We start from the raw sequence: 115343 nt of genomic DNA on the forward strand, positions 1-115343 counted from the left end.
TGCTAGTGCTCAAGGTCTTTTCATGTTAATGACGAATGGCCTTGGGGCAATTTTGGGAGGAATATTTGCAGGGAAAATAGTGGATCATTTTTCAGATGCTGCCGGTAATAAAGATTGGCCAAATATATGGTTTAGCTTTGCTGCATATGCTTTGGCGATTGCAGTTATGTTTCTTTTGACTTTTAAATATAAGCATGATCATAAGGCAGTAGAAAATATTAGTCATTAACCTTGCTATAAAATATTTTAGCCGGGAATACGGTAAGACATAAATCATTCAATAAAATGTCTTACCGTGTTTCCGGCTAATTTTTTATATACTATTTATTTGAGATGTTGTTAATCAAAAAGATCAGAGGACAAATATCGATCTCCACGATCGCATATAATACATACGATCACTCCTGAATTAAGTGTTTTAGATAATTCCACAGCGGCATGAACAGCGCCACCACTGCTCATTCCGCTAAATATGGCTTCTTCTTTAGCCAAACGTTTTGCCATGATACGGGCATCTTGTTCTCCCAATTCAATAATGCTGTCAATTTGTTTTCTGTCGAATATTTTTGGTAGATAAGCTTCCTGCCATTTACGAATGCCTGGTATTCTTGAGCCTTCTGTTGGTTGGCATCCAATGATCTGAATACCCGGATTTTGTTCTTTTAAAAATCTTGATACACCCATGATGGTTCCGGTAGTACCCATCGATGATACAAAATGTGTGATGGTATTATGTGTGTCTCTCCAAATTTCAGGGCCGGTAGTACGGTAATGCATATTCGCATTATCCGGATTGTCAAATTGATTCAACATTACATAGCCACCCTTAGCAACTTGTTCTTCTGCATAATCTCTGGAGCCTTCCATTGATTTTTGTTTTGGGGTAAGGGTAACTTTTGCACCAAATGCCTGCATCGTTAAGATCCTTTCCCTCGTTGCATCTTCAGGCATTACCAATTCGATATCAATTTTAAATAAGCTTGCAATCATTGCTAATGCAATGCCTGTATTGCCACTGGTTGCTTCAATTAATTTTGTACCTTCTTTTATTTCACCTCTGTCAATTGCACCTTTTATCATGCCGTAGGCTGCTCTGTCTTTTACACTGCCACCCGGATTATGCCCTTCTAATTTTGCAAAGATCCTTACGTTTTTATTCTCGATCACATGCTTTAATTCTACCATCGGTGTATTGCCTACCAGATCTAAAATACTTGCCATATACTGCTGTTTGTATATCAAAATTATGTGATAATAATAGAAAATCTTTCAAAAAATGAGGGTTATTGGGTATTGCCGAACATAAATGTTTGAACGACTTTAGTTATATGGAAAACAGGGAAGGATCGTACCTTTTAAAATTTCAACAAAACAACAAAATTGCATTGGTGCTCATACTGGTACCGGTATTGGGTGTTTTGCTTTTATTGTTGCCGTTAGTGCTGCTGAACATTAATTTGCCGGAGTGGGGGCTATTTGGCATTATAATGTTGGCTATCGTATTGGTGGTGATTTTTACAATATACCTGGTGGTGAAAAAAACAACAGTAGATTGTAATGTGTATTTGAGCGAAGAAGGGTTCGGTTATGAATTGCAGCAGTCGTCTTTTTTGTATTCCCGGAAAAAGTTTTTCAGCTCCTGGGAAAATATTTCAAATATTTCAGACAATATCGATACTAAAAACGACCTGATCTTTTATCAGGTAAGTTTCACTGATCCGAAATTTACGGCCACATTCAATTATAAGCAAGATCATGAAGCCGATATTCAAGCTTTTTGGAGCGACCTGATGCGATACAAAAATCAGTTTAATCTCGTGCACAAAAACGGTAAACAGATCAGTGATGTAGGGTTTTACGAAACCAGAACAGCGTGGTTATTAACACAAATTACTTATCTGTTGTTGTTAGGTGTATTTTTTGTAAAAGTTGTATATCCTTATGCCATCAGTTGGTGGCGTGTAATCAGTTTTATTGCATTTGCACTTCTTTGGTTGGTCAATTACCACACAAATCGGTTACGAAAAAAATAAAACAGTGAATTATGAAAAGCTTTCAGTGATTGCTTCTATTTGTTTGGTTGTTTTAAAATAGGTAGTTAGTTTTTCTATCACACCTTCTACCAATGCATCAGGACAGCTTGCACCACTTGTGATGAGAATTTTTACGGGATCTTTTTTAGGAAGAAAATCTGTTGTAGTTAATTCTTCTTTAGTATGATAATTATAATGTACGATTGTTGAATCCGAAATGATCTTATCTGCCGTATTGATGAAGTAAGTTGGTAATTTATCTTCGCACAGTTCTACAAGGTGTGATGTATTGCTGCTGTTATAACCACCTACCACAATAGCAAGATCAGCTTCGGTTTGTAGCAAACCATACACCGCAGTTTGATTGTCGTTGGTTGCATAACAAAGAGTATCCCTTGTGTCGGCAAATCTTTCTTCAATGCTGGCAGTTGTTAAGCTATATGTTTTGATCATTACTTGTTTTAAAAAATCCGCAATGGCCTGTGTATCACTTGCAAGCATGGTAGTTTGGTTCACAACTCCAATTCTTTGAAGGTCTTTTGTTACATCAAATCCTTCAGAATATTTTCCATTGAATGTTGAATAAAATTCATTTGCTTTTTTTTCTCCGGTGATGAATTTACTCAATTCAATTGCTTCATTCATGTCATTTACAACAACAGTAGGTGTGTGTGATGCTGCATGAGAAAAAGTAGCTCTTGTTTCTTCATGTGTAGGTTTGCCATGCACCACTACTGTATAATTCTTTTGTGCTATCTGTTCACTTCTGTTCCATACTTTTTCTACAAACGGACAGGTGGTGTTATATTTTTCTGTAGGGATGCCGATCTTATTTAATTTTTCTTCAATAGCGAGTGTTGTACCGAATGCAGGGATGATCACTACGTCATCTTTGGTTAATGTTTCAAAAGGAACAAGCTGTTTGCCATATGTGTCTTGTAAAAATTGTACGCCTCTTTCTAGAAGATCCGCATTTACCTGCGGATTGTGGATCATCTCACTTAATAAAAAAATACGCTTACCCGGGTTCTCCTCAACTGTTCTGAAAGCAATATCAATTGCATTTTCAACCCCGTAACAGAATCCGAAATGTCTTGCAAGATAAATTTGTAGCGGCCCAAAATCAAGCAGCGTAGGAGAGAAGTCTTTCTTCATCTTATCCTCTTGCTTGCGTTTATTTTTTATTGCGGCAATTAATGGGCTTCTATATATGATCGGAACGTTAAACTGTTTCATTGTGTGCTATGCAACTGCAAAGATACAAATGTTGCACTAGTTTATTAAAAGGCGATTGCGGACTTATTTTTGTGAGTAAATGTCAATAAACACCCTTTATCTTATTGTTTTTGATAAAGTAAATTTTGGTTTGTTCTACTACTGAATTGCTATTAGAAAATATTCTTTCTTTAGTAATAATTCGATCTTCCAACACAAGCTTTTCTTTTATTTCTATGTGAGTATCAGGTGATGTTGCAAATAGTTTTGCATACGCTTTTCGCATTTTATTTTTTCCTTTTTCAAATGACTTGGTTGAGAAGTTATAAAACTCAACATTATCTGCATATGGTTCAAGAAACGCTTCAATATTTCTTGTGTTATAAGCATTTATTTGCCTTTGTACCAATGCAAATGTTGTTTCTTTTACTAATGTATCGGGGTTTATAACAATACCTTTATTAATAATGCTATTGATTTTTGTAAGATTATCAAGGTCATCAATAGGGTTTGCGTCTAACAAAACCATATTAGCTTTTTTGCCGACGGTAATGCTACCAAAACTATCTTCTTTGCCCAGCACTTTTGCTCCGTTAATGGTGGCTGATTGAATGATTTGCCAGTTGTTTAGTCCACTGCTTTGCATAGCTTTCAATTCTTTGATAAATGAAGTGGCATGTTGAGTGCCGATATTGCCTGCATCCGTTCCTGCAGCTATTATTACACCTGCATCTATCATTTTTTTAAGGTTGATCTTTCGGATTGAATCAGCCATATGTGATGACGAAACCGTTTTGTTTGAAGTAGCCCATTTATAATATTTCCGGATCAATATAGTGTCGGGTAAATGTTGCAGGTCTAATAAAGAGCCTATTGTCGTTGGGTTAGATCTAACCAGATCATAATAAGTGTAGTTCTTTTTTTGTGCGAATGTGTTATCATAACCATCAGCAACAATTAAGGTAGGGCAGAGGATCACATTTTTGTCTTTCAGTAATTTGATGAAATCATCAGATACAACCTCGTCTTCTATCTGGTGTACTAAAAAGTCGCAACCATTTTCAACAGCCAGTTGTGCAGTAATTCTTTCTGTTGCATGAACGGTAACTTTTAATCCGTTTTTATGAGCCTCTTCAATTATAACTTTAAACATTGGAAGAAATGCTCTGGCGCTAGCTTCAACGCTATCAGGTTCGGTTATGTACCACACTTTTATGAAATCTGCATTAAAACTGATTTCTTCCTGTACAGCTTTTTTAGCTTCTGCAATTGTTTTAATAAGTTTAAAAGGCTCATCTGCTTTTAAGCCCAGGTAAACGTCCGGCTCCCAAGTAGTGAGTAAAGCTCCTGTCATGGAAACTGATGGGACGTCTTTTCTTCCTTTAAAGTTTTTTCTTTGTATCAAAAAGCTGTCTGAGGCACCTACATCAATAACATTGGTAATACCTTCTCGAAGGTACCTTTTCAACAGATCTTCCATATTAGTATGCACCCAGTCAAGCTCTTTTTCGTAAGGCACATTTTCTCTAAGGTCGATGGCGTCAGGTCTTGTGTACAAGCCGCCGCTTTGAAAAAAGTGTATATGTGCATCGGTCATACCGGGTAATAAAAATTTGCCATACCCATCGATCATTCTTGCAGTTGAATGTGGAACCATTTTTTTCGAAGAAGCAATTGTTGAAATAACCCCATTTTTAATGATAACCGTTTGTTTTGGTATCAACTGTTTTTTCTCAACATCTACGATTGTTACATTAGTGATATAGTAGGTCTGACAATAAACGCCGAGTGAAAAAGATATCACCACACTCAAAAAAAATATTTTTTTGATCATTAGTTAGTTTGTTTTACAGGTACGTGTTTAAATTATTTTCCTAATGAAATACTAAGAGAAAGTGTTGGTTGCGTTCGATAACAAAATGCATTATTGAACGGAGCTACAACTCTGTTATTTTGTAACGCAAATGTAGCTGCTTTCTTTTTTTTATTACCGGCACTGATGAAGTATGGGACGCTGATAAGAGTGCAAGCAATACCACTTGCTATTATAATTCCTCCCGTGAAATCTTGTTCATAGGTTGAGTTTTCACGTTTGTTAGCATCAATAATTGCGCCGGTAATAATTGTTGCGGCGCCGGTGCCTAATAATATCCAAGCGGCTGTTTTATGATTTTTACTTTTTTTAAGATATTCTTCTTTTGTGCTGCCTTCCGTTTGTGCAACAACAAGACTGCAAAAGAAAAAAAAGGATAGTAGTATAATAGCAATTTTTTTCATAACCTAAGTCGGTTTGGTGAGATATTTATTTCACTCAATGTACAAAACCAATGCTGAAAATCCAACTAATCATTCAAGAAGCGTTTGGAGATGTTCGGAAATGTTTTAACAAATTATATTGAAAAGCTTTTTTAGTTTAGAGGAAAGTTAAAATTCAACTATGCATTTAATTATACGCTAAGTTTCCAAGACGCTGCTTTCATTGTTCACTTTAAAATGCATAAATATGAAAGCAAATGAAAAACCCCTTTTAATGCTTATGGCGGTAATGGCTTTGAGCATATTTCAAACTAAAGCTCAGCTCTTGAGTAATATGAGTATAGGAGTCAATGCTGGAGCCTATATTTATCAGGGAGATCTTACTCCATCTTTCGCTGGTTCTATAAAAACTCCTTCTGCCGGATTTAGTCTGTATGCTCAAAAAGCATTCAGCGATTATCTTTCTTTTCGATTGAATTTTAGTGCGGCCAAATTAAGAGCAGATGAAAGTAAATACAATAATGCTTTCAGACAACAAAGGGCTTTTAGTTTTTCAACTCCGTTGAAGGAATTGTCCGGTTTAGTTGTGTGGAATCTCAAGGGAAGTAATTTTAATAATTACGGGAAATCTCCTTACTTATTTACCGGTATTGGTTTTTCTTTTTTGAATGTGTCGCAAGATTATTCAAGGGTAGATACTGCTGCTTTAAAAGATCCGACATTACTTACAAATATATCAAGAGATGTTGCTCATGGAACGCCTAAAGTGTTGCCGGTAATACCCATAGGTGTTGGAATGGATTTTCCGCTTTCGCAAAGATTGTTCCTTTCAACAGAAGCAGCTTATCGGTTTTCTTTTTCCGATTATATTGATGGATTCAGTTTGTCTGCAAATCCTTACAGAAAGGATAGTTACTATAGTGTAAGTGTTGGATTGAAATATCGCTTTTATGATGGCGATGATTCCGGAGGAAAAAAGAATAACAAGTCGGGTTGCCCAGCCAATGTTTATTAACTCTAAACAAAGTGGTTTGATTTTTGTTTAAAGGCAACAAATAATTGGTTAACTTTATTAAAACAAAACGAGCCATGAAAAATAGATTAAGATATATTGCTGCAACTTTTTTTGGTGTGATCATTTTAAGTGCTTCTGCGATGGCACAAGAGAAAATTAAAGGAGAGGAGGTAGCGTATAAATTAAACGGAGTAACCATGATCGGTTATGTTGCATATGATAGCACAATACAAGGTAAGCGACCTGCTGTAGTAGTAGTTCATGAATGGTGGGGAAGTGGTGATTATGTTCGAAAAAGGGCTCGTATGCTAGCAGAATTAGGCTACATTGCTATTGCTGCCGATTTATATGGCGATGGTAAAATGGCCGGCGATCCTGCAACTGCAAAAGAGTTTGCAATGGTATTATATAATAATCCCAATTTGGCAAAGCTGAGAATTGAAGCTGCAATAAATAAGGTGAAAGAATATGCTCAAACCGATCCGGATAAGATTGCAGCAATTGGTTATTGCTTTGGTGGTTCAATGGTTTTGAATGCAGCAAAAATGGGGGCAGATCTTGAAGGCGTGGTAAGCTTTCATGGAGGGTTGGCAGGGGTGCCGGCTACAACAAACAGTACAAAGGGAAAAATATTAGTATGTCATGGTGGAGCAGATAAATTTATCAGTGAAGAAGAGATCAAGGCGTTTAAACATAATCTCGATTCCGTAGGTGTAGATTATACATTCAAAGTGTATAAAAATGCTACGCATGCGTTTTCCAATCCTAAAGCTACAGAAACAGGAATAAAATTTAATATGCCTATCAAATACAACGAAAAAGCTGATCGAAGATCCTGGAAAGAAATGAAAAAATTTCTTAAAGAAATTTTCAAATAGAATAATTATTTACTCAACCATTTGTCAAGGTGTGTTGAGATCAATTTTGATTCAACCATAAATCCATCGTGACCGTAAGAGGAATCGATCTCTATCAATGATGCATTAGGAATATGCTTTGCTAGGAATTGTTGTTCAATCAGCGGACAAAGAATATCACTTGTAATGCCGATCAATAAGGTACGTTGATGAATGCGTTGAAGTATAGGTTCTAGCTTACCACCACGGCCTCTACCTATATGGTGACTATCCATGCTTTTTGTAAGTAACCAATAACTGGTTGCATTAAAGCGTTTTATTAGTTTATCTCCTTGATGGTTGATGTACGAAGAGGCTTTATAATTGTCTAATTTTTCAAAATCTTCATCAGTTTGTTTTTCTACCATGATGCCATAATTCCGGTAAGTGAGCATACCCAAAGCACGGGCAGCTTTTAACCCTTTTGCTCCTGCTTCAGGAGAGTCCGTCTTCCATGTACAATCGGCTTCAATAGCCAAACGTTGGGCTGTATGCGTAGCAATTCCCCAGGCACTTTCTGTCGCTGAAGTAACAAGCAGGAAAAGGTTGTCAATTACTTCTTTTTCCATAATACACCATTCTAAAGCCTGGTATCCCCCCATACTTCCACCCATGATCAAAAATATTTTATCAATCCCAAGGTGTTTGCGGAGTAAAATATGGGCTTTAACCATATCCCTGATGGTTACTTCAGGAAAACTATTGTAATAAGGTTTATTATTAGTGGGATTAGTGCTTAAAGGGCCGCTGCTCCCATAACATGAGCCTAGAATATTGGCACAGATGATAAAATACTTCTTAGGGTCAATTATATGGCCTTCTCCAACCAAACCATCCCACCAGTCTGCGGCATCCGAGTTTGCTGTTAAAGCATGACAAACCCATACTACATTACTCTTTTCGGCGTTTAAAGTACCGTAAGTCGTGTATGCTACGGTAATTTCGGGTAGAGATTGACCGTTCTCGAGCTCAAATTGATGTTGATGATGAAAAAACTCCATTAATAGGTTTTCGATTGAAAATGCAAAGTAAAGGCTTGCAAGAATTATATTTGCAAAAATATTGAATAAATGATAGAAATAAATTTAAACCGTGTTAATGGCGACTGTGGTTTTGAAGCTACAGATGCTAATGGCCATGTTGTTCGTATGGATACCAGCCCGGAAACCGGCGGTAACGACTATGGTGTACGTCCTATGCAGGTAATTTTGATGGGCTTGGGCGGTTGTAGTGCTATTGATATTGTTATGATCTTGAAAAAACAGCGTCAGTCTGTTGATGGCTTTTCTATTAAGATCGAAGGAGAAAGAGAAAAAGGAAAAGAGCCGTCTTTATGGGAAAATGTGAAATTGGTGTTTGAACTAAGAGGTAATATTGACCCTGAAAAAGCTGCAAGAGCATGTGAATTGTCTATGAACAAATATTGCTCCGTTGCTGAAACTTTACGTAGAGGAGGCACTAACCTTACCTGGGCAGTGAGAGTCATCAATTGATTTGGTGATTTGGAAATTTGAAGATGAGAGCTATCTAAGTCACATACTCCAATTCTAGATTTTTAATTTTTAATTATTCATTACCGGATGCATCCAATTACAAAAGCGATACGAACAAGAGTTGATCAGACAAATGAAATGGAACACTCGTCACCGTTATTTTTGACGAGTAGCTTTGGCTTTGACAATGCTGAAGATATGAGAGCCGCTTTTGCTGATGAGACAAATGATAATATCTATAGCAGATTTAGTAATCCTACTGTTCAGGAATTCACCGACAGGGTGGTAGCTTTGGAAGGAGCTGAGGCAGGTTATGCAACAGCATCTGGCATGAGTGCCATATTTGCATCAATGATGGCCTTACTCAAAAGTGGCGATCATTTGGTTGCATGTAGTTCTATTTTCGGCAGTACTGTTACTGTACTAAATAAATATTTACCAAACTATGGTATTCAGATTACTTATGTACCTGCAAATGATCTTAGTCAATGGGAGGCTGCTATCAAGCCAAATACAAAAATGCTTTATTTGGAAACGCCGACCAATCCTGCGTTGGATGTGATCGATCTTGCTACTGTAAGTGCATTAGCAAAAAAGCACAATCTTATTTTAAATGTAGATAATTGTTTTGCTACACCGGTATGTCAGCGTCCGATCGATTTTGGAGCTGATCTGGTAGTGCATTCTGCCACAAAGTGGATGGATGGACAGGGGAGAGTATTGGGTGGTGTAGTAGTTGGTAAAAAAGAATTGATCCATAATATTTATTTGTTCTGTCGTAGTACCGGGCCTGCTTTGTCTCCGTTCAATGCATGGGTATTAAGTAAGAGTTTAGAAACATTAGATGTTCGTATGGAACGTCATGCTTCTAATGCATTGGCATTGGCAAAAGCTTTAGAAGGACATGATAAAATAGCTTCCTTGAAATATCCTTTCCTTGCAAGTCATCCGCAAAATGCCATTGCAGTTAAGCAAATGAAAAATGGCGGCGGCTTGGTTGCCTTTGAATTAAAAGGCGGTTTGGAAAGCGGAAGAAAATTCTTAGATGCTTTAGAGATGCTTTCACTTACTGCAAACTTAGGAGATGTTAAAAGTATTGCTTCTCATCCTGCAAGTACAACACATGCAAAATTGTCGGAAGCAGAAAGAACAGCGGTGAACATAACGCCTGGGCTTATACGCATTTCTGTTGGGTTAGAGCATATTGATGATATCCTTGCAGATGTATTGCAGGCGCTAGATAAGTGTTAAAGTTGTATTTAATGCCACAGAATGAAATTTTGTAATAATTGTATAAGTCTTCTTTTGATTTTGCTGCTAATTACGATGTCAAGTTGCTCATTGGGGATGTTGCTGTTTTATCGTGACTCAAAAACTTCTACTGTCTACAAAAGTTCAGATTCGAAAAAGGACTATTTTAAGATAGATGCAACTACACTTTCCCATTGCGGTTGTACACAACTTACAATTACAAATTATAAAAATGGGGAACGAGATTTTATTATCAGATATGGAATGGGAACATATGCAGGTAAAATTATCTATAAGAATAATTCTGTTACAAAAGAAAGCGATACTGTTTGGTTGAAGTTTACTACTCTTGAAAATTATACGATCAAATTTAATTCGATTGACAGTTTGATCCTTAAAGTAATTGACTCTTTTGCAGTCAGCAAACCAAAGGGAGTTGTATATCCCATTAATAAGCCAATGTTCAAGGGTTATATTAAAGACCTCTCCAAAAATAAATAAAATCTATATAACGATTTTTAGATCAATCCAAAAGAAGTCCCCGTGCTGAATTCATTTCCCGGTGCAACGGTAATAATGTCGTCTAAAGCGTTAACGGCTTCCACACAAATAAATGTTTTGTAACCATCATCCGCAATATCACCAATGTTTTTTGTGGTAGCTTCCCCAGGGTTCCAAACCACCGTTATTTTACTGCCGGTTTTACCAACTGCAATTGTTCTAGCTAAACGACGGTCTTCAATGATACAATCATTGGTATGGTTAACATAACGACGGTTTTCTTCTTTAGCAATAAGTAATAATGCTTCTTCCTGAGTTTTTAGTTCATTACTGCCGGCTTCGTAATAGCCTGTGTTTTGCAGTCCTGCAATAGTAATATTTGAAAGATCGCTTACATTGAAATAGGTATGTAAGGCATCCGTATAAGTAAATGTATCTGTGCCGGTATTCTTAACTGATAAACTAATCGTCAATTTTTCTCCGACAGTAACGGTGATGGTTGCAACAAAATCATGTGGCCACATCTTTTTTGTTTCTTCATTTGATGATAAGATGAGCCCTATTTCTGTGGCGCCATCTGCCAATACATTGATCCATTTTATACTCCAGAATGATAATCTTGCAAAACCATGTTGTGGTTTTTGATTATCATCTGCATGAGGCCCAAACCAAGGAAAACAAACGGGTACGCCACCTCTGATAGGCTTGCCTGCTTCAAAAGCAGATTGGTCACTCATCCATAAAACCTCTTCTTCGCCAATGGGCTGATAGCTTAATACATGTGCTCCATACAAGGAGATAATTGCTTTCGCAAAATGATTGTTGATTGTTATAAATGGTAAGCCACCATTTCCTTCAGAAAAAAATATTTGTTCTTCAATACCAAATTGTTGGTTGAGTGCTGCAATCGTCATGGCAAAAAATTTAGGGTAAAAATAGTAATTACAATTGTTCTGCTATCTCATCCATAGAAATTGCAGAATGACTCTCATCAAAAATACACTCTCCGTTCTTAATTAAAAGTACTTGAGGAGATTCATGATAAACAGAAAAATCTTCAGCTATCTTGTTAGAGATGTTTTTATGAGCAATTAGATCTAAAAAATAAAAATCTACTCCTTCCGGAATAATACTTCTCTCTAGACGACTTTTTGCAACACCGCTTATCGAACAGCGGGTACTGTGCTTAAAAATGAGTTGCGGTTTTTGAGTAGAAAGCTTTTTGATCTCTTCAACTTGAGTCTCAAGGGTAATCGGTATCCACTGCATGATATTCAACTAATTTTATATTAGTGAATGATTCCCTGTGCACCAGGGCATCCTGTTTTACGACTTGGATGACAACTGCTTACAAATAAAGCAATTGTGCAGATTGTCAAAAGGGCGAAAAGTATTTTTTTCATGTAATATTGTTTATCTGAGCAGATATATTATTTTGCAAATATACTAAATCTTTAGTTTTATATGAATGGTAACGATTTGTCTATTAAAGTACTATCTTGCTTTCTGTTATAGTTGCTTGACTTACAAAATACTATAACGTAAAAAATGACCCTTTTATTTACAACCCAAAAAAAATAAATTCCGCAATGTCCTTACAATTAACTCGTCCGATTGCCTTTATTGATCTGGAAACTACAGGTGTAAGTCTTACCGCCGACAGGATCGTTGAAATTGCTATTATCAAAATTCTGCCTGATGGTACAAGGCAGGTTAAACGCAAACTAATTAATCCACAAATACCTATTCCTCAGCAATCTTCAGATATCCATGGTATTACAGATGAGATGGTGAAAGATGCTCCTACATTTAAACAAGCTGCAAACGAATTAAAGCAGTTCATTGAGAATTGTGATCTGGGTGGATATAACAGCAACAGGTTTGATATTCCGTTACTTATGGAAGAATTTCTTCGTTCAGGTTTAGAGATGGATCTTACCACAAGACGAATGGTAGATGTACAACATATTTTCTATACGATGGAACCACGTACACTAACTGCTGCGTATAAGTTTTATTGTCAAAAAGATCTGGTAGGGGCGCATGGAGCGGAAGCAGATGTATCGGCAACCATTGATGTATTACTTTCACAAATGGATAGGTATCCTCAATTGGGTACAACCGTCGATTCAATTCTTGCATCTATCGGTGAAGAAAAGATCGTTGACTATGCAAGAAGATTTGTGTTTGATGATAAAAATGTAGAGGTCTTTAATTTCGGCAAACATAAGGGAAGACCTGTTTTAGATGTATTAAAAGCTGAGCCTCAATACTACGACTGGATGATGAGAGGTGATTTTCCCCTGCATACCAAACAGAAGCTAACCGAAATATTAAATCGCAGCCTGTTAAAAAACAACTAAAAGAGCGTATTGTTTACAATAAGTTGACAGTGCTTTGCAGTAAATGATGTACTTTCGTAACACACTTTAGTGGCTTTGGAAAAACTTGTTATCATACCAACCTACAATGAAAAGGAGAACATTGAAGGTATCATTGCGGCAGTAATTAACCTGCAACAGGATTTTCATGTGCTGATAATTGATGACGGTTCTCCTGACGGAACAGCTTCTATTGTAAGATCTTTATTTGACCAATATCCCGGCGTACTGTTTCTAGAAGAAAGAAAAGGCAAGCTAGGTTTAGGTACAGCTTATATCCACGGATTTAAATGGGGTTTGGAAAAAGGCTATCAATATATCTTTGAAATGGATGCCGATTTTTCTCATAATCCTGGAGACCTACCAAGATTATATGATGCTTGTAAAAAAGGAGCAGGTGTTGCTGTGGGTTCAAGATATGTAAAAGGTGGAAACGTAGAAAATTGGCCATCTGATCGTATTGCTTTATCAAAAGGCGCCTCCTTATACACCAGAATAATTACATGGATGCCGGTAATGGATCCTACCGCCGGTTTTGTGTGCTACCGCAGAGAGTTTTTAGAAACACTTAATTTTTCCTCTATACATTTTGTCGGTTATGCGTTTCAGATAGAAATGAAATTTGCCGCCTGGAAACTAGGATTTAAAATAGTAGAAGTGCCCATCACTTTTATTGATAGAAAATTTGGAGATAGTAAGATGAACAAAGGCATCGTTAAAGAGGGTATCCTCGGCGTATTGAAATTAAGATGGATGAGCATTTTTAAAAACTACCGGAAGAAAGTAGCCAATACTTTCGATGATACTACCACAACTTTCACTCAGCAACGTGAAGTTGCCTTGGAAGGAAAATAATTTTCCCGTTTTATGTAATACTATTCAAAACCGCATCATCAATGCAAAACCATTGTATGAATGCAGTTCAACTAAATATTGCAAAACCCTGTCATGAAAACTGGGATGCAATGACACCTACCGAGAAAGGAAAATTCTGTTCCTCTTGCCAAAAAACCGTAGTAGATTTTACATTAATGAGTGATGGCGAATTGCTCAGGTATCTTTCCTCGATAAAAGAAAAAAACATTTGTGGTAACCTCTACACTGATCAATTGAATCGGCCTATTTTGATGCCAAAAGAACCGGCAAAACCTTTGCCATGGTACTGGAGTTTTGTGATGATGATCTCGTTACTTTTTTCGAAGTCTTTATTAAAGGCTCAGTCGGTAAAAGGAGAGGTTAGTACAAGACCAACAAATGAAAATGTTTTGTTGAGAGGGAAGATCAAGTGTGTAAAGCCTGTTGACACAGATACTATACCTGCCGATAAGCCACTACTGGATACTTTGGTAAATGATACTGTTGTTGTAACTGGGTATGTGACTAAAAAGGTGCAAGATGTAACGGGAGCTATTACAATAATTAAATCGCCTAAGCCTAAACTTTATGTAGTTGACGGTGTAGTTGAAGAAAGTATATCAGATATTGATCCTAAACAGATAGAATCTATTGATGTGCTGAAAGAATCTCCGTCATCAGTTATATATGGAAGAATTAGTTCAGACGTAGTAGTCATCACTACTAAAAAGAAAACGACATCAGAACTTCCTGAAAAAATCACCCGATTTTTTCAGGATACATTAACGAGTATTACAAGTATAAAAAATGAGCAGATCAGGGTTTATCCAAATCCGTTAATGGCAGGTGAACGAATTACCGTTGCATTTAAAGTTAAAAATGCAGGGATATTCAATCTGACAATTCTTAACGATTTAGGAGTAGCGGTTCTGCAAAAAAAGATTACGGTCAATATAAAAAAACATGTAGAATCGTTGGAAACATTAACTACATGGACTAGTGGAATGTATTTTATCAAACTAACCGATTCCGAAAATAATTTAATCAGTACCTCCGGATTTATATTAGAGTAACAAGTATGGGTGTCAGGCGGCTTTGCCGCACTGGCTCCTTACTGTTTAAAAGCAGGATGAAATTGCTGCAAAGTGGTACGCAAAAATTCTCTGTCTAAATGGGTGTATATCTCAGTAGTGGTAATGCTTTCATGCCCGAGCATTTCCTGTACGGCTCTCAAATCGGCACCGCCTTCCACTAAGTGAGTAGCAAAGGAATGGCGGAAAGTATGTGGTGAAATATTCTTTTTAATGCCTGCTTGCTTTGCAAGTTCTTTAATGATTAAAAAGATCATGACTCTAGACAGCTTTGTTCCTCTTTTGTTTAAAAAAAGAAAATCGTCATTTCCTTTTTTAACAGGTATGTGTACACGAATATTTTCTTTATAGATCTTTATATATTTTATAGCATCGCTACCAATAGGAACTAATCTTTCTTTATCACCTTTACCAATAACTCTTATAAAGCCAACATCCATATACAGGCTACTGATCCTCAGGTTAATGATCTCACTTACCCTTAAACCGCAGCTATACAATGTTTCAAGAATAGCTTTATTTCTACCGCCTTCCGGTTTGCTTGCGTCTATCTTTTGTATCATGCTTTCAATTTCATCAAAACTTAAAACTTCAGGTAGCTTTCTTTTTAATTTAGGAGCTTCGAGTAGGGCAGTAGGGTTGCTTGTAGTTATCTGTTCAAGTAAACAATATTTATAAAAACTTTTAAGTCCGGATATGATCCTAGCTTGCGAACCCGGCGTCATACCCAGTTCACTGATCCATCGAACGAATTTTTCAAGATCGGCCAATACAAGTTGATTGGGTGCCTGAAGATTATTGGTAGCTTGAAGATAAGTTGTTAGTTTTTCAATATCATGCAGGTAGGCTTCAACAGAGTTGTCGCTTAAAGATCTTTCTAATTGCAGATAAGCCTTAAATCCTTTTTTATAGGGTTCCCACATTTATATTTTGTTATTAATAGTTTTGTAAGTAATCTTTGCAACTGAAATATAATTATTCGCTAATAGCATACGCAATATAAAGAAAAATGCAGCCCATTAATATCCGTTCGTTCAAACAATTGGTCCGTATCAACAAAAGAAGGTTCAAATCTTTTTTGACAAAACTTGAAAAAGCACCGCCAAGGCATCTTCATAAAACTATTGATGTTATTGATCAGCAGGTATGGGCAGAAACAGATTGTCTTACCTGCGGTAATTGTTGCAAATCAATGACCCCTACGTTCACGACTTCAGACATTAAGCGTATCGCAACACATTTTCATATGACACCTGTTGAATTCAAAGACAAGTGGTTAGTGTATGAAAAACGTGACGGAGACTGGCAGAATAAAAAACAACCTTGCCAGTTCCTGAATTTGAAAGATAACAAATGCTCTATTTACGAAATACGTCCTGCAGATTGTGCAGGCTTCCCTCATCTTACTAAAAGAAAAACAGTAGATTATATTCATGTGCACAAACAGAATATAGAATATTGTCCGGCAACGTATAAAATGGTTGAAAGATTGAAAGAAGCGCTGTCAGGTAAGTAGTATTCTATTTACGATTTGGGATGTACGATTTGCGATGTCATTATATTTGAAATGCTTTTATATTATGGCGGCATCTATATAGAGCAATGACTAACAACCGTAAAGATATCGTAATCGTACATCAAACATTGTACATTCAAGAAACGTCTTCAATAAAAAAATACTCTATTGGTTCAGTCAGCGTTATTGCTAAAATATCAAACTGAATTCTTTTCCATTGAGGGTTTAAGTATAAATATTCTTCCGCAGCGTTTATAAGATTTGCTATTTTTTTCTTTCCTACTTTTTCTTCGGGATTACCGTAGTTTTTTGTTCTACGTGTTTTTACTTCTATAAAGTGCAATACATTTTCTTTTGAAGCAATAATATCTACTTCCCATCTTGAATGACGCCAGTTTGTGTGAAGGATGTTAAAGCCATTTTGTGAGAAATATCCGACTGCCAGCTTTTCGCCGATTTGTCCTGTAGTATTGTGTTGTGCCATTAATTAAAAATGATTGTCTTATTATTGGCTACAAAAACTCGGTCTTCCAGAATCAATCTCAACGCTTCTGCCAATACGGATTTTTCTATTTCATGACCGGCTTCTACCATTTGTTTGACACTGTATTCATGATTAACAGGAATTATCTTTTGTGTGATGATCGGCCCTTCATCCAATAAATTATTTACAATATGTGCAGTGGCGCCAATTAATTTTACACCTCTTTCGTATGCTTGCTTGTAGGGGTTTGCGCCGACAAATGCAGGTAAAAATGAATGATGAATATTGATGATCTTATTTTCAAAACGAGCAACAAATTCAGGAGATAATATACGCATGAATTTAGCTAGCACTATATAGTCTGGTTGGTATTGATCTATGATCTTACATATTTCAGCCTCAAATTTTTGTTTGGTTCTATGTTCGTGGCTGACAAAATGATAAGGGATGTTAAATTGTTCTGTAAATGGCTGTAGCGTATCATAATTCCCAACTACGGCTTTTATGTTTGCATGTAATTCATCGAAATGATAACGAACGATCAGATCGCTTAAACAATGGTGTTCTTTTGTAACCAACACCACTATATTCTTTTTTTCTACTGGACGAATACTGATGTCGGCCTGTTTATCAAAAATGGTTTGGAGCTGATCGGTAATATCCGGGATAGATAATTTTCCGGTAACCTCGGCTCGGGCAAAAAAAGTATTGGTGCCGGTATCTACAAATTCTTTCATTACAACAATGTTCAAATTGTTTTTAAACAGTAGGGCGGTAACCTGAGCAATAATACCCTTTCTATCGGGGCAATTAATGAGCAATATATGATGTGGTATCTGGGGCATGATTATAATTGAGCGTTAAAAATAAACATTTTTTAGCGTTGACCTACAAGCCACAAGGGATAAGTATACTGATACAAACCATTTTGCTCTTCACTTCCAGCTTATGCCCTATAGCTAATAACTTGAGATTGTTTTTAAGTAATAGATAACTATTTGCCAAAATGCTTACTTTTGCCACACAAATAGTCGTATATGAAAATTGATAAATCAGTAATAGTAAGTTTTATTTTATTGGTAGTGATAGCATCTTTATACAGAGTAATGCCCGGCAGACCTTTGGGTTTTGCTCCGCAGATAGCTATGGCATTGTTTGGTGGTGCTGTAATTAAAGACAGAAAGATGAGTTTTTTATTGCCTTTATTGTCAATGTTGATCTCAGATGTTATTTATGAAGTATTATTTGTAGCAGGTATATCGCCGATTAAAGGTTTTTATGAAGGACAGGCTTTAAACTATGCATTGTTTGCATTGATAACGATTATTGGTTTCTATATCAAAAAAGAAAATGTTATAAGCATTATCGGTGGTGCATTGACTGGAGCAACCGTTTTCTTTTTGCTTTCTAATTTTGGGGTTTGGATTGGTGGAGGATTGGATATCAATAATGTTCCTTATCCTAAAACTTTCTCAGGATTGGTTTATTGCTATACTGCGGCGTTGATTTTTTATAAAGGAGCATTGTTGTCAACATTATTCTTCAGCGGAATATTGTTTGGGGGTTATTATTTGGTGAACAGATTTTGGAATTGGTCTGTAAATCCGGCTTAATAGTTTTTTTATAAAATATTGATGCCACCTTTTGGGGTGGCATTTTTTATTCCGGTTGATATCCTGCATCTTCTTCTAAATCATTGCCATCAGCGGCTGCAGTTGCTAATTCATCACATCGGTTATTATATGGGTTATCGGCATGGCCTTTCACCCAAACAAATTTTACTGTATGCTTTTGTGCAAGTGAATGGTATAGCCTCCAAAGGTCAGGATTCTTCTTGCCGCCTTTAAAATTGGTTCTGAGCCAGTTTTTCAACCAGCCTTTTTCAACTGCATTTACAACATAGGCGCTATCCGAGTAAACAGTAATATGCAGATTGTCCTTTTTTAAAGCTCGTAATGCTGCAATAACAGCCATTAATTCCATTCGGTTATTGGTCGTGTGTTTATAACCGTTAGAAAGCTCTTTTCTCTTATCTCCCCACATCAAAATAGCGCCATAACCACCGGGGCCGGGGTTACCTCTTGCAGCCCCATCTGTATAAACAATAATTGAATTTGACATAGGATGAATTATACTTGAAAAACACCGGTTTTAAACTCGGCAATATCTTTATTATGATTGGCTGCAGCTATTCCTTCTGCAATCAGTTTCCTTGTGTCTTTGGGATCAATGATGTCATCTACCCAAAGCCTTGCAGCAGCATAGTAGGGGGTGGTTTGCATATTATATCTATCAATGATCTCGTCCAATAATTTTTTCTCTTCTTCGGCAGAAACTTCTTTGCCTTTACTTTTCATTGCAGCAACCTGAATTTGCAACAATGTTTTAGCAGCTTGCTCACCACCCATCACCGCAATTTTTGCTGACGGCCATGCATAGATGAAACGTGGGCCATATGCTTTGCCACACATAGCATAATTGCCGGCACCATAACTGTTACCAATAACGATGGTGATCTTTGGTACAACAGAATTAGCTACGGCATTCACCAATTTTGCTCCATCTTTAATAATGCCGCTGTGTTCGCTTCTGCTACCTACCATAAAGCCGGTTACATCTTGCAAAAAAACCAGGGGTATTTTTTTCTGATTGCAGTTCATGATAAAACGTGCAGCCTTATCTGCACTATCATTGTAGATAACACCACCTAATTGCATTTCGCCTTTTTTGTTTTTTACGATTAATCGTTGATTGGCAACTATGCCCACAGCCCAACCTTCAATGCGACCGTAACCACATACAATTGTTTTGCCATAATCTTCTTTGAATTCATCGAAACTATCGGCATCGGTTATACAATCAATAATATCCAAAACATTGTAAGGTTTTATATTGCCTTCACTTAATACTGAATAAATCTCATCGCCATTTTTTTTGGGGTCAAGAGATTCAATTTTGCTGAATCCGGCATTTTCGGATTCACCTAATTTGCTGATCGTTTTTTTGATGTGATCTAAGCAAGCATGTTCAGTTTCAAATTTATAATCAGCAATACCGCTGATGCTTGTATGTGTATCAGCTCCGCCTAAGGTTTCATTATCTATATCTTCGCCGATTGCAGCTTTTACAAGGTAGGGGCCTGCTAAGTATATTGAGCCATTACCTTCTACCATCAGAGTTTCATCACTCATAATAGGGAGGTAGGCGCCACCAGCAACACAGGCACCCATGACTGCAGCGATCTGTGTAATACCCATAGCGCTAATTCTAGCGTTATTGAAAAATATCCGGCCGAAATGTTCTTTGTCTGGAAAGATCTCATCTTGCATTGGAAGAAAAACGCCTGCACTATCTACCAGATAAATGATCGGTAATTTATTTTCAATAGCAATTTCCTGCATACGTAAGTTCTTCTTGCCTGTAATTGGAAACCATGCACCGGCCTTTACTGTTTGATCATTGGCTACAATTACACATTGTCTGCCACTGATATATCCCACACCACTAACCGTACCACCTGCCGGACAACCACCTTGCTCTTCATACATTCCAAATCCAGCAAAAGCACCTATTTCAACAAAAGGCTTATCACTATCACATAAATATGTAATGCGTTCTCTTGCAGTGAGTTTATTTCTCTCTTTTTGTTTTTCGATTGATTTTTTGCCACCACCTTCGTATATCTTTTCCAGCCGCTGCCTAACCTGACTATAAGCAAGCTTCATAGCGTCTTCATTCTTATTTTGTTCTAGGCTCATTTGTTAAGTTCTTGGTTTTTAATTCATAGTTACTAAATTCGTACAGCATTTCTGCAAAGTATCTGTATTGTAGTATGAATTTATAACTTTCTAATCAAAAATATGAGTAATGAAATTAATCGCATCTTAAAATTGTTTACAGAGATGCATCATGGCTACTGTTGGATTGGAGTTAATTTTAAAACCGCCCTGCAAGGATTGAATGCAGAAAAAGCCGGCAGCCGAAATATTGAAAATGGTAATAGCATCTGGATGCTGGTTTCGCATATAATTTACTGGCGTACAACTGTTGTAAACAGATTGGAGGGAACGCTTGATACTCCGCCATTTAGAGATTTTACATTACCCGAAGCATTTACGGATGAAACCTGGAAGCAATCGTTAAAAGATTTTGAATCGACTTATCATTTGTTGATCAAAACAATAAAGCATTTTAATGAAAAAAAATTGCAGGAGCCTTCACCTAAAAACGGACAAACCTATTATGATCTGATCATGGGATGCTTACAGCATGATGCTTATCATTTGGGGCAAATCATTTTGTTGAAAAAAATAGTGTGACCTCGGAGAGGCTCGAACTCTCGACCCACTGATTAAGAGTCAGTTGCTCTACCAACTGAGCTACGAAGTCAATACAACAAATCTACATTTATTTAATCGATTATTTTTTTAGCTTTTAAAACCGCATATAAATAATTCGTTACAAAAACTCCGAAAAAAGCTTCGAGTAAAGCAATTGCAGTAAGTAAGGCATTTGCAACAAAAGCTATTTTACCAAGATGAAAGGAGAGTAACATGAATATTATAAAAGACAAGGCAAATCCAATGCCTGCTGCAAATTTTTTAGGAGCATGGTCAACCGGTTTGTCGGGTATGTTTAATTGCTCTATAGTGTTTTTGCTCTGCCAACTTAATAGGCTGAATTTGTCCAGCGAAACAGTTCTCAGAAAAAAGTCAACCATCAAAAAAATAAAAATGGGCATTAGAGAATAAAAAAGGCAAAATCCTGAAAGAATGAAGACCCAGAGGGCATTAAGTCTTATCTTGTTTTCGTTTACTTTGCCGGCTTCCGGAGATAAATTTTTATTCATTGTTTGATTTAAACATTATTTCTTTTATTGCTGAATTTTTTCTTTAAAATATCCTGCACTGGAATGTTCTCCAATTTACTTTCTATCCAGGAAATGATATCCAGATACATAAACGCACGGGTTTCGAAACGATTGTTCTGATGTTGTTTCAATTTCAACAACAGTTTCTCCAATTCAGGTTTGATCGTTTTAACCGACAGCTTAAATGAGTTACGAAGGAATTTAAATATCTCTTCTTCCACCACACTAAGCGTTTGCATTTTAGCCATGAAACGGTAAACCGATTTTATTAAATGATCTAAGATGTCTTCATTGCCTAATTCAAAATGCGCTATAAGGTGTAAAAGACGTGAGTAACATTGCAGATCGGAGCGTAGATCCATTTTCCAGTTAATGATCTTATTTAAATAATCTACTGCCTTTTCATAATCGCCGCTGCCAAAATACAAACAGGCGATCTTGTAATAAAAAACAAGGATACGATGTCTGTCTAAATATATTTCGTATTCTTTAAGTTTAGCCTCAATTTCCGGAACCAATTTAAGTCCCTCTGAAAAGCTTCCTTCTAAAAAATGCTTATTAAATACAGATATGGTACGGTATACAAAGCATTGTATCTTATTGTTGATACTGTTTTGCACGACATTGCTGTCGCAAAATTTATCAAACTGTTCTAATGTTTCTTTTAATTTTTGATGATTACCCAAATCAAAATGAGAGCCCATCAAATTGTGCATACCCTTAATGTAATGCCCGCTTTCAATAGCTATCATATAGGGTTCTTCATGAAAAATATTTACCCATTTTTGGGAGTAGCGATAATATTGTAAAAAATCCTGTCGAATAAAAGCATTCCAACATTGACTTTGGTGTAAAAACAATTTTTCAAAAAAGGTTTTGCATTTATCTGCTTTATCCCCCAGTCCGTCAATAAAAAACTTTTCCAATTCTATAACTTCCTGTTCATTTCTTGCATGTCCATGATTGATGTACCAGCTATATAGTTGTAAAGACAAATTAGAAAGTTGAGAAACGAGGGAAAGTGTTTCATTTGTTTCATCTGCTTCCTTGCCCAATTGTTCGGCTCTGTTGCGCATGCTTCGGGTGATATGCAATGCCTCGATATTTTTTTCAAAAAAAAGCGCTTGCTGTAAATAAGTGAATTGGTTCTTTGATCTTGCCATTTCCTTCATCTTATCCAGCACCTTTAAGCTTTGTAGGTAAAGTCCTTTATTGTACAAGATCCGTGCATAATCCATTTGCTCATGCAGTTGGATATCAATATTGCTTTCATCTGTGATCAATCTTAAACTGGATAATAATTGCTTATACAAATGGGCCTTCAGATTACTCAATTGTTGTTTCTTAATACTTTCGTTTTTCTTCAATAAAATAGCCTCGTCGTAGGTGTCCATTTTGTCCAACGCATCAAATAGTTGTACAATTTTAAGATCTTCCGAAGCCGTATTTCGGGTGGCATAAAGCTTAAAATTGCGCTTTTCGCTCTTTTCCAGCGACTTTATAAGTTGAAATAAGGGGTCTGTACTGCGGTTGGGCATCGTAATTCAAATAGTTTATAATCCTTTATCATACTGCATTCTAGCCTGAAACGGGGTCTTTATATAGCGTAATAAATAGCTGATTTTAATCGTAAAAACTACCATTTTAGTCGTAAATTAGCACCCCGAGTTTATTATCCATACAAATGCGGTAGTCAAATGTAAAACATTTAGCCTCATTTGTTTTAAAACATTGTTACTATATGTCAGAAAATAAGATCCATATTTTTGATACCACCCTAAGAGATGGTGAGCAGGTACCCGGTTGTAAACTGAACACAAACGAAAAAATAGAAATAGCTCTAAAGCTTGAAGAATTAGGTGTTGATATCATCGAAGCCGGTTTTCCGATCTCTTCTCCCGGAGATTTTGCATCGGTAGAAGCTGTAGCCAAAATTATAAAAAATGCCACCGTTTGTGGTTTAACTAGAGCGGTTCAAAAAGATATTGAGGTAGCGGCAGAGGCATTAAAACATGCCGTTCGTCCGAGAATACATACAGGTATCGGGTCATCAGATATTCATATCAAATATAAATTCAATTGTTCAAGAGAGGAGATATTAGAAAGAGCTGCAAAAGCAACTAAGATTGCTCGTAATCTTGTTGACGATGTTGAATTCTTTTGTGAAGACGCCGGTAGAGCAGATAATGCGTTCCTTGCTCGTTTGGTAGAAACGGTAATCGCCTCGGGAGCAACGGTTGTAAATATTCCTGATACAACAGGCTATTGTTTGCCGCATGAATACGGTGCTAAAATAGCTTACTTAAAAAATAATGTTCCGAATATTGATAAAGCGATCATTTCTTGTCATTGTCATGATGATCTTGGATTATCTACTGCGAATTCGATCTCGGGTATCATCAATGGTGCAAGACAAATTGAATGTACCATCAATGGTTTAGGTGAGAGAGCAGGCAATACCTCTTTAGAAGAAGTAGTGATGATCATTCAACAGCATAAAGAAATGGGCTTTTATACAAATATCAATTCGAAGCTGTTGAACCCCATCAGTCATTTAGTTTCAGAAACAATGCGTATGCCGGTACAAGCAAACAAAGCAATTGTAGGTGCAAATGCATTCTCTCATTCTTCAGGTATTCACCAGGATGGGTTCTTAAAAGCCGATATTACTTATGAAATTATCAATCCTGTTGAAGTAGGTGCAGAAGAATCTAAAATTGTACTAACTGCTAGGAGTGGACGAAGTGCATTGGCGCATCGTTTCCACAAATTAGGCTACCAATATACAAAAGCTGATATCGATGTATTGTACGATCAGTTTCTAAAAGTTGCTGATAGCAAGAAAGAAGTAATGGAAGATGATCTGAATGAATTGGCTTCAGCTTATGGTAAAAAAGAAGCAGTCGTCTAAATATTTCTTTTCGAAAATTCTTAATCAGGAAATTATAGTTATTCTCAATTGCCCTATTAACGATCAGGGCAAATAGTTCAACATGAAAAAAAATATTGCAGTTATATTAGGCGATGGGATTGGCCCCGAAGTAACGCAGCAGTCCATTAGAGTATTAGATGCGATTGCTGAAAAGTTCGGACATGAATTCGTATACAACAATTGTTTGATGGGGGCTGTTGCTATTGAAGCAACCGGTAATCCTTTACCTGATGCAACCATTGAAGTTTGTTTGAACAGTGATGCTATTCTATTTGGTGCGATAGGAGATCCAAAATATGATAATGACCCCACAGCCAAAGTAAGGCCTGAACAAGGTTTATTTAAATTAAGAAAGATATTGCAACTGTATGCAAATATTCGTCCGATAACTGCATACCCTTCTTTGAATCATTTGTCTCCTTTAAAAGAGAAAAGAATTGAAGATGTTGATTTTGTTGTTTATCGTGAATTAACCGGAGGTATTTATTTCGGTGAAAAGAAGACCAGTGAAGATCATACATGGGCAACTGAAGAATGTACCTATACAGCGGCCGATATAGAACGTATCAGTCATCTGGCATTTAAAGATGCACAAAAAAGAAGAAAGAAACTAACGCTGATAGATAAGTCAAATGCATTAGAAACATCAAAACTTTGGAGAAAAGTAGTGAAAGACATTGCATTGCAATATTCGGATGTGAAGGTTGATTTTATGTATGTTGATAATGCAGCGATGCAACTCATCATCAACCCAAAACAATTTGATGTAATTCTTACAGAAAATTTATTTGGAGATATTTTAAGCCAAGAAGCTTGTGTGGTTAGTGGTTCGGTAGGATTATTGCCTTCAATGGCCATTGGTAACTCTACGGCTTTGTTTGAACCAATTCATGGTTCTTATCCTCAGGCGGCCGGTAAAGACATTGCCAACCCGATCGGTTCAATATTATCCGCAGCAATGATGTTGGAATATTTTGGGTTAAAAGAAGAAGCTGCGTTAGTACGCAGTGGAGTTGAATGGACGATAAAAAATTTATTTGTAACAAAGGATGTAGATCCGATCAATTTCTATTTTACCAGTACAGTAGGAGAATTGATATGCGAATATATTCATGGGCGGGTTTCGGGAGATGTTAACTTAGAAAATGTAGAATTACGAAAATCAACGATAATATAAGTTTAAGAAGTTGAAGATGTTTAAAAGGTTCAGCATGTTTTATTAACCTTTTAAACTTTTTAAACCTATTAAACTTTTTAAACCTATTAAACCCATTAAACCTATTAAACCCATTAAACCTATTAAACCCATTAAACCTTTTAAACAAACAAGAGAATGGAACTAAACAAATACAGTAAAGTACTTACACAGGACGAAACACAACCGGCAGCACAAGCCATGTTGTACGGCATTGGGTTAACAGAAGATGACTTGAAAAAAGCACAGGTAGGTATTGCAAGCATGGGTTATGATGGGAACACTTGTAACATGCACTTGAATGACCTTGCAAAAGTAGTTAAAGAAGGTGTGTGGAAAAACGATTTAGTAGGATTGATATTTAATACGATCGGTATCAGCGATGGTATCAGCAATGGTACTGATGGTATGCGTTATTCGTTGGTGAGCCGTGATCTAATTGCAGATAGTATTGAAAGTGTTTGTGGTGGATTTTATTATGATGGGTTGATTGCTTTACCGGGTTGTGATAAAAACATGCCGGGTGCTATTATGGCGATGGGACGTTTGAATCGTCCTTCTATTATGGTATATGGCGGAACCATTGCGCCGGGTTATCATAAAGGAGAGGAGCTGAATATCATTTCTTCTTTTGAAGCATTGGGTAAAAAATTGGCTGGTACAATTACACCGGAAGATTTTAAAGAAGTGGTGAAACATAGTTGTCCGGGTGCAGGTGCTTGTGGCGGTATGTACACTGCTAATACAATGGCTTCGGCAATTGAAGCATTGGGTATGAGTTTGCCTTATTCATCATCCAATCCGGCAATCAGTGATGATAAGCAAAAAGAATGTTTAGATGCAGGAGCAGCGATAAAGATTTTATTAGAAAAAGATATCAAGCCAAGAGACATCATGACGAAGAAAGCATTTGAAAATGCCATCGTTACCATCATGATTTTTGGCGGTAGTACAAATGCGGTATTGCATTTGATCGCAATGGCAAAGAGTGTAGATGTGGATCTTACGCAAGATGATTTCCAACGCATCAGTGATATTACACCGGTGTTGGCAGATTTTAAACCAAGCGGAAAATATTTAATGCAGGAATTACATGCTCATGGAGGGGTGCCTTCTGTAATGAAATATTTATTGCAAAAAGGATTGTTACATGGTGATTGCCTAACGGTAACGGGTAAAACGGTTGCAGAGAACTTGGCAAATGTTCCGGATTTAAATTTCGATACTCAAAAAATTATATTCCCTTTAGAACAACCTTTGAAAGTAACAGGACACTTACAGATCCTTTATGGAAATCTTGCAGAGAAGGGCAGTGTTGCAAAAATAAGTGGTAAAGAAGGCGAACGTTTTGAGGGGCCTGCAAGAGTGTTTGATGGTGAAAAAGATCTGGTAGCTGGTATTGCAAATGGAAGGGTTAAAAAAGGTGATGTAGTAGTAATAAGATACGAAGGTCCGAAAGGTGCACCGGGTATGCCTGAGATGTTGAAACCTACTTCAGCCATTATGGGTGCAGGTTTAGGTAAAGATGTAGCCTTGATCACTGACGGAAGATTCAGTGGAGGATCTCATGGTTTTGTCGTCGGTCATATCACTCCTGAAGCATTTGAAGGTGGTGTGATCGCATTGGTACAGGACGATGATATTATTGAACTGGATGCTGCCAACAACAAGATCAACCTTAAAGTGACAGATGAAGTGATAGCAGAAAGACGTAAAAACTGGAAGCAACCGGCATTGAAAGTAACGAAAGGAGTGTTGTATAAATATGCAATGTGTGTGAAAGACGCTTCTGAGGGTTGTGTAACAGATGAAGCTTAAACAATTAAAAATTTATAGTTAAGAATTAAGCGTTTTTGCAACGCTTAATTCTTAACTATAAACTATAAACTAAAAACTGGGTTATGGAAACTCTTGAAATAACAGAACAAGAAAAGGCAACTACACCAATTCAAAACATCAGCGGTTCTCAAGCTGTGTTAGAAGCATTGGTTGCAGAGGACGTGGATACCATTTTTGGTTATCCGGGCGGAGCCATTATGCCTATCTACGATGCATTGTATGATTATGCTGATAAACTAAAACATATTTTAGTTCGTCACGAACAGGGAGGCATACACGCCGGACAAGGCTATGCCCGTTCATCAGGCAAGGTAGGTGTGGTTTTTGCAACAAGCGGTCCCGGTGCAACAAACCTTGTAACAGGTTTGGCAGATGCAATGATTGATAGCACTCCGTTGGTATGTATCACCGGACAAGTATTTGCTCATTTGTTAGGTACAGATGCTTTTCAGGAAGTAGATGTAATTAATATTACAACACCTGTTACAAAATGGAATTATCAGGTTACTGATGCTACTGAAATTCCAAGTGTGTTAGCGAAAGCATTTTACATCGCAGCAACAGGCCGTCCCGGCCCTGTGTTGATAGATATTACAAAGAATGCACAATTACAAAAATTCGATTACGAAGGGTATAAAAAATGTGATCATATTCGAAGCTATCGTCCAAAGCCAATTGTTCGTAAAAAGTATGTAGAGGAAGCGGCGAAATTGATCAACGAAGCAAAAAGACCATTTGTAATTTTTGGTCAGGGTATCATTTTAGGCAAAGCAGAAAAGGAGTTCAAAGCTTTCATTGAAAAAGGAGGCCTACCTGCTGCATGGACGATCTTAGGATTGAGTGCTCTTGAAACAGATCATCCGTTAAACGTTGGTATGCTGGGTATGCATGGTAACTATGGCCCCAATGTATTGACCAACGAATGTGATGTATTGATCGCTGTCGGTATGCGTTTTGATGATCGTGTAACAGGGCGTTTGGATAAATATGCAAAACAAGCTAAGGTTATTCACCTAGATATTGATCCTGCAGAGATAGATAAAAATGTGAAAACAACCATTCCTGTTTGGGGCGATTGTAAAGAGACATTACCAATGCTTACGAAATTGATTGAGAAAAAAAATCATAAAGATTGGATCAAAAAGTTTCATGAGCATATCCGTAAAGAAGCAGAAATGGTCATCAAAGATGAATTGAATCCAACAGGAGAAATTCTCACAATGGGTGAAGTAATAAAAGTACTGAATGAATTAACAGATGGTGATGCAATTATTGTAACCGATGTTGGTCAACACCAAATGGTAACTTGCCGCTATGCAAAATTCAATCAGTCAAAAAGTAATATCACATCAGGTGGTGCTGGTACCATGGGTTTTGCATTGCCTGCAGCGATCGGAGCAAAGTACGGAGCGCCCAAACGTACTGTGGTAGCCATTATCGGTGATGGCGGCTTTCAAATGACATTGCAGGAATTGGGAACCATCATGCAATTTGATGTTGATGTAAAGATCATTATTTTAAATAATCAATTCTTAGGAATGGTACGTCAATGGCAACAATTGTTCCATGAAAAAAGATATTCATTTGTTGATATCACAAGTCCGGATTATGTGCAACTGGCAAATGCTTATAAAATTGAGGCACGTAGCATCTGCAAAAGAGAACACCTTAAAAATGCATTAAATACAATGTTGAAACACGAAGGCTCCTATTTGTTGGAAGTAATGGTCGGCAAAGAAAATAATGTATTCCCGATGGTGCCGCAAGGCAGGGGGGTGGCCGAAATTATTTTAAGTAAAGAAGAACTTTAAAAAAGAAATTATGTCTAAAGAAACGAATATAGAGAATCTTGATATAACCACTCCTCCCGGTGGGCAGGTAATTGTTGATAAATCCGGTAAACTGGAATTTACAATAACTGTTTACACAGAAAATCAGGTTGGGTTGCTAAGTCGTATTGCAATTATGTTTTCTCGTAGAAAGATCAATGTTGAAAGTTTAAATACATCTCCTTCGGAAATAGAAAACATTCATCGATTTACAATTGTGATCAATGAATACGAAGATGTGGTTCGTAAACTTTGCCGTCAGATAGAAAAGCAAGTTGAAGTCTTGAAAGTTTATTTCAATACCAATGATGAATTGGTTTGGCAGGAGGTTGCTTTATATAAAGTACCGACAGGTATCATTGCAGATATTGTAAAAGTTGAAAGATTGCTCAGACAATTTGGTGCAAGGGTAATTGCTATTACAAAAGACTACACCATTTTTGAAACAACCGGGCATAGAGAAGAAACGGATCGATTGATAAAAGTATTTGGTCAATTTGGGTTGATAGAATTTGTCCGCAGTGCAAGAATTGCCATCATTAAAGATAGTAGCGGGTTTCATGAAAAATTACAACAGTTTGAAGAAAGAGAACCGGGTGAAGATGCTGTTGAAAATGAGTTTTTAAATCAGCAGGAACAAGTGTTCACAATGTAAAATTGATAAGAATGGAAAGGCAATTTGATTTAATAAGACAAACAAGAAATCTTTTTTTGAAAATTGTAGATGGATTATCTATCGACGAATTGAATGAAATACCCGAAGGCATGAGCAATAATATTGCATGGAACTTTGGTCATATTATTGCAGCACAACAAGGCCTATGCAATGGGCTTTCAGGAGTTGCAATGAATGTAGTGCCTGAATCAATTACAGATTTCAAGAAAGGAACAAAACCGGAGCGATATATTTCAAAAGAAGAGATCGATCAATTCAAAGAATATATGGTGTCGAATATTGATGCACTTGAGAAAGATGTAAAAGCTGGAAACGTTTTTACAAAATATCAGCCTTACACAACATCTTATGGATTTGCATTGAATAATATTGATGATGCCATCAAGTTCTTTGCAGTTCATGATGCATTGCATCTCGGTTATGCAATGGCAATAAGAAAAAATATTAAAAGCAAAATAAATTCTTAAACAATCAACATTTAAAATAAAACTAACAATGACTAATTATTTCAACACATTACCGCTTAGAGAAAAACTAAATCAATTAGGTGTGTGTACGTTCATGGACAGAAGTGAATTTTCTGATGGTATCAATGCTTTAAAAGGTAAAAAAATTGTGATCGTAGGGGCAGGAGCTCAGGGTTTAAACCAAGGTTTGAACTTGAGAGATTCCGGCTTGGATGTATCTTATGCTTTACGTGCCGATGCAATCGCAGAAAAAAGACAATCATGGAAGAATGCTTCTGAAAATGGCTTCACTGTTGGAACCTATGAAGAATTAATTCCTACAGCTGATTTAGTAAGTAATCTTACTCCGGATAAACAACATACTTCAGTAGTAAGTGCAGTTATGCCATTGATGAAAAAAGGCGCAACGCTTTCTTATTCTCATGGTTTTAATATCGTTGAAGAAGGGATGCAAATTCGTAAAGATATTACTGTTATCATGGTGGCTCCCAAATGCCCGGGTTCTGAAGTAAGAGCAGAATATGTGAGAGGTTTTGGTGTACCTACCTTAATTGCAGTGCACCCTGAAAATGATCCTGAAGGAAAAGGATTGGCGCAAGCAAAAGCTTATGCAGTGGGAACAGGTGGTCACAGAGCAGGGGTTTTATTGTCTTCATTTGTTGCAGAAGTAAAATCTGACTTGATGGGTGAACAGACTATTCTTTGTGGTTTGTTACAAACCGGTTCAATTTTATCTTTCGATAAAATGGTTGAAAAAGGGATCGAAAAAAGTTATGCATCTAAATTAGTACAATACGGTGTTGAAGTTATAACTGAGGCTTTGAAACAAGGTGGTATCACCGGTATGATGGATAGATTGTCTAATCCTGCAAAAATTAAATGTTTTGAAATTTCACAAGAGTTGAAAGTGATCATGCGTCCGTTGTTCCAAAAACATCAGGATGATATCATGAGCGGTGAATTTTCAAGAGTGATGATGGAAGATTGGGCTGCAGGCGATAAAAATCTATTGGCATGGAGAGCTGCAACAGGCGAAACTGCTTTTGAAAAAACTCCGGCAGGTGATATGAAAATTGCTGAACAGGAATATTTCGATAACGCATTATTAATGGTTGCTTTCATCAGAGCTGGTGTAGAATTAGCTTTTGAAACAATGGTTGAAGCCGGTATCAAACCTGAATCTGCTTACTACGAATCATTGCACGAAACTCCATTGATCGCTAACACTATTGCACGTAAAAAATTATTTGAAATGAATCGTGTGATCTCTGATACTGCGGAATATGGTTGTTATTTATTTGATCATGCATGTAAACCATTGTTGGCTGAATTCATGAAAACAGTTGACACTGATATCATCGGCAAAAACTTCAATGCAGGTAAAGATGCAGGAGTAGATAACAGAGAGTTAGTTTTAGTGAATAAAGAAATTCGTCAGCATCCTATTGAGGCAGTTGGTGCAGTATTGCGTCAGGCAATGACAGATATGAAGACGATTGCAACGAATGCATAAACAGTTTTATAGGTTTAAAAGGTTTAATAGGTTGCAAAGGTTGTTGAAACCGGGGTAACATTTTGAACCTTTTAAACCTTTTAAACTTATTAAACAATGAGTGAAACTACAAATACATCAATCCTCGACTTCGCAGCAGCAGTGCAGCGTTTAAAAGGTATTGTTGTAAGAACTCCTTTGCAACTGAATCAGAATATCTCTAAAAAATACAACTGCAATGTTTATTTAAAGAGAGAAGATCTACAGGTTGTACGCTCTTATAAAATACGGGGTGCTTATAATATGATGAGTACTATTCCTGCAGAAAAATTACAAAAAGGAGTAGTATGTGCAAGTGCCGGCAACCATGCTCAGGGAGTAGCGTTTAGTTGTAAAAAATTAAATGTAAAAGGTGTTGTATTCATGCCCGTTACTACACCCAATCAAAAGATACATCAAACCAAAATGTTTGGCGGAGATAACATCGAAGTTAAATTGGTTGGAGATACTTACGATGATTGTGCAGCCGCAGCAAAACAATATACACAAGAGCATGATATGACCTTTATCTCGGCTTTTGATGATTATAAGATCATTGAAGGACAAGGTACAGTTGCTATCGAAATATTGGAAGATCTGAAAGACATTGATTATCTATTTGTACCGATCGGTGGCGGAGGACTAAGTGCTGGAATGGGTCTTTATTTTAAATCAACATCTCCCAAAACAAAAATAATTGGTGTTGAGCCTGCAGGGGCTCCCGGAATGGAAGTATCGATCAAGGCCGGACACCCTGTGACATTGGAAAAGATCGATCGCTTTGTAGATGGGGCTGCCGTAAAAAGGGTAGGAGACATTCCATTCAACATTTGTAAAGATGTTGTGGATGAGATCAGGTTGGTTCCCGAAGGAAAAGTTTGTACAACTATTTTGAAACTATACAATCAGGATGCGATTGTTGCCGAACCTGCGGGTGCATTATCGATTGCTGCATTGGAATATTATGCTGATGAAATTAAAGGAAAGAATGTTGTTTGCATTTTAAGCGGAGGTAATAACGATATCGACCGAATGCAGGAGATCAAAGAAAGGTCTTTACAATACGAAGGATTAAAGCATTATTTTTTAATTCGATTTGCACAACGCCCCGGAGCCTTAAAACAATTTGTAAACGATGTGCTTGGTCCTAATGACGACATTACGAGGTTCGAATATATTCAAAAAAATAATAAAGAGACCGGGCCGGCTTTAGTTGGTCTTGAACTGAAGCAAAGAAGCGACTATGAAAAGCTGATAGCTAATCTTAGAAAATATCAAATAAATTATACCGAATTAAAGACAGATGACAACGTTTTCGGTCTTTTAGTGTAGCGTTTTATGGTCTATGTCATGGAATTTTAACAATTATTAAGTAAATTCGCAGCTAACGATCGCTGCCGAAGAATAAAATTAAATATTAACTGTTTTATACTTATGGCAAATAACACTGGTTTATATTCTCCCGAGTTTGAACATGATTCATGTGGTATCGGATTTGTAGCCAATATTAAGGGGAACAAATCTCACCAGAATATTTCGGACGCTCTGACCATATTGGAAAATATGGAACACCGGGGTGCTACCGGAAGTGAAAAGAACTCCGGAGACGGAGCTGGTATCTTTATTCAGATACCTCACGAATTTTTCTTCGATGAATGCGTCAAATTAGGCGTACACCTTCCATCTTTTGGTAAATATGGCGTGGGGGTAGTATTTTTCCCTAAAGAAATCAAATTAAGGGAAGAATGCAGGGAAATTTTTAGCAGAGCTGCAGAAAAACTCGGACTTGAGATACTTTGCTATAGAAGTGTACCTGTAAATACTTCCGATATTGGCCCAACTGCTCTATCTGTTGAACCGGTAATTGAACATGTGTTCATCGCTTGCCCTGATCATATTAAATCTAATGACGATTTTGAACGTAAACTATTTGTTTTACGTAATTATGCAAGTCATACTATTACCAACACTGTTCGTAAAGATGCAATTGGTTTTTATATAGCATCCTTATCAAGCAAAACTGTTGTTTATAAAGGGCAGCTAAGAAGTATTCAGGTGAGAAATTATTTTACCGACCTTACTAACAAAAGAGTAGTATCGGCGTTTGGTTTGGTACACTCTCGTTTTGCAACTAATACTTTCCCTTCTTGGAAATTGGCTCAGCCATTCCGTTATATAGCTCACAATGGTGAGATCAATACGTTGCAAGGAAACCTAAACTGGTTAAAAGCTGGTGAACACAGTTTTGAATCGCCGTTTTTCACTCCTGAAGAAATTGAAATGCTTACACCGATTGTAGTTGGCGAACAATCAGACTCTGCTTGTTTGGATAATATGATCGAAATGCTAGTCCTTTCCGGCAGGTCAATTCCTCATGTAATGATGATGCTGATCCCCGAAGCATGGGATGGTGATGATAAAATGGATCCTGTAAAAAAAGCATTCTATGAATACCATGCATCTATCATGGAACCGTGGGATGGTCCTGCGTCTATTTCATTTACTGATGGAAAGATTATCGGTGCTACATTAGATAGAAACGGACTTCGTCCCTCAAGATATTGTGTTACACATGATGATAGAGTGGTAATGGCGTCAGAATCGGGTGCATTGATCATCGATCCAAAACTGGTAAAAGAAAATGGTCGTTTGCAACCGGGCAAGATGTTCGTTGTGGATATGGAACAGGGAAGGATCATCAGCGATGAAGAAGTTAAACAAACTATTTGTTCTCAAAAACCTTATGGTGACTGGCTGAATAAATACAAAATACGTTTGGAAGAATTGCCTGAGCCAAGAGTAATGTTTACTCATTTGGAACATGATCAGATATATAAATATCAAAAAGCATTCGGTTATTCGACAGAAGACCTTGATACGATTATTGCCCCAATGGCATTAGATGGTAAGGAGCCGATCGGTTCTATGGGTACGGATACACCATTGGCAATTTTAAGTGATCAGCCACAACACTTAAGTTCTTATTTTAAACAATTATTTGCGCAGGTAACCAACCCGCCGATCGATCCTATCAGAGAAAGATTGGTAATGTCTTTAGCAACTTTTGTTGGTAACAATGGTAATGTGTTGGTGGAAGATCCATTACACTGTCATACCGTAGCATTGAAACATCCTGTTTTATCTAATCACGAACTAGAGAAGATCAGGAGTATAGATACGGGTATTTTTCAGGCAAAAACATTACAAATATATTATAGGGCAGATGGTAAACCGGATTCTTTGAAAAAAGCATTGGATAGAGTTTGTCGTTATGCTGTAGATGCTGTTGAAGATGGATTTGAAGTATTGATATTGACCAACAGACCAATCGATTCAGATCATGCGCCTATCCCATCATTACTGGCTACAGCTGCAGTGCACCATCACCTTATTCGTAAAGGCTTACGTGGTAGTGTAGGGTTGGTTGTAGAAGCAGGAGATGTTTGGGAAGTGCATCACTTCGCATGTTTGTTGGCTTTCGGTGCAACTGCCATCAATCCATATCTGGCACTTTCGAGTATCCGTGACATGAAGTTGACCGGCAGATTGGATACCGATCTTGATGTAGAAAAATTAAAAAAGAATTATACCAAAGCAGTTAAAGATGGGTTGTTGAAAGTATTCTCTAAAATGGGTATTTCAACATTACAATCTTATCAAGGTGCACAAATATTTGAGATCATTGGTTTAAATAAAACGGTAGTTGATAAATATTTCACAGGAGCCGTATCCCGTATTGAAGGTATGGGATTAGATGAAATAGCAAAAGAGAATCTTGCTAAACATCAATACGCATTCAGTAAAAAAGATGTGCCCGTCGACAGACTTTCAGTTGGTGGGGTTTATCAGTGGAAACGTAAAGGAGAAGTGCATTTGTTCAATCCACAAACGATCCATTTGTTGCAATATTCAACCAAACTGAATGATTACAACACATTTAAAAAATATTCAAAGCTTGTAAACGACCAAAGTGTAAAAGCTTGCACGTTAAGAGGTTTATTTGAATTCAATCCGAACAGAAAATCTATTTCAATTGATGAAGTTGAGCCTGCAGAAAACATTTATAAGCGTTTTGCTACAGGTGCAATGAGTTTTGGATCTATATCGCATGAAGCACATAGTACATTAGCAATTGCAATGAATCGTTTAGGTGGTAAAAGTAATACCGGTGAAGGCGGTGAAGATATCATGCGTTATACACCACTACCTAACGGCGATAGTATGCGTAGTGCCATCAAACAAGTTGCATCAGCAAGGTTTGGTGTTACCAGCTACTATTTAACCGAGGCAGATGAGTTGCAAATTAAAATGGCACAAGGCGCTAAACCTGGTGAAGGTGGTCAGTTGCCTGGGCATAAAGTAGATGATTGGATCGGTAAAACCCGTCACTCTACACCAGGCGTAGGTTTGATCTCTCCACCACCACACCATGATATTTATTCTATTGAAGATCTTGCTCAGTTGATCTATGATCTTAAAAATTCAAACAGGGCTGCAAGGATCAATGTGAAATTGGTTTCTAAAGCAGGTGTTGGTACAATTGCTGCAGGTGTTACAAAAGCTAAAGCAGATGTTGTGTTGATCTCAGGTTTTGATGGAGGTACCGGCGCATCACCGATCAGTTCTATTAAACATGCCGGATTGCCTTGGGAACTTGGTTTAGCAGAAGCTCAACAGACGTTAGTACGAAATAAATTAAGAAGCCGTGTTGTATTACAAACAGACGGACAATTAAAAACAGGTAGAGATATTGCTATTGCAACTTTATTGGGTGCGGAAGAATGGGGTGTAGCTACGGCAGCGCTAGTGACCGAAGGTTGTATCATGATGCGTAAATGTCATTTGAATACTTGCCCGGTTGGTGTTGCTACGCAAGATCCTGAATTAAGAAAACGTTTCAGTGGTAATGCTGATCATGTTGTGAATCTTTTCAAATTCCTTACACAAGAGTTGAGGGAGATCATGGCTGAGTTAGGTTTCAGAACAATCAATGAAATGGTTGGTCAGGCTGATTGCTTAAAGGCAAAAGAAGATATCAAACACTGGAAATACAGTAAACTGGATTTATCTCCAATTCTTTTCAAAGAACCGGCGTTACCACATGTTGGTTTGTACAATACTGAAGTGCAAGATCATGAATTGGAAAATGTATTGGATTGGAAATTGCTAGAAGCGGCAAAACCTGCTTTAGAAAATGGAGAGAAAGTATCGGCCTCTTTCCCGATCATTAATCTGGATCGAACAGTAGGTACTATATTGTCAAACGAGATATCTAAGAAATATAAAGGCGAAGGATTACCTGATGACACGATTCATTTCAAATTCAAAGGTATTGCTGGTCAAAGCTTCGGAGCATTCAATGCAAAAGGTTTGACACTAGAACTGGAAGGTGGGGCTAACGATTATTTCGGTAAAGGATTAAGTGGAGCAAGATTGGTTGTTTATCCGAATAAACTGGCAAGTTTTGTTCCTGAAGATAATATCATTATTGGTAACGTAGCGTTTTATGGTGCCACCTCTGGTGAGGCTTATATCAGAGGGAAAGGTGGCGAACGTTTTGCTGTACGCAACTCAGGTGTAAGTGCTGTTGTAGAAGGTGTTGGAGATCACGGTTGCGAATACATGACAGGAGGTACAGTAGTTATTTTGGGTGATACAGGTAGAAATTTTGCTGCAGGAATGAGTGGTGGTATTGCATATATATATGATGTGAAAGGAGTTTTTGCAGAACAGTGTAATACAGAAATGGTCGATCTTGATCCTGTAGGAGATGACGATAAAGCCGGTTTATTGCAACTGATCACCAATCACTATAACTATACAAATAGCACTGTTGCAAAATTTGTAATAGACGATTTTGAAAATCAGGTGAAGAATTTTGTAAAAGTATTCCCTACAGATTATAAAAAAGTATTGCAGGCAAAAGCTGCAAAAGTTAAAGCATAGGATTTTAATTTTTAATTTTTAATTTTTAATTCGAAATGGGTAAACCCACAGGCTTTTTAGAATTTACGAGAGAATTACCTGCTAAACGTCCGGCAGCAGAAAGGGTAAATGACTACAAAGAATTTATTGAAAAGTTTACTGATGAAAAGTTGAATCAACAGTCTGGTAGATGTATGAATTGTGGTATTCCTTTTTGTCACAATGGATGTCCTCTTGGTAATGTTATTCCTGAATTCAACGATGCAGTGTATCGTAAGAATTGGCAGGATGCGTATGAGATATTATCATCTACCAATAACTTTCCTGAATTTACGGGAAGAATATGCCCGGCACCTTGCGAAACAGCTTGTGTATTGGGTATCAACCAACCGGCAATTACAATTGAAGAAATTGAAAGGCATATCATTGAAATAGCTTTTGAGAAGGGATATGTACAGCCTCAAAAACAAATTTCAAGAACAGGGAAGAAGATAGCTGTTGTTGGTAGTGGCCCTGCCGGGCTTGCTGCTGCAGCACAATTGAATGTAGCCGGCCACAGTGTTACTGTATTTGAAAGAGATGATCTACCAGGAGGTTTATTACGGTACGGCATACCTGATTTTAAACTAGAAAAATGGGTGATCGATCGCAGGGTTAAATTAATGGAAGAAGAGGGTATCACTTTTAAAAATAATACCAATGTAGGTGTTGACGTTACAGTGAACGATCTGGTAAGAGAATATCAGGCCATTGTACTTGCAGGCGGCTCTACCATACCAAGAGATCTACCGATTCCGGGTAGAGATCAGAAAGGTGTTTATTTTGCAATGGAATTCTTAAAACAACAAAACAAACGTGTAGCAAATATCCCAACCAAAGAAGAAGATATTATTGTTACGGGCAAGCATGTTGTTGTGATAGGTGGTGGTGATACAGGTAGTGACTGTGTAGGAACTTCTAACCGTCAAAAAGCAAAATCAATTACACAATTCGAATTATTACCTAAGCCACCTGCAGAGAGAAATGATCAAATGCCTTGGCCAACATACCCTATGTTATTAAAAACCACTTCATCGCATGAAGAAGGTTGTGATAGAAAATGGGCTGTAGCAACAAAAGAGTTTATTGGTGACGGTAAGGGTAATCTGAAAGCATTAAAATTAGTAGATCTTGAATGGAAGATAGTAGATGGCAGACCGGCAAGTTTTGTAGAGGTTGCAGGAAGTGAAAGAGAAATACCGTGCGATTATGCATTTTTAGCAATGGGATTTGTACATCCGCAACATGAAGGCGCTATTAATCAACTGGAAGTTGAACTGGATGAAAGAGGTAATGTAAAAGCAACTGAAAAGAACTATCAAACCAGTATAGCTAAAATATTTGCTGCAGGTGATGTACGCAGGGGACAATCTTTGGTAGTTTGGGCTATTAAAGAGGGTAGAGACTGTGCTCAGAAGGTAGATGAGTTTCTGATGGGGCAGTCGCTATTGGAAACAGCCGACGGTGATGCCATTTCCAGATACCTTGTCTAGATAATATTTTAATTAAATAAAAAAGGGTAAATTATAAAAATTTACCCTTTTTTTATTCACACTATGAATTTTGGGATTTTGAAAACTTAGCAGAAAAAATCATTTTTTTTGACAGATTTGTTAGTTTTTTTTGAATTTTTCCTGATCAAGTGCCGGAAAAATCATCTTTAAGCACAAATATTTATAAAAATGTATATAAAAAATTAATATTAAAAAAATATTAATTTGTTTTTTTTGATTGTCGAATGAGTTTTTGATTGTATTTTTGTTTTAACAACATATATAATTTAAATTATTGATATGTTGATTCCTTCACTAAAAAACAACTGATATGAGTAAACAATCAATCAAAAATGTGACTCCCTTTCTGATTCTGCTGGCAGTAGTAATCGGAGCGATCTTTGTAGCCCCAGGTGCCTCATTTGATCCGGCTTCTGTGGTTGATGAAGCTAAAGTTCCTAAGTACACCTACAATAGTGGCGATATTGCCTGGATGTTGGTGTCTTGTGCATTTGTATTCTTAATGACACCGGCTCTTGCCTTTTTCTATGGCGGTATGGTGGCACGTAAGAACGTACTTTCTACAATGATCAAAAGTACAGTTGCTGCAGGTATTATTTCAGTACTATGGGTGGTTGTACAATTCAGTCTTTGTTTTGGCGATTCAATTGGTGTAGTTAAGGATGCTACAGGTAAAGTTATTACCGGTGGATTTATCGGTAACCCTTCAACATTCTTTATGTTTAAGAATGTAATGAACGGCGAACCATGGTCTTTAGCTGCAACTATTCCTTTACCACTATTTGCATTTTTTCAATTGATGTTTGCGATCATTACTCCGGGTCTTGTAGTAGGGGCCGTAGCTGAACGTATCCGTTTTAGCTCTTATACTTTATTTATTGTTTTATTTGCAGTGTTAATATATGCTCCTTTAGCGCATATGGCATGGCATCCTGATGGATTGATGTTTAACTGGGGTGTATTAGACTTTGCAGGTGGTACCGTAGTACACATTTCTGCTGGTATGGCCGCTTTAGCAGGTGCTATTGTTTTAAAACGTCGTCGTTCAGTAGCTGCAGGTACTCCGGCAGTTCCGGCGGCTAATATTCCTTATGTATTGATCGGTACCGGTTTGCTTTGGTTCGGTTGGTTCGGTTTCAACGCAGGTAGTGCTGTTGGTTCGGGTTCATTAGCAGTTTATGCTTTTGCTACTACTAATACTGCTGCTGCTGCTGCTGGTTTGGCTTGGATGTTCTTAGATGTATTTAGAGGCAAAAAACCATCTGTACTTGGTTTCTGTATCGGTGCTGTTGTTGGTCTTGTTGCCATCACACCTGCTGCAGGTTTTGTTGGTGTGCCTCAAGCTTTGTTCATAGGATTTATTGCTGCAATCGTTTCTAACTTGGTTGCAGAATTCCTGAAACACAAAACAAAATTAGACGATCCTTTAGATGTATTTGCTTGTCACGGTTTAGGTGGTATCACCGGTATGTTGTTGACAGGTGTTTTCGGAGATAAAAATGTAAACTCTTTAGTATTAGACGGACAATTTCTTATCCAAGTAAAAGGTATGTTGTTGTCTGTTACTTATAGCTTCATAGTTGCTTTTATTTTATTTAAATTAATCAATTTCATCTTACCGTTACGTGTAACCGAAGAAGAGGAAGAAGAAGGCTTGGATGCTTCTCAGCATGATGAAAAATATGTACAAGGTACTTTGCTGGTAAAAACTGATTCTGGTTTAGTTGAAAAATCAGTAAGCTAATTTATTTATCAAGACTTGTTGATAAGTAAGTACATATTAAAAACAACCTAACATTATTTTTGCAAAAAAAGGGGGATTGTCTAGTCCACAATCCCTCTTATTTAACTAACCAAAAACTATAATTATGACAATGACAAAAAAACTTTCCTTTTCAGTGTTGGCTGCATTGCTTTGTATGAATGCCGTAAACGCACAAACGAAAATTACAGGATCTGTTGACGCTTACTATCGTTACAATTTTGATAATAATCCTGATGGCGGTACTTTAGGCAACAACAGCAGCACTAGCTTTGTTAGCGAACAAAGTACTTTCAACTTCGGTATGGCTTCAGTTAAATTTGAACATACTATGGGTAAAGTGGGTGCTGTAGCTGATCTGGGATTTGGTCCGAAAGCAGAAGAATTTTCTTATGCTGATGAAGGAACTTTATTAGCTGTTAAACAAGCTTATGTTTACTATTCAATCAGCGATAAAGTAAAATTAACTGCAGGTAAATGGGCGACTCACGTAGGATATGAAGTATTAGATCCTCAAGTGAACAAAAACTACACAATGTCTTACATGTTCACTAATGGTCCTTTCTCTCACACAGGTTTGAAAGCTGATTTTAACTTAGGTGATGGTGTAGGAGCAATGGTTGGTGTTGCTAATCCAATCGATGTTACTGATCCTTCTGATGGAGATGCTCCAAAAACATTACTTGCTCAGGTTAGTAAAACTTTCAGCAAAGGGTCTGTTTATTTGAACTATGCAGGATATTTCGGTGCTAAAAAATCTATGCCGTATGCAGCTAGTCTTAACCAAGTTGGCTTAACTGCTTCATATACTGTAGATCCAAAATTCAGCTTAGGTTTTGATGGTACTTTACAAAGCATTAAAAGCATTCCTGATGATAAATCTTATAGCTGGTATGGTGCTGCTTTATATGGTAACTATGCAGTTTGTAGCTCATTTGGTTTAGCATTACGTGCTGAATACTTTGGTGATAAAAACGGTATCAAAGTTTATGGTGATGGTACTGATGGTGGTAACAACATTTTTGGTCTTACTTTGTCTGGAAACTACAAAGTGGGTGGTTTAACTTTCATTCCTGAATTACGTTTAGATAATGCAAGTGAAAATGGTTTGTATTATAAAGCTAATGGATCTGATACCAAGAGCACTGCTTCTGCAGTATTAGCAGTTGTTTACAGCTTCTAATCTTTCAATTGTTTTCATGTTACACTAAAATATAGTGAGAGCCCTCTGATATTTATCAGGGGGCTTTTTATTTAAAGCTATCGGTCAATAAATAATATGCCTGCAACTGTTCGTTCGTTTTTTCAGTTACATATTGATGTGTAGTATCCGGAAGGAAATTATTTCTTTCTAAAACTTTTATTGATCGTTCATTTTCAGGAAAAACCATTGCAACAATTGTTTTAAAATTGAATTGTTTGAAACCCACAGAAAGCATTTCTCTAATAGCCTCTTGCATAAGCCCCTTACCATGATGGTCGGGATGCAACTCGTAACCGATCTCGGCAATCCCTTTTACATGATCTATGTTAAAATAACAAGTGGTGCCAATCAGTTCACCGGTTTCTTTAAGAATGATTGCTCTATAAAGTCCTTCATTTCTTTCAGTCATCTTTTCTATTCTTATAATAAAATTACGAGCATCTTCTATTGTAATAGATTTAGGTCTGTCGATATACCTGTTTACAATATCGTTAGATCTGATAAAAAGAATTGCCGAGTCATCCTCATGGATTAGAGGTCTTAATATTAACCGTTCGGTTTCTATTTGCGATATTGATGGAAGAGGAGTGTTTAACATGATCTGAATTGTAGTATAAATATATAACAAGCAAGATAAAACGGTAGTCGTTATTGGAAATACAGTTTATAAAATTTACTTCATTTAAAGATATACAACTATATTAGCGTCCCTTTTGCCGGACATAATATTCATTTCAAATTAAGATCATATGCTTACCAATATACAGCTGGTAGAAAAATTTTATACAGCTTTTCAAAAATTAGATGCGGAAGCAATGAATAGTTGTTATAGTGATGACATCGTTTTCTTTGACCCTGTATTCGGATTACTGAGGCAGTATGAAGTGAAATGTATGTGGGAAATGCTCTGTAAGCATGCAAAGGATTTTTCGCTGACATTTGATAATATTACAGAATTGGATAATGAATATGCTACCTGTGATTGGGTGGCTACTTATACTTTTTCAAAGACCGGTAGAAGGGTAGTGAACAGGATAAAAGCTAATATGCGTTTTGCAGATGGCAAGATCATAGAGCACAGTGATGCTTTCAGTCTGCATAAATGGAGTAAGCAGGCATTAGGACTTAGTGGAACGCTTTTTGGGTGGAATTCTTTTTTTCAAAACAAGATAAAGAACGGCGCTAAACGCAATTTATTGAAGTATATGCAAGGCAAGGATATTTGATCAGATAATGGTAATTATAGCATTAAAATACTATTGCCGCAATAATTTTAGCTTTATACCGTTAATAGTAGAGAATATTTTAGTAATAAAAAAAGGGCTTTCATTTCTATGAACGGGCCCCTTTTTTTTTGTGTATACGTTAACTAGCAGAAATTAATCTACTTGGGTGACTTTCAACATGTTAGTAGGTAAATGGTCTTGAATTGGCGTACTGCCTGTATTTACCACAATATCTCCTTTCTTAATAAATCCTCTTTCTTTAAGAATATTTATCTGATCGAAAAAGATATCATCCAATGTAATTTCTTCATCATAAAAAATAGCCCTTACGCCCCAGCTTAAACTAAGTTGATTAATGAGTGTACGTTCTTTACTGAAAATATATAAGGGGGCTTTTGGTCGGTAACTACTCAACATAAAACCGGTGTATCCGCTTTGTGTCATACCAATTAGTGCATTGGCCTGAAGATCTTTTGCAAGGTTACAGGCACTATCGCATAAAGCATCGCTAAGGAAAGAAGGTGAATGTGGCTGAGGAGCTAATACATCATCTCTGTCGTAATCGTAAGCATTGCGTTCAACTTCCATAATGATTTTACTCATTGTTTCTACTACAAGGGTAGGGTAGCTGCCCGTTGCGGTTTCACCACTTAACATTACAGCATCGGCACCTTCCAGAACAGCGTTTGCAACGTCGGTTACCTCACTTCTGTTTGGTTTTGTACGATCAAGCATACTCTCCATCATTTGTGTTGCCACAATAACGGGCTTTGCTCTGTGCATACATTTTAAGATTAGATCTTTTTGTATCAGCGGAACCTGTTCAATAGGTACTTCTACACCAAGATCACCACGTGCAATCATCACACCGTCACTTTCAATAATAATATCCCTGATATTCTTTAAAGCTTCAGGCATTTCTATTTTAGCGATTGTTTTGATCTTACTGTTCTTGCTTTGAATACGTTTTTTAAGATCGATGATATCAATTGCTTTTCTTACGAATGAAAGTGCTACCCAATCTAGGTTTTGCTCGATGATGAAATCAAGATCTGCAATGTCTTTTTCTGTAAGTGATGGTTGGGATAAAGCAGAGTCAGGTAGATTAACTCCTTTTTTAGGAGTAAGTACTCCGCCCAATGTAACAGAAACTTTTACCTCTGTATTGCTTACGATCTCCTCAACTTTTACTTCCATTTTTCCATCATCCAAAAAAATACGTTCGCCAACTTTTACATCTGTTGAAAGCATTGGGTACGATACATAGATCCTGTCTTTTGTACCTACCATTTTTTCTGTAGTGAAAATAAATGTGTTGCCAGAAACCAAATCAATTTTGCCGTTTTCTAATTCGCCTACTCTTAATTTTGGTCCTTGAAGATCTCCCAGAATGGCGATGTTATAAGGTTCGTTTTTATTGATCAATCTGATCCAATCTATTACCTGTTTTTTATCCTCATGTGAACCATGAGAAAAATTAAGCCGGAATACATTGACTCCGGCTTTTACTAATTCCAATAATTTATCGTAGCTGCTGCATGCAGGTCCAACTGTTGCAACAATTTTAGTACGTTTTTGCGAATGTGCAATACCCGCCTGTTTATCCATCTGCTGGTGCAGGTATTTACTGATGTGCTTACTCATGAATTTCGTTTATGGTTGATCGTTAGTATTTTGGTTTGTTTTATGATGCAAGAATTTTGACGATCTTCATCCACTCGTCGCTAACTCTTGTTTTTAGTTTTGCCGCTTTTTCAAAAGGGGTATGATTGATGCGGTTTTCTTTGATACCGATCATGATATTGATATTTCCATTGATGAGGCATTCAACTGCGTGGTAACCCATGCGGCTGGCAATCACCCTGTCTATACAGGTAGGAGAGCCGCCTCTTTGTATATGACCGAGCACACAAATACGTGTGTCCATATCCGGTAAATGTTTTTGAATGATCTTGTTTACGCCTTCGGCTCCACCAAATTCATCACCCTCTGCAACAACAATTAGGTTAACTAATTTTTTACGTTTTTCCTTTTCTTTCAATCCCATGATCATGGCATCGATATCAGTTTTACGTTCGGGGATAAGAATGTTTTCGGCACCTGTAGCGATACCGCTGTGCAATGCTATGAAGCCGGCATCTCTACCCATTACCTCAATGATGAACATCCTGTCGTGAGCATCCATCGTATCACGTATTTTATCAATGGCTTCAACTGCTGTATTTACTGCCGTATCAAAGCCAATAGTAAAATCGGTTCCAACAATATCTCTGTCGATCGTTCCGGGAATACCAACACTTGGAATATCAAATTCTTCGTGGAATTTTTTGCCACCTCTAAAAGAGCCGTCTCCACCAATGATCACCAGACCATTGATACCACGAGCTTTAAGGTGTTCGTATGCTTTTTTGCGGCCTTCGTATTCAAAGAATTCTTTACATCTTGCGGTCTTTAAAATAGTGCCGCCTCGTTGTATGATGTTGGCAACACTTTTGTTGTCCATTTTAAAGATATCATCATCAATTAAACCCTGATATCCCCTCATGATTCCAAAAACCTCCAATCCGTAATAATTACCTGTACGTACTACCGCCCTAATTGCTGCATTCATGCCAGGAGAGTCGCCGCCAGAAGTCATTACCCCTATTTTTGTTATTTTTCTTACTGCCATTTGATTCAATGTTAAAATTCGGTCAATCAATTTGTTATTACAAATTTCTCAATGCAAACGTTATCGGTGTGTCAAAAATACACATTTTAGTCTAAATAATTTAATATGAAGTTTTAAATCAATATGATAATAAAAGCTTAATTCTAGCTTTTTTATCTGAAATACCCAACAGTACTGATTGCAATGCATGCTGAAATAAATAGATTCGTACATAAAAATTATTTTATGCGGTATAAATTACTGTTACTTCTATCATTGGTTTGTAAAATAGGGATGACGCAGAATGAAAGTTCGTTTGCAATGGCCTTTCCGATCACTGATTATATTACTCCACTGGGAGATTCCATACAACTTGTTCAGGTGCTTATGCCTGATGGTTTATCTGTAAAGGAAAAATCTCTTGGTATCCTGAAGCCTAAAAGGGTATCTGGTGATACTGATACTATTGATATAGGGAGTGGAAGATGTAATTTGATCAAGGGTGATTATTATTATTACACGATCAAACCGGCAAAAAAATCAAGGCTTCCAAAAGAGGGAGATCTTTTATATACAATGATAGAATTGCCGGGGTTGTATAATGGAATTTTATACAAAGTGGCCAGGCATGCTATTACTTTTTCAAAAATTGACGAAACGCCATTGTTGAGCCTAAATGATGTGTTATTTATTGCTAATAAAACCGCAGAAGATAGCACAATCGGTTTGCTTGTAGATGAAGTGAAGTATACCGGCAATACAATGATCGCTCAAAATGATAATCAGGATATGGTAATAGAAAAGGGGACTTATAAGGACAAAAAGCTTTTTGCTACCATGGTAAACATAAAACAAGCCGATGTAGTTGATTGTTTGGAATACATCATTGCTAGGCCTTCTTTATATGCAGGCTATAACTGGAAATTTTCCGAAGTATTTGCTACATGGATGTCGGAGGGAGCCCCAACGGTGATAAAAGAATGATTGGTTAAATGAGGTCTTTCTTTTTGAGGTAAGAAAATATTATTCCTGATATCTGACTGCCAAGCTTTGAGGCACTTTCGTCACGGTCTATTCCAATGGAGATTTCGGCAATTTTTTCGCCTGAATTTTTTTGTACCAGAATGTACATTTGTTTGCTAAGTGTTGGATTATTCAATTCATCTGTAACATACTGATCTTTTATAGGAAAAATAGTGAGTTGATAGTCGAGGTTGGTTTCTTTGAAGCCGTTTCTTACAACATCTTCATTTGTATCTGCATTAATAACATATTGGTTGCTTTTTATTTTCTTGTCTGAAAGGGATGATTGAAGTCTCTCTACGATACTGAGGTAGGTAGGTTTATCAGCCTCGGGGCTCATTGCTACAATAGCCAGATTTGTGATTTTTTCTTTCGGTAGAAAAACGGCTTCATGTATTATATAGGTAGCTTTTGAAATAGCCTGTGAGCTAAGGCATGAACTAAGTTGCAACAAAATGATACCGCTAAGGATAAGAGTTGAGATCTGTTTCATAAAAAAGGTTTGTTTCGAAAAGAGAATTCTCTAAGATAAAAATAATTGCCTTTAATGTCAAATCTTTAAAACTAAATAATTCCTAATTAGTGCGATGGGCTCAATTTGTACAATACAATTACATTCTTTCCGGCACTTTAATGCCCAATAACTCCATGCCGCTTTTTAAAACATTACTGACCATAACAGATAACTGTAAACGAAGTTGCTTTTTGTCGTCACTCTCTGCGTTGGCAATGGAATGCTCTGTATAAAACGAATTGAATGTCTTAGCCAGATTAAAGAGATAATTTGCAATGACAGACGGGTTGTATTCTTTGCAGGCATCTTCAATAGTAGTAGGGTATTGTTCGAGTGACACAATGAGCTCTTTTTCTAATTGTAGTAATGGTCCATGGTCTTTGGTCCATTGTCCATGGTCTATGGTATTCTTCCTTAGAATACTTTTGATCCTTGCATGTGTGTATTGTATGAATGGCCCCGTAAAGCCATGGAAATCGATGCTTTCCTGTGGATTAAATACCATTGTTTTTTTAGGGTCGACTCTTAGCAAATAAAATTTCATTGCACCTAAACCGAGTGTGTTGTATAGTTCTTTTAGTTCTTCAGGTGTAAAGTCTTTTACTTTGCCAAGCTCTTCGGTATGTTGTTGAGATGTAGTGATCATTTCTTCAACAATATCATCTGCATCTACAACAGTACCTTCACGACTCTTCATTTTACCGGTAGTTAATTCAACCATGCCGTAACTAAGGTGGTAGATATTTTCTGCATTCGGTATTCCCAATTTCTGACAGATCAATTGCAATACCTTCATGTGGTAATTCTGTTCATTACCAATCACATAAATATTGTAATCAATGTTGTATTCTTCATATTTCTGTAAAGCAAGACCAATGTCTTGGGTTATGTAAACAGAAGTGCCGTCTTTTCTTTGCACTAATTTTTCATCCAAACCTTCTGCTGTCAGATCGATCCAGATACTGCCATCTTCTTTTTTGAAAAATACTTTTTTATCGAGCCCTTGTTGAACAATATCTTTTCCTAATAAATAGGTATTGCTTTCATAATAAGTTTTATCAAAATCACTACCGATTGCTTTGTAAGTAATATCAAATCCGGCATATACCCAGCCATTCATTTTCTTCCATAGTTCAATTACTTCAGGTTTACCATCTTCCCAATCAAAAAGCATTTGTTTTGCAGCTTTCATTATTTCTGTAGCCCCTCTTCTAATATCATTTATTTCATCATTGACCTTAATGATCTTTTCGTTATTCTTATTTGCATCTTCACTCTTAAGTTTATCGCATATCGCATTTAATTCTTTCGCCTTGCTTTCTTCCTGCGTAGAGTAATGTGAAAAATCTCCGGCAGCTTCATTTGATTTTAATTCTGATGCTTGTTTCTTTAATTCGTTTTCAAACATCACATAATAATCACCAACTAAATGATCTCCTTTTATACCTGTGCTTTCAGGAGTGGCGCCATTGGCAAACAATTGCCATGCGATCATACTTTTACAAATATGAATACCTCTGTCGTTTACAATACAACTCTTTACAACATCATATCCATTGGCTTTTAAAATTTCAGCAACACTCCATCCTAAAAAGTTATTTCTTAAATGACCAAGATGCAAAGGTTTGTTGGTATTGGGAGAGGAGTATTCAACCATTACTCTTTTGCCATTGCTTTCTTTTTTTCCGTAGCTGGCACTCGTATAGTTTTTTTGCAATAATGAGGTCCAGTAATTATCTGCAACAGTGAGGTTTAAAAAACCTTTGATGATATTGAATTTTGTAAACGTGTCAGAAAAATTTGAAGTAAGATGTTCTCCCAAACTATTGCCGATCGTATCCGGAGATAATTTCAGTGATTTAACCAAAGAAAATAATACAACGGTATAATCCCCTTCAAACTCAGGCTTGGTTTGATTTATCTGAAAATCCTTTTCTGTAAATGATTGGTTGTATAAGCTTGATAAGCTTTCTATCACACTTTTCTGTAGTTGCGTTACTATTGACATGCTGCAAAAGTAAGGCTAGTTTTTTGTATTAAAAAAGCCTCCTGCTAAGGAGGCTTTTCGTTTATAAGTTAGCTACTTTCTTATCCTTCGGATATTTAACCGTGTAACTAAATCTTACTTTTTTGCTTTCGCCGGGTTTTAATTCTAGTTTCCATGTAAGTACACCAAGATCTTTATTTACCATTGCGCCACCGTCATCGTCCAATTTAATTTCAAGTTCTTTGTCCGTGGTTAAAGGGAATTGATCTTTAAGTAATAAGTCTACTGTAGTCAACTTATTGTTTTTAACAGTGATCTCGTAAGTGAATGATTGCTTTGTGGTATTACCATTTGTTTTAGTAGTTGTTAATGTTTTAATAGTATTACGTTTAATGGCAACCCTTCTGTCTCTTCCCAATGATAAATTCAATGTATCGGCTGTACTGTTAGGGTCGATATATGATTTGCCCAGATAAGTATTATCCATGATGATATTGGCTGTACCCGGTAACAGATCCAAGTTTTGCCAGTCTGCTACTTCGGCTAATAAATATGCATCTTTATCCAGTTTTGGAACAGCATAGTTTTTCAGGATCGCATTGATCTTTTCATCTTTGATCGTTACGGCATGAATCTGGCCGTCACATTCAATGTCATAAGGTAGGTCAATTTCAAAATTAGTATTAAGTTGACCTTCTTTTAAAGTCATATATTCCTGTATTGAACTTGGTTCAACATATTGATCTGCTGTAGGTTTATAGTCACTCAGTTTTTTGTCGTCGTTATATGTAGATTGAATACTATTACGAACATCTTTTCTTGCGGATCCATATCCTGTAACGATCGTTTCGGCATATAATTGCGGCACATATAATTGAAGATACCATGCGCTTAGTATTGGAGCCACACCACCAAGACTGGGACTGCCGGTGCTTAATGTCAGCTTGGTTTGTTTCCAGTCAATGCCGGTTGATTGTGTTACAGAAGCTTTATACACTAATTTTATTTCATTTGTTTTCGAATTTACACGAACATCATACAATGGCGTCCATCCTGCACTGTTAGTGAAATAACTTAATGATACAGGTATCTCTCCGCTATTTTTACAAATAACCTGCATGATCAATTGTCCATAAGGTTTTTCTGCTTTTACAGGAGATTTTGACGCTTCGGTAATTCTCTTATTGAAGTCCGCAATTTTATTGTAATAATCTGTTTCGGTTTCACGAAGGTTAAATATGTTCGTTTTTGCTTTTTCGATCTTAGCATTATAAGCGTTTACTAATTTTAATGCATCGTCGGCACTGATCTTATTGTTATCATTATTCTCAATAACAGCTTCTATCAATTTACCTGTTTTCTCAAGTGTTTGTTCTTCTATCATGATCAGGTTGCTGTTCCGTTTTAATAACTTGTTGATCGCAGCAATGCTGTCCTGCAATATTTTTACTGCCGGGTTTGTAACAAAAGGTACAGTAGGGTAGATCACACTAAATTTTTGCGACAGCAAGGCTACATTCTCAGGTACACTAATCTGTAAACTATTTATATCAACAGTTGTACTGAGTTTACTTACAACAATTTGTTTTATGTTGCTATTTACGTTCACTTTGGTTTCGTGTGTGAGTTCGGCTCCATACCCGAAATATACTGTTGCGGCAGTCAGTTTAGCATCAACTTTTGCTGTGTCTTGTGCATTTGCTGCAAGGCTGCAGGCCGCTATCAATGCAATAAATAAGATTTTTTTCATAATTGTAGTTGCTTTTTGATGTTGATGCAAGATTAAAATGAATTACATAAGACTATGGGTGCAACTGTGTGAAATGCCGCTTTTACTATGCAGAATCAGATTTGCGTTTAATTATCTGCCACTTTTGATTACCTTTGCACACTTTTTAACAGTTATGATAAGCGTAAATAATGTCACGTTAGCCTACGGTAAAAGGGTTTTGTTCGACGAAGTAAACATCAGTTTTACAAAAGGTAATTGCTATGGTGTGATCGGAGCAAACGGAGCCGGTAAATCTACCTTCCTTAAAATTTTGAGTGGTGAAATTGAAGCCAATAAGGGGACTGTAAGTATTAGTCCCGGCGAACGTATGGCGGTGTTGAAACAGAACCATTTTGAGTTTGATGAATTATCTGTTTTACATACAGTGATGATGGGGCATAAGAAAATGTGGGATCTGATGATCGAAAAAGATGCCATCTATCTGAAAGAAGATTTCAGCGAAGCAGATGGTATGAGAGCAGGGGAGTTAGAGCATGAATTTGGTGAAATGGGTGGATATACAGCAGAAAGTGATGCGGCTCAACTTTTAAATCAATTGGGTGTAAAGGAAGAATTACATCAATTATTGATGAAAGAAATCGGCGGTAACATTAAAGTAAGAGTGTTGTTGGCACAAGCTTTATTCGGAAATCCGGATATTCTTTTACTGGATGAACCTACAAATAACCTGGACGTAGAAACGATCAGCTGGTTGGAAAATTTCCTGGCCGATTACGAGAATATTGTTTTGGTGGTGAGTCATGATCGTCACTTTTTAGATGCTGTATGTACGCATGTAGCAGACGTTGATAAGCAAAAGATCAAGATCTATACAGGTAACTATACTTTCTGGTATGAGAGTTCTCAATTAGCGGCAAGACAAGCAACTGATAAGAACAAGAAGATGGAAGAGAAGAAGAAAGATCTTTTGGAGTTTATTGCCCGTTTCAGTGCGAATGCAAGTAAAAGTAAGCAAGCTACTTCCCGTAAAAAGGCCTTGGATAAATTGGTGTTTGAAGATATTACTCCAAGCAGTAGAAAATATCCGGGTATTATTTTCAAACCGGAAAGAGAAGTGGGTAACCAGATCTTAATGGTAGAAAAATTGTCTAAAACCCTTGATGGACGTGTTCTTTTTAAAGATGTGAATTTTGATGTAGTAAAAGGTCAAAAGATCGCTTTTCTTAGTCGAGATCATGTTGCATTAACTTCTTTTTTCGAGATCATCAATGGAAAAATGAAGGCCGATTCAGGTACATACGAATGGGGGACTACTATAACTAGTGCTTATCTACCTAACGATAATACAGAATTCTTTACAGGTTCATTAAACCTCATGGATTGGCTGCGTCAATTCGTACCGCCACATGTTACCGATGTTGATGAAGATTTCTTACGTGGATTCTTAGGTAAGATGTTGTTTAGTGGTGATGAAATATTGAAGAAAACAAATGTATTAAGTGGTGGAGAAAAAGTGCGTTGTATGGTGAGCAAGATGATGTTGCAGAATCCGAATGTTGTAATTTTGGATGAACCGACAAACCACTTGGATCTTGAAAGCATCACTGCATTTAATGATGGCATGATCACTTTCCCGGGTATTGTTTTGTTCACAACACATGATCATCAATTCATGCAAACAGTGGCAGACAGAATTATTGAGATCACCCCTAAAGGTATCATTGACAGATTGATGACCTATGATGAGTATCTTGAGGATGAGAGAGTGAAAGCTTTAAAAGAGGAGTACTATAGTTAGTTTATAGTCGATAGTCCATAGACAATGGTTAATAATCAATAGTCTGAATTATAAAGTGGCTACCATGGACCATCGTCTATGGACCATGGACAGCACAATGAAAAATAGAATAGTATCATTCATCGATTTTTTTTATCCGATCTTTAAAAGGATAATGCCGTTACAAACATTTCGGTATGCAGCCTGTGGCGGCTTTAATCTGGTAGTGAACTTTGCATGTTTTACAATTCTGTATCACTTTTTTGTCGAAAAATATAAGATCGTTCATCTGGGCTTTTATACATTTGAATCGTATAGTCTGGCACTTTTTATTGCAGGGGTACTTTCTTTTTTTCTAGGATTCTTCTTAAACAAATACATTGTTTTTGAAGAATCGAACCTCAAAGGCAGGATACAGTTGTTCCGATATTTTGTGTCATTTTCTTCCAGCCTTTTCATCAACTATCTGCTGTTGAAATATTTTGTAAAAGAATTCAATATTTATCCTGTATTGGGCCAGCTATTGGTAACTGTTATCGTTGTAACCATTAGCTACATCACTCAAAGGAAATATACTTTTAAAGTAAAGAACCCGTAAGCTTAGGGCGGAAAGACACGAGCCGCAAGCTACAAAAGGGCAAGAATAAAATTTATTAGACTTATCCGTTGTGGCTTGAAGCTTGTAGCTGACTGTTCAAAATAGTTCCCAATCCTAAATTTCGTGTCAGAAAATAGCCTCATTTTCAGTCAAATTCGCCTTATCCACACTCAATTCTGCCATTTTTTCACCTGTGTCAGCTATGGCATAATCATTGACAATCAAAACTGAACAAAAAACACATTAAAATCATGGGAAAAATTATAGGCATCGACTTAGGAACAACCAATAGCTGCGTAGCGGTTATGGAGGGTAACGAACCTACAGTTATTGCAAACGACGAAGGAAGACGCACCACACCGTCGGTAGTAGCATTTTTGAAGAATGGAGAACGTAAAGTGGGGGATCCTGCTAAACGTCAGGCTATTACCAATCCGGCTAACACGATCATGAGTGTTAAGCGTTATATGGGACACAAATGGAATGAAGTGACAGATGATGTAAGCCATACAAGTTACAAAGTTGTAAAAGGCGATAATGATACGGTACGTATCGATATCGAAGGCAGATTATATACCCCACAAGAGATCTCTGCAATGATTCTTCAGAAAATGAAAAAAACTGCAGAGGAATATCTTGGTCAGGAAGTAAGCGAAGCAGTTATTACTGTTCCTGCTTATTTCAATGATGCACAACGTCAAGCTACAAAAGAAGCCGGTGAAATTGCAGGGCTGAATGTTAGACGTATCATCAACGAACCAACTGCTGCAGCATTGGCTTACGGATTGGATAAAAAACATCAAGATCAAAAAATTGCTGTATTCGATTTAGGTGGTGGTACATTCGACGTATCTATCCTTGAATTGGGTGATGGCGTTTTTGAAGTAAAATCTACTAACGGTGATACACACTTGGGTGGTGATGACTTTGATAAAGTGATCATGGACTGGTTGGCTGATGAATTCAAAAAAGATGAAGCGATTGATCTTCGTAAAGATCCGATGGCTTGGCAGCGTTTAAAAGAATCTGCTGAAAAGGCTAAAGTAGAGTTATCATCTTCTTCAGAAACAGAAATCAATCTCCCATACATCACTGCAGTTGATGGTGTTCCTAAGCACTTGGTGAAGAAATTGACAAGAGCAAATTTTGAAAAATTAGCCGATACATTATTTGAAAGATGCTTGAAGCCATGTGAACTGGCATTGAAAGATGCAGGTTTAAGCATTTCTCAAATCGATGAAGTGATATTGGTAGGAGGTAGTACACGTATTCCTAAAGTACAGGAGATCGTTGAAAAATTCTTCGGTAAAAAACCTAACAAAGGTGTTAACCCCGATGAAGTAGTTGCAATCGGTGCTTGTATTCAAGGTGGTGTATTAACAGGGGAAGTAAAAGATGTATTGTTGTTAGATGTTACGCCTTTGAGTTTGGGTATTGAAACAATGGGTGGTGTAATGACAAGATTGATCGAATCTAACACAACCATTCCTACAAAAAAATCGGAAGTATTCTCTACAGCAAGCGATAACCAACCGGGTGTACAAATTCATGTATTACAAGGTGAAAGACCAATGGCAGGACAAAACAAAAGTCTTGGTATGTTTAACTTAGATGGTATTCCACCAGCACCTAGAGGTGTACCGCAAGTAGAAGTTACTTTTGATATTGATGCTAACGGTATCTTACACGTTACAGCAAAAGATAAAGGAACCGGAAAATCACATAACATTCGTATTGAAGCAGGTAGTGGCTTAAGCAAAGAAGAAATTGAAAAAATGAAAGCTGATGCTAAAGCAAACGAAGAAAGCGATAAAGCAGAAAAAGAAAAAGTAGAAAAAATTAACCAGGCCGATAGTTTGATTTTCCAAACAGAAAAACAAATTAAAGAATATGGCGATAAGATCTCTGCTGAGAAAAAGGCACCGATCGAAGCAGCTTTGGAAAAATTAAAAGAAGCGCACAAATCACAAGACTTAGCAGCCATTGATACCGCTGTTGCTGAAATGAACGCTGCATGGACTGCTGCAAGTGAAGAAATTTACAAAGCACAGGCAGAAGGTGGAGCAGGAGCACAACAACCGCAAGGTGATGCAGGCGCTCAACCACAAAATGATGGTAAAACGGATGACCATGTAGAGGATGTGCAGTTTGAAGAGGTGAAATAAGGTAGCGAGAATTAAATAAAAAAGCCGTTCCAAAAGGAACGGCTTTTTTATTACGATTTTACAAGGATTAATAAAACACTTCTCCCGCTCTGAAGTATACTATATTAAAATTTTTATTCAAGACTACGGTATAATCAATGCCATACATGTTATCAAAATATCCATTAGATGTAACAGAGGCATGAACATAATACTTATCGGCGTTTTTTACAACAGGGTAAAAGAATAGGCTGCACATGTGTGGTTCTAACTCAATTGGGCTTTCCAAAAATGTAAGTTTCCAACTTCTTTTTAAATGGATATCTATTTTGTTAGAATCAGAAATGTTTTTCGAAAAGGTTCTGGTAAAAAAAGGGTTTTGAAGAACGAGATTATATGCATCATCTCGATAAGACTTTCCAAAAAAAAATACAGGCAACAGTTTTCAGTTCATTTTTCTTTAACGCTTTTAAATATTCATAATCGGCTGTATCCATATGTATGGCAATTGCAGCAATTACCGAATCGTATATTCGAGCCTCCATTATAGAGTCTTTTAATTGGGTAGTTTGTGATACAGCACATCTTGATAATAGCACCAAAAACAAAACAAAATAAAGTCGTCTCATTATTTATAAATTAAAACAATTGCTTACTATTTTTCTATCGCTCCATATTCCTGTATCCACCATTTAGATTTCATAACAGGCGGTCGGGTGTAATAACAGGCAACATGCGTCCATTCAGCATTGAGTGTATTATATCGATGCCCATAACCGGGTATGCCCGTGTCAACCAATAATTGTAATACAATCGTTCTTACATCGGCATCGCTATTGTAAGCAATGTTCTCATTGCCGGTTCTCATCTTCGGAGAATATTTTGTAACCCTTTCCCATGGCCAGGAACCATCTCTGCCCTGATGGTTCACATTGTTTGTAGGACCTTGGTCCTTGGCATGTTTAATACATGCATTGTAAATGCCTTCATCTGGGAGTAAAATTGATAATGGTTTCATCTTCAACAATGAATCGTATAAAGTTTGACAGGCTTTTACTTCTTCTTCGTTGATGTAATGCCAGGTGGTATCTACTTTTGAAGGTTTGTTATTAACATACGATGTGGTTAGAGAATAGTTGGCGTCTCCTTTGCCATATTCTTTCAGATTTCTGAGTGCTCCGTCTAACATAGGTTTTACAAATTCTTTGGCGTAACGTGGCGGATCAGAACGGAGCCTGTTCAATTCGTAGATCATTTCTCTTTCTTGCGGTTCCATGTATTTGCAGTCTTTTGCTGTGTTTAGCTTTTCATTTTTCCACAGGGTATCCTGTGCCTTTGTCTGTAGTGAAACACATGCAAAAATTAAAATCAACGATACTGAATATATTTTCATATTAGGAATGGTTTCAGATAACTGACATAAATATAATTTTCTAAAAGTTGTGCATACGTTAAAATTCATATCTTAGAACTCAAAACCACCAACATGGCTTTAAGCAGAATCTGGAGTGCATTCATTATCATAGCAATTGTTGCTGCATCGATCACCTGTATTTTTTCGGAAGGAGGTAATACTGTCTTCAATAAAATAGTGACAGGAAAAGCCGGAGATACAACTCAAACTAAAATTTACGATAGCAGTAATGTTCCGGCAACAGTACTTACTTCATTGGGTACTGCTTCTACATTTAAAAATGGTGAAAACAGGATCGTCAAAACAACCGATAATAAATACATCACTTATAAAGAACAAACAGCCGATGGGGTTATAGAAACCTGCAAAGTAGCGGTGAATATTTGTATTGGTTTGATCGGCGTAATGACTTTATTCATGGGCTTTATGGCCATTGCAGAAAAAGCAGGCGGTATCAATTTATTATCCAGGATCATTGGTCCGTTCTTTTCTAAAATATTTCCCGATCTGCCCAAGGGCCATCCTGCCATGGGGCATATGATGATGAATTTTTCTGCTAATTTACTAGGGTTGGATAACGCAGCTACACCATTTGGTATTAAAGCCATGGAGAGCTTGCAGGAGATCAATCCGGATAAAACCAAGGCGTCTAATTCACAAATAATGTTTTTGTGTTTGCATGCATCGGGATTAACATTGATACCTGTTAGCATCATTGCATTGAGGGCGTCTAAAGCTGCAAATCCTACTGATATTTTTATTCCCTGTATGATCGCTACGTTTGTTGCTACCATGGCAGCAATGTTCATTGTTTCTTTCAAACAAAAAATAAATGTATTTACACCGGTGATAATGGGATGGGTGCTGGGGATATCTTCCATCATTGCATTATTGGTTATATACATTCAATCATTACAATTTGCGGAAGTGCAAATATTCTCAGGTTTATTGAGCAACGGATTGATACTGTTTATTTTTCTTGCAATTATTCTTGGCGGCTTGTATAAAAAGATAGATATTTTTTCTTCCTTCATTGATGGGGCTAAAGGCGGCTTTGAAACAGCGGTTAAGATCATTCCGTATCTAGTTGGAATGTTGGTTGCAATAAGCATGTTGCGAAACAGTGGAGTGTTTGATGTATTGATCAACGGCATGAAAACTATGTTTGCCGCAATGGGTGCTGATACTCGTTTTGTAGATGGGTTGCCAACTGCCTTAATAAAACCTTTTAGTGGCGGTGCTGCAAGAGGTATGATGGTAAGTACAATGACCACTTATGGAGCCGATTCATTTGCCGGAAGATTGAGTTGTATTTTACAAGGTTCATCTGATACTACATTTTATGTTATTGCCGTTTACTTTGGAGCCGTAGGCATCAAGAATACACGCTATGCAGTAGGAGCTATGCTTCTGGCAGATCTGGTGGGAATTATTACTTCAATCGGATTGTGTTACTTATTCTTTGGGTAGAAAACCATTTAAGAAGTTTAACAGGTTCTTCCAACTTATTAAACTTCTTAAACCTATGTAACATATTAAACAATCTTAATTCGCTTTCAACAATTGAGTTGTCAAAACTTTTCCATCAACGCTCAACTTCAATAAATATTTACCGGCAGCTAAGTAGCTTGTGTTAACTGATCTTTGGTAAACACCTTTATCTGCTTTCTCATTTACTACGGAAGAAACCAATTGTCCCTGTGCATTGTAAATATTTAATTTCACTGTTGCTTTAGCAGGAATGGTATAGCGGATAGTAGTAAACGAATTTGCAGGATTAGGGAATGCTTCGAGTGAAATGGTTTTTGTGTCTAACCCAATTTTTACAATAATAGTATTGCTGTAAGAAAATTTGCCATCCAGATCAATTTGTTTCAATCTGTATTGATAAATACCATTCGTAACAGTGTTATCTGTAAAGGAATATTTACTTGCGTTATCACTGTTTACAAATCCAACAGATTGCCAGTTATTATTATTGATCAATGCTCTTTCAATATTCCATCCTTTGTTATTCAATTCATTGGCAATATTCCAATTCAGCAAAACATTTTTATCATCCGACACTGCATTGAATGAAATTAATTTCACCGGTGTTGTTTCTAAGCCTGCAGCCAAACGATTGAGATATACTTCAAGCATGGTATAGCCTGTTCCTGCATCTACATTGTTTCTATCTGTTTCATCATTCGGATTTAAACTGTTAGCCAGTTCCCAGTCGTCGGGCATGCCGTCATTATCATTGTCGGTAAGTGTGACCGTACATTGTGCATAAGCAGGCCAGCCTCCTACAACAGCCGGGTCATCGATGATGCCTGCTTTGTTAGATGAACCTGTTCCCGAAGAAGTTTTATTGGTAACCTCAGTAATGATCCTTGCATCCACAGCATCTCTCTTTGGATAGATGGCACCGCATGATGCAAGAATAGAAGCATAAGCTTGTTGTGCAGTTTCCATTGTAATAGGAGCTGCTATGGTAAAGATGGTATCGCAACTGGCGGAGTCTCTGCTTGCTACAGGAATATTCACAGAATCAAAAGCCAACCAGTTATTGGCTGTTCTTGCTGCATTGCCATCAATATAATTTCCTTCAAGATGGTAACGGCTAACCGCAACCGAAGAGCCCGGATAATCCGGTCGCATTAATTTTTGATTGGAAGGTGTTGCAGGCCCGGGCTTCAAATAGTTGTTCATAATATTGATCCTCGATAAACCTCCCGGTATTTCAACTTCACCGCCATAAGTACCACTTGTTGTAAGCCAATTGTAATTCACATTGTTTCTGTAATCAACCAATGCAATGGTATCATGTGCTCTGCTGCCATTAAATCTTGGCACACGGCTGTTTTGATGTGCTAATAAATTGTGGTGATACGAAGCGTATTGTCCGCCCCAAACACCACCATAACCTCTTATACCTTTTGCATGATAGGCGTTGTATAATCCTTCACTTACAATACACCACTGTACTGTGGTATTTTTATTGTCGTAGATAGCCAAACATTCTTCATTTGCCCAACTGATACTGCAGTGATCAATGATCACATTTTCATAATTCTCTACATCCAAACCATAAGTAACGTAAGATGTAGTGGGATTGCCATTTACATCTCTCGGTATACCGGGTCTGAAACGCAGATGACGTATGATCACATTTTTTCTACGTGGCCCCCAGTAAAATAATTGTCCTCCTGTTGCACCATTGATCAGCATTGAATGTCCTGTTATACAAATACCATCGCATGGTGCTGTTTGTCCGGCTATAGTAAGATTATCTCTTTTTACTTTAAGATCGCTTTTAAGATTGATGAGTCCCGATACTTTGAACACAACGGTTAAAGGTTGATAAACGGTAATGGGGTAATTTGGATTCGCCGCATCTTTATAAACATAGATCGTATCTACATATTGATCCAGTGCCCAACGAAGACTACCCACTACACTATCCTGCAAAGTAGTAACGGCCACAACTTTACCGCCTCTGCCTCCGGTAGAATATTTGCCGTAACCTTCGGCTCCCGGAAACGCTATTTGTTGTGATTTTGAAACAGCAGAGAAAGACAGCAATAAAGCCGCAAACAAGATTTTTTTCATAATGAAGACAATTGCATTATAAAATTAAGCTTAAGCGTAAAAGGATAACTACTTTTTAGATTTTTTCTTCGCAATCGTTGCCGATTTTTGCAGTGGCTTTTTTGTGGCTTCTTTTAACGGAACAAGAGGGTTTGTCAATACATCTGTATGTTTCATGCTATCTTGCTTTTCCGAAGGTTTTGATACATTGTTTTCTTCTTCTTCAAGAGGCTGATTATAATCTCCAAATAAATTAGCTAATCTGCTGGTATGATAGATGTTACGGTTGAATTTGTTGCCTATTACAATGATCGTTGCAGAATCTTGCAATAACCTTGTAAACACAGAATTACTGCCATGCCACCAGCCATTATGAAAAATTATTTTTTTCCCATTCGGATAGATATTCATTCGCCAGCCAAGTCCATAATTTTTTACACCTGGTCTTTCATTACTATATGGAGCATAGGCTTCGTTCAATGTTTTTTCCGTTAAGAGTTGCCCACTTTTTAATGCTCTGTCCCAAATTAGTAGGTCTCTTGGGGTTGAATAAATATTTTTATCTCCATACACTGCATCTAAAAAATTAAATGGAGTTAAACCTTTCCAATCATAACTCGGAATTACTTTGGAGGTATCTGCCATTGTAAAAACAAAAGTGTTTTTCATTTGTAACGGAATGAAAAATGTATTCTGTACAAAATCACTATATGATTTTCCGGTTACTTTTTCTATCAACAATGCAAGTAGTGCATAATTGCTGTTACAATAAGCAAATTTTGTATTAGGAGAAACGATCGGCCCAAGTTGTTCTTTATTATTGATCAGTGTATTCAATACATCCTGATTGGTAATGATTTTGGTTTTATCCCAATTCAATACTTCTTCCATATAATGGGTGTAGTTAGGCAAGCCGCTTCTATGGTTGAGCAATGTTCTTATGGTTACACCCGGATAATTGAACTGAGGAAAATATTTACTGAATGCATCATCGATATGTAGTTTTCCATCTTGCCAGAGCTTTAATACCGCCATACCCGTAAATGTTTTACTGGTGGAGGCGATATGAAAAGGTGTGTTGGCAGTAATGGTATCATTCCCGGGTAAATGGCCTGTGCCATGGTATTGTTCAAAAATGATATTGTTGTTTTTGGCAATGATCATGCCTCCATTGAAGCCACATGGCAATAAAACGGTATCAAACCAGGCTTTGGCAGCCTCGTAAATTCGTTTAGATTCTGCTTCGGGAACAGGGGTAGGTTTAGGCAATTGCAGGATACCAATGCTATCGGTATTGTTATTTTTTGATCCTGTTGAATTACATGATGAATAAATAAATATCAACCAAATGCAGATTAGACAAAGAAATAGGGCTCTTGTAAGGCCTTTTAAAGGCGTATGCTGATTGAAATATGATTTAATTCCGTAGAACATAATTTTTTAAAACTATATGAAATATCTTTGCGGCAAAATTAGACAGTATTAATTATGGCAGACAAAAAAACAACAAGTTATCCTAAAGAGAAAATAAATATTCTTTTTCTGGAGAATATCAGCGATGTGGCAGTAAGACGTTTCAAGGATGCAGGTTATTCCAATGTAAAAAAACTAAGTGGGGCAGTAAGCGAAGAAGAGTTGATCAAAGAAATAAAGAATGTTCATTTAATCGGTATTAGAAGTAAAACACAGTTGACTTCTAAAGTAATTGCAGCGGCTGAAAAATTGCAGGCGATCGGTTGTTTTTGTATCGGTACCAATCAGGTAGATCTGAAAGCGGCTACTAAAAAAGGTGTGGCAGTATATAATGCACCCTACAGCAATACCCGTAGTGTGGCAGAACTGGTTATTGGTGCCTCAATTATTTTGATAAGAAAGATCATCGATAAAAATAAAGCTGCTCATGAAGGTGTGTGGATGAAAGATGCAACCGGAAGCTATGAGTTGCGTGGAAAAACATTGGGCATCATCGGTTATGGAAATATAGGAAGTCAGTTAAGTGTGTTGGCCGAAGGGCTTGGAATGAAAGTGATCTTTTATGATACAGAAACAAAATTGCCGTTGGGTAATGCCTCTGACTGCAAGAGTTTAAAAGAGCTATTGAGCAAGGCGGATATTGTTTCTTTACATGTTCCGGAATTGCCAAGTACCAAAAATTTGATCAATAAAACCAATCTTAAATTTTTTAAGAAAGGAAGTATTTTAATTAACTATGCAAGGGGAGAAGTTGTTGAATTGAATGATCTGGCTAAATTTCTAAAAGATGGTCATCTAGGCGGAGCGGCTATTGACGTATATCCATGGGAGCCGGAAAAAAACGGGGATACGTTCACAACTCCACTGCAGGGATTGAGCAACGTTCTTCTAACGCCGCATATAGGTGGTAGCACACAGGAAGCACAAGCCAATATCGGCGAAGATGTGAGTGCTAAACTGTTCAGTTATCTTGAAAAAGGTATAAGCAATGGCTCTCTTACAGTGCCTGCACTAAGTTTGCCACCACAGGAAGGAACACATCGAATTCTCCACATTCACAATAATGTACCGGGTGTTTTGTCTGAAATAAATACGACGTTGAGTAAGCATAAAATTAATATTCTTGGTCAATACTTAAAAACCAATGATGAAATTGGTTATGTTGTTTTGGATGTTGATAAAGGGCTTAGTAAAAATGCATTGGAATTATTACAAAAAGTAAAATCAACAATAAAGGTTAGACGATTATATTGATCTTACAGTTTAATAAATTTATCCTGATAAATGATTTCACCCTTTTTTATCAGTTGTAAAATATAGCAACCTTTTGCAAGTTTTTCTGTGTTGATCTGCCTTTGTGCATTTACGTTACCTGCTATCGTAATTAACGTTTGCCCCATTGTATTGATTATCTTTATCTCTGTGTTTTGTAAAGTGTAAGTAGATGCAACGGCAAGTATATTTTTAACCGGATTTGGATAGATTGAAATATTACCTCTTTGACTATTACAGTTCTTTAATACTGATAAAGTTTTAGAGTATTGGCTTTTACCGGCTCTGTCTATATGTACAATCCTGTAATAGTTTTGTCCTGTCGAACTTCTTGTATCGGTGTATTGGTATTTTGTAACAGTATTGCCTTTATGCTGAGACTGGATAAATGCAATACCATCCCAATCAAATCCGTTACTGCTTCTTTCAATTGTAAAATGGTCTGTATTCAGTTCTTGTAAGGTTTCAAAGTTAATAAGCACATTACAATCATTTTCTGTTGCACTTATTGCACCGAAACTAATTGGCAGCAGTACTAGTGGTAATTGATAATCTTCCACTTCTCCATTGCCAAAGCTTGAATTGAATCTTGAATAGATGATTGCAGAATCACTAACAATCAACCGCACTTTATAGTTATTAACTGAAACTCCACCTGCCATAACTGCATCTGTTGGAACACAAACGGATATCGGTAAGGATGTAATACCACCTGCCAGAGGGGTAAGACCGCTTCCGTTATAAAATGCCGGAGCACCTAAACAATCTTTGTCATCTGTAAAATCGCCATTATTGTTCCAGTCGAACCATAGACCATAATAAATTCTTTTAGCACTTGCATTGCTGTTAATATGTGGAATGTAAGAATAAGTGGCTCCTCGGCTTACGGTACCTGGCGGAAAACTCATGCCATCATCATAATTATCACTGGTTGCATTTGCAGCCGCATTTTTTGGGTTAGATTCAAAATCTTCAGCAGTACCGGCCCAAACTGATGTATTGTTGGCAATATCGTTGTTGTCAATGATACAGTCACCATTTGTATCCTTGCCTTTTGTACTGGCTACGGCAATTGGCCAACCGGTTGGAAGGTCTCCAAAATCAGGACGAACAACAGCAGGTACATTTGTCGTGTATGCCAAACCGATAGGTACAAGTTGCGTCCAGTTATCTATTAAACGTTGGTTGCCCCATGCACCATATTCCGGTAAAGTATTATTGGTAGTGCCACCTGAACTTGGCGGCACAGCATTGCCACATTGGTTCCAACCATGCACACCACCGGCGCTATTGATGCCGCCACGTCCGTCAACAATGGGAGTGAGTGAACAATTGAGTGATGCACCAAGATTCGTATCATCCCAGTAAATAGTTTTATCGGGAGAACCGGGTCCATTCAATCTTGTAACTTCTATGCCCCCAAAGACTTCTATATCACTCATTACAAAATGCGTTTCACCAACTTTTTCAATACTCACTTTTACATTGATCGATTGTGAGATCGGTATCGGATTGCCTAATCTATCCAGTCCATTAAAATAAACACTATTAGTGCCAATTGTTAAAACCGTATCTGATCTGTCAATGGCATCATTAAAAGTTCCATTGCCATTCACATCATAATACACATACACAGAACCTGAAAAATTTGTGGTAGAGAAATATACATTTCCCTGTTGTATACAAGATCCGGTTCTTACAAAACTGGCAGTGGAAAGTGTTGGGGTTGGTGGTGTAAATACCAATGGCTCAACAATTTGTCCACTGCCTGTAGTTGTATTAAATCTCACAGATGATGCAGGCAAAGCTGCATGAAAAGCATTAAAAAATATTTTGTTTCTTATGCCGCATACGGCAGAGTCAGGCCCCATATTACTCCATTTGCCATTATATGAAACACTTCTGTATGCCGATACACAGGATGTTCCAGAAGTTCTTACGCCAAAATTATCTGAAACAATGGTGTAATTCAATCCGTTCAAACCTCTGTATATTCCCGAGTACTGGTAACCGTCAGGATTAAGAAAATAGAGTGTGAATGTAGGTTCTAACGGAGAACTTTGATCAAGGCCGTGAACACTGTAAGTAAATACTCTTCCCGTCATGGCAACATTGCCGGTAGTATAAACTGTGAGATCAAAACTAACAGCATCATTATTCCCGTTTGAAGTTGGTATTGCTAAAAGTGTCCATATACCTGCAGTTGCAGCTGTTACACTTATTTTAGCTGTTGTATAATTGGTGCCGATGGTAGAACTGTTAATCATACCTGTGGCAACAAGCCCTACAGGAGAATAAACATAAATGTTCCATCTGCCGTCTTTAGTACTGCCTGCCGAACGGGTCCTTTCAATTCTCCAGTCAATTTTTTCACCGGCCTGGGCATAGGCATATAATGCTAAAACTCCTTCCTGTGCTGCTGATCCGAATAAAGGATTACCTGCAGCACTGCCTCTGCCTTCTGCATACAATTTATTTTGTTGAAACAGACTAACAAATAGTAAACTAATACAAAATAAAATTCTCCTCATTAGTTTTGGTTTTACAGGATAGCATTATAATTGCTACAACGTGTTATCAAAATACTGTAAGGAGATTATGTATAAACGAAATTCAGACAATGAACTCGTAAGGGGAGAAGCTACTGTTTTAAATCGTACTCAAAAATAATACATCTGTTTATATATAAAATCTATTAACATATAGTATAACTACGTCAGCTCATCTGTTCTTTTTTTATAATTCATTGAAAAACAATTTTGTGAAATTTTAAAATGTAAATTTTACGGTGTAAATAATTGAGTATTTTTCTTCGAAAATTATAATTTACCAACATCGGAACTTTAATTTTCTTTATTTTCAAAAATTATTGAAAATACTGTATCTTTGTGGAGTAAAAATTCCGGTATGAAACTCATTATAATAGGTGGAGGGTTCGGTGGGTTAAGATTAGCCCGAAAACTCAGTAATAAAGCAGGTTTTGAAATTACTTTACTCGATAAATTCAACTATCACCAGTTTCAGCCGCTATTTTATCAGGTTGCTACTGCTGGTTTAGATGCTAGTAATATCTCATTTCCGTTGCGGAAGGTTTTTCATAACGCTACAAACATTCGTTTCAGGGTTGCGGAAGTGCAACAGATCATATCTGAACAAAAAATTGTTGTAACAAACATTGGCAATTTCGAATATGATGCATTGGTTATAGCAACCGGCGCCGATACCAACTTTTTCGGTAATCAACAGTTAATGGATAATGCCTTGCCAATGAAAAGTTCAGTTGAGGCTTTACAACTGCGTTATCGTTTATTAGAAAATTTTGAGTCTGCTTTATTGGTTAAAGATGCAGCATCTCAGCAAAGGTTCATGAACATTGTTATAGTAGGTGGTGGCCCCACAGGAGTAGAGTTGAGTGGTGCCATAGCTGATATGAAAAGATTTGTGTTACCTAAAGATTACCCTGAACTGGATTTTAAAAAGATGAAAATTTATCTGGTTGAAAGTTCGTCAAAAATTTTAGGTGCAATGTCGGAGGTTTCTAGTATGCGTTCAAGAAAATATCTGGAGAAATTAGGAGTAACTATTTTAACTGGGAACATTTTAAAAGATTATGATGGGCAAAATGCTGTTTTACAAAATGGAGATATCATTGCAACCAATATGGTGATCTGGGCAGCAGGCATCAAGGGTAATGTGCCTTTGGGTATTAGCCAGGAGTTGATCGCAAGAGGTAATCGTATTAAAGTTGACAGGCATTGCCGTGTACAGGGCTTTAATGATATCTATGCAATAGGAGATGTGGCCTATATGGAAGAACCCGCTTATCCTAACGGCCACCCACAAGTGGCACCGGTAGCAATGCAGCAAGCTGACACAATCGCTAATAATTTAAAAAGAATTGAAATGAAGAGCAGTGGTGCCTTGCTCGAAGAATTTGTTTACAACAATCAAGGCAGTATGGCTACCGTTGGCAGAAATCTGGCAGTGGTTGATATGCCCAAACCCAAATTGAGCATTGGTGGTTTTTTAGCGTGGATGATATGGATGGGGTTGCACCTTATGCTTATACTGGGCGTAAAAAATCGCTTCTTTGTATTTTGTAACTGGCTGTATAATTACTTTACTTACGATCAAAGTTTACGACTGATCTTCAATGTAAAATCCGAAAGAAAAAAATAAAAGTTATTTCTTTCTTAGTAAAGTAAGTGTTTCCGGCTGCCCACCTCTGTTCATATCAAATACCAAACTATCATTTGTTAGTTTAGTGATGTTTACCATTATTTCCTGTTGTTTTTCGGGAGTTGTAAACAACATGGCATTTTCAACTTTATATGTTCCTTTTTCAATTACACCACCGTAATTAAAAGTGTAATCGCCTTTTTCATTGAAGGTGAAAGAAGTTGCTTTTGCATTATTATCGGATGGTTGACCATTTACCAACCACTCAGCCCCTTGCCAGCTACCAATTATTAATTTGTTGTTTGTCGTATCACCGCAAGAGATAAGGATGAATAACACAGAAACGATGGATAAAATGCTGATTGATTTTTTCATGCTGCATATTACAAATATGTTTTAGAAAGCTTTGTTAAAATGGAATTTGTGAGTGGCGATAGACTTAATACAATATCACACATGCTCCGGGTATGCTGCGTTCGTTACCATCCGGGCCCTTTACTTTTACTTCGTCAAACACCACCACACTTCCGGCAGTGCATTGATCCATATATGTTTTGATAGTATCTAAACTATTACCGTTGATGGTTCCTTTCTGTACTTTCTTAAAATTTTTTCCTGAAAAATATACTGCGGCATTTGTAATGCTGAAGTTTGCGTCAAAATCGAAATTGGCCAACTCGGCTCTGCAAAATTGGAGTTTTTTAAATGCTTCAACAGACATTTTTATTGAACCGTTACCGATCTTGAATACTGGACTGGGTATTTCTTTTACCCTGAATTCATAAACGTATGCTTTATCATTGGCAACAACAGTAATCGTTGCTTTGCCGGATTTTGTTACATATACAACTCTATTGCTTCCTGTACCCGTTAATGAACAACCCATGCAGCTAACTGCTGTTTTATCCCATGGCGCTCCGGATGCAATCGTTACAGGATTTGGAACACCAATATAAAATACATTCATTTTGTCAAGCATTACAGCAGGGCTACCGCAGTCTGTTTGGGCTTGAGTATTGATGATGGAACAAAAGAAAATGGCGACTAAAATTATTTTTTTCATAAGGTCATTTTTTATTTTTAAAGTAAGTTCTTTTTATTTTATTGGCAACACTTTTAAATGCTGCTGTTTGATGATTTTCATTTTCTTCGATCAGTAATTTTATCTCAGGTAATATCTCCGGGTATTTTTTAACAAGATTACTCAATACATTCAAAGCAAATACTCTTACTGCTATTGGCTCTTCAGGAGCCGCGGCATATTTAAAACAAAGGTCCATTAATTGGCCTTCATATTTTTCCGGGATATCAACACATTGTAATGCACGGAGGCTATTTCGTTTTACAGCATCAATCAGTTTTTCTTTAGAAAGTATGTTTATTATGTCGGTAAAATGTTTTTTGATCAATGCAGGATGTTCCTGTACGCAATAGCTCATTGGCCATGCCGCCATTTTTACCAGTTTTAACTCTTTACCGGAGAAGTGGGTAAACAATTCGTCAAATCTTTTCTGGTCAGAACCTACCCATGCTACGATCTTATTGCATTGAGCTTTTGAATGTTCTTTTACCAATTCTTCCCTTAAACTAAATAGAGCCACGGTATTTTATTTGCTTCAAAAGTAAAATAAAATTTGACGAAACGTCTCAGTGTAACACTGTGTTCCCTATGGTAAAATCATTCTTTGTGTCAAATACTTTGTAAATTGCACCATATGAGTAAAAACAGCAGGTCAGGCTCCAAAAAATCATCCCAAACTTTAGTAGTAAAAGGTAAATTAGATATCAGCAGAAGCGGTATGGGCTATGTGATCATTGAAGGAAGAGAAGATGATATTGTTATCCGACCCAATAATTTCGGAAGAGCTTTTCATGGCGATACGGTTCGAGTACAGATCAATAAAGAAAATCAAAAAGGCAGACGTACAGAAGGTATCATAACCGAAGTAGCCGAAAGAGCAAAAAGCACTTTTGTCGGCAATATAGAAGTAAACAAAAACTTTGCATTCTTTACACCGGCAACTGATAAAGCCATTCCGGATTTTTATGTTCCCACAGAAAAATTGAATGGAGCTAAAAACGGCGATCGTGTGGTGGTAAAAATGGTAAAATGGGATAAGGCTGATAAAAAGCCGGAAGGTGAAGTAGTGAGTGTATTGAAAGCGGAAGACGTGAATGATATGGCTATGAAGGAAATATTGATCGATGGAGGTTTTCCTTTATCGTTTAGTGATGATGTGATGAAAGAAGCAATGAGCCTTTCAGAAAAAATCACCAGAGAGGAATTAAAAAAACGAAAAGATTGTCGTGATATTTTGACTTTCACCATTGACCCGATCGATGCAAAAGATTTTGATGATGCTATCTCTATCCGCAATTTAGATAATGGTTGTTATGAAATTGGGGTGCACATTGCAGATGTAAGTCATTTTGTAAAACCGGATAGCATATTAGATAAGAGTGCCTACGAAAGAGCCACCAGTGTGTATTTGCCCGATAGGGTAAATCCGATGTTGCCGGAAAATATCAGTAATGAATTATGTTCATTGCGTCCGAATGAAGATAAATATACTTTCTCCGTAATATTTCAGATAACTAACAGGGCAGAGATCAAACATAAATGGATCGGTCGAACACTTATCCACAGCGATCATCGTTACACATACGAAGACGTGCAGGAGATCATTGAGAAAAAAGATGGATTGAATTTTAAAGCAATACTCTTATTGAATGACCTTGCTAAGAAATTCAGAAAGGAAAGATTTGATAATGGTGCTATTAATTTTTCGTCGCAGGAAGTACGTTTTAAACTGGACGAGAACGGAAAGCCATTAGGCATTGTTGTAAAAGAGAGCAAAGATGCACATAAGTTGATAGAAGAATTTATGTTACTGGCAAACAGAACTGTTGCAGAATATGTTTCTAAGATAAAGATCAATAAACAGCCAATACCGTTTCCTTATCGTATTCATGATACACCGGATGAAGAGAAACTAAAGCCATTTGCCGCTTTTGCAAAGAAATTCGGTTATAAGTTCGATATTAAAGATGAAGCTGCGGTTGCAAAATCTTTCAATGATCTGTTGAAAGATGTGAATGGCAAACCGGAGCAGCATGTATTGGAACAACTGGGTATCCGCACAATGGCAAAGGCGGTTTATACTTCAGAAAACATCGGCCATTATGGTTTAGGCTTTGAACATTATTGCCATTTTACTTCGCCTATCCGTCGTTACCCGGATGTAATGGTGCATCGTATCTTACAGGAATGTTTGGATAAGAATTTGAAGCTTGACAAGAAAATGGAGGAGAAGTGTAAGCATTGCAGTGATAGGGAACGCAAAGCTATGGAATCGGAAAGAGCAGGAAATAAATACAAACAGGTTGAGTTCATGCAACAATACCTCGGAGAAGAATTTGATGGTATCATTAGTGGTGTTGCGGCATTTGGGTTCTTTGTGGAAACGGTTTTACATAAATGCGAAGGCATGGTAACGGTAAGAGACCTCAATACATATGACGATTTCCGTTTGGACGAAACAGACTATGCATTAGTTGGGTTGCGTACCGGTAAAAAATTCAGAATGGGTGATGCTGTAAAAATAAAAGTGGTAGCGGCTAATTTGGAAAAACGTCAGTTAGATTATGAATGGGTAGTAGGAGATGAAAAACTGGATGCCAAAAAATCAAAATTTAACGATAAGAAGAAAAAGAAGTAAATGAAATCTTTTACAGAGTTATCAAAATTATTCGAAGAGAAATTCAGTGGAAGTCATTTTCCTGCTCATACGCCAACTTTATATACGCCAGCGGAATACATTTTGCAGATAGGCGGTAAAAGAGTTCGTCCCGTTGCAGTATTGATGGGCAACGAGTTGTTTGATGCAATTACCCCAGATGCATTTGAGGTAGGTGCGGCAATAGAATTATTCCATAATTTCAGTTTGATACACGATGATATAATGGACAAGGCACCATTACGAAGAGGGGTGCAAACGGTGCATACAAAATTTGGAGAATCAACAGCTATATTGGCTGGAGATGTAATGCTGGTGCAGGCGTACGAATATCTGAACAAGATCAAAGCTTTGCATTTGCAAAAGATATTGCAATTGTTCACCAAAACTGCCAGAGAGGTTTGTGAAGGTCAGCAATTGGATATGGATTTTGAAAGCAAAGCAAATGTTAGTTTGGATGAGTACGTGAACATGATCACTTTAAAGACCTCTGTATTATTGGCCGCTAGTTTGCAACTAGGAGCAATTTTAGGTGGGGCAAGTGAACATAACCAGCATCATATTTATGAATTTGGTAAGAACCTGGGTATCGCTTTTCAGGTGCAGGATGATTATCTGGATTGCTTTGGCGATGCCGAAAAATTCGGCAAACAAATTGGTGGAGATATTCTTGCCAATAAAAAAACATTTTTGATGATTCATGCGTTTGAGACTGCATCTGCAGAACAATTGGCAACATTGAAAAAATTAATGACCGATAACCCTTCCGATAAGGTAGAAAAAGTAGTACAAATATTCAACGATTGCAAAGTAGGTGAGTGGGCACAACAATTAAAAGAAAAATATCTTCAAACTGCGTTACAACATCTGGATGATGTTGCAGTTTTATCCAATCGTAAGCAGCCATTGGTGGAATTAGCCAATTATTTGATACAGAGAGAAAGTTGATCTCTCACAGAGCTATAAAAGCTATTACTTCAAACAAATTTTCTTAATTTACCTGTTCAAAACTGAACGGCATGGCAAATTCTTTATTTCGTACAAAGAAGATCGAAAATATTTTAGCAGAAGGCGGCGATGATACACATGGAGGCGGTGGCTTGAAAAGAGTATTGAATGTAAGAGACCTTACATTTTTTGGGATAGCTGCTATTCTTGGAGCCGGTAGTTTCAGCAGCCTTGGCGGTGCAGTTTTTAATGGAGGCCCCGGTGTGGTTATTTTATTTGTTATCACAGCAATTGCCTGTGCATTTACTGCTTTTTGTTATTCGGAGTTTGCAAGTCGTATACCCGTTGCCGGTAGTGCTTATACTTATGCTTATGCAAGTTTTGGTGAGTTGTTTGCCTGGATCATCGGTTGGGCACTTATCATGGAGTACTCTATCGGCAATATTTATGTAGCTTATAGCTGGAGCGATTATTTTACTTCTTTCCTCAGTAAGACCGGTTATGATATTCCTGCCTGGTTAAGCACCAGTTATATGGAAGCAAAAGGGGCTATAGCAGATGGTAGTACTAAGCCGGATGTGCTGGCCGCATGGAACAATGCACCTGTGGTTGGAGGCTTAAGAATAATTTTAGACCTGCCTGCTTTTGTTATTAATTTTCTGATCACCTATTTGGTCTATCGTGGGGTAAAGGAAAGTCGCAATTTCAGTAATGTAATGGTGATATTAAAATTAGCCGTTGTGTTGTTGATCATTTTAGTAGGTGGTTATCTTGTTTTTCACAATGATCTTACACATAACTGGTTGCCTGCAAATGATGATGGTGTAAGATCGTTTATGCCGAAAGGTTTTGGCGGTGTAATGGCAGCGGTAGCGAGTGTATTTTTTGCTTATATCGGTTTCGATGCAGTAAGTGTATTGGCTGAAGAAAGTAAGAACCCTCAAAAAGATCTACCGAGAGGTATGATCCTTTCCTTGGTGGTTTGTACCATCATTTATATTTTACTAACGTTGGTACTAACCGGAGCAACTAATTTCAGAAATTTTGATAATGTTGGAGATCCGTTAGCATTTATTTTTGAAAAAGATAATCTCAATGTTGGTTGGATGCAATTTTTGGTTTCTATATGCGCCGTTATTGCTATGACAAGTGTATTGCTTGTTTTTCAAATGGGACAACCACGTATATGGATGAGTATGAGTCGTGATGGTTTGTTACCTCCTGTATTTCAAAAAGTACATCCAAAATATAAAACACCATCATTTGCTACTATTGTAACGGGTGCTGTTGTAGGTATTCCGCTATTTTTTACAGATAAAACTTTTGTGCTTGACTTTACCAGCATTGCAACATTGTTTGCCTTTGTATTGGTTTGTGGTGGCGTGCTTTTGATTCCAAGAAAAGAAAAGCAACCCGGTAAATTTAATCTTCCTTACGTTAACGGACAGGTTATTTTCCCGATCATAGTAATTGGGGCAATGATTGGTGCGTATTATATTTCAAAAACATATTTCGTTGATATGTTCAATTTTGATTTTAGTAAAAATGCCGATTATGTAAGTGGCAAGATCACTTTCATGGATGCGGCATTGCCTAATATTTCATTGATCATCTTTTGGTTGTCTGCATTGGTTTTAAGCGTGATCACATTCTTTAAAAAATATTCTCTCATCCCTTTGATGGGGCTTATCACCTGCATGTATTTGCTTACTGGTATGACAAAAGCTAACTGGGCATGGTTCTTAGCTTGGCTAGCAATAGGCTTGATCATTTATTTGTTATATGGGTACAAAAAAAGTAAACTGGCCAATCAATAGAGACACGGATAACATTGATATATCGAGACTGTAACGGATAAAATCAATGTCAATATCTTATCTGTGCTTCTATCCTTAACTTTGCAATCATAAATTATTTGATGTTCGACGGACTTTAATATCATTACTAAACGTACTAAACACTAAACTCCCTAAACCAAATTGAAATTCGAAGAAGGAGATAAAATAATTGTATTACTTACCGAAGAAGAAGGAAAAGTAGTAGAGATCATGAATGAGAAGATGGTCATGATAGAAGTGAAGGGTGTAAGATTCCCTACCTATACCGATCAGATAGATTTCCCTTATTTCAAAATGTTTTCAAAAAAACGAGTTGAAGAAAAACAAAAAGTATTTATCGATAATGTAAAATCTGAAAAGGGAAGTACAAAACAAAAAGTTGCCGATGGTATGTTTGTGTCCTTTGTGCCGGTTTTCAGTAAAGATGTTTTTGATGATCAGATCATAGAAAAATTCAAACTATATCTTATCAATCAAACCGACATTGAATTTAATTTCACTTATGATCTTGTATTCAACGGGGTATCCGATTTCGAATTACATAATTCAATTACTCCTTTAAACGATTTTTATCTCAACGATGTAAAGTTTGAGGAGTTGAGCGATAATCCTCGTTTTGAATTTGAATTTTCTTTAAAAAAGCCTGATAAACGCAAAGCGGAATATTTTGAAGCTTCTTTAAAAATAAAAGCAAAGCAATTGTTTAAACGCATTGAGGAAATGCAGTTAAAGAATGAACCATCTTTTTCTTATTTACTTTTTCAGGAGTATCCTGATAAAGTAGAAGAAGTAAAAGTGGACCTGTCAAGACTTGGAAATTCCGGCTACAGAATATATAGTGCACACGAGATCAGACAAAATATGCCTGCACCACAAAGTGTTGTAGATCTGCATATAGAGAAACTTACAGATAATTGGAAGCATCTTAGTAATTTTGAAATATTGACCATACAATTAAAGGCCTTTGAGAAGCATTATGATGCAGCAATAGCTCATTATCAGCCCAATATGATTGTTATACACGGTATTGGAGCAGGTAAATTGAGAGACGAAATACATGAAATATTAAAGGGAAAAGGGCAGGTAAAATCGTTCAGAAACCAATATCATCCTAATTATGGCTATGGAGCCACAGAGATCTTTTTTGAATATTAGGGAAATCTTAAAAAAAAGTTAAGAAAATATGATGTTTGTAATGTTTTTTTACCGTACTTAGCAGCACTAAAAAAAAGAGTTCCTCCGTAGAAACGGAAGAACTTTAACGATTGCTTGCCATATGAAAAATTCTTAAAAGTATTTTTTATTGCCCTCAGGGCGCCTCACGATTGGATGTCATTTTAACGATTGCTTGCTTATGAACTTTATTTCCAACCTTCTTACACAAAAGTAAGAGGGTTTTGTTTGCGTGTAAAACCAACTTTAAAGTGTTTTTATTACGCTAAAACCGTTAAAATAAACGCAAAATCCTTTATGGTATTGTGTTTCAGTAAACTTAATTAATGATGTCCAACAGATTTTCAGATATATTATTTCAATTAATAAAGTCGCTGGAGAAGTCCGAAAAGCGGAATTTCAAGCTATATATTAAAAGAAGTTCTCATAATGAACACCTTAAAATAGTAGAATTGTTTGATGCAATGGATAAATTGCCCGAATACGACGAAGCAATTTTACTAAAAAAACTCTCTTCTATAAAAAAACCTCAGTTATCAAACGTAAAAGTGCATTTGTATAAGCAACTGTTGAGTAGCTTACGCTTATTAAAAAGTACTGAGAGTATTGATATGCAGTTGAATGAACAACTTGATTTTGCCCGTATTCTATATAACAAAGGTTTGTATCATCAAAGTTTAAAAATCCTTGAAAAATTAAAAGAATCTGCTAAGTCAAATTACAAGTATAATTTTTTAATGCAGGTTGTTGCGTGGGAAAAAAAGATCGAATCATTGCATATCACCCGGGGAATGCAACATCGTGGAGAACAGTTGTCTGCCGAAGCGATTGAAGCCAATACAAGGGTGGAGATGGTAGCACGTTTATCTAACCTTGCAATACAGTTGTATAGTTGGTTCATCAAAAATGGTCATGCAAGAAATGAAAAAGATGAAGTAGGGGTAAAAAAATTCTTTAAAAAGAATTTGCCGGCAGATGCCATTACTCAAACAGGCTTTTATGAAAGATTATATCTATATCAGAGTTATTGTTGGTATGCATTTATTCGTCAGGATTTTATACAGTATTACAAATATTCTCAAAAGTGGATAGATCTGTTCAACGAATATCCTTTTATGATAAAGGTAGAAACAGGTTATTATATTAAGGGAATGCATAACCTGTTGAATGCGCATTTTGATCTTCGAAATTCGCAGGGCTTTGAAATTACTTTAAAAGACTTTGAGGCATTTTCTAAAACTGATCTGGCTAACAGGCATGATAACCACCGTATACAAACATTCGTGTATATCAATAGTGCAAAGATCAACCAGCATTTTATGTTGGGTAGTTTTTCCGAAGGTCTTTCGCTGGTGCCTTATGTTGAAGAGAAATTGGATGAATATTCATTGTATTTGGATAACCATCGCATTCTCGTTTTTAATTATAAAATAGCGTCACTTTATTTTGGTAGTGGTGATTACAATACTTGTATCGATTACCTTCAAAAGATTATTCATGATCATGTCGATTTTAGAGGCGATCTGCAGTGCTATTCAAGGCTGATGCACCTTTTGGCGCATTATGAATTAGGCAATTCTGAATTGATCGATTCTCTTACAAAATCGGTTTACCGTTTTATGGCTAAAATGGAGAATCTTACCGTAGTAGAAGAGGAGATGTTTAAATTTTTACGTAATTCATTTAATGTGCATCGATCTAAATTAAAGCCTGAGTTGGAAAAGTTTCTGTTTAAAATAAAAGCATTGGAAAAAAATCGTTTCCAAACACGTTCGTTCGCTTATCTCGATATTGTTTCTTGGGTTGAAAGTAAAGTATATCAAAAGCCGATGGCAACTGTTATCAAAGAAAAATTTCTTGCAAGAAAAAAAAGAAATTATTAGTCTACGCTTTCACTTTTTTAATAATTGTTTGATGGTTACCAGGTGACTGAATAGTACAAGGGGTACCACAAAAGTTGGCAACCAACTAAAAGGAAAATAAAATATGGCAATATTTGGTTGATCAAAAGCGAATCGCTGAAATGCGAAAGGAGCAGCAAGTACGGCATTGATAACAATGTTTAGTAAAAGCCCCAGGCAAATAAAATTCCACAACAAAATGATCTGTTTACTTAGATTGCCTTTTGTTAATCCCACATAGGCAATGATGGGAGCTGTAATACCTGCCAGGATATCAAAGTTTCTGCCTTCAAAAGTCATTAATTGCGGAATGGCTTTATGCATAAAAAGCCAGAGCAGTACAATTTCTACCGGTACTCTTATAACATGCAAGTAAGTAAGGTGTTTAATGGATAGTTGATCTATAAAATTTCTTCCACTTTTTCTTATAAATAAAAACAAAATAAACAAGAGCATAGGGGCAATGCCAAAAACCAAAATTTTAGGGGGCATAGCTTCTATACTGGAATTATAAATGCCAATATAGGTCAGCACAGCTTGAAGTATAAGCCAATCAATCGATCCGATCAATATAAAGAATGCGGTTTTTCGCTCTATGTTCGAATTGCGAATCACCCAATAAAATAACAGGAGTGTGGCGACTGTTGTTAATCCGAAAACAATCGCTATATACACGGGCAAATTTTCAAGCATGATTTTGTGTATTTATTGTTGAAACAATGTACAACAATAAATAATTTTATGACAGGACTTTATCGGGTAATTTCGAAATAACCGCTATTGATAAATGTATCCTTGTCATTATAAATATCTACGACATATTTACCCACTTTCGTTGCATCTACCGGAACTTTTATCCAGTCCCAGTCAAGGTCGCCTACAGTAAAGGTTTCCTGATAAGCTTTTTCCTTATAATTTGCTCCTGTGTAAACATATAGTGTAACAGACTTTGTTTTAAATGCACTGTCATTGGTTATCAGACATACCAAGTGCTTAGATCCATTTACAAGTTTAAATGTACTTGCTTCTCCAACTAATTTTGCATTTTCAACACTTTCTCCGAATGCAACAGTAGAACTTGCATAATAATCGCTATTTGTAATTGCTGAAGGATTGCTTGTACCTTCATCACTCATATAAGCAATATTGGCCATGGTTTTTGCCAATGTAACGTTGTTTTTACCCAACACAGAAACTCTATAATCTCCATCAGAAGTAAACTTATAATCATACATTGCCCATTTCTTTTTGTCGCTAATATTATTATAGAAACTTTCACGGGCATAAAATACAAAATTCCCAGCGGCATTTTTTTTGTCAACCTGCAAGGTCAATGATTCGTTGATGGCTCTATCCTGTGAATACACAATATAGACATAGCTTCCGGTCTTCTTGATATCCCAGTCTTTATTAATGCCTATTGGCTGTCCGGTAGTTTTATCGTAATCTGTACATAATACAACTTTTTCGTTTTGAGCAAATCCTAAGGAGACGTTCAAAAGAATTATTGAGAGCGCTAAAATTAACTTTTTCATAAAAAGACTTTATTAAGTGTTTGACAAACGTACAGAAAAATAATGTTAAATAAAATACCCAAGAGCAGGTATTTATTTCCGATGGTTATAAAAAGAAGAGGCTGCATTAATGATGCAGCCTCTTAACAATGCTTGCGTTGGTTTTGGTTATAGGATAGAAAGTTGTTGCGTTTTTACCTCGCCGTTTGAATGTTGTATCCGGATAAGGTAATTACCGCTATTCGCTTTTTTCGTAGAATATGTAATTTGATGATTCCCTTTAGAATAAAATTTACAGCCAAGATCATCCACCATTCTGCCAAGCTGGTCGTACACTTTAATGGAAACCTTATCGGCAGATGATAAACTAAAATTGATCTGTGTAAACCCTTTTGCAGGATTTGGATAAATTTTACTGATGACAATAGCTTCTCGATTGATTGCCGGTCTTGCCGCCGAGCAGTTGGCTGCAGCAGGACTATTTCCTGTAACTTCTATCCAGTCAATGTCCGCAGTTGCATTAGAGCTGACAGATTCTAATCTTATACTGTTATTGCCTGCTGCTAAACTAACCGTAACAGTAGCTGTAGCAAAAGTAGTACTGCTGCTTGTTTTGGGGAAAGGAACAGCACTGTTTACCACTAGGCCATTGATCAACAATTTCATTGTATAGGTATTGCTTGTACTGCTATTAACATACCTCCAGCTAAGTGTATAGCTGCCGCCTTCTGGGCTAAACACTTTCCAGTTAACGCCTTTTGCCAGCGAGTTGGTAAGATTGATCACTTTGCCATTGTTAGCACCGCTATTGCTGCTTACAGTTCCTTCAACCAAACAAAGTCCGGTAGTTGCTGTGGCATTATCTTCAATTCTTATTGTACTGTTTCCATTTGAAATAAGCTGGAAGTTTGCAGTAACAATTTTATTGCCGTTCATACTAACGGTAGTTGAGTTTGTAGTGCCTGCAGCATCTCCGCTCCATCCTGTAAATGTGTATCCGCTGGCCGGATTGGCTGTAACCGTTGCTACTGATCCTGCGTTGTATGTACCTGCACCAGTTACAGTGCCGCCTGCTGTAGGTAAAGAAGCAGTAGTCAAGGTATATGTAACAATTATTGGTGTGAAATTAGCCGTAATAGCTTTGTTAGCATCTACAGTAACGGATATAGAAGTTGCAGTGCCTGAAGCATCTCCGCTCCATCCTGTAAATGTGTATCCGCTAGCCGGAGTAGCCGTAACCGTTACTACTGATCCTGCGTTGTAAGTACCTGCACCAGTTACAGTGCCTCCTGCTACCGGAGAAGCAGTGGTGGTTAATGTATACGTCATCGGAGCAAAATTAGCTGTAACAGCTTTGTTTGCATCTATTGTAACGGATATAGAAGTTGCAGTGCCTGCAGCATCACCGCTCCATCCTGTAAATGTGTATCCGCTAGCCGGAGTAGCCGTAACCGTTACTACTGATCCTGCGTTGTATGTACCTGCACCAGTTACAGTGCCTCCTGCTACCGGAGAAGCAGTGGTGGTTAATGTATACATGATCGGAGCAAAATTAGCTGTAACAGCTTTGTTTGCATCTATTGTAACGGATATAGAAGTTGCAGTGCCTGCAGCATCACCGCTCCATCCTGTAAATGTGTATCCGCTAGCCGGAGTAGCCGTAACCGTTACTACTGATCCAGCGTTGTATGTACCTGCACCTGTTAAAGTGCCGCCTGTTGTAGGAGAAGCTGTTGTTGTTAATGTATATGTGACAACTACAGGTGTAAAGTTTGCCGTAACGGATTTGTTCCCGTTCATGGTAATATTTACTGAAGTTGCTGTGCCTGATGCATCACCAGACCAACCTGTAAATGTATAACCGCTTGCCGGAGTGGCTGTAACTGTTGCAACCGTTCCTGCAGTGTAAATGCCTGCTCCAGTAACTGTACCTCCGGGAGATGGAGTAACCAATGTAGATAGGCTATAGGTTGTTGTAGTTGAACAATTTGCCGCCGTTGGTGTTTCTCCGGTAATTTCAATCCAATCTATATCTGCTGTTGCTGCAGATGTTGTTGTTTCCAGACGTATCTTATTTATGCCCTGAACCAGTGTAACAGTCTTGCTTGTGTTGGAGAATACAGTACTGCTGCTTGTTTGTGGGAAAGGAAGTGCTACATCAATTGTTACGCCATTCACAAGCAGTTTCATAGTAAAGGCATTGCTACTGCTGCTGTTCACATACCGCCAGTTCAACGTATAAGATCCTGTTGTTCCTGCACTAACACTCCATTCAATTACTTTATTGATCGAGTTAGAAAGATTGATCACCTTGCCGTTATTGGCTCCGCTATTAGTACTGATGGAACCATCAAATAAACAAAGCCCTGTTGAAGTTGTTGCATCATCCTCAATTCGGATGGTAGAGCCACCGCCGCCACCGGATAGCTGGAAGTTGGCTGTAGCAGTTTTATCGCTGTTCATTGTAACTGATGCAGAAGTTGTTGTGCCCGTTGCATCTCCGCTCCATCCTGTAAAAATATATCCTGCTGCCGGTATAGCGGTTAGTGTTGCTACTGCACCTGCATTGTAAGTACCTGCACCTGTTACGGAGCCGCCGGCTGAAGGATTGCTGTTTGTTGTTAAAGTATATGTAGTAGTTGTTATGGCTTGAAAGTTAGCTACTACAGATTTGTTGCCGTTCATCGTAACAGAAATAGAAGCTGCTGTGCCTGAAGCATCTCCACTCCATCCCGTAAATGTATAGCCATTTGCAGGGGTAGCTGTTACCGTTACAGATGAGCCGGAATTATAAGTGCCTGCACCGGATACTGTGCCACCAATTGTTGGAACTGATGAGGCACTGAGTGTATAGGTAACGGGAGGAGGAGTGCCGTCACAAACCGGACTTGTAAGTGTTGCACCTGCACCGGCCATTACTTGAGCTTTTACATTTGCCACAGGCGTAATGGTTAATGTGTAGGGAGGTGTAAACGAAGTGCCGCTTCCGGTAGTATTGCCTGATGTGCCGGTAAAAATATTATTCCTTGATGTAATAGCTGTAAATGTATTATCCATTTTATCAATAGGGCTATTCACATTTTCAAAAACGTTGCTCTCAACCAACAGGTCTGCTTCAAAGCCAGCCATTACACATTTATTAGCTACAGTGCTATTGAAAAGATTGTTTACCATATGTACCTTTCCGAAACGTACTCTGGGCATACGTTCCTTACAACCCTGAGCCCACCAGCAATTTTGCATTGTTACACGAAGTTTACCTCTGTCGCCGGTAGCCCCATCACTTGAACCAAAAAGATTTGAAAATCGATGGTCGTTCGAACCACCTGGGCCGCCGGGGATTGGAGCCTTTTTATAAATGAATTTGCACCAGGTGACAGAAATATAATCTGCTGCGTTTTTTATATCAAGATTTCCATCCATCCCATCCTGAAACTCACAATGGTCTACCCAGATGTTTGTGCTATTATCAATCGTAATATTATCCCAACCATCTGTATCATATGCTCCGGGGCCTTCAAATGTTATATTCCTTAAGATCACATTTGTACATCTTTTCATATAAAGAATACCTGAGCCATCCTTTGTAAGATCGGTAGATACTAATTTAGATCCCGGTAATCCGTAGATCGTTTTTCCTGTTTGATCTTGAAAGCTAATACGACCGGCCGCCGGAATTGTAATGGTTCCTGAAATATGTACCACTTTTACTGAACTAGTTGTAATAGCTGTTTTGAGAGCTGCATACGTAGTAACAACTGTAGGGGTAGCTGTTCCTCCACCCGTTACACCACCGTTTTGAGTAACCCAACCAACAGGTGTGCATTGGTCTTGCGAAAAGGAAAAAGAAAACTGGAGCAATGATACAAGGAGTATCATCACGAATTTGGTGATAGATTTCATGGCAAACGTTTTAGTAGGTAATTTATCATCAAAATTTATTCCCTTTTACTCATGAGGCCGTTTGCACCCAATATATTTTTATGCAATCGTTGCCATTGCATAAAATCAGGGAGCAAAAGGCAGGTTTAAAAAATGTTAAACATTTAAACTGCACTTGGTTGAATTGTGATTGTAACATTTTCTTCACTTACTAAACTGTAGTTTTAAGTTCATTCATTCACCTCTTCTAAACCTAACAAAATGAAACATCCATTTCTTTGTGCTTTGCTGAGCACTTGTATGCTGCAGGCTAATAGTCAGCTTGCATTTGTTGAACAACCCAAAACTTCTTACGGTTATTTTTCCGGATCTGAAATGAAAAGTGAAACAACAGTTCTTGAATCTCAACCGGGTGATGGCTTTGGGAAGATGTCGGCTACTACATTTAAAAATCAGGAATATTGCCGGGCTGAGCTGGAAAATTTTGAGTTTGATGCACATTTTAGTGTGATAGGTGCTACTGTGTATTTTTCAGGGGCTAATTTTAAGGGGATAGAAAAAGGAACAATCACAAGTAGCAGCTTGAAGCCGCTTAGTGCATTAATGGCTCGTTGCATTCCGGGCTCAATCGTTATTTTTGATGAGGTCAAAGTTGTTGGTCCGGATAAAAAAGTACGTACCATTCCGGGTATCAGTCTTCGATTATATTAATTTGGGTTCCTGCAATACTTTAGTGTATTGCAGGAAATTTTATTTAACTGCCATCACTAACGGCAGTAATAACCAGCAGAATATTGTTATAAAAATTATACAAACAATATTAAGTACAAACCCTGCTTTTAGCATATCTTTTAGTTTGATATGACCGCTTGCAAATACAATGGCATTTGGCGGAGTACCCATTGGAAGCATACTTGCACAACTGGCTCCAAGTGTCATTGGAACACCTAATAATAATGGATCAATATGTAATGCAATAGCCACTGCTGAGATAACCGGTGCCATCACTATAACTTGAGCTATGTTACTCATCACCTCACTTAAAAAGACTGAAATGGTTGTAACGATCAATATCATAATAAAGATATTGCTGCTTGCAAATGATGCAATGTATGCACCGAGTTGAATCATCAATTTAGCATTCTCTAATGCAGTAGCAACAGCAATGCCGCCGCCGAATAATAGCAAAATGCCCCAGGCCATTTTATTAGTGTCTTTCCATTCTAGCAACCTTTCATTTTCTTTTCCTGATGGAATGATGAATAAACTGATAGCGCCTGCCAGTGCAATAATTGTGTCGTCTAATTTTATTGTATGTTGTAGGCTGTTTAAGATGTCTTTGGTTATCCAAAGAAAAACAGTTGCTGAAAAAACAAATAATATTCTTTTTTCAGAGATATTTATCTTGCCCAAATTTTTTAATTCGTGCTTTATGTAACTCCTTCCTTCTTCGCCATGCTTGATGTTATTTGGAAATAACCATTTTGTTAAAACAAAATACAAGGATAAGAGGAGTGCAATGGCCAGAGGTGTAAAGATGGTCATCCAGCTAACAAAACCAATATTGTAGCCGAATTTTTCACTGATATGATTCACAAAAGCCACATTAGGTGGTGTGCCTATGATGGTGGCAATGCCGCCGAAATTACTGGCATAGGCAATGCATAGCATCAATACCAGTGAAAAATTTTTCACACCGGTATTTTCTTTATTGTGTGATGCTATTACTGCAATAACAGGGGTGGCAATCGTTGCCATCATCATTGCAGTGGCGGTATTACTGAGCCACATACTCAGAAAACCTGTTGACAATATAAAACCCAGAATGATCTTGTTACCGTTAGTGCCGGTCAGATTAATAATGTTTAATGCTATTCTTTTGTGCAGATCCCATTTTTCGATTGCAATACCGATAAAGAATCCTCCCATAAATAAAAAGATAATACTATCCGCATATGATTTACTGACTTCCTTAATAGGGCTTATGCCAAGCAAGGGAAACAATACAATCGGAACAAGTGCCACAACGGCCAGTGGCATGGCTTCGAGAATCCACCAACTAATGATCAATACAGCAGTAGCTAATACCAGTTTTGCTTTTGGATCTAATCCTAAAGGGTTAAAAAGAACAAAGAATGAAAATAAAATAATACCTGAAATCAGTGCAACAGCTTTTTGATTACTTCTAATTAAGTTCATCATACGTTACCAATAGATTATTCGTATACAAAATAGGGTAGTTTTGGTAATAAATATGCAACCATTTTTAAGACCATGTAAAATACCTTGCATTGGGTATCTGATTTTTGCCTGTCATTGATTATTTTGCTGCAATGAAACTAACCGGAGCAAATTCTTTAAATACATCGGTACCTCTAGGAAGTCAAAATTTACACGAGAGCTTCAATGATGAACATGAAGCTATGCTGAATTTATTGGCTGATAACATTAAGCATGATAATTCTTTTTCATACAAGTTTTCGGATGAATTGATGCGTTTCATGAAATTCAGCGGATCAATGCTCTTGTCTTTTCCGGTTGGGTTGTATATGCGTCAGAAGATTCGTAAAAATAAACGCCTTAATTATATTTTACAATTCAATGAACTATTGCAGGTTCGAAATAATATAGAGAAGGGTTCTTTTGCGTATGATACCTTGTTGTTTCGTCAGAATGCTTTTCAAATATTACAAAACAAGAGTCATCTTGCTAACCTTGTTTGTTTAGCAATTTTATTCGGAGATGAGTTCATTGATGGAATTGCTACAAGCTATGGGAAAGATAATATCAAAACTGTATTGAGTAATGAAGCGGTTGATTACAATCTTAGGTATAAAAAATCTGATAAAGGAATAGAACTATATTATGAATTTGATATTTGTAATGTATTGCCACAATCGATATTGGAGGAGATCAATCCTAAATACGAGATTACCTATAAAGCCTTTTACGAGCACCTTCAATTTTTATTAAGTGAGATGAATCTTCATCTCAATAAATTGAATACGGAGAAAGGGGTAGAGGCTGCTCAACTTATCTGTAAGGCCTGTAACAAGTGCTTCGACACCTATAAGGTTGATATAAACGCCTTTAATGAAAATTTTTCATTGAGCGATCTTTTACAATACCAAAAAACAAAAGATGATGATATTATTCAGGTGTTGCTGACATTAAGAGCGGTTTTGCTTGACAAAAAACAACTGCAATTTCAGAAGCAATTTTCAAGCTGGAGCAGTATGGTACGTAGTATGCAGTTGTATGATGATATGCAGGATGTTGCAGCAGATTGTAATTATCAAATGAACATTCTTTGTTTTTTTGCCAAGAATTATTTTGCGGATGAATGGCAATGGTTATTGAATCATAAAAGTCAATTGTTGAATTATCGGGGACTTCAATTGCATAGTGCTGTTAGTTTACATATGCCGGCAAGTTGTATGATGACAATGCAGTTTGCACGGAATATTGCTCACACAAAATTGAGTTGGGTGCAAAGAAAAATTCAGAATTATTTATGGAGAAAGAATTGGCTTGGATTCAATAATGCCTTATTGAATCAAAAAACTTTTTGTCTTTCTGTTGTGATGGATAAAGAAGAGATCAGCATTCCGCTTAAGTTTCATTATATTGAAAAAATGGTAATGCAGGCTGATCATCAATTTATTTCTGATGATATGAAATGGGCTCATATAGTAGATATAGCTTTAATGGATGATCAATTACGGACATTTATTTTCGATAAAGTAACGATCAAACAAAAGTATTTCTTAAAAAGTTGCTATCTCGAATTGCCGCTTAGAGAAAAAGCGACTTTGTCAAAAGCCATCTTGTCCTTAATAAACAATCCTGTAATTTGATGAAGCGTTTGTTAGTGCTCGTGTTTTCAATATTTTCCTTTGCTTCGAATGCACAGCATGCTTTCAATGCAGTTGTGATCGATAGTTTGGAGAAAATTGGGAATACTCAAACGCCTTCGAAGCATTTTGCAAAGCTATATCGACAGTCAATATTGTACACAAATAAACAATTGCTTACAAAGCCTGATAGTGTTCGACGATTTATTATTGGTTTCGAAAATTCATTTGCCTCGTTTTTTTTCAAAGCACATCAAAATTATATTGATCGAAAAGAGCAATCGCCTGTATGGGAAAAATATTATTCAAATAAAAATTTCAGTGAATTGCAATTTCAGTTCATTGGTATCAATGCTCATATCAACGGCGATATGGGAGAGGCATTGAAAGCAGTGTACACCTATGATACTTTAAAAAAATACAAAGACGAACTGATCGGATTTCAAAAGGCACTCAATAAATTATTTGACAGTTTTTACACAACTACAGCAAAGTATAAAAAAGTTAAAAAACTACATTTTTATACATTGGGTACAGATAAGCAACTTGGGAAAAACATCGTACTGCGTTGGCGTAAGCAACAAATTAAAATGGCAATGACATATTATCGAAATACAAAGAAATATAAACGTCTTTATCGGCGTAATAAAAAGACTATTCGAAAATATGATCGGTTGGCAGTAAAATGGATGAAGTAAGCCTTAGCTTTCTGAAACAACGTCTGGTATCCCAACATGGTTAAAGCCATTTTCTTGTTGCGAAATTTCAGCTCTCAATCCTTTTTCTCTAAGCATTTCACCAATTTTATTCACAAGAAAAATGGATGCTTCTATTTCTTCTTTTCTGATTGCAACACTTTCAATATTAAAACCGAATGGAATGTTGTTGGAAGAGCAATATTCAATTAATTCCGTTGCAATATTCAGTGCAATGTTTACTGATTTTTCAACTGTATTATCTGCAGTAGCAAGTTCTTCTTTTAAATTATCAGGAATATGAATGCCCAACCATTCCATGAAATGAAGTGTTTTTGCAGAGCCGCAAACAGTTAGTGTAAAAATCAGGGTGGGCATTTCTATGCCGCTGGTTTTACAAGTTGCAGTAAGCGCCTCCATTGTTTCCCTTGCATATTCAATATTAAAAATGCATTGAGAAATAAAATATGAAACACCGCTGTTCATTTTATCAATGATTCTTTTGTCTTCATCACCTAATACGGCATGTCTTTCCGGTATGGTAACAGCGCCAACTACTGAATTTTCCTGATGCTTACTCCATACTTCATATGCTTCCTTAAGACTAGTTTTTACCTTATAGTCCGGAGTTGGTAAGCCTACAAATACAGGATAGAATTTATTGTCGGTAAGATCCTGCAACCATTGAGCTAATTCTTCTTTAGTAAATTTTCCAGCAGGTCTGTAGATGATCTTGGGGGTTTGTAAAGATTGTAAATGTTCGCTGGCAAATTTGAATGGATCCAGTGCATTTGAAAAAGGGAATGGTCTTTCTTCAGCAGTTCTTGCAGATTCGTCCTGCACATCATACACTACAAGCGCATCAATATCTAACGGATATAAACGAGTTAGCGTTCTCTCTGCAATAGCAGCTACTTTTTCAGCGGCTGTTTCTGCTTTAGGTGGAGTAATGCCGTATAATAAAATTCCTGAATCTTTCCTCTTGATCTTCTGTAAGAACATGCGTTTGAGTGTTTAAGGGTCGCAAAAATAGTCAATTATGAGGTATTCTTTGCTGTAAGATATAAGTAATTGACAATCAAAGATTATAATTGATAGCGGTTAGCTGTTTATCGCAAGAGATAGGTTCAAATATGCAAATAAGCATTGGCCTTAAAATCGCATCGTAATAAATTAATGTCTTGAAAAATTAAATAAAACTATAATGGCGATCAGATTAATTTTAATTCTTTTTATCTTCTATTTCAATCTTATTAGATAGAAAATAATATGACTTAACAAGTGTATTAAAGGCATCTGTTGAACTGTTGAAACCTTCCTGTGTTCTGCAAGTTAAAATTATCATCGACCAGGATGAGCCGGCATCGATGTATGCCATTGCTTCAAAATTGCCGTAAGATTTTCCTGATAGATATCGAACCTTAGCTTTGGTGCTGTCATTGATCTTAATATCATCTTTTACAACGATCTTAATGTCGGCGTAGTTCCTGATAAAATCTTTTCCGTCTTTTTCAATCAGGTCATCTATATTTTTATATCCGGTTTCTTCAAATATTCCCGATGTGGCATACATAACAGATTCTCCCTCAGACCATGATTCTCCTTCTTTGTAAAAGACAGCATGCAAACCCTGTGATACACCTGCTTGATTATCCAACACCCAGCCATCGGGTGCGGTTAACATGAAGGCATGGTTTTTTCCGTAAATCATGCCACTTTTTAGCGACTGACAGAAAATATTTGTAACAAATAAAAGGAGTGTAGTAATTAAAAAGAGTTTCTTCATAGTACAAATCTATTTTTTTTTTACATAATGATAAATGCGAAAGTGTGAATAATGTAAATATTATTGAAAATGATGTAACAGTTACTGCTCTGCATCGATATACTTTCGCATTGGTTTTGTAAGGTTATTAAGTTTGAGTCGGGTTGGATTTCTATCCGGCCCCTCTTTTACCCTAATTAACTTTTTAAAATCTCTAAAATATATAAATAACCAAACTAAAAAAAATTATGAAAAAGAAATTAATCGGTTTTGCGGCAATTATTATGACAATAATGACCAGTTGTAATAGTGCTGATAGCAAAACAGCTGAAGCTGATACAGTAGTAGTAAAAGAAAAAACTAAGGAAGTAACTACTGTGTACAAAACTGTAGAAGTAGCGCCGATCGTTCAAACAAAATTTATTGAAAGATATCCTGCAGCAAGTGATGTGCAATGGGTAAGATATCAGGATGTGCCTGTAACAGACGCTGACTGGAATCTTATGGACTGGGCTTCTTTAGACACTACAGATTATGCTGCAAAATATGTAATTGATAAAAAAGATTACTGGAGTTGGTACACACCACAGGGTGAATGGATATCTACGGTATCGACTATAGAGTCTACAGAAGTGCCGGCGGCAGTAAACAAAACACTTCAAAGTCAATTTCCCGGTTACACTATTACATTTGTAAACAAAGAGAATTACAAAAACAAAACAGCGTATAAAGTTAAACTGGAAAAAGGCGATGATAAGATGAAAGTAGTAATGGATGAAAATGGAAGTATAATGAAGCAGAAAGGAGAGGAAGACGGACAAAAAATAAAGATCAAAGACAAAAGTTTATAATAATTATAGTTGTCTAATACAAAAGCACAGATCAGAAATCTGTGCTTTTGTTATTTAATTTAAAATATTGATGATTTAATTTTGTCAATCATTTAGGCCTTTTCCTTTGAGGATTTGGGGTATACATTTTTTAATTCTCGATTCCCTTGTTTTAGATTGTTTAGGTGCAGAAAAATAAAGAAGGTATGCTCTTTGTCTACCCGGAGTTAATGCATTAAACGCTGTTTTTAATGCAGGTGTCTTATTTAATATGGTTTGAAATTCTTCGGGAATAGCATATTCTGCAGTCTTCTTTAAAGTCACTTTCAAGCCGGCTTTTTCTACCTCGATAGCTTCAAGGATATATGTTTTAAGTATTTTACTCAGCTTAATTATTTCTTTTACATTGGTAAACCGAATCTGACGGGCTGCCTGTACTTGCTGTGTTTGTTGTATAAGTATTTTTTTTGTGTCCTTTAACAAAGCCCCTTTAAAAAATAAGAAAGCACAATATTCTTTGAATGAATGTATTAAAACAACATTGCTTTTGTCTAATGTGTAACATGGGCAACCCCATTTCAATTCTTCAGTCAATCCGCAGTCAAGAGCGATCATTCTTAGTTGATTGATCTCTTCCTTCCATTTTTTTTCTTTGCTGAAATAAAAATCAACCGAAGGGTTCATAATATTCTTTGTCATAGTGCTATCTTTTTTAAACGCTTAATGAACCACGGAATCCTCTTGCTGCATAGTACGATTCTGCTCCATTGTGATAAAGAAAGACTGTATTGTAACGACGATCGCAAAAGAGGGCGCCACCCAATTTTCGAATATCCGGAGGTGTTATTATCCAGCTGGATGTTTTTGTATCGAAACTGCCTAATTGTTGTAGCGCTCTGTATTGTTCTTCTGTTAATACTTCAATACCCATATCAGCAGCCATTTCAATGGCACTGTTTTCAGGTTTGTGTTCTTTCCTTTTTTCCAGTGCTTCATGGTCGTAGCAAACACTTCTTCGGTTTTTCGGACTTTCCGCAGAGCAATCATAAAAAATATATTCGCCTGTTTTTTTATCCTGACCAACTACATCCGGTTCGCCGCCGGTTTCTTCCATTTGATTCAGTGACCATAACTTTTCAGGATTAGCCTCCAGTCGCTTGTGTATTGCTTCCCACTCAAGGTTTTTATGACGGCTCTTGTTTTTCTCAAAACGGGTTTTTAATGTGCTTAGTAGTTCCTTGCGTTGTTCTGTAGACAACTTCTTAATTATCTTACTCATATTTTATTGTCTGTTTACTTAAATAGTATCATATAATAAGCATAATACGAATATACTTGATATGAGTTGGATGAAGAAAACTTTCAGCTATTGGTTACAGAAAGTTTGCGAATAAAGAAAATAAAGATTAAGTTTAATTTGTCTTACACAATCACCTTATCAATCTTAATATGAAAAAGATTTCCCTTTTATTATTTAGTATGTTTATTGTAGTAGTTGCTTATTGCCAACTGCAACTGAAAGAAAATTACTCAACTTCAACCAACCATTTTGCAAATGATCTGAATTTTAGTAAGGATAATAACTATCTGGTTGTAGTGATAGGTTTTTCTGCAGATGTTTATAAAAAGAGTGATAATGGTTTTGCACTGCTTCAAAGTTTGCCCGGTTGTTCGGGACAGGCTATTCATGCCGGTATCAGCGAAGATGGGAGTTTAGTTGCATTTGGTGCATTTGATCGAATTACATGTATTCATCAAAGGGAAGGTGATAGATATAGTTTGTTACAAAAGCTACCTTCTTCAAAATCGTCCGGTTATGGAGAAGATCTTATCATGCGTTTTACCGGGAATGATAAGTTAATGATCGTAGGTTCTGATGGAACAATACGTTTTTATGAAAGAGAAGATAAAGAGTTCTCATTGGTTAAGACAATTCAGAATAAAGGCGGATTGGAATTTGGCAAAGCGGCCTTATCGCCGAATGGTAAATTGCTTGCCACCATTGATGCAAATGGAAATCTGTATTGCTGGGATATAACAGCTAGTGATGCAGTACGTGGAGCCGCAAGTTTGAAAAGTAATAGATATGTAGGCAAGCTTGATATTGCAGACAATTACTTGCTTGCAGCAGCTTGCGAAGACTCATTAAGTGTTTATAAAGTTTCAAAAGGACTTGATGCAATTAATACATTCTGTAAATTCCCGACTGATAAATACAGCACACTTGCATTTAATCCTACCGGTGATTTTATTGTTACCGGTAATAAAAAAGATCAGCTGGAATTTTTCAAGATCGTAAAAAATGGAGAGCCGGTGTCGCAGAACATTGTTTCGGATGCAACATTAAATTATGATTTTACATCTTGTCATTTTAGTCCTAATGGAAAATGGGTGGCGGCAACAAGTTCCGGTGCAAGAAGATTGAAAATATTTAGTGTGGAAGGAGGACCAAAAGGAGCTCAGGTAAAAGGAAAGCCAATGGATAAGCCTGTTGCAAAGCATACAAAGTCTGGAGCGGATGCAAAAGGCACAAAGCCTGAGAAGATCGTAAAAAGTACAAAGCCTATAGTGTATGCAAAAAATTCAAAGTCATACGCATTTCCAAGTGCGGTGAAGAAAGGCTCAAGAAAAATGTCTTTTCTCTCTCGTCCTGCCGCCAATGGCACAGCCAAACAGTATTTTTTCAGAACATTTGATTCTACAGCAAAGAATAAATTTAAAGTAATCGATTCTATTGTAGATCTAAGTGTAAAAGGGAAAGCTTTACTAAAAATATTTGCCTACGAGTATACTATTACAGATACAGCTGTTTTTTCACAGTGCCTTTACAACTCTTTTGGCGATTGTTTGTATCCCGAAAAAGAAATATTGTTTAAAATGCCTAAAGCCGGAGAAACCGCTAGTTGGGTAGTTACAAAAGGCTATTCAAGAAGTAATCTAACGGCTCAGTTTATTTCCGGTACAAATGCAGACACTTTGTTTGTAGAAGAAAAAGGTGCCGGTAATTTTGTTAAACGTTTATACTATGTTCCTCCAATGGGGCTTGTTAGGGAAGAAGAAGGATTTTCGAATATTGCACCGGGAAAAGGAGGAATTGTTGTTTCGTTTTTGGCCGATCCTGAAGTAACTGCAAAGTGGGTACAAGCCGCCGGTAGTGTAAGTAAATTAACCTTCGATACAGAAACAAACAGAATTACAAACGAATTACCCAATTCTAAAAGAACAAACAAAACGGCTCCTGCAAAACAGCCTGTTAACGATAAAGTTGAGCAATCGGAAATAGACAAGAAATCTAAAGAAGTACATTCGATTTATACGTTACAAGATGCAGTTCATCGGCCAAAAATAAAAATGCTTCTGAAATATCTTGAGGGAAGTATGAAAATGGATAGTAAAGGTAATTTTAATCGCAGTAGTTGGTCTTATTATTCAACACAAATAAAAGATGTCTACTGCAAAGAATTATTTGAAAATATTAAGACATATAAAAAGCAATTGGAATCTTTATCCCTTGCAAAGGGAGAGAATGAGCTAAATGACAAACTACTAACATATCTCTCATCAGCAAATACTTTCGTAACATCATGTGGTGTTTGGGCCGATGCTATTAGTGAAATCGATGCAAGTGATAATACAATATCAACAATGCTTGAAATACTGGAAACAAACTCCAATAAAATGGTAAAAGATGACAATGATGTTCTTACATTTATAAAGCAATATAAAAACAGAAACAATCTTTAAAATATGTGTTTTACCAAACAGCTTTATTTTGAATACGTCTGTATTTAATTGATGTAGCAGGTGAGCCGAAATATCCGTATTTAATTTCGATATTGTTTTCATCGATTGGGTTTACGTAACAATTATCCGGAGGCCATTTGATGATCACCCCTGAATTTGATACCATCGAAGATGAATCTTGTCTGAAAAATTCGAAAGAATTATACACAAGGCTGGAATCTGATATGCTGCCTAAGTAAAACCTTTTTTTATTAAAGTAGAATTGGATCTGATGTTTTGAAGAATCCTGGCTTTCCCAAATACCTAAAAACTTTTGCGGATCTATCATTATTGTTTTTGGTAAATAGGAGAGAGCATTTGCGGAGGAATCTGTTTCAGTTTGTGCATAGGTAGATGACAAAAGCATAAACAGTATTATGGTGAGGCATAATTTCATACAAATAAAATTAATGGTTTAAACTATTGTTGACGCTTTAACCAGATGCCTTTAGAGTAACAATTACATAATCAATCGTACATTATTGAAGCAAACTAAGTTGATTGCCCCCGGTAACAGTAAAGTTCGCAAAGTTAGAAACCGAAATGCTTCTGCACGAAGTAATAGAATTTAAAATAACGGTACCTGTATTAATGATCACATCTGTGTTGGCATCCGGTACAACGCCACAACTCCAGTTTGCCGGATTTTCCCATTCTGTAGTACCACCTGCACCTGTCCACGTATCCGTAAATTTTAAAATAAATGTATTGCTGTAGGTGCTGTTGTTTACCAAACATCTGTATTCATATCCATACCAGGATGACGGAATATTGTTTAATAAAAGAATGGCAGATGAAGTGCCGGAATGATTTGCTCCGTCTGTAACATTTGCAAAACCACTCCCGGTATTTACTTGCCATTGGTAACTGCTGCCCGTGATAGTAGAGATCAATGAAGAATTGATACCACCGGGACAAAGCATATAATTAAAACCGGATTTGCTTATTGTACCAGAAGGTGTGGTTACAGATACGGTGCCTAATGCTCCACTGCCAACCACTGCGGTTATCACAGTGTTAGAAACAACTGTAAACGATGTAGCGGCAATTCCGCCGAAGCTTACAGCCGTTGCGCCTGTAAAGCTTGATCCGGTAATGGTTATAATAGAACCGGTAATTGCATTGGTTGGCGTAAAAGAACTGATGGCAGGTGGGCAGCTTGATGCAGCCGTCCATGTAAGAGCACCTTTACCACTAAGGTCTTCATCTACCACAGCATTACCTCCACGGCCCGAATAATTCATACCACAGTATGTAGCGTTGCCATTTGGGTTTCCATTGAAACGCACAAACATTCCTCTTTTGGCACCGGAATTATTGGTATTGTTATAAGGGTATTCTTTTCCTGTATTGGTGATCGTTATGTTCTCAAAAATGAGGTTATAAAAACCATCGCCATTTGTCTTATTAAAATAGATGCCATCATTTTTAGAATCGATGATGTCAATATTGTAGAACTTAATATTTCTTACTTGTGTGCCGCTAACATTGGTGCAATAAAGATCAATAGCACCAACAGGATTATTATACAGATCGTTGAAAGTACCGCATGAAATTAAAGTGATATCATGAAATACATGTTGGCCGCTGGCGTTGAATGTAACACCCGGAAAAGTATTGTTAGCTCTAAGGCCAGCTTCAACATTGTCTTTAACGATGATATTATATGCCTGATTATTTCTACCTCCGTAGATAGCAACACCAGAGGCACGCCAGCAATTTTCAGATGTGTTATAGCGAAAAGTATTATTGTTACATTCCTGACCGTTAGCACACCATATGGCCATATCATCATCGCCATTATTTCTAAAATTACAATGCTCAACAACAGCATTGGAAGTGCCCTTGCAAAGATTGATGCCATCAGCGTAATTATTACGAAAGCGGCAATTTGATAAGGTAAACCCATCTGCAACGGATGGTCCCGTACTAGTATAATTAGCGATCCATGCACCACACTCAAAATGCTCTGCCCATACATTTGTAATGGTTGACCCTGATGTATAAACACCGTTAAGAGCTTTATAAGAATTGCTTCTTGAGGCATTGTTTGTTGTCAGATAAAGACCATCGTAACTGATGTTTGTAGCATATCCCCAAAGCCCGCCATTGTTTGTTGTGTTGCTGGTGAAATTGATCTGGGTATACCACATACCGGCACCCTGTAGTTTGGTGTTTGCTGTAGTAAATTGAAGTGTGCCGCCAACGCTATATATACCTGCCGGCAAATAAATTGTTTTCCCGCCATTTGCATTAATGAAGCTTTGTATCGATCCGGAACCCGGATAAACAGCAGCACCTACGGGTGCAGTTACTGCCGGTGGTACAGGTTCAAGTTCGGCAAAATCAATATATGGGTTGCCGCTTTCTCTCACCAGTTTTAGTTTACCATTCACCGCAATTTTGCTGGGTAATTTGTAACGTACCTCATCAAATCGCATTTTAGGGTTTTTATTTGTCACGCCACCATTATTAGGGTTGCCGTTATTCCAAAGAGATTCCCACGACCAGGTGGTAGTTAAAGTGATACCCGTTATTCGAACATTGTCAACGTACACACCGATCACAGCCGTTTCTCCATTTGGAATAGAATACCTTACCACAAGCCCATCTGCAGTTTCAATCATCGTCCACTCAACAGCAGCATTTGCAGCAGTCATATTAACACATATTTGATCAGAGGCTTCCGATTGAAGATCTACCTGTGCGTATGACTTGGTCATCGCAAATGCACCGTTTGATAAAGTGCCGGTATTGGCTTCATATCTTTTATACGGAGCATCGTAATAACCACGCTGTGCAAATAGACTATAGGAATTGCCCGCTAGAAATATTCCGATAATTAAAAACCGGGAAAAGATACTGTTCATTCAATATAAAATTAGACGTTTCAGTGCTCTGATAGAGCACAGTTTTTCATGCTTCGTTGCCTCAAAATATTTATAGCAAGCCTGACAGATCAGCAAAGCTAACACGAATAAAAAAATGGACAACTTATATACAATATATATAGCTAATATTTATAAAGAAGTTGATTGTTTATTTATAAGTATTTGATTTTCATTTATATAAAAATAGATAAAAATAATTTATATATTAATTGAACAATGGTAAGTATAACCACAAATACGAGATTAAGGGCAGTAAAACTTATGTTTTAGTAGTTTGTTAAAGATCGATAAATAGGTAAAATGATACTAATTAGCGTCCGATGCTGTTCTGATCTTTTAATCAGGATCATTATAATGCCTCGAATGAAGGACTATAATTGTAAGAGTCTTAATAAAAAGCCGTCCTTACTTTGGCTTATGTTGCAAATAAGGGTGGAGGATGGTATCCAGTATTTAGAAGAGACTGTTAATTATGTAATTTTTTTTAAAAGTCATGTAACATTTGCTCCAGAGCATTAAGATACCTTGCACTCGAGAAATAGTAAACAAAAGTTTAGTTGCCAAAATTTAAACAATTTGTGGCAATATTTTTGAAGTACGCTCTCGTAATCCGATTTATAAACTAAAAAATCAAAAAATGAAAACTCTAATTACTGGGTTAGCTGTATTCCTGATCTTAACTAACGCCAATGCACAGACCGTTTACGTGCAAGGTGGACTGAATCTTGCAAACATTACAACAACCAATAGTGGTAACACCGAAGAAAATAAATTGCTGCCTACTTTTAATGTAGGTTTTATGGGAAGATTTGGTTTGTCCAAAGTGGTAGATCTTGAAGCAGGCTTGCTCTTTACTGGGAAAGGCTCTAAGGCAGAGACCTTTTTTAACGGCGGAACTGATTATGTGAAAACCCGTTTTAATCCTTTGTATATAGAATTACCTTTGAATGTAGTAGTAACAGTACCATTCAACAAAACCAGTGCCTCAGGTTTTTTCTTTAATGCCGGTCCCTATGTTGCAGTTGGTATTGCAGGTAAATCAAAAGTAGATACCAAGTTTGGCCCGTTAACTACATCTTCTACAGAAGATATTAAGTTTGCCAATGATGATCCGTTTACATCTGAACAAGATGATGCCGCTTATGACAAACTTAAGAGATTTGATTATGGTTTGAACATAGGCGGGGGTGTTAAAATGAAAAGCGTCATCTTAAAAGCGAATTACGGCTTTGGGTTGGCTAAAATTAATTCAACTGCTGGAGATAATAATGCGAACGATAAGAACAAGTACAGAACATTGAGTATTTCTGTTGGTATACCATTGAATTAGTTTAACTCCAATAAAAAATGAGCGGCACTTCTGGTGCCGTTTTTTTTATTCTACAAAGTATTGAGCATTAATGAACAATTCATACTACTAAACAGAAAGCAGCAAGGAGCCTTGAAATGCACAGGTAGGGGGCTTTACCTGACATAAAGCACAGTTTAAATTTCTATATTTTTTTTGCAAAATTCGACAATATTATTGTATCTTAAAATCTGCTAAACCTTCTCCATTCACTAAAACCTTATACCATGACTAAAGTATTTCTGCTACTTCTGTCTGTAGCAACCCTTCAAGCTAATTCACAAAACACAAAAGACACAACAGGTGTAACAAAAAACCTGGTAAAACTGAATCTTTCAAGCCTTGTTGTAGGCAATTACATGGCACAATATGAAAGAGTAATTGGCAAACGTAGTTCGTTAGCACTTGCCATTGGCTATGCCCCAAACGCAAGTTTACCGTTTAAAAATGCTCTGCTAGATCAGTTCGGAGATAACCAAGATGCCAAGGAGGCCATTGAAAGCACGGTTTATACTAAATGGACTTACACGCTGGAATACCGTTACTACCTGGGCAAGAAAGGTGCTCCTAAAGGATTTTACGTAGCTCCTTTTGCCAGGTATATGAGTATGGAGTTAGACCATGAGTTTCGTTTTACACCTAGTGATAACATACGCCATACTGCTGCTATTCACAGTAAGTTCAATGCATTTGGAGGCGGTGTAATGTTTGGTACACAATGGTTGATCAAGAAAAATTGGGGAATCGATTTTTGGATCGTTGGTGGTTTTTATGGATCAGACATCAATGCCAAGTTTCACGGTACTGATCCAATCGGAGGTCTTGATGCCCAGGATATGGCAGACCTGGAAGCAGATATTGAAGATGTTGATCTACCCGGTTTTACTATTGACGCAACTGTAACACAACATCCAAGTGGAGCGCCAGCTACAGCCGATGCTACACTAAAAGGCAATTGGTATGGATTGAGGGGTGCCGGTATATGTGTAGTGTATAGATTCTAACGATCATTGGTATCGCAAAACAATTAAGATGCTATAATAAAAAGAGCACTTCATAAAAATAAATCCTCGTCTCAAAATGTTGGAGACGAGGATTTATTTTTTTATAAAGCAAATAGGGATATATTTTTATTCCCATCTACTGATACTTACTCGAACTTCATTTTCAAGTGAATTTCCATATTTGTTTGGAATCTTTATGAAGATATGTACATTCGAAAATTTTTTTGAAGTTGCTTTCTTGTTCAATACAACTTCCAACTCTATCAATCCTTCTGCGCCGGAAGTAACAGATTTTAACGTTCCAAAACTGTAAACACCTTTTTTCAGCGACTCTGTTAAACGCTTTCCGAAATCTCCTGCATCTGCATTATTATCAAATTTAGCGAAGCTGAAATTTGCTTTATAAGTATCTCCATCTTTATAATGGGTAATATACGCATCTGAGGATAAGAGTATAGGTTTTTTGATAGCGAAATATTCTGCACCATCTTCCGCATCAGCTTTTTCTATTGCATCACCCTTATAAGCAGATAGATTACTACCAATGTTTTCAATTAAATCTTTTATTTGGGTTACAATTTTTTGGTATTGGATAGTGTTTTTATATTCTGCAGAACTTTGGCTTTTTACTTGTACCGTAAATAAGGTTGATGCCAATAATAGTATGAACAAAGGATAACAGTGTTTCATAAAAATTATTTTTTCTTACTAATATAATAAAAAATATTTCAAAGTACCTACACAGTAAATTAAAATTTAATGTCTATTGGTTGTATCCTCAAACAATTCCTAAATATGTCTCCTGCATGGGAAGTAGTACAATTTAATGTGACAGTGTTAGCTTAAAGAGACAATGGTACCAGTGGAGTGGCGTTACTGCGAAAAGTTTGTTATTGCCGGTTTATGAAAATATAGAATTATCTACGGGGGCATAAAAAATAACATTAAATGTTGTTTAGCTGATAGTTAAGATCAAAAATAAAAGTCCCGAATTTTATGTTCCGAGACTTTTTTTATAAATATCAACCGTGTAATCAAATCATTTCTTACGAGTTATTGGCTGATAGTGTCATTAAATATCTATAGAGCTACATTGTTTTTTTTCCTGTCGTTTTAGTTGTATCTGCTACTGGAGGGGCATCACCTAACATTCCCATTTGTGCCATCATACTCATTGCATCAAAAATTCCCCAACGTTCTACGGCCTTATCTCCCTTAATTATAACTATATCTATACCATCCATTGTAAATGCTTTATTAGTTGCAGGCATTTTTCCCATAGGGCCAGAATTGGTTCCATTTAATGTAACATAAGAAACCACGGTATCTCCCTGTGCAATCATAAATTTAGTTGTCATTTTTACATCAGGCATACCGGTAAACATATTAGTAAATTGTGCCTTCAAATCAGCAATACCTTTTCCAGTGTGACCTTGGTCGGGGTTGTGGTCAATAAAATCAGGTACGCAAAATGAATCGATCATAGCAGTGTTATGTGCATTAATTACTTGATCGTAAAATTGCTGCATTCTCATCTTGTTGTGAGTTTCGTTGTCTGATGTTTGTGTTTCGGCAACTTTATTGTTACATGAGTACAAACCTGCAGCTATAACTAATAATAAAAGATTTTTTTTCATACAAATAGGTTTAATGGTTAACAGATAAAAATAAAAATTGAAATTGAGAATTGCAAGTTTTAGTGATTAGTTTTTTAGCTTTCAAAATTGATTTAATTGTATAAATGAATAGCTATTGACTTGCTGAGAGAAAATTTGTATTTTGTATCTGATATTAGTTTTACATATATAAATAATCATCATGAAAAATTGCATATTGTTTATTTTACTATTAGTATTTTTTTGTAGCTCGTTGTTTGCACAAGTTAAAATTGGAGCTCCCGGTGCTCCGGTTAGTAGTGCCGTTTTAGAATTGTCTAGTACAGACAAAGGTTTGCTAATTCCTCAAATGACCAATGCCGAAAGAGATTTAATAGTAAGCCCGGCTACAGGTTTAATGATCTATCAAACAGATAATACTGCGGGGTTTTATTATTATAGTGGAACCAAATGGTATTCGTTTTCACCTGCATCGGATATAGCCTTGCCTTTATATAAATATCAATCTGAGCAAAGTGCTACACTTTTAAGTTTAACCAATACATCAGATAAAGGAGTTGAAGGTGCAATTCAGGGAATTTCTGATAGTAAAGATGATAATGCGACAGCAATTACCGGAATTCTATCATCTAATAGTCCCGGTGCATTTTCAAGTGCAATTCGAGGGATAAATAATGGAACAGGCAGTACAGGTATAGGTGTTTGGGGGTCTCAAGCCGGTGGAGGCTGGGGTGTTTATGCATCGAGTAATTCAGGCTCTGGATTATATGCAACAAGTGTTTCAGGTCCGGCAGGTTCTTTTTTTATTAATACAAATACAAATGCAAGTAATGCAATTGAAGCTACTACAAATGGTTTAGGTGGTGCCGGGAATTTTTCAAATACAAATTCAAGTAATACAAATGCAAATGTTTTTAAAGTAAGTACTAATGGTAGTGGCAATAATTTAAATTCCCAATTGGGAAATGCAAGTTTCTTTACGGTAAATAATACGCTTTCGGTTGGTGCTGCAGTTAGAGCAGAGATAGATTCTAAATGGGGAAACTATGGAGCTGCAGCTGTAATTGGTATTGCAAAAGGAACAGGTGGCTATGCAGGATATTTTCATGCAGATAATCCGGCGAGTACTTCAGCTGCTCTAACGGCGGTTTCAGAAGGTACCGGAGATGGTGTTGCTGCATTTGCCGCAAACTCCGGCGATGCACTGGAAGGTCGTGTAAGCGGTACCGGTAGTGGTATATATGCATGGGTGCCTACAAATGGATTGGGAAGGGCAGCACGTTTCAATATTTATAATGAGAATAACACCAACAATGTATTAAGTGCTACTACTGTTGGTTTGGGAGATGCAGGTAATTTCTTTGTTAATAATACTAATGGTACCTCAGCTGCAGTTAGAGGGGAAATAAATAGCCAGTATTCAAATTATGGAACTGCTGCCATTATGGGTATTAGTTCGGGAACAGGAGGAAGCGCAGGATATTTTGAGATATCAAATGCATCAAGCCCACGACCTACATTGCATGCAGTCAATAATGGTACTGGGGAAGCGGTGGTTGCCTCGGCTACCGGTAGCGGTAATTGCTTCGAAGCTTCTAATTATGGAACGGGTTATGCTTTATATGGTTGGCTACCAACTACCAGCAATGGGAAGGTATGCCGGCTTTATAATATCAACTCTTCAAATACAAACGTAGTTTTAAGTGTGGAATCCAGAAGCTCCGGAAACTTAGCGATTTTTAAAAGTGGCAGCCCAAGCCCTTTAAATGTTGCACGTATCGACGCAACAGGTAAGATCTTTGCAAATGGTGGATTTCAAGCTAGTGGGGCAGATGTTGCTGAGTATTTTGAAGTAGAAGGTGCTAAAGTGAATTATGAAACTGGTGATGTATTAGTGATATCGCAAACGAGTAACCGAAAAATAGAAAAATCATCTTCTGCTTATTCTTCTTTAGTAGCGGGTGTTTATGCTACTAAACCAGGTTTGACTTTAACTGAAAATAATTCAACAGACGGTGATTTTGAAACGCTGGTTCCAATGGGAGTTCTTGGCGTAATTCCAACAAAGGTATGTACTGAGGGAGGTGAGATAAAGAGAGGAGATATTTTAGTGACTTCATCTATATCAGGTGTTGCAATGAAAGCGGATATATCTAAAGTACTATCTTGGCAGATCATCGGTAAAGCTTTAGAAGAGTACAGCGACAAAGGAATAAAGAAGATCAATGTATTAGTAAATGTAAAATAAAATGTCTTTTTTATTTTCTCTCAAATGCAGACCTATGGCGTGAACTTATGCGTTACTTGATCTTAAATTATAAGTTAAGAAACTCGTGGCAAAGGTCGGGAGAACTCCGCAGGTTATGCTCCAACTAGGGATTTACAAATCAGTAATGTTGTTTTTGATTATGTAAATATGACCTGAGTTGCAAACTCAATACAGCGCAGCCTGAGACTACGGGTAGCTGGGAAAACTATTGTTGTTGTTTCGAAATAATGCTTGATAATCTTTTTATTTCTGCCTCTAAAAGTTTAATTTTTTCATCCTGCTTTAGCTCTAATTGCTGTTGAGCTTCGAACTGTCTTTTTTGTTCTGTTGTTCGTTGTTCTAATCCTTTTATCAGTATCATCATAATTCCATCCATATCTGCACTTGCCAATAAGGTATCACAACCAATAGTACCGAATTTATCTTTGCCATAAGCGGCAAAAATATCCTGCGCCATGGGCCCATAGTGTCGGAATGTTTTAACATCCTGTCCTTTATAATTCCACGAGCCAAGTTCAATTTTTCTGAGCTTGATCAGAAAGTTTTCATTATCTGATGTTTCAAAATTTTCTTTTCTTCTTACGTCCGATATCACATTCCAGGAAGAACCGCCTGGATTTATTCCAACTCCTACAGTCATAGTAGCATTAGTAAATAATCTGTATCCACCTGCAAATCTTGTCATGAACTGGTTATCGGCGCTATTTTCTACGCTGTCTACAATAGAAGCATCTGCAAAAGCAAAAGCACCGGTATGGTTGTTCGTGTTTGCCCTGTTACCAATTGCAACACTATAATTACCATCAGCATTGCAGAGATATCCGATAGCAATGCCACTAGTACCGCTTGCCACAGAGCTATTGCCCATTGCAATAGAATTATCTGTAAAAGCTTTGCTTGATGTTCCTGCAGCAAAACTAGACTTACCTGATGAAACTGTGTTCGAACCAAATGACACAGAACCTAATCCTGTCGACGTTGTACTCATACCCATTGCAAAGCTACCATTTCCTTGCGCTGTTGTGTTATAACCCATAGCAGCAGAGTAGTATCCAATTTTTTCGTCAAAATTCCAAGCATCCAAAGTGCTTCCGGCTCTGAACGCTGCCTTATAGGGAAGCCACATGAGTTTTTCTTCAGTGGTATTTACATTCGTAGGATAAAAGCCAATTCCTAAATCACCTAACATAATTAAACTTCCCCATTGATCAAATTTAAAACGTAAAGCTTTACTACTGCTAGCTCCCGGGTATTCATTATCGGTGTATATACTAACGGCACCACTATCCAGCATTTTTATTCCTACTCCAACACTAGGATTACGTGCAATATTAAAGCTGTTTGTGATTAAATTTGAAGTCATGCTATGATTACCCAGATTGTCCTGAAAACTTTTCCATTCGCTGCCATTATAAAAATAAAAGCCGGGAGTATTATCGGTTTGATAGATCAGGAGTCCTGTTACAGGGGTTACAGCAGCTCGTTCGGAGAGGGTCATTCTTGGAATCAGCAAGCCTTTTGATGTGCTACTGATATCTACTATAGAAGAGGGGTTAGGTGAATTAGTGCCGATTCCGATTTGTGCTTGTGTTATGACGTTTGCAGAAAAAGTAATAAACAATAATAGTAGTATTTTCTTCATAAAAAAGGTTTGTCTTGCAATATATAAAAAAGTGGAATAATTGCAAAAGCTACCTGCGTCTAAGTATATTCGCTTCGGAACCAAGTCTCCTGCACGGGACGTTGCTACAATTATAAAAGTGGCTAAGTTAGTAATAGGCCGTAACTTACTCGACTAAGCTCAGGCTCGTGGGAGAGACATTGACGAGAAGAATATTTGGAAGAATAATGAAACTTTAATGCATTCTTTCTGGTGCAGGTTTTTGACTTGTCCTTATCCGTTACTTCATCTTAAATTATAAGTTAAGTGACTTGTAGGGTACAGGTCGGTAGAACTGCGCCGGATACCTCTGTTAGTTGCAGACCTTCACTAGTGGTAAACTATTTTTTTCCAATTATCATAGCCCTTAATGTACCATTAGTTATTGTTGCAGTGGTAGTGCCAATATTTGTAATTGTAACTGTTGCACCAGTAGTTGTAAGCGAAGTAATTGTAAGAGCTATACTTCCTGCAGGTGAAACATTTGTAAGCTCGCCAAAAGCAATTGATGGTTTAGAGGTGAAAACTGTACTAAAAGACATACCAATACAACAAGTATGCCCCCCCGCAGCTAATGAAGCATTTAAATTAGCAGGAGTAGAGAAATCTTCAATTACCATCTGAGTAGCATCCTCTCCTCTGACAATTCCTTTGCCTCCGGTTGTAATGTTTCCGCTTACTACAAGTGGACCATTAACCGATAATTGATCATTTATTGTCGTTAGACCATATGATGTAAGTTGTCCACTAACAGAAAGATTATCTGTAAAATTAGCAAGGCCGTTTACATAAATACCGTTTGTATAAGTTTCGCCATTTATAGAAAGCTTATAACTAGGAGCGTTATAGCCAATTCCAACATTACCTGACGCAGTAAGGGTTATTCGTTCAAGATCATTAGTACCAAAACGTATTGGTGCATTTTCTTTGTTCCAGATAAGGCCTGCAGTATTACCCATATTTCCGATTAAAAGCCCATCAGATGAAGTTGAACCTGTTAAAATATTATGAAAAGTTATTTGTGAGCTATCTGATTTATAAATATTCAAAGCTCCTACTGGCGAGATGGTGCCAATACCAACATTTTGTGCGGCAACAATCTTGAAACAAAAAATGCTTAATAGTAAAAATAGCTTTTTCATACTTAAGGTTTTTGAAAGTTTGTAATAGTATATATAAATCTAATAAAAATATATTTAAACCTATTAAATATTTTGCCTTGTTGTTATTGTAAGCTTCAACATGATTCAAGATAAATTAAATCTAATAAAAAGTTTCATTATACTTTACCGGTTTGGTGGTTCTAGATTATAGTTTCAATAAAAGTTCCACAATGGTATGCCGTACAAGTCCCGATTCCAAGTGTAACATCGGGATGCCGATAAGATCGGCAAGTAACACAACGATGATGCCACGAAGCACAACTACTCGTTCCATAAAAATATATAAGCCCCACTTTGTGGGGCTTATATCAATAACGCTTAAGCGAATATTAATAACGGTAAGCATCTGTTTTGTACGGACCCTCTTTATTTGAGCAAGGGTTTGGTTGGTGAAAGACTTGCCCCTATAGGCGCAAGAATGTAGCGTAGATATTTTTGGGCAGGCGTTCCTGTGCCGGCAAGTTTAAAATAGCTTGTTGATTTAATAAGAATCAGCACCGGTACAAGAATGCTAACGCACTTTGGCACGGCAGCATTCCTACGCCTACATTCGAGTTGCTACAGCACTGAGCTCATGGGAGAATACCTATGACGGCGAAAAACGAATCATTATTAGTTTTATCTCAATCAGCAATTCTTGAAAGCATAATGCTATAAAAATATACAGTCTCGCCGGTCTCCATTTTCACTTCTCCGCTATATGATAAGTTAGATTTGTTGTATCTAACAGATATCACTGTCGCATTTTTCCCAACGTAAATACTCCTGTCAGAATAATAAGAATCTGCCGGATAGATATCTTCTATTTTCACTTTATCACCTTCTTCATAAATGACCTCACCCGTAGGGTTATCCGGTGTTGTAGCTTGTTTCCTTACTTTTGAAGTTTGATTTCTGTCATCAGTAATTCTTGAAAGCATAATGCTATAAAAATATGCAGTTTCGCCGGTCTCCATTTTCACTTTTCCACTATATGATGAGTTAGATTTGTTGTAAGTAACAGATATCACTGTCGCATTTTTCCCAATGAATCTACTCCTGTCAGAATAATAAGAATCTTCCGGATAGATATCTTCTATTTTCACTTTATCGTTTTCTTTATAAATGACTTCATTTGTAGGGTTATCCGGTGTTGTAGCTTGTTTCCTGACTTTTGAAGTTTGATTTCTGTCATCAGTAATTCTTGAAAGCATAATGCTATAAAAATATGCAGTTTCGCCGGTCTCCATTTTCACTTTTCCACTATATGATGAGTTCGATTTGTTGTAACTAACAGATATCACTGTTGCATTTTTCCCAATGAATCTACTCCTGTCAGAATAATAAGAATCTTCCGGATAGATATCTTCTATTTTTACTTTATCGTCTTCTTTGTAAATGACTTCACCTGTAGGGATATCCGATGTTGTAGTTAGCTCCTTTACTTTTGATTTTTTTTCATCATCAGAATCAATAGGTATTTTTTCTGTTGCTGTTGCAGATTCTGATTCAATATCAAAAGTAAGATTGATCGTATTATTGGTGCTCCAGTTTCCTGTTTTGTCGTATTCAAAATCAAAACTATAATTATGTTCTATTGTTCTGGACTCCCATTTTCCTTGATATAAAGCGTATAAGGCTGCATTGATGTGATGAACTCCCTTCGGCACTTTTACTGTTACGCTATTTGCAATTGATTGTAGTTTTTGTGAGCTTTCTCCAACTAGTTCATTGTCGCAAAAAACTTTTAATTTGGATACATGGTCATATCCGGCTATTGTGTTAATAGTTTTAAATTTAAAAGTAAGACTCACTTTTTCTTGAGCTTTACCAATTGTTGGTAATAAACTCATGCTAATAAAAGCTATCAATAAAAATGTTAATTTCTTCATATTTAATTTTTGTACAGTAAATGTAATGTTATTGACTGAATTACTGATACCCGATTAAGGGTATTTATTTGCCCTTGTTGGTATTCATCATTCCCTAATAATGTGTCTACCTATTCAGAACACCGCTTTTGCATCTCCTGACCAACAGCCAAAGTCTTAACCATTGAAGTATAACTTATTTACCGGTCGGTGAGGACACCGACCTCGTGTGGGTATATGCTTATCTATTTTTCTTTTCCTTTTAGTTGTAAATTAAAAACTCCCAGGTCGGTGTCTTCACCGACCGGTAATGGATTTAGAAATGTACCGACCGAGGATAAGAAACCTATCGTGGATATGTTCTGAACCTAATTAGGATACATTGCCCAACCTATCGTGGATACATTCTGAACCTAATTAGGATACATTAGCCAACCTATCGTGGATACGTTCTGAACCTAATTAGGATACATTGCCCAACCTATCGTGGATACGTTCTGAACCTAATTAGGATACGTTAGCCAACCTATCGTGGATGGTTAATACTTACATAAAGGGACAAAGACCATAGCTCCCATTTTAAAATAATAAAAACAGTGCGCATCTCTTGATTAAGTAATCTCCTGACTTGCAATAATTGGGATTATGAGAGGGGTGTGCCCGTTATCTTTTTTTAATCTTTAGATTTCTAAAAAACTGTGTAACTGAGTGTATAAGCATAAGCAAGTCTGCTGTTTCTTTCTTAGTGTAAGGCTTTACTTTTTTCATATTAGCGTATTGAATTACGTGTATTGTGCTTTTATCTCGAAGGAATTTATTAACAGATGCTTTAGAAGTGTCTAATGGGTTATGAGCCATCATATTTCTTTTGTCGGCAATTTTTTTCTTTAAAACAGTATCGCAGAAATAGGCTATTTGTTCGGGCTTTGCTTGTTTCTTCTTTTTAAGAACGTACCTTAATATTTCTACTTTAGCCCTAAATCCTACATGAGAGTTAGCTAATATAACCTCCATAAGTTCTGTTCTTTTTTTAGAGGAACGACAAAAGTAGCCGCATATATAATCATCAATATCTCTTTCCATTTCAGCGACAGCATTAATTAGTGTCCCTCTCATAGCTGAGGCGTATGCTAAGTAATCGTGCATCGGTTCGCTATAAACTTGTTTGGTTATTAAAGTCATATTTTATTTGTTTTTACCAAACTACTAAAAAATAATCGTAAAAAAGTTACTAAAATATTAGGTAGAAACGTGGACAAGATGTATCTTAGTATTCTAAATCATTTGTTATGATAAGCAACCTAAAAGAATTAATGAAAAGATACGCTGATGAGAAAGTATGTATAGAGGAGTTAGTTCAGCAACGTTGGGGAGGTGTTCCCGAATGTCCGTATTGTGGTTGTAGAAAATCTTATAAAATAGAGAACGGTAAGAGGTTTAAATGTGCTGATAAAACTTGCTACAAAAAATATAGCGTAACTGTGGGGACAGTATTTGAAGCATCTAAAATACCATTGTCAACGTGGTTTCCTGCGATGTACTTAATTATGAGCCACAAGAAAGGTATAAGTAGTTGTCAGTTAGCAAAGGACTTAGGCGTAACCCAAAAGACAGCGTGGTTTATGCTAATGAGAATAAGAGAATTTTTAAAAGATAAGAATAGTAGTTTAATGACAGGCACAGTAGAGGTAGATGAAACGTATGTGGGAGGCAAGATGAAAAACAAGCACAAGAGCAAAAGGAATAAACAAAATGCAGGGAATAATTACGGCAACTTAACTGGTGTTATGGGCTATGTAAGCAGAGAAGGAAATTTAAGAACAGAGGTATTTGATAGAAGCACACAGCCCATAATTGATTTAGTAAGAAAGAACGTAGCAAAGGACAGTCAAGTTATAACCGATGCTAATAGTTGTTATGTAAAATTGAAACATGAATATCCTTTGCACCAAATAATAAACCATTCAACTGATGAATTTGTAAGAGGTAACTTTCACACTAATACAATAGAAGGTTTCTTTGCATACCTCAAACGTTCAATTTTAGGTATCTATCATCATACTTCACCAAAACACTTACAAAGATATTGCGATGAAAATGCTTTCAGATACAATACAAGAGATATGAATGACGGAAGTAGATTTGTTTTATCTTTACCTAACATTGAAGGAAGATTAACCTACAAACAGTTAGTACATGGCAAAAGCGACCAAAAAAGCTAAGGCAATACCAAAGCCACGAGCCAATAAATACGAGGAAAAACTAAAGCTAAACGGTACATTTGAGGACTTACTCAAAGAATTAGCTACCCCTAAAACTCCCACTAAAAAGAAGTAATATTGTAGCGTAAAATTATTACGTTATGGACTTGCTATCAAAGATTGATTTAGTATTCAAATGGCTGTATGATAACAGCGGTAAAAATCCAAGTTTAGAAACTATACAAAAAGGGTTAGAAAATGAGGATATTGATATAGGAGAGATAAAAGATATTTTAGCCAAACTAAAAGGAGATAATTTTATTTACTGCGTACTGCAAGATAATAGGATGGCTGCTTATTCGGATTATTGTAATTACCTCGTAACGTTTGATGGAAAGTACTTTTGGGAAACTACTAAGGGTTATACAGAACAAGCAAGACGAGAACAAGTTAATTCCGATTTTTTAGCCTCCCAGACCCAAAGAACGGAAAGAAACGAGGAACGTTTGGTAAAGTGGACGAAGTATTTAACTTTTGGGACGATTGCAATTGTCCTTTGGGAAATAATAAAGACTTTTTGTATTGAAGGTCATTCACTATCTTTTTGCCACTAAACAATTTCTTTACTATTCTAATAAGTCGGCACAATTAATTTCCCAACTATTCTTTAGAGGCAATATAATAAACAGGGTAATTTTTTTGTCCCTCTAAATATATAAATGCCATCGTGGATACGTTCTTAACCTAATGAAGATATGTTACCCAACCTATCGTGGATACGTTCTTAACCTAATGAGGATACATTACCCAACCTATCGTGGATACGTTCTTAACCTAATGAAGATATGTTACCCAACCTATCGTGGATACGTTGATTGACCTAATTAGGATAGGTTAAGATCATTTTTAGGGTGTGAGTTACTGTTAGCATTTCGCCGTTGTTGGTCGCCTGACCAACAACATTCGATAGCCCCGGTTCGTGGCACACGAAACGGCAAAGCTTGAGTTGTATCTAATTTTTTGTAACGAGCATTTGTACTTCGTGGCATCATCGTTGTGTCACTCACTTGTACTGTATACCGTTATTGAACTTTTATTAAAGCGGTATTTGAATTGTTGTTTTCGTTACAGTTTTAAACTTGCTGTTTCGTGTGCCACGAACCAGGGCGGAGGGTATAATGGCATGTAACAGTTTGCAGCTTTGCGAAGTGGCGGAAATCGGAGCACAAATCTTCAATTTTGCACAAAAGTTTAATCGAAGAACTGCCGTTGAATTCAGCACTAAACCTGCCATTTTGCAAAACTGCCTGTTGTGTGCTGTTTTTATTTGTTCGTTTCCTTGTCAATTTTCGTTATTAAGTCTCTATCTTCTCCGCCCTGGTTCGTGGCACACGAAACAGCAAGTTTCATTAGCCATCAAATACATGAAGTAAGTTATTTAAAAATCCAAATTCATCAATATCATTTTCATAAAATCTTGCTGATGAAAAATAATAATCTAAATCATCTTTAGCAAGTTGCCATTTTCCTCTTATTGGATTGTTATGAATATAATCAAGTTTTTGCTCGGCAACTTTCCTGCTATATATTTCTATGCTTAGCGAATCTCTCTGCCAGATCTCATGTTTATTATTTGCAGCTGTAACTTCATAAAGAAATGATCTGTTTGCTGCTTTTAATTGTTTCAAAAAAAGTGTGAGCAGTGTATTTTAACAAACTTCCTTGTGGTGTTTCTTTGCCATTCATTTTATTCTGCGACCAAATGAGATGCATATGATTTGGCATTAAAACAAAAGCATACACAGTAATTAACTTATCGTCTGACAATTTTTTTAAAAAATCTACAATAAGTTGCTTGTTATTGTTCTCTTCTAATAACGGCAACCATTTATGAATGGTTGCCGTTAAAAAATATATGTCGTTTAATGATGTATGTGATTTTCGTATTTGTGTAGCCATCTTATAATTTTATTATAAGACGAAAAATAATTTATAATGGTTGTTTTGTTAGAGTTCAAACTTTGCTGTTTCGTGTGCCACGAACCAGGGCGGGGAGCATTTAAATTATATGATAACGGATGTCTATAATTAGGAAGATTTGCCATTATAGTTAAGTTGTGGTTATTAATAATAATAATATGATTTTAAATATCTCACTCTTGGCACAAGCGGATGCTTACGCCAAGAGCATTAAATTCATTGCATACTTGCGCCAATATAGGCCAAGAGCATTAAATTCGTTAGATACCTGCGCCAATATTGGGTATTAGTTTTCGTTAGCAGCAATAATTTGAACTTGATGTATGTATTGGACTGCAAACGGTTCATTATTGCTAACACGCTTTACTGTGTAGAAACCATTTACTGGGGTCAGGGATTCAAAATAAGCATCATTAAAGCGATAAACATTATGATCATTAAGCTTAGAAGTACGGAATCCCAAGATATCCAAATATTCTTTGCTTATTGGAACTGGCTCAACAAAATTTAAATGAACAAAATTCTTGTGACCAATCGGCTCTTTTAAGTTATTTGTATTATATACATCAACATGAACAACATTATCCTCAACCGGATTGCCATATTTATGAGTTATTCCCTCTGAGAATATAAAATGTGTCACTCGGTAAATTTCATCTGCCCCATCCGAGAGCATTGTCCCAATTCTAATATTATTTTTTTCATTTGCTTGCATAAGTTTGATTTTAAATCAAAGGTAACATTCCATTATGTTCCGTCAAACTCTTGGATAGCATTTAACTTGTTAGAAAATTATTAATAGCTAGGATTAATACAATTTTTTTATATCATCAATCCAATCTGGAACTTTATAAGTGTCATTTAGTTTTGATACATATTTATTTGCAAATTCAAATTTGATATTTCCTGTATCAAAAAAATTTTCTAACATTTTGGCTTTACTTGGAGCAAGATCTAATGAAAAATATACAGCTTCTTCTGTGGGTTCATTAATATCTTTTAAAACATTTTCAAGATCAGGATGTGATTCTTTAAAATCAATAAGTGTTTCATAAAATAATTTACCATTTAAGGTGTCTTCTATTTCAGTTTTAGGAGAAACAGGATTGGCATCAATCTTAATAAGTGAAGTTTTTCTATCACTAGGTATATTTACAATTCTATAACAAATTAAGTTTTTCAATTCGTCTCTTGTAGGAAATGTAACCAATTCTTCATCTGTATCAGTAATCATAATTACTTTCCCTTGAATTTCTTTTCTGAAATCTTCGTATGCGACTTGTAGGTTATTATATATTCTTTTGATTTCGGCGGCTCCTCCTACAGGAATAATTCTTAATTTTTTTTCTTTTTTAATATCAGCAAAATATTTTTCAAAGTAAATTTTTTCCGATGACCCTTCACATATTAACCAATTATAAGGTTCATTGGTTAATAGACTTGTTACAACAGATTGGATAAAATCATTTATACTTTTTAATCTAATATCATACGGGAGTTTCCCTTTAGAAATTCTAACTGCTTGTTTTACACTTTCTCTATAACTACTCACACTAACTAAGTCAAAATAATGTTGTCCATCATTCTTAGAAATTACACTGACACAACCTTCTTCAACAGTTGGAATAAAACCATACCAATGAGTAGTAAACAATAACTGGTTACATAATAAACTAATCTCAAAAAGTTTATTAAATTGATCGTAACATGCTGACATATGTAAAGAAGCTTCAGGTTCATCTATTGCCAAGATTATACGTTCAGTCTTTTCCCGATAGCTTTTTAGAAAATGATATGCCAATTCAATGATAGCTTTTTGTTTTTCTCCTGAACTTAATGATGCCATTTCTAACCAATGTTCACCTTCTCTTTTATGTAACTTCCTTATTTTAAAATAGGCTTCAATAATTAGTTTATAAACATCATGTTTTCTCAAATTTACTTGACGTTCGCTAACTGTTCGAAATGAATAAGTTTCTAAAACTTCCGACAGAGAATCAATGAATTGATTTAAGTTTTGATTTATTTCTTGAATTTTAGCCTGGGGTACACATTTTTCTACAATATCATTTAATGTCTCACCCATTAAAGATTGGATCTCTCTAGTTTCTAGTTGAGTAAATATTTCAGGATCAATATCTTTAGGAATGTATATATATTCAATATGACCTTTTAATTCATATAACAAGGGTACAAATCCAACTAAATCCCCATCTGGTATTAATTGTGCATTTTTATCAAACTCTTCTAGAATGATTTCTCCTAATTTTTTTGTGTTGAATATACTAAGATTAGGAACATTGTCATAAGATATCCCTAAGGGTAGAATAAGTTGCTGTTCTTTAGAATATTGCCTTTTTAATATTTCGAGTTGATCTTTAAACGTTTTTAAATGTGGTCTATTTTGGGAAATAACATCTGATTCTTCTATGTCCCAAACATAATCACTAATCTTTTTTGCCAAGGGGAAATTTTCTGGAGAAATTTCTTCATTATTCAATAAATAAATCGGAACAATGTGGGGTCTTGTAGTAGTAAAGCCACTTCGTTTTGTAATTACATTATAGTTCCAATTCTTGGAATTGAAAAAACAATCAAGAGCTTCCAAAACTGAACTTTTGCCAATACCATTGTTTCCTACCAAACCGCAAAAATTTTGCCCATAGGTTAATGGTATATAATTAATTCCGTTGTAAGTTTTTACATTTCTTATTAATGCTCCTATTATCATACAGATGATTTTAATTATTTGACAAGGCTATCACTTTTACTTGAGTAAATAAGTAGCAGGAAATAAAAATAGACTTTAATTATGAAATCAAGAAACATTTAAGTTATCTGCAATACAACTCAGTGTTTACGCTGTAATACAAGCTCAATAAAGGTATACCGTACAAGAGTGCGACGCCACCGCAGCCCAATATTACCACAACACCTCGTCCCATAAAAATAAAAAGGCCCCACAAAGTGGGGCTCTCTATTATAACGCTTTTGCAAATATTAATAACGGTAAGCATCAGTTTTGTACGGGCCTTCTTTTGGAATGCCTAAGTACGCACTTTGCTCTGGAGTTAATTCATCTAATCTAACACCGATTTTTTCAAGGTGC

99 protein-coding genes and 1 tRNA gene (2 of these 100 running past the window's edge) are annotated in these 115343 nt (G+C 36.7%); 48 read left to right on the plus strand and 52 right to left on the minus strand.

Annotated features, from left to right (window positions below; translation table 11 throughout):
- Nucleotides 1-229, plus strand: partial view of a nucleoside permease gene (locus ACQ33O_RS08955; RefSeq protein WP_430995230.1) — the 3' portion only. Its footprint begins 1043 nt before the window's first position; 229 of the gene's 1272 nt are visible here — the last part of the coding sequence; its start codon lies beyond the left edge, outside the window; its stop codon occupies nt 227-229.
- Between the two features lie 110 nt (nt 230-339).
- Here the strand turns inward: ACQ33O_RS08955 and cysM are convergent, their stop codons facing one another.
- Complete coding sequence (cysM, locus tag ACQ33O_RS08960) at nt 340-1221, minus strand: cysteine synthase CysM (protein ID WP_430995231.1); 882 nt, start codon at nt 1219-1221, stop codon at nt 340-342.
- Nucleotides 1222-1328: 107 nt separating this feature from the next.
- Between cysM and ACQ33O_RS08965 the strand changes: the two genes are divergently transcribed.
- Nucleotides 1329-2033, plus strand: a complete 705-nt coding sequence (locus ACQ33O_RS08965) for a hypothetical protein (protein WP_430995232.1) — start codon at nt 1329-1331, stop codon at nt 2031-2033.
- A 9-nt stretch (nt 2034-2042) separates the two neighbouring features.
- Here ACQ33O_RS08965 and ACQ33O_RS08970 read toward each other — a convergent pair whose 3' ends face one another.
- The 3 genes from ACQ33O_RS08970 to ACQ33O_RS08980 all read right to left on the minus strand — a co-directional run bounded on the left by ACQ33O_RS08970 (nt 2043) and on the right by ACQ33O_RS08980 (nt 5525).
- Nucleotides 2043-3269, minus strand: coding sequence for a 4-hydroxy-3-methylbut-2-enyl diphosphate reductase (locus ACQ33O_RS08970; RefSeq protein WP_430995233.1), 1227 nt, complete (start codon nt 3267-3269; stop codon nt 2043-2045).
- 82 nt (nt 3270-3351) lie between these two features.
- Entirely contained in the window at nt 3352-5082 is a 1731-nt protein-coding gene (locus ACQ33O_RS08975) for an amidohydrolase family protein (protein WP_430995234.1), read from the minus strand.
- 32 nt (nt 5083-5114) lie between these two features.
- A complete protein-coding gene (locus ACQ33O_RS08980; RefSeq protein ID WP_430995235.1) occupies nt 5115-5525 on the minus strand; it encodes a hypothetical protein in 411 nt (136 codons plus the stop codon).
- Between the two features lie 226 nt (nt 5526-5751).
- Here ACQ33O_RS08980 and ACQ33O_RS08985 point away from each other — a divergent pair, with 226 nt between their 5' ends.
- Nucleotides 5752-6519 carry a DUF6089 family protein gene (locus ACQ33O_RS08985; RefSeq protein ID WP_430995236.1) on the plus strand — a complete coding sequence of 256 codons (768 nt, stop codon included), beginning with the start codon at nt 5752-5754 and terminating at the stop codon, nt 6517-6519.
- Between the two features lie 74 nt (nt 6520-6593).
- The gene (locus ACQ33O_RS08990; RefSeq protein ID WP_430995237.1) at nt 6594-7397 is read left to right on the plus strand and encodes a dienelactone hydrolase family protein; all 804 of its coding nucleotides are present in this window, start codon (nt 6594-6596) and stop codon (nt 7395-7397) included.
- Between the two features lie 5 nt (nt 7398-7402).
- On the opposite strand, the gene metX is transcribed toward ACQ33O_RS08990, so the two are convergent.
- Nucleotides 7403-8416 (minus strand): homoserine O-acetyltransferase MetX, encoded by a 1014-nt coding sequence (gene metX / locus ACQ33O_RS08995; protein ID WP_430995238.1) that lies wholly within the window; start codon nt 8414-8416, stop codon nt 7403-7405.
- A 69-nt stretch (nt 8417-8485) separates the two neighbouring features.
- Between metX and ACQ33O_RS09000 the strand changes: the two genes are divergently transcribed.
- From ACQ33O_RS09000 to ACQ33O_RS09010, 3 genes are all read left to right on the plus strand, one after another.
- Entirely contained in the window at nt 8486-8908 is a 423-nt protein-coding gene (locus ACQ33O_RS09000; protein ID WP_430995239.1) for an OsmC family protein, read from the plus strand.
- Nucleotides 8909-8995: 87 nt separating this feature from the next.
- On the plus strand, nt 8996-10159 hold the full coding sequence (locus ACQ33O_RS09005) for an O-succinylhomoserine sulfhydrylase (protein WP_430995240.1): 1164 nt from the start codon (nt 8996-8998) through the stop codon (nt 10157-10159).
- Between the two features lie 75 nt (nt 10160-10234).
- Nucleotides 10235-10660 (plus strand): hypothetical protein, encoded by a 426-nt coding sequence (locus tag ACQ33O_RS09010; RefSeq protein WP_430995241.1) that lies wholly within the window; start codon nt 10235-10237, stop codon nt 10658-10660.
- Between the two features lie 17 nt (nt 10661-10677).
- Here the strand turns inward: ACQ33O_RS09010 and ACQ33O_RS09015 are convergent, their stop codons facing one another.
- Nucleotides 10678-11574: a D-hexose-6-phosphate mutarotase gene (locus ACQ33O_RS09015; protein WP_430995242.1), complete on the minus strand. Its 897-nt coding sequence runs from the start codon at nt 11572-11574 to the stop codon at nt 10678-10680.
- 28 nt (nt 11575-11602) lie between these two features.
- Nucleotides 11603-11929 (minus strand): bacillithiol system redox-active protein YtxJ, encoded by a 327-nt coding sequence (gene ytxJ / locus ACQ33O_RS09020; protein WP_430995243.1) that lies wholly within the window; start codon nt 11927-11929, stop codon nt 11603-11605.
- A 320-nt stretch (nt 11930-12249) separates the two neighbouring features.
- Between ytxJ and ACQ33O_RS09025 the strand changes: the two genes are divergently transcribed.
- From ACQ33O_RS09025 to ACQ33O_RS09035, 3 genes are all read left to right on the plus strand, one after another.
- The gene (locus tag ACQ33O_RS09025) at nt 12250-13023 is read left to right on the plus strand and encodes an exonuclease domain-containing protein (protein ID WP_430995244.1); all 774 of its coding nucleotides are present in this window, start codon (nt 12250-12252) and stop codon (nt 13021-13023) included.
- 69 nt (nt 13024-13092) lie between these two features.
- Nucleotides 13093-13896 carry a polyprenol monophosphomannose synthase gene (locus ACQ33O_RS09030; protein ID WP_430995245.1) on the plus strand — a complete coding sequence of 268 codons (804 nt, stop codon included), beginning with the start codon at nt 13093-13095 and terminating at the stop codon, nt 13894-13896.
- 56 nt (nt 13897-13952) lie between these two features.
- The gene (locus ACQ33O_RS09035) at nt 13953-14969 is read left to right on the plus strand and encodes a T9SS type A sorting domain-containing protein (protein WP_430995246.1); all 1017 of its coding nucleotides are present in this window, start codon (nt 13953-13955) and stop codon (nt 14967-14969) included.
- Between the two features lie 38 nt (nt 14970-15007).
- Here the strand turns inward: ACQ33O_RS09035 and xerD are convergent, their stop codons facing one another.
- Entirely contained in the window at nt 15008-15910 is a 903-nt protein-coding gene (xerD, locus tag ACQ33O_RS09040; protein WP_430995247.1) for a site-specific tyrosine recombinase XerD, read from the minus strand.
- Between the two features lie 86 nt (nt 15911-15996).
- Here xerD and ACQ33O_RS09045 point away from each other — a divergent pair, with 86 nt between their 5' ends.
- Nucleotides 15997-16503 carry a YkgJ family cysteine cluster protein gene (locus tag ACQ33O_RS09045; RefSeq protein ID WP_430995248.1) on the plus strand — a complete coding sequence of 169 codons (507 nt, stop codon included), beginning with the start codon at nt 15997-15999 and terminating at the stop codon, nt 16501-16503.
- A gap of 136 nt (nt 16504-16639) precedes the next feature.
- Here ACQ33O_RS09045 and ACQ33O_RS09050 read toward each other — a convergent pair whose 3' ends face one another.
- Nucleotides 16640-16987, minus strand: a complete 348-nt coding sequence (locus tag ACQ33O_RS09050) for a YraN family protein (RefSeq protein ID WP_430995249.1) — start codon at nt 16985-16987, stop codon at nt 16640-16642.
- Nucleotides 16987-17832: a formyltetrahydrofolate deformylase gene (purU, locus tag ACQ33O_RS09055; RefSeq protein ID WP_430995250.1), complete on the minus strand. Its 846-nt coding sequence runs from the start codon at nt 17830-17832 to the stop codon at nt 16987-16989. The genes ACQ33O_RS09050 and purU overlap by 1 nt, the downstream gene beginning before the upstream one ends.
- Nucleotides 17833-18024: 192 nt before the next feature.
- Here purU and ACQ33O_RS09060 point away from each other — a divergent pair, with 192 nt between their 5' ends.
- Nucleotides 18025-18600 carry a DUF6580 family putative transport protein gene (locus ACQ33O_RS09060; RefSeq protein WP_430995251.1) on the plus strand — a complete coding sequence of 192 codons (576 nt, stop codon included), beginning with the start codon at nt 18025-18027 and terminating at the stop codon, nt 18598-18600.
- Nucleotides 18601-18646: 46 nt separating this feature from the next.
- Here ACQ33O_RS09060 and rnhA read toward each other — a convergent pair whose 3' ends face one another.
- Nucleotides 18647-19108: a ribonuclease HI gene (rnhA, locus tag ACQ33O_RS09065; RefSeq protein ID WP_430995252.1), complete on the minus strand. Its 462-nt coding sequence runs from the start codon at nt 19106-19108 to the stop codon at nt 18647-18649.
- An 8-nt stretch (nt 19109-19116) separates the two neighbouring features.
- Nucleotides 19117-20745, minus strand: coding sequence for an acyl-CoA carboxylase subunit beta (locus tag ACQ33O_RS09070; protein WP_430995253.1), 1629 nt, complete (start codon nt 20743-20745; stop codon nt 19117-19119).
- 102 nt (nt 20746-20847) lie between these two features.
- On the opposite strand from ACQ33O_RS09070, the gene ACQ33O_RS09075 reads away from it, so the two are divergent.
- Nucleotides 20848-21306 (plus strand): DinB family protein, encoded by a 459-nt coding sequence (locus ACQ33O_RS09075; protein WP_430995254.1) that lies wholly within the window; start codon nt 20848-20850, stop codon nt 21304-21306.
- On the opposite strand, the gene ACQ33O_RS09080 is transcribed toward ACQ33O_RS09075, so the two are convergent.
- The 3 genes from ACQ33O_RS09080 to ACQ33O_RS09090 form a co-directional block, all read right to left on the minus strand.
- A tRNA-Lys gene (locus tag ACQ33O_RS09080) sits at nt 21304-21376 on the minus strand. The two genes, ACQ33O_RS09075 and ACQ33O_RS09080, sit on opposite strands and share 3 nt — an antisense overlap.
- Nucleotides 21377-21398: 22 nt before the next feature.
- On the minus strand, nt 21399-21836 hold the full coding sequence (locus ACQ33O_RS09085) for a DUF4395 domain-containing protein (RefSeq protein ID WP_430995255.1): 438 nt from the start codon (nt 21834-21836) through the stop codon (nt 21399-21401).
- A gap of 8 nt (nt 21837-21844) precedes the next feature.
- Nucleotides 21845-23395 (minus strand): hypothetical protein, encoded by a 1551-nt coding sequence (locus tag ACQ33O_RS09090; protein ID WP_430995256.1) that lies wholly within the window; start codon nt 23393-23395, stop codon nt 21845-21847.
- Between the two features lie 203 nt (nt 23396-23598).
- Between ACQ33O_RS09090 and ACQ33O_RS09095 the strand changes: the two genes are divergently transcribed.
- The 12 genes from ACQ33O_RS09095 (at nt 23599) to ACQ33O_RS09150 (ending at nt 42749) form a co-directional block, all read left to right on the plus strand.
- Nucleotides 23599-24768 (plus strand): 2-isopropylmalate synthase, encoded by a 1170-nt coding sequence (locus ACQ33O_RS09095; RefSeq protein ID WP_430995257.1) that lies wholly within the window; start codon nt 23599-23601, stop codon nt 24766-24768.
- Nucleotides 24769-24850: 82 nt separating this feature from the next.
- Nucleotides 24851-25966, plus strand: a complete 1116-nt coding sequence (gene leuB, locus ACQ33O_RS09100) for a 3-isopropylmalate dehydrogenase (RefSeq protein WP_430995258.1) — start codon at nt 24851-24853, stop codon at nt 25964-25966.
- A 156-nt stretch (nt 25967-26122) separates the two neighbouring features.
- Nucleotides 26123-27802, plus strand: a complete 1680-nt coding sequence (ilvD, locus tag ACQ33O_RS09105) for a dihydroxy-acid dehydratase (RefSeq protein ID WP_430995259.1) — start codon at nt 26123-26125, stop codon at nt 27800-27802.
- A gap of 83 nt (nt 27803-27885) precedes the next feature.
- A complete protein-coding gene (ilvB, locus tag ACQ33O_RS09110; protein WP_430995260.1) occupies nt 27886-29634 on the plus strand; it encodes a biosynthetic-type acetolactate synthase large subunit in 1749 nt (582 codons plus the stop codon).
- 10 nt (nt 29635-29644) lie between these two features.
- Nucleotides 29645-30307, plus strand: coding sequence for an acetolactate synthase small subunit (ilvN, locus tag ACQ33O_RS09115; RefSeq protein ID WP_430995261.1), 663 nt, complete (start codon nt 29645-29647; stop codon nt 30305-30307).
- Nucleotides 30308-30318: 11 nt separating this feature from the next.
- Nucleotides 30319-30795, plus strand: a complete 477-nt coding sequence (locus tag ACQ33O_RS09120; RefSeq protein ID WP_430995262.1) for a DinB family protein — start codon at nt 30319-30321, stop codon at nt 30793-30795.
- Between the two features lie 28 nt (nt 30796-30823).
- The gene (gene ilvC, locus ACQ33O_RS09125) at nt 30824-32308 is read left to right on the plus strand and encodes a ketol-acid reductoisomerase (protein WP_430995263.1); all 1485 of its coding nucleotides are present in this window, start codon (nt 30824-30826) and stop codon (nt 32306-32308) included.
- Nucleotides 32309-32404: 96 nt separating this feature from the next.
- Nucleotides 32405-33658 carry a threonine ammonia-lyase IlvA gene (gene ilvA / locus ACQ33O_RS09130; protein WP_430995264.1) on the plus strand — a complete coding sequence of 418 codons (1254 nt, stop codon included), beginning with the start codon at nt 32405-32407 and terminating at the stop codon, nt 33656-33658.
- A gap of 102 nt (nt 33659-33760) precedes the next feature.
- The gene (gene gltB / locus ACQ33O_RS09135; protein WP_430995265.1) at nt 33761-38272 is read left to right on the plus strand and encodes a glutamate synthase large subunit; all 4512 of its coding nucleotides are present in this window, start codon (nt 33761-33763) and stop codon (nt 38270-38272) included.
- A 35-nt stretch (nt 38273-38307) separates the two neighbouring features.
- Nucleotides 38308-39783 carry a glutamate synthase subunit beta gene (locus ACQ33O_RS09140; protein WP_430995266.1) on the plus strand — a complete coding sequence of 492 codons (1476 nt, stop codon included), beginning with the start codon at nt 38308-38310 and terminating at the stop codon, nt 39781-39783.
- 331 nt (nt 39784-40114) lie between these two features.
- Nucleotides 40115-41548 carry an ammonium transporter gene (locus ACQ33O_RS09145; RefSeq protein ID WP_430995267.1) on the plus strand — a complete coding sequence of 478 codons (1434 nt, stop codon included), beginning with the start codon at nt 40115-40117 and terminating at the stop codon, nt 41546-41548.
- A 124-nt stretch (nt 41549-41672) separates the two neighbouring features.
- Nucleotides 41673-42749: an outer membrane beta-barrel protein gene (locus ACQ33O_RS09150; RefSeq protein WP_430995268.1), complete on the plus strand. Its 1077-nt coding sequence runs from the start codon at nt 41673-41675 to the stop codon at nt 42747-42749.
- A 67-nt stretch (nt 42750-42816) separates the two neighbouring features.
- Here ACQ33O_RS09150 and ACQ33O_RS09155 read toward each other — a convergent pair whose 3' ends face one another.
- Nucleotides 42817-43368: a GNAT family N-acetyltransferase gene (locus ACQ33O_RS09155; RefSeq protein WP_430995269.1), complete on the minus strand. Its 552-nt coding sequence runs from the start codon at nt 43366-43368 to the stop codon at nt 42817-42819.
- Between the two features lie 151 nt (nt 43369-43519).
- Here ACQ33O_RS09155 and ACQ33O_RS09160 point away from each other — a divergent pair, with 151 nt between their 5' ends.
- Complete coding sequence (locus ACQ33O_RS09160; protein WP_430995270.1) at nt 43520-43996, plus strand: nuclear transport factor 2 family protein; 477 nt, start codon at nt 43520-43522, stop codon at nt 43994-43996.
- Nucleotides 43997-44149: 153 nt separating this feature from the next.
- Here ACQ33O_RS09160 and pyk read toward each other — a convergent pair whose 3' ends face one another.
- Nucleotides 44150-45640: a pyruvate kinase gene (pyk, locus tag ACQ33O_RS09165; RefSeq protein ID WP_430995271.1), complete on the minus strand. Its 1491-nt coding sequence runs from the start codon at nt 45638-45640 to the stop codon at nt 44150-44152.
- 40 nt (nt 45641-45680) lie between these two features.
- Nucleotides 45681-46667, minus strand: a complete 987-nt coding sequence (gene pfkA, locus ACQ33O_RS09170) for a 6-phosphofructokinase (protein ID WP_430995272.1) — start codon at nt 46665-46667, stop codon at nt 45681-45683.
- A 225-nt stretch (nt 46668-46892) separates the two neighbouring features.
- On the opposite strand from pfkA, the gene ACQ33O_RS09175 reads away from it, so the two are divergent.
- Nucleotides 46893-47630 (plus strand): hypothetical protein, encoded by a 738-nt coding sequence (locus ACQ33O_RS09175; protein ID WP_430995273.1) that lies wholly within the window; start codon nt 46893-46895, stop codon nt 47628-47630.
- 4 nt (nt 47631-47634) lie between these two features.
- On the opposite strand, the gene ACQ33O_RS09180 is transcribed toward ACQ33O_RS09175, so the two are convergent.
- The 3 genes from ACQ33O_RS09180 to ACQ33O_RS09190 form a co-directional block, all read right to left on the minus strand.
- On the minus strand, nt 47635-48162 hold the full coding sequence (locus tag ACQ33O_RS09180) for a hypothetical protein (RefSeq protein ID WP_430995274.1): 528 nt from the start codon (nt 48160-48162) through the stop codon (nt 47635-47637).
- A gap of 118 nt (nt 48163-48280) precedes the next feature.
- Nucleotides 48281-50191: an arginine--tRNA ligase gene (gene argS, locus ACQ33O_RS09185; protein WP_430995275.1), complete on the minus strand. Its 1911-nt coding sequence runs from the start codon at nt 50189-50191 to the stop codon at nt 48281-48283.
- A gap of 61 nt (nt 50192-50252) precedes the next feature.
- Nucleotides 50253-51920 carry a DUF4139 domain-containing protein gene (locus tag ACQ33O_RS09190; protein WP_430995276.1) on the minus strand — a complete coding sequence of 556 codons (1668 nt, stop codon included), beginning with the start codon at nt 51918-51920 and terminating at the stop codon, nt 50253-50255.
- Nucleotides 51921-52074: 154 nt separating this feature from the next.
- Between ACQ33O_RS09190 and ACQ33O_RS09195 the strand changes: the two genes are divergently transcribed.
- From ACQ33O_RS09195 to dnaK, 3 genes are all read left to right on the plus strand, one after another.
- Nucleotides 52075-53700: an ABC-F family ATP-binding cassette domain-containing protein gene (locus ACQ33O_RS09195; RefSeq protein ID WP_430995277.1), complete on the plus strand. Its 1626-nt coding sequence runs from the start codon at nt 52075-52077 to the stop codon at nt 53698-53700.
- Nucleotides 53701-53797: 97 nt separating this feature from the next.
- On the plus strand, nt 53798-54277 hold the full coding sequence (locus ACQ33O_RS09200; RefSeq protein WP_430995278.1) for a GtrA family protein: 480 nt from the start codon (nt 53798-53800) through the stop codon (nt 54275-54277).
- Between the two features lie 251 nt (nt 54278-54528).
- Nucleotides 54529-56442 carry a molecular chaperone DnaK gene (gene dnaK, locus ACQ33O_RS09205; protein ID WP_430995279.1) on the plus strand — a complete coding sequence of 638 codons (1914 nt, stop codon included), beginning with the start codon at nt 54529-54531 and terminating at the stop codon, nt 56440-56442.
- Between the two features lie 67 nt (nt 56443-56509).
- Here the strand turns inward: dnaK and ACQ33O_RS09210 are convergent, their stop codons facing one another.
- The 3 genes from ACQ33O_RS09210 to ACQ33O_RS09220 all read right to left on the minus strand — a co-directional run bounded on the left by ACQ33O_RS09210 (nt 56510) and on the right by ACQ33O_RS09220 (nt 57883).
- Complete coding sequence (locus ACQ33O_RS09210; protein WP_430995280.1) at nt 56510-56710, minus strand: hypothetical protein; 201 nt, start codon at nt 56708-56710, stop codon at nt 56510-56512.
- Between the two features lie 112 nt (nt 56711-56822).
- Nucleotides 56823-57050: a hypothetical protein gene (locus ACQ33O_RS09215; RefSeq protein ID WP_430995281.1), complete on the minus strand. Its 228-nt coding sequence runs from the start codon at nt 57048-57050 to the stop codon at nt 56823-56825.
- Between the two features lie 26 nt (nt 57051-57076).
- Nucleotides 57077-57883, minus strand: coding sequence for a CAP domain-containing protein (locus ACQ33O_RS09220; protein WP_430995282.1), 807 nt, complete (start codon nt 57881-57883; stop codon nt 57077-57079).
- A gap of 24 nt (nt 57884-57907) precedes the next feature.
- Between ACQ33O_RS09220 and ACQ33O_RS09225 the strand changes: the two genes are divergently transcribed.
- Nucleotides 57908-59305, plus strand: a complete 1398-nt coding sequence (locus tag ACQ33O_RS09225; RefSeq protein WP_430995283.1) for a nucleoside recognition domain-containing protein — start codon at nt 57908-57910, stop codon at nt 59303-59305.
- Between the two features lie 75 nt (nt 59306-59380).
- Here the strand turns inward: ACQ33O_RS09225 and ACQ33O_RS09230 are convergent, their stop codons facing one another.
- Both ACQ33O_RS09230 and ACQ33O_RS09235 read right to left on the minus strand, forming a co-directional pair.
- Complete coding sequence (locus ACQ33O_RS09230) at nt 59381-61429, minus strand: T9SS type A sorting domain-containing protein (protein ID WP_430995284.1); 2049 nt, start codon at nt 61427-61429, stop codon at nt 59381-59383.
- Nucleotides 61430-61477: 48 nt separating this feature from the next.
- The gene (locus ACQ33O_RS09235; protein WP_430995285.1) at nt 61478-62842 is read right to left on the minus strand and encodes a serine hydrolase domain-containing protein; all 1365 of its coding nucleotides are present in this window, start codon (nt 62840-62842) and stop codon (nt 61478-61480) included.
- 54 nt (nt 62843-62896) lie between these two features.
- Here ACQ33O_RS09235 and serA point away from each other — a divergent pair, with 54 nt between their 5' ends.
- On the plus strand, nt 62897-64135 hold the full coding sequence (gene serA, locus ACQ33O_RS09240) for a phosphoglycerate dehydrogenase (RefSeq protein ID WP_430995286.1): 1239 nt from the start codon (nt 62897-62899) through the stop codon (nt 64133-64135).
- A gap of 2 nt (nt 64136-64137) precedes the next feature.
- Here the strand turns inward: serA and ACQ33O_RS09245 are convergent, their stop codons facing one another.
- Nucleotides 64138-66684, minus strand: coding sequence for a T9SS type A sorting domain-containing protein (locus tag ACQ33O_RS09245; RefSeq protein WP_430995287.1), 2547 nt, complete (start codon nt 66682-66684; stop codon nt 64138-64140).
- A gap of 376 nt (nt 66685-67060) precedes the next feature.
- Here ACQ33O_RS09245 and ACQ33O_RS09250 point away from each other — a divergent pair, with 376 nt between their 5' ends.
- Nucleotides 67061-68332, plus strand: coding sequence for an NAD(P)/FAD-dependent oxidoreductase (locus ACQ33O_RS09250; protein WP_430995288.1), 1272 nt, complete (start codon nt 67061-67063; stop codon nt 68330-68332).
- Nucleotides 68333-68335: 3 nt separating this feature from the next.
- On the opposite strand, the gene ACQ33O_RS09255 is transcribed toward ACQ33O_RS09250, so the two are convergent.
- The 3 genes from ACQ33O_RS09255 to ACQ33O_RS09265 all read right to left on the minus strand — a co-directional run bounded on the left by ACQ33O_RS09255 (nt 68336) and on the right by ACQ33O_RS09265 (nt 69933).
- Complete coding sequence (locus ACQ33O_RS09255; RefSeq protein ID WP_430995289.1) at nt 68336-68707, minus strand: lipocalin family protein; 372 nt, start codon at nt 68705-68707, stop codon at nt 68336-68338.
- A gap of 64 nt (nt 68708-68771) precedes the next feature.
- The gene (locus ACQ33O_RS09260) at nt 68772-69395 is read right to left on the minus strand and encodes a GldM family protein (RefSeq protein WP_430995290.1); all 624 of its coding nucleotides are present in this window, start codon (nt 69393-69395) and stop codon (nt 68772-68774) included.
- Nucleotides 69396-69399: 4 nt separating this feature from the next.
- Nucleotides 69400-69933, minus strand: coding sequence for a hypothetical protein (locus tag ACQ33O_RS09265; protein WP_430995291.1), 534 nt, complete (start codon nt 69931-69933; stop codon nt 69400-69402).
- A gap of 114 nt (nt 69934-70047) precedes the next feature.
- On the opposite strand from ACQ33O_RS09265, the gene rnr reads away from it, so the two are divergent.
- From rnr to ACQ33O_RS09290, 5 genes are all read left to right on the plus strand, one after another.
- Nucleotides 70048-72051, plus strand: coding sequence for a ribonuclease R (rnr, locus tag ACQ33O_RS09270; protein WP_430995292.1), 2004 nt, complete (start codon nt 70048-70050; stop codon nt 72049-72051).
- Nucleotides 72052-73017 carry a polyprenyl synthetase family protein gene (locus tag ACQ33O_RS09275; protein ID WP_430995293.1) on the plus strand — a complete coding sequence of 322 codons (966 nt, stop codon included), beginning with the start codon at nt 72052-72054 and terminating at the stop codon, nt 73015-73017.
- Nucleotides 73018-73088: 71 nt separating this feature from the next.
- Complete coding sequence (locus ACQ33O_RS09280; RefSeq protein WP_430995294.1) at nt 73089-74834, plus strand: amino acid permease; 1746 nt, start codon at nt 73089-73091, stop codon at nt 74832-74834.
- A gap of 162 nt (nt 74835-74996) precedes the next feature.
- Nucleotides 74997-76010: a Smr/MutS family protein gene (locus tag ACQ33O_RS09285; protein ID WP_430995295.1), complete on the plus strand. Its 1014-nt coding sequence runs from the start codon at nt 74997-74999 to the stop codon at nt 76008-76010.
- 344 nt (nt 76011-76354) lie between these two features.
- Nucleotides 76355-77911 (plus strand): hypothetical protein, encoded by a 1557-nt coding sequence (locus ACQ33O_RS09290; protein ID WP_430995296.1) that lies wholly within the window; start codon nt 76355-76357, stop codon nt 77909-77911.
- Between the two features lie 9 nt (nt 77912-77920).
- On the opposite strand, the gene ACQ33O_RS09295 is transcribed toward ACQ33O_RS09290, so the two are convergent.
- From ACQ33O_RS09295 to ACQ33O_RS09305, 3 genes are all read right to left on the minus strand, one after another.
- Nucleotides 77921-78622 (minus strand): hypothetical protein, encoded by a 702-nt coding sequence (locus tag ACQ33O_RS09295; RefSeq protein ID WP_430995297.1) that lies wholly within the window; start codon nt 78620-78622, stop codon nt 77921-77923.
- A 59-nt stretch (nt 78623-78681) separates the two neighbouring features.
- Nucleotides 78682-79464, minus strand: a complete 783-nt coding sequence (locus tag ACQ33O_RS09300; protein WP_430995298.1) for a hypothetical protein — start codon at nt 79462-79464, stop codon at nt 78682-78684.
- 147 nt (nt 79465-79611) lie between these two features.
- The gene (locus ACQ33O_RS09305) at nt 79612-83346 is read right to left on the minus strand and encodes an InlB B-repeat-containing protein (protein WP_430995299.1); all 3735 of its coding nucleotides are present in this window, start codon (nt 83344-83346) and stop codon (nt 79612-79614) included.
- A gap of 240 nt (nt 83347-83586) precedes the next feature.
- Between ACQ33O_RS09305 and ACQ33O_RS09310 the strand changes: the two genes are divergently transcribed.
- Complete coding sequence (locus ACQ33O_RS09310) at nt 83587-84036, plus strand: GldM family protein (protein ID WP_430995300.1); 450 nt, start codon at nt 83587-83589, stop codon at nt 84034-84036.
- Nucleotides 84037-84075: 39 nt separating this feature from the next.
- Here ACQ33O_RS09310 and ACQ33O_RS09315 read toward each other — a convergent pair whose 3' ends face one another.
- The gene (locus ACQ33O_RS09315; protein ID WP_430995301.1) at nt 84076-85527 is read right to left on the minus strand and encodes an SLC13 family permease; all 1452 of its coding nucleotides are present in this window, start codon (nt 85525-85527) and stop codon (nt 84076-84078) included.
- A gap of 131 nt (nt 85528-85658) precedes the next feature.
- Between ACQ33O_RS09315 and ACQ33O_RS09320 the strand changes: the two genes are divergently transcribed.
- Together ACQ33O_RS09320 and ACQ33O_RS09325 are read left to right on the plus strand one after the other, a co-directional pair.
- Complete coding sequence (locus ACQ33O_RS09320; protein ID WP_430995302.1) at nt 85659-87182, plus strand: hypothetical protein; 1524 nt, start codon at nt 85659-85661, stop codon at nt 87180-87182.
- The gene (locus ACQ33O_RS09325; RefSeq protein WP_430995303.1) at nt 87182-87877 is read left to right on the plus strand and encodes a DUF5995 family protein; all 696 of its coding nucleotides are present in this window, start codon (nt 87182-87184) and stop codon (nt 87875-87877) included. The genes ACQ33O_RS09320 and ACQ33O_RS09325 overlap by 1 nt, the downstream gene beginning before the upstream one ends.
- 3 nt (nt 87878-87880) lie before the next feature.
- Here ACQ33O_RS09325 and ACQ33O_RS09330 read toward each other — a convergent pair whose 3' ends face one another.
- Nucleotides 87881-88876, minus strand: a complete 996-nt coding sequence (locus ACQ33O_RS09330) for a methylenetetrahydrofolate reductase (protein WP_430995304.1) — start codon at nt 88874-88876, stop codon at nt 87881-87883.
- Between the two features lie 220 nt (nt 88877-89096).
- Nucleotides 89097-89660, minus strand: coding sequence for a hypothetical protein (locus ACQ33O_RS09335; RefSeq protein ID WP_430995305.1), 564 nt, complete (start codon nt 89658-89660; stop codon nt 89097-89099).
- A gap of 227 nt (nt 89661-89887) precedes the next feature.
- On the opposite strand from ACQ33O_RS09335, the gene ACQ33O_RS09340 reads away from it, so the two are divergent.
- Nucleotides 89888-90490 carry a PepSY-like domain-containing protein gene (locus ACQ33O_RS09340; protein ID WP_430995306.1) on the plus strand — a complete coding sequence of 201 codons (603 nt, stop codon included), beginning with the start codon at nt 89888-89890 and terminating at the stop codon, nt 90488-90490.
- Between the two features lie 84 nt (nt 90491-90574).
- On the opposite strand, the gene ACQ33O_RS09345 is transcribed toward ACQ33O_RS09340, so the two are convergent.
- Together ACQ33O_RS09345 and ACQ33O_RS09350 are read right to left on the minus strand one after the other, a co-directional pair.
- The gene (locus tag ACQ33O_RS09345) at nt 90575-91168 is read right to left on the minus strand and encodes a YdeI/OmpD-associated family protein (protein ID WP_430995307.1); all 594 of its coding nucleotides are present in this window, start codon (nt 91166-91168) and stop codon (nt 90575-90577) included.
- A gap of 13 nt (nt 91169-91181) precedes the next feature.
- Nucleotides 91182-91748 carry a DUF4256 domain-containing protein gene (locus tag ACQ33O_RS09350; RefSeq protein ID WP_430995308.1) on the minus strand — a complete coding sequence of 189 codons (567 nt, stop codon included), beginning with the start codon at nt 91746-91748 and terminating at the stop codon, nt 91182-91184.
- Between the two features lie 170 nt (nt 91749-91918).
- Between ACQ33O_RS09350 and ACQ33O_RS09355 the strand changes: the two genes are divergently transcribed.
- Entirely contained in the window at nt 91919-94213 is a 2295-nt protein-coding gene (locus ACQ33O_RS09355) for a WD40 repeat domain-containing protein (RefSeq protein ID WP_430995309.1), read from the plus strand.
- Between the two features lie 10 nt (nt 94214-94223).
- Here ACQ33O_RS09355 and ACQ33O_RS09360 read toward each other — a convergent pair whose 3' ends face one another.
- Both ACQ33O_RS09360 and ACQ33O_RS09365 read right to left on the minus strand, forming a co-directional pair.
- Nucleotides 94224-94619 (minus strand): hypothetical protein, encoded by a 396-nt coding sequence (locus ACQ33O_RS09360; RefSeq protein ID WP_430995310.1) that lies wholly within the window; start codon nt 94617-94619, stop codon nt 94224-94226.
- A gap of 112 nt (nt 94620-94731) precedes the next feature.
- Nucleotides 94732-97122 (minus strand): right-handed parallel beta-helix repeat-containing protein, encoded by a 2391-nt coding sequence (locus ACQ33O_RS09365; protein ID WP_430995311.1) that lies wholly within the window; start codon nt 97120-97122, stop codon nt 94732-94734.
- A 658-nt stretch (nt 97123-97780) separates the two neighbouring features.
- Here ACQ33O_RS09365 and ACQ33O_RS09370 point away from each other — a divergent pair.
- A complete protein-coding gene (locus tag ACQ33O_RS09370; RefSeq protein WP_430995312.1) occupies nt 97781-98473 on the plus strand; it encodes a porin family protein in 693 nt (230 codons plus the stop codon).
- Nucleotides 98474-98718: 245 nt separating this feature from the next.
- Complete coding sequence (locus tag ACQ33O_RS09375) at nt 98719-99495, plus strand: DUF3575 domain-containing protein (RefSeq protein WP_430995313.1); 777 nt, start codon at nt 98719-98721, stop codon at nt 99493-99495.
- Between the two features lie 126 nt (nt 99496-99621).
- On the opposite strand, the gene ACQ33O_RS09380 is transcribed toward ACQ33O_RS09375, so the two are convergent.
- Together ACQ33O_RS09380 and ACQ33O_RS09385 are read right to left on the minus strand one after the other, a co-directional pair.
- Nucleotides 99622-100185: a hypothetical protein gene (locus tag ACQ33O_RS09380; RefSeq protein ID WP_430995314.1), complete on the minus strand. Its 564-nt coding sequence runs from the start codon at nt 100183-100185 to the stop codon at nt 99622-99624.
- A 398-nt stretch (nt 100186-100583) separates the two neighbouring features.
- A complete protein-coding gene (locus tag ACQ33O_RS09385; protein WP_430995315.1) occupies nt 100584-101132 on the minus strand; it encodes an ester cyclase in 549 nt (182 codons plus the stop codon).
- A 181-nt stretch (nt 101133-101313) separates the two neighbouring features.
- Between ACQ33O_RS09385 and ACQ33O_RS09390 the strand changes: the two genes are divergently transcribed.
- The gene (locus tag ACQ33O_RS09390; protein WP_430995316.1) at nt 101314-103359 is read left to right on the plus strand and encodes a hypothetical protein; all 2046 of its coding nucleotides are present in this window, start codon (nt 101314-101316) and stop codon (nt 103357-103359) included.
- Between the two features lie 226 nt (nt 103360-103585).
- Here ACQ33O_RS09390 and ACQ33O_RS09395 read toward each other — a convergent pair whose 3' ends face one another.
- The 5 genes from ACQ33O_RS09395 to ACQ33O_RS09415 form a co-directional block, all read right to left on the minus strand.
- Nucleotides 103586-105022: a tail fiber domain-containing protein gene (locus ACQ33O_RS09395; RefSeq protein ID WP_430995317.1), complete on the minus strand. Its 1437-nt coding sequence runs from the start codon at nt 105020-105022 to the stop codon at nt 103586-103588.
- 359 nt (nt 105023-105381) lie between these two features.
- The gene (locus ACQ33O_RS09400) at nt 105382-106182 is read right to left on the minus strand and encodes a hypothetical protein (RefSeq protein ID WP_430995318.1); all 801 of its coding nucleotides are present in this window, start codon (nt 106180-106182) and stop codon (nt 105382-105384) included.
- A 166-nt stretch (nt 106183-106348) separates the two neighbouring features.
- On the minus strand, nt 106349-106477 hold the full coding sequence (locus tag ACQ33O_RS09405) for a hypothetical protein (RefSeq protein ID WP_430995319.1): 129 nt from the start codon (nt 106475-106477) through the stop codon (nt 106349-106351).
- 349 nt (nt 106478-106826) lie between these two features.
- On the minus strand, nt 106827-108074 hold the full coding sequence (locus ACQ33O_RS09410; protein ID WP_430995320.1) for a hypothetical protein: 1248 nt from the start codon (nt 108072-108074) through the stop codon (nt 106827-106829).
- A 642-nt stretch (nt 108075-108716) separates the two neighbouring features.
- Nucleotides 108717-109235 (minus strand): hypothetical protein, encoded by a 519-nt coding sequence (locus tag ACQ33O_RS09415; RefSeq protein WP_430995321.1) that lies wholly within the window; start codon nt 109233-109235, stop codon nt 108717-108719.
- Between the two features lie 107 nt (nt 109236-109342).
- Between ACQ33O_RS09415 and ACQ33O_RS09420 the strand changes: the two genes are divergently transcribed.
- Nucleotides 109343-110275: an IS1595 family transposase gene (locus ACQ33O_RS09420; protein WP_430995322.1), complete on the plus strand. Its 933-nt coding sequence runs from the start codon at nt 109343-109345 to the stop codon at nt 110273-110275.
- 140 nt (nt 110276-110415) lie between these two features.
- The gene (locus ACQ33O_RS09425; protein WP_430995323.1) at nt 110416-110868 is read left to right on the plus strand and encodes a hypothetical protein; all 453 of its coding nucleotides are present in this window, start codon (nt 110416-110418) and stop codon (nt 110866-110868) included.
- Nucleotides 110869-111663: 795 nt separating this feature from the next.
- Here ACQ33O_RS09425 and ACQ33O_RS09430 read toward each other — a convergent pair.
- The 5 genes from ACQ33O_RS09430 to ahcY form a co-directional block, all read right to left on the minus strand.
- Entirely contained in the window at nt 111664-111942 is a 279-nt protein-coding gene (locus ACQ33O_RS09430; RefSeq protein WP_430995324.1) for a hypothetical protein, read from the minus strand.
- Nucleotides 111902-112213, minus strand: coding sequence for a transposase (locus ACQ33O_RS09435; protein ID WP_430995325.1), 312 nt, complete (start codon nt 112211-112213; stop codon nt 111902-111904). The genes ACQ33O_RS09430 and ACQ33O_RS09435 overlap by 41 nt, the downstream gene beginning before the upstream one ends.
- A gap of 307 nt (nt 112214-112520) precedes the next feature.
- On the minus strand, nt 112521-112949 hold the full coding sequence (locus ACQ33O_RS09440) for a hypothetical protein (RefSeq protein WP_430995326.1): 429 nt from the start codon (nt 112947-112949) through the stop codon (nt 112521-112523).
- Between the two features lie 93 nt (nt 112950-113042).
- Nucleotides 113043-114965, minus strand: coding sequence for an ATP-dependent nuclease (locus ACQ33O_RS09445; protein ID WP_430995327.1), 1923 nt, complete (start codon nt 114963-114965; stop codon nt 113043-113045).
- Nucleotides 114966-115234: 269 nt separating this feature from the next.
- On the minus strand, nt 115235-115343 hold the 3' portion of the coding sequence (ahcY, locus tag ACQ33O_RS09450; RefSeq protein WP_430995328.1) for an adenosylhomocysteinase. The gene runs 1220 nt beyond the window's last position; the window shows 109 of its 1329 coding nt (coding positions 1221-1329); its start codon lies off the right edge, out of view; its stop codon occupies nt 115235-115237.

The sequence above is a fragment of the Ferruginibacter sp. SUN002 genome, from assembly GCF_050611725.1.
GTDB lineage: Bacteria > Bacteroidota > Bacteroidia > Chitinophagales > Chitinophagaceae > Ferruginibacter.

Bases quoted from the DNA above. Each gene is read 5' to 3' on its own strand.
- ACQ33O_RS09145 (WP_430995267.1), top strand. From the start codon at position 40,115: ATGAGTAAACAATCAATCAAAAATGTGACTCCCTTTCTGATTCTGCTG.
- ACQ33O_RS09315 (WP_430995301.1), bottom strand. From the start codon at position 85,527: ATGATGAACTTAATTAGAAGTAATCAAAAAGCTGTTGCACTGATTTCA.
- ACQ33O_RS09390 (WP_430995316.1), top strand. From the start codon at position 101,314: ATGAAAAATTGCATATTGTTTATTTTACTATTAGTATTTTTTTGTAGC.
- ACQ33O_RS09320 (WP_430995302.1), top strand. From the start codon at position 85,659: ATGAAACTAACCGGAGCAAATTCTTTAAATACATCGGTACCTCTAGGA.
- ACQ33O_RS09445 (WP_430995327.1), bottom strand. From the start codon at position 114,965: ATGATAATAGGAGCATTAATAAGAAATGTAAAAACTTACAACGGAATT.
- ACQ33O_RS09075 (WP_430995254.1), top strand. From the start codon at position 20,848: ATGAGTAATGAAATTAATCGCATCTTAAAATTGTTTACAGAGATGCAT.
- ACQ33O_RS09180 (WP_430995274.1), bottom strand. From the start codon at position 48,162: ATGAAACAGATCTCAACTCTTATCCTTAGCGGTATCATTTTGTTGCAA.
- ACQ33O_RS09160 (WP_430995270.1), top strand. From the start codon at position 43,520: ATGCTTACCAATATACAGCTGGTAGAAAAATTTTATACAGCTTTTCAA.
- ACQ33O_RS09015 (WP_430995242.1), bottom strand. From the start codon at position 11,574: ATGACGATTGCAGCACTCAACCAACAATTTGGTATTGAAGAACAAATA.
- ACQ33O_RS09150 (WP_430995268.1), top strand. From the start codon at position 41,673: ATGACAATGACAAAAAAACTTTCCTTTTCAGTGTTGGCTGCATTGCTT.
- ACQ33O_RS09310 (WP_430995300.1), top strand. From the start codon at position 83,587: ATGAAACATCCATTTCTTTGTGCTTTGCTGAGCACTTGTATGCTGCAG.
- ACQ33O_RS09305 (WP_430995299.1), bottom strand. From the start codon at position 83,346: ATGAAATCTATCACCAAATTCGTGATGATACTCCTTGTATCATTGCTC.
- purU (WP_430995250.1), bottom strand. From the start codon at position 17,832: ATGCCCCAGATACCACATCATATATTGCTCATTAATTGCCCCGATAGA.
- ACQ33O_RS09325 (WP_430995303.1), top strand. From the start codon at position 87,182: ATGAAGCGTTTGTTAGTGCTCGTGTTTTCAATATTTTCCTTTGCTTCG.
- ACQ33O_RS09405 (WP_430995319.1), bottom strand. From the start codon at position 106,477: ATGGAACGAGTAGTTGTGCTTCGTGGCATCATCGTTGTGTTACTTGCC.
- ACQ33O_RS09200 (WP_430995278.1), top strand. From the start codon at position 53,798: ATGAAAAATAGAATAGTATCATTCATCGATTTTTTTTATCCGATCTTT.
- ACQ33O_RS09330 (WP_430995304.1), bottom strand. From the start codon at position 88,876: ATGTTCTTACAGAAGATCAAGAGGAAAGATTCAGGAATTTTATTATAC.
- ACQ33O_RS09425 (WP_430995323.1), top strand. From the start codon at position 110,416: ATGGACTTGCTATCAAAGATTGATTTAGTATTCAAATGGCTGTATGAT.
- ACQ33O_RS09095 (WP_430995257.1), top strand. From the start codon at position 23,599: ATGTCAGAAAATAAGATCCATATTTTTGATACCACCCTAAGAGATGGT.
- ACQ33O_RS09245 (WP_430995287.1), bottom strand. From the start codon at position 66,684: ATGAGGAGAATTTTATTTTGTATTAGTTTACTATTTGTTAGTCTGTTT.
- ACQ33O_RS09420 (WP_430995322.1), top strand. From the start codon at position 109,343: ATGATAAGCAACCTAAAAGAATTAATGAAAAGATACGCTGATGAGAAA.
- xerD (WP_430995247.1), bottom strand. From the start codon at position 15,910: ATGTGGGAACCCTATAAAAAAGGATTTAAGGCTTATCTGCAATTAGAA.
- ACQ33O_RS08990 (WP_430995237.1), top strand. From the start codon at position 6,594: ATGAAAAATAGATTAAGATATATTGCTGCAACTTTTTTTGGTGTGATC.
- ACQ33O_RS09140 (WP_430995266.1), top strand. From the start codon at position 38,308: ATGGGTAAACCCACAGGCTTTTTAGAATTTACGAGAGAATTACCTGCT.
- ACQ33O_RS09380 (WP_430995314.1), bottom strand. From the start codon at position 100,185: ATGAAACACTGTTATCCTTTGTTCATACTATTATTGGCATCAACCTTA.
- ACQ33O_RS08975 (WP_430995234.1), bottom strand. From the start codon at position 5,082: ATGATCAAAAAAATATTTTTTTTGAGTGTGGTGATATCTTTTTCACTC.
- ACQ33O_RS08985 (WP_430995236.1), top strand. From the start codon at position 5,752: ATGAAAGCAAATGAAAAACCCCTTTTAATGCTTATGGCGGTAATGGCT.
- argS (WP_430995275.1), bottom strand. From the start codon at position 50,191: ATGTCAATAGTAACGCAACTACAGAAAAGTGTGATAGAAAGCTTATCA.
- ACQ33O_RS09005 (WP_430995240.1), top strand. From the start codon at position 8,996: ATGCATCCAATTACAAAAGCGATACGAACAAGAGTTGATCAGACAAAT.
- ACQ33O_RS09250 (WP_430995288.1), top strand. From the start codon at position 67,061: ATGAAACTCATTATAATAGGTGGAGGGTTCGGTGGGTTAAGATTAGCC.
- ACQ33O_RS08965 (WP_430995232.1), top strand. From the start codon at position 1,329: ATGGAAAACAGGGAAGGATCGTACCTTTTAAAATTTCAACAAAACAAC.
- ACQ33O_RS09335 (WP_430995305.1), bottom strand. From the start codon at position 89,660: ATGAAGAAACTCTTTTTAATTACTACACTCCTTTTATTTGTTACAAAT.
- rnhA (WP_430995252.1), bottom strand. From the start codon at position 19,108: ATGTCAAATTCAATTATTGTTTATACAGATGGGGCTGCAAGAGGTAAC.
- ilvD (WP_430995259.1), top strand. From the start codon at position 26,123: ATGGAACTAAACAAATACAGTAAAGTACTTACACAGGACGAAACACAA.
- ACQ33O_RS09120 (WP_430995262.1), top strand. From the start codon at position 30,319: ATGGAAAGGCAATTTGATTTAATAAGACAAACAAGAAATCTTTTTTTG.
- ACQ33O_RS09360 (WP_430995310.1), bottom strand. From the start codon at position 94,619: ATGCTTTTGTCATCTACCTATGCACAAACTGAAACAGATTCCTCCGCA.
- ACQ33O_RS09220 (WP_430995282.1), bottom strand. From the start codon at position 57,883: ATGAATTTTAACGTATGCACAACTTTTAGAAAATTATATTTATGTCAG.
- ACQ33O_RS09225 (WP_430995283.1), top strand. From the start codon at position 57,908: ATGGCTTTAAGCAGAATCTGGAGTGCATTCATTATCATAGCAATTGTT.
- ACQ33O_RS09295 (WP_430995297.1), bottom strand. From the start codon at position 78,622: ATGCTTGAAAATTTGCCCGTGTATATAGCGATTGTTTTCGGATTAACA.
- ACQ33O_RS09365 (WP_430995311.1), bottom strand. From the start codon at position 97,122: ATGAACAGTATCTTTTCCCGGTTTTTAATTATCGGAATATTTCTAGCG.
- ACQ33O_RS08970 (WP_430995233.1), bottom strand. From the start codon at position 3,269: ATGAAACAGTTTAACGTTCCGATCATATATAGAAGCCCATTAATTGCC.
- pyk (WP_430995271.1), bottom strand. From the start codon at position 45,640: ATGAGTAAGCACATCAGTAAATACCTGCACCAGCAGATGGATAAACAG.
- serA (WP_430995286.1), top strand. From the start codon at position 62,897: ATGGCAGACAAAAAAACAACAAGTTATCCTAAAGAGAAAATAAATATT.
- ACQ33O_RS09025 (WP_430995244.1), top strand. From the start codon at position 12,250: ATGTCCTTACAATTAACTCGTCCGATTGCCTTTATTGATCTGGAAACT.
- ACQ33O_RS09350 (WP_430995308.1), bottom strand. From the start codon at position 91,748: ATGAGTAAGATAATTAAGAAGTTGTCTACAGAACAACGCAAGGAACTA.
- ACQ33O_RS09260 (WP_430995290.1), bottom strand. From the start codon at position 69,395: ATGAAAAAAATAATTTTAGTCGCCATTTTCTTTTGTTCCATCATCAAT.
- ACQ33O_RS09345 (WP_430995307.1), bottom strand. From the start codon at position 91,168: ATGACAAAGAATATTATGAACCCTTCGGTTGATTTTTATTTCAGCAAA.
- ACQ33O_RS09355 (WP_430995309.1), top strand. From the start codon at position 91,919: ATGAAAAAGATTTCCCTTTTATTATTTAGTATGTTTATTGTAGTAGTT.
- ACQ33O_RS09230 (WP_430995284.1), bottom strand. From the start codon at position 61,429: ATGAAAAAAATCTTGTTTGCGGCTTTATTGCTGTCTTTCTCTGCTGTT.
- ACQ33O_RS09000 (WP_430995239.1), top strand. From the start codon at position 8,486: ATGATAGAAATAAATTTAAACCGTGTTAATGGCGACTGTGGTTTTGAA.
- ACQ33O_RS09085 (WP_430995255.1), bottom strand. From the start codon at position 21,836: ATGAATAAAAATTTATCTCCGGAAGCCGGCAAAGTAAACGAAAACAAG.
- ilvC (WP_430995263.1), top strand. From the start codon at position 30,824: ATGACTAATTATTTCAACACATTACCGCTTAGAGAAAAACTAAATCAA.
- ACQ33O_RS09010 (WP_430995241.1), top strand. From the start codon at position 10,235: ATGTCAAGTTGCTCATTGGGGATGTTGCTGTTTTATCGTGACTCAAAA.
- ACQ33O_RS09190 (WP_430995276.1), bottom strand. From the start codon at position 51,920: ATGAAAAAAATCTTATTTATTGCATTGATAGCGGCCTGCAGCCTTGCA.
- ACQ33O_RS09435 (WP_430995325.1), bottom strand. From the start codon at position 112,213: ATGGCTACACAAATACGAAAATCACATACATCATTAAACGACATATAT.
- ACQ33O_RS09385 (WP_430995315.1), bottom strand. From the start codon at position 101,132: ATGAAAAAAAATCTTTTATTATTAGTTATAGCTGCAGGTTTGTACTCA.
- ACQ33O_RS09050 (WP_430995249.1), bottom strand. From the start codon at position 16,987: ATGGCACAACACAATACTACAGGACAAATCGGCGAAAAGCTGGCAGTC.
- gltB (WP_430995265.1), top strand. From the start codon at position 33,761: ATGGCAAATAACACTGGTTTATATTCTCCCGAGTTTGAACATGATTCA.
- ACQ33O_RS09280 (WP_430995294.1), top strand. From the start codon at position 73,089: ATGGCAAATTCTTTATTTCGTACAAAGAAGATCGAAAATATTTTAGCA.
- ACQ33O_RS08980 (WP_430995235.1), bottom strand. From the start codon at position 5,525: ATGAAAAAAATTGCTATTATACTACTATCCTTTTTTTTCTTTTGCAGT.
- ACQ33O_RS09045 (WP_430995248.1), top strand. From the start codon at position 15,997: ATGCAGCCCATTAATATCCGTTCGTTCAAACAATTGGTCCGTATCAAC.
- ACQ33O_RS09255 (WP_430995289.1), bottom strand. From the start codon at position 68,707: ATGAAAAAATCAATCAGCATTTTATCCATCGTTTCTGTGTTATTCATC.
- ACQ33O_RS09370 (WP_430995312.1), top strand. From the start codon at position 97,781: ATGAAAACTCTAATTACTGGGTTAGCTGTATTCCTGATCTTAACTAAC.
- ACQ33O_RS09375 (WP_430995313.1), top strand. From the start codon at position 98,719: ATGACTAAAGTATTTCTGCTACTTCTGTCTGTAGCAACCCTTCAAGCT.
- ACQ33O_RS09195 (WP_430995277.1), top strand. From the start codon at position 52,075: ATGATAAGCGTAAATAATGTCACGTTAGCCTACGGTAAAAGGGTTTTG.
- pfkA (WP_430995272.1), bottom strand. From the start codon at position 46,667: ATGGCAGTAAGAAAAATAACAAAAATAGGGGTAATGACTTCTGGCGGC.
- ilvA (WP_430995264.1), top strand. From the start codon at position 32,405: ATGAGTGAAACTACAAATACATCAATCCTCGACTTCGCAGCAGCAGTG.
- ilvN (WP_430995261.1), top strand. From the start codon at position 29,645: ATGTCTAAAGAAACGAATATAGAGAATCTTGATATAACCACTCCTCCC.
- ytxJ (WP_430995243.1), bottom strand. From the start codon at position 11,929: ATGCAGTGGATACCGATTACCCTTGAGACTCAAGTTGAAGAGATCAAA.
- dnaK (WP_430995279.1), top strand. From the start codon at position 54,529: ATGGGAAAAATTATAGGCATCGACTTAGGAACAACCAATAGCTGCGTA.
- ilvB (WP_430995260.1), top strand. From the start codon at position 27,886: ATGGAAACTCTTGAAATAACAGAACAAGAAAAGGCAACTACACCAATT.
- ACQ33O_RS09175 (WP_430995273.1), top strand. From the start codon at position 46,893: ATGCGGTATAAATTACTGTTACTTCTATCATTGGTTTGTAAAATAGGG.
- ACQ33O_RS09410 (WP_430995320.1), bottom strand. From the start codon at position 108,074: ATGAAGAAATTAACATTTTTATTGATAGCTTTTATTAGCATGAGTTTA.
- ACQ33O_RS09275 (WP_430995293.1), top strand. From the start codon at position 72,052: ATGAAATCTTTTACAGAGTTATCAAAATTATTCGAAGAGAAATTCAGT.
- cysM (WP_430995231.1), bottom strand. From the start codon at position 1,221: ATGGCAAGTATTTTAGATCTGGTAGGCAATACACCGATGGTAGAATTA.
- ACQ33O_RS09235 (WP_430995285.1), bottom strand. From the start codon at position 62,842: ATGTTCTACGGAATTAAATCATATTTCAATCAGCATACGCCTTTAAAA.
- ACQ33O_RS09035 (WP_430995246.1), top strand. From the start codon at position 13,953: ATGAATGCAGTTCAACTAAATATTGCAAAACCCTGTCATGAAAACTGG.
- leuB (WP_430995258.1), top strand. From the start codon at position 24,851: ATGAAAAAAAATATTGCAGTTATATTAGGCGATGGGATTGGCCCCGAA.
- ACQ33O_RS09400 (WP_430995318.1), bottom strand. From the start codon at position 106,182: ATGAAAAAGCTATTTTTACTATTAAGCATTTTTTGTTTCAAGATTGTT.
- ACQ33O_RS09395 (WP_430995317.1), bottom strand. From the start codon at position 105,022: ATGAAGAAAATACTACTATTATTGTTTATTACTTTTTCTGCAAACGTC.
- ACQ33O_RS09340 (WP_430995306.1), top strand. From the start codon at position 89,888: ATGAAAAAGAAATTAATCGGTTTTGCGGCAATTATTATGACAATAATG.
- ACQ33O_RS09155 (WP_430995269.1), bottom strand. From the start codon at position 43,368: ATGTTAAACACTCCTCTTCCATCAATATCGCAAATAGAAACCGAACGG.
- ACQ33O_RS09290 (WP_430995296.1), top strand. From the start codon at position 76,355: ATGATGTCCAACAGATTTTCAGATATATTATTTCAATTAATAAAGTCG.
- ACQ33O_RS09300 (WP_430995298.1), bottom strand. From the start codon at position 79,464: ATGAAAAAGTTAATTTTAGCGCTCTCAATAATTCTTTTGAACGTCTCC.
- ACQ33O_RS09070 (WP_430995253.1), bottom strand. From the start codon at position 20,745: ATGAGCCTAGAACAAAATAAGAATGAAGACGCTATGAAGCTTGCTTAT.
- ACQ33O_RS09215 (WP_430995281.1), bottom strand. From the start codon at position 57,050: ATGAGACGACTTTATTTTGTTTTGTTTTTGGTGCTATTATCAAGATGT.
- metX (WP_430995238.1), bottom strand. From the start codon at position 8,416: ATGGAGTTTTTTCATCATCAACATCAATTTGAGCTCGAGAACGGTCAA.
- ACQ33O_RS09440 (WP_430995326.1), bottom strand. From the start codon at position 112,949: ATGCAAGCAAATGAAAAAAATAATATTAGAATTGGGACAATGCTCTCG.
- ACQ33O_RS09060 (WP_430995251.1), top strand. From the start codon at position 18,025: ATGAAAATTGATAAATCAGTAATAGTAAGTTTTATTTTATTGGTAGTG.
- rnr (WP_430995292.1), top strand. From the start codon at position 70,048: ATGAGTAAAAACAGCAGGTCAGGCTCCAAAAAATCATCCCAAACTTTA.
- ACQ33O_RS09090 (WP_430995256.1), bottom strand. From the start codon at position 23,395: ATGCCCAACCGCAGTACAGACCCCTTATTTCAACTTATAAAGTCGCTG.
- ACQ33O_RS09415 (WP_430995321.1), bottom strand. From the start codon at position 109,235: ATGACTTTAATAACCAAACAAGTTTATAGCGAACCGATGCACGATTAC.